This is a genomic window from Leptolyngbya iicbica LK (assembly GCF_004212215.1).
Taxonomy (GTDB): Bacteria; Cyanobacteriota; Cyanobacteriia; order Phormidesmidales; family Phormidesmidaceae; genus Halomicronema; species Halomicronema iicbica.
This window is the reverse complement of the sequence record NZ_QVFV01000004.1, coordinates 114,450-229,792: the sequence shown is the minus strand read 5'-3', so window position 1 is coordinate 229,792 and position 115,343 is coordinate 114,450. Positions and strand designations below refer to the sequence as shown.

General features: G+C 53.7%; 105 protein-coding genes and 1 pseudogene (2 of these 106 cut by a window edge). 55 read left to right on the top strand and 51 right to left on the bottom strand.

Going from position 1 to position 115,343, the window contains the following annotated elements; translation table 11 throughout:
* Positions 1-178: the final stretch of a DNA adenine methylase gene (locus DYY88_RS16800; protein ID WP_039726451.1), read on the top strand. It extends 674 nt beyond the left edge of the window; the window shows 178 of its 852 coding nt (coding positions 675-852); its start codon lies beyond the left edge, outside the window; it ends in the stop codon at positions 176-178.
* Between the two features lie 96 nt (positions 179-274).
* Here the strand turns inward: DYY88_RS16800 and DYY88_RS16795 are convergent, their stop codons facing one another.
* Together DYY88_RS16795 and DYY88_RS16790 are read right to left on the bottom strand one after the other, a co-directional pair.
* Positions 275-865 carry a late competence development ComFB family protein gene (locus DYY88_RS16795; protein ID WP_052288359.1) on the bottom strand — a complete coding sequence of 197 codons (591 nt, stop codon included), beginning with the start codon at positions 863-865 and terminating at the stop codon, positions 275-277.
* A 204-nt stretch (positions 866-1,069) separates the two neighbouring features.
* Complete coding sequence (locus DYY88_RS16790) at positions 1,070-1,555, bottom strand: carboxypeptidase-like regulatory domain-containing protein (protein ID WP_052288358.1); 486 nt, start codon at positions 1,553-1,555, stop codon at positions 1,070-1,072.
* Positions 1,556-1,745: 190 nt separating this feature from the next.
* Here DYY88_RS16790 and DYY88_RS16785 point away from each other — a divergent pair, with 190 nt between their 5' ends.
* The 5 genes from DYY88_RS16785 (at position 1,746) to DYY88_RS16765 (ending at position 5,860) form a co-directional block, all read left to right on the top strand.
* On the top strand, positions 1,746-2,915 hold the full coding sequence (locus DYY88_RS16785) for a cysteine desulfurase family protein (protein ID WP_367889304.1): 1,170 nt from the start codon (positions 1,746-1,748) through the stop codon (positions 2,913-2,915).
* Between the two features lie 12 nt (positions 2,916-2,927).
* Positions 2,928-3,656: a DUF1995 family protein gene (locus DYY88_RS16780; protein ID WP_039726449.1), complete on the top strand. Its 729-nt coding sequence runs from the start codon at positions 2,928-2,930 to the stop codon at positions 3,654-3,656.
* 137 nt (positions 3,657-3,793) lie between these two features.
* Positions 3,794-4,270 (top strand): fluoride efflux transporter CrcB, encoded by a 477-nt coding sequence (gene crcB / locus DYY88_RS16775; RefSeq protein ID WP_052288357.1) that lies wholly within the window; start codon positions 3,794-3,796, stop codon positions 4,268-4,270.
* 156 nt (positions 4,271-4,426) lie between these two features.
* Positions 4,427-5,215 carry a hypothetical protein gene (locus DYY88_RS16770; RefSeq protein ID WP_039726447.1) on the top strand — a complete coding sequence of 263 codons (789 nt, stop codon included), beginning with the start codon at positions 4,427-4,429 and terminating at the stop codon, positions 5,213-5,215.
* A gap of 153 nt (positions 5,216-5,368) precedes the next feature.
* Positions 5,369-5,860 (top strand): hypothetical protein, encoded by a 492-nt coding sequence (locus DYY88_RS16765; protein ID WP_039726446.1) that lies wholly within the window; start codon positions 5,369-5,371, stop codon positions 5,858-5,860.
* 139 nt (positions 5,861-5,999) lie between these two features.
* Here DYY88_RS16765 and DYY88_RS16760 read toward each other — a convergent pair whose 3' ends face one another.
* From DYY88_RS16760 to DYY88_RS16750, 3 genes are all read right to left on the bottom strand, one after another.
* Complete coding sequence (locus DYY88_RS16760) at positions 6,000-6,461, bottom strand: GNAT family N-acetyltransferase (RefSeq protein ID WP_044151162.1); 462 nt, start codon at positions 6,459-6,461, stop codon at positions 6,000-6,002.
* Positions 6,462-7,304: 843 nt separating this feature from the next.
* The gene (locus DYY88_RS16755; RefSeq protein ID WP_039726445.1) at positions 7,305-8,588 is read right to left on the bottom strand and encodes a Sll1247 family protein; all 1,284 of its coding nucleotides are present in this window, start codon (positions 8,586-8,588) and stop codon (positions 7,305-7,307) included.
* Positions 8,589-9,380: 792 nt separating this feature from the next.
* On the bottom strand, positions 9,381-10,919 hold the full coding sequence (locus DYY88_RS16750) for a pentapeptide repeat-containing protein (protein WP_044151161.1): 1,539 nt from the start codon (positions 10,917-10,919) through the stop codon (positions 9,381-9,383).
* A 423-nt stretch (positions 10,920-11,342) separates the two neighbouring features.
* On the opposite strand from DYY88_RS16750, the gene DYY88_RS16745 reads away from it, so the two are divergent.
* Positions 11,343-12,212, top strand: a complete 870-nt coding sequence (locus tag DYY88_RS16745) for a prephenate/arogenate dehydrogenase (RefSeq protein WP_039726444.1) — start codon at positions 11,343-11,345, stop codon at positions 12,210-12,212.
* Here the strand turns inward: DYY88_RS16745 and DYY88_RS16740 are convergent.
* Positions 12,172-13,911 (bottom strand): sensor histidine kinase, encoded by a 1,740-nt coding sequence (locus DYY88_RS16740; RefSeq protein WP_052288356.1) that lies wholly within the window; start codon positions 13,909-13,911, stop codon positions 12,172-12,174. The genes DYY88_RS16745 and DYY88_RS16740 overlap by 41 nt on opposite strands.
* 479 nt (positions 13,912-14,390) lie before the next feature.
* Here DYY88_RS16740 and lepA point away from each other — a divergent pair, with 479 nt between their 5' ends.
* Together lepA and DYY88_RS16730 are read left to right on the top strand one after the other, a co-directional pair.
* On the top strand, positions 14,391-16,196 hold the full coding sequence (lepA, locus tag DYY88_RS16735; protein WP_039726443.1) for a translation elongation factor 4: 1,806 nt from the start codon (positions 14,391-14,393) through the stop codon (positions 16,194-16,196).
* 48 nt (positions 16,197-16,244) lie between these two features.
* Positions 16,245-17,567 carry an ABC transporter substrate-binding protein gene (locus DYY88_RS16730; RefSeq protein ID WP_084607035.1) on the top strand — a complete coding sequence of 441 codons (1,323 nt, stop codon included), beginning with the start codon at positions 16,245-16,247 and terminating at the stop codon, positions 17,565-17,567.
* A gap of 29 nt (positions 17,568-17,596) precedes the next feature.
* On the opposite strand, the gene DYY88_RS16725 is transcribed toward DYY88_RS16730, so the two are convergent.
* The 4 genes from DYY88_RS16725 to DYY88_RS16710 form a co-directional block, all read right to left on the bottom strand.
* Entirely contained in the window at positions 17,597-17,848 is a 252-nt protein-coding gene (locus DYY88_RS16725) for a hypothetical protein (protein WP_130199490.1), read from the bottom strand.
* 318 nt (positions 17,849-18,166) lie between these two features.
* The gene (locus DYY88_RS16720; protein WP_039726441.1) at positions 18,167-19,234 is read right to left on the bottom strand and encodes a PDDEXK nuclease domain-containing protein; all 1,068 of its coding nucleotides are present in this window, start codon (positions 19,232-19,234) and stop codon (positions 18,167-18,169) included.
* A 500-nt stretch (positions 19,235-19,734) separates the two neighbouring features.
* The gene (locus DYY88_RS16715) at positions 19,735-20,220 is read right to left on the bottom strand and encodes an SAM-dependent methyltransferase (RefSeq protein ID WP_039726440.1); all 486 of its coding nucleotides are present in this window, start codon (positions 20,218-20,220) and stop codon (positions 19,735-19,737) included.
* Positions 20,221-20,230: 10 nt separating this feature from the next.
* Positions 20,231-20,734 carry a hypothetical protein gene (locus DYY88_RS16710; protein ID WP_044151160.1) on the bottom strand — a complete coding sequence of 168 codons (504 nt, stop codon included), beginning with the start codon at positions 20,732-20,734 and terminating at the stop codon, positions 20,231-20,233.
* Positions 20,735-20,872: 138 nt separating this feature from the next.
* On the opposite strand from DYY88_RS16710, the gene DYY88_RS24925 reads away from it, so the two are divergent.
* A complete protein-coding gene (locus DYY88_RS24925) occupies positions 20,873-21,007 on the top strand; it encodes a hypothetical protein (protein WP_302849253.1) in 135 nt (44 codons plus the stop codon).
* A 67-nt stretch (positions 21,008-21,074) separates the two neighbouring features.
* Here the strand turns inward: DYY88_RS24925 and DYY88_RS16705 are convergent, their stop codons facing one another.
* From DYY88_RS16705 to DYY88_RS16695, 3 genes are all read right to left on the bottom strand, one after another.
* Complete coding sequence (locus DYY88_RS16705) at positions 21,075-21,356, bottom strand: hypothetical protein (protein ID WP_039726439.1); 282 nt, start codon at positions 21,354-21,356, stop codon at positions 21,075-21,077.
* A gap of 114 nt (positions 21,357-21,470) precedes the next feature.
* Positions 21,471-22,184 carry a ribonuclease HI gene (gene rnhA / locus DYY88_RS16700; protein WP_242517630.1) on the bottom strand — a complete coding sequence of 238 codons (714 nt, stop codon included), beginning with the start codon at positions 22,182-22,184 and terminating at the stop codon, positions 21,471-21,473.
* A 153-nt stretch (positions 22,185-22,337) separates the two neighbouring features.
* Positions 22,338-23,510 carry a cysteine desulfurase family protein gene (locus DYY88_RS16695; RefSeq protein ID WP_039726438.1) on the bottom strand — a complete coding sequence of 391 codons (1,173 nt, stop codon included), beginning with the start codon at positions 23,508-23,510 and terminating at the stop codon, positions 22,338-22,340.
* Positions 23,511-23,522: 12 nt separating this feature from the next.
* Here DYY88_RS16695 and DYY88_RS16690 point away from each other — a divergent pair, with 12 nt between their 5' ends.
* The 8 genes from DYY88_RS16690 (at position 23,523) to DYY88_RS24270 (ending at position 30,656) form a co-directional block, all read left to right on the top strand.
* Positions 23,523-24,083, top strand: a complete 561-nt coding sequence (locus tag DYY88_RS16690) for a hypothetical protein (RefSeq protein WP_039726437.1) — start codon at positions 23,523-23,525, stop codon at positions 24,081-24,083.
* 165 nt (positions 24,084-24,248) lie between these two features.
* Positions 24,249-24,500, top strand: a complete 252-nt coding sequence (locus DYY88_RS16685; RefSeq protein WP_039726436.1) for a UPF0175 family protein — start codon at positions 24,249-24,251, stop codon at positions 24,498-24,500.
* Positions 24,497-24,988, top strand: a complete 492-nt coding sequence (locus DYY88_RS16680) for a PIN domain-containing protein (protein ID WP_039726435.1) — start codon at positions 24,497-24,499, stop codon at positions 24,986-24,988. Before DYY88_RS16685 ends, DYY88_RS16680 begins: the two co-directional genes overlap by 4 nt.
* A gap of 368 nt (positions 24,989-25,356) precedes the next feature.
* The gene (locus tag DYY88_RS16675) at positions 25,357-26,856 is read left to right on the top strand and encodes a SulP family inorganic anion transporter (RefSeq protein ID WP_242517629.1); all 1,500 of its coding nucleotides are present in this window, start codon (positions 25,357-25,359) and stop codon (positions 26,854-26,856) included.
* 11 nt (positions 26,857-26,867) lie between these two features.
* The gene (locus tag DYY88_RS16670) at positions 26,868-27,731 is read left to right on the top strand and encodes a universal stress protein (RefSeq protein WP_039726434.1); all 864 of its coding nucleotides are present in this window, start codon (positions 26,868-26,870) and stop codon (positions 27,729-27,731) included.
* 32 nt (positions 27,732-27,763) lie between these two features.
* Entirely contained in the window at positions 27,764-29,491 is a 1,728-nt protein-coding gene (bicA, locus tag DYY88_RS16665) for a bicarbonate transporter BicA (RefSeq protein WP_437438588.1), read from the top strand.
* 182 nt (positions 29,492-29,673) lie between these two features.
* Complete coding sequence (gene msrA, locus DYY88_RS16660) at positions 29,674-30,327, top strand: peptide-methionine (S)-S-oxide reductase MsrA (protein WP_039726433.1); 654 nt, start codon at positions 29,674-29,676, stop codon at positions 30,325-30,327.
* A gap of 161 nt (positions 30,328-30,488) precedes the next feature.
* Entirely contained in the window at positions 30,489-30,656 is a 168-nt protein-coding gene (locus DYY88_RS24270) for a hypothetical protein (RefSeq protein ID WP_160299535.1), read from the top strand.
* Between the two features lie 299 nt (positions 30,657-30,955).
* Here the strand turns inward: DYY88_RS24270 and gap are convergent, their stop codons facing one another.
* From gap to DYY88_RS16645, 3 genes are all read right to left on the bottom strand, one after another.
* Positions 30,956-32,011: a type I glyceraldehyde-3-phosphate dehydrogenase gene (gene gap, locus DYY88_RS16655; protein WP_039726432.1), complete on the bottom strand. Its 1,056-nt coding sequence runs from the start codon at positions 32,009-32,011 to the stop codon at positions 30,956-30,958.
* 319 nt (positions 32,012-32,330) lie between these two features.
* Positions 32,331-33,644, bottom strand: a complete 1,314-nt coding sequence (locus DYY88_RS16650; RefSeq protein WP_044151158.1) for an ATP-dependent DNA helicase — start codon at positions 33,642-33,644, stop codon at positions 32,331-32,333.
* 212 nt (positions 33,645-33,856) lie between these two features.
* Complete coding sequence (locus tag DYY88_RS16645) at positions 33,857-34,996, bottom strand: NAD(P)/FAD-dependent oxidoreductase (protein WP_039726431.1); 1,140 nt, start codon at positions 34,994-34,996, stop codon at positions 33,857-33,859.
* Between the two features lie 232 nt (positions 34,997-35,228).
* Here DYY88_RS16645 and DYY88_RS16640 point away from each other — a divergent pair, with 232 nt between their 5' ends.
* The 4 genes from DYY88_RS16640 to DYY88_RS16625 are packed head-to-tail and all read left to right on the top strand — an operon-like array spanning position 35,229 to position 38,002.
* Positions 35,229-36,080: a YaaW family protein gene (locus tag DYY88_RS16640; protein ID WP_039726430.1), complete on the top strand. Its 852-nt coding sequence runs from the start codon at positions 35,229-35,231 to the stop codon at positions 36,078-36,080.
* 4 nt (positions 36,081-36,084) lie between these two features.
* Positions 36,085-36,681, top strand: a complete 597-nt coding sequence (locus DYY88_RS16635; RefSeq protein ID WP_063776173.1) for a J domain-containing protein — start codon at positions 36,085-36,087, stop codon at positions 36,679-36,681.
* Positions 36,682-36,710: 29 nt separating this feature from the next.
* Entirely contained in the window at positions 36,711-36,983 is a 273-nt protein-coding gene (locus DYY88_RS16630) for a DUF3143 domain-containing protein (protein WP_039726429.1), read from the top strand.
* A 47-nt stretch (positions 36,984-37,030) separates the two neighbouring features.
* On the top strand, positions 37,031-38,002 hold the full coding sequence (locus DYY88_RS16625) for an aldo/keto reductase (RefSeq protein WP_044151157.1): 972 nt from the start codon (positions 37,031-37,033) through the stop codon (positions 38,000-38,002).
* Between the two features lie 11 nt (positions 38,003-38,013).
* On the opposite strand, the gene DYY88_RS16620 is transcribed toward DYY88_RS16625, so the two are convergent.
* Entirely contained in the window at positions 38,014-38,724 is a 711-nt protein-coding gene (locus tag DYY88_RS16620; protein ID WP_039726428.1) for a response regulator transcription factor, read from the bottom strand.
* Between the two features lie 423 nt (positions 38,725-39,147).
* Here DYY88_RS16620 and DYY88_RS16615 point away from each other — a divergent pair, with 423 nt between their 5' ends.
* Together DYY88_RS16615 and DYY88_RS16610 are read left to right on the top strand one after the other, a co-directional pair.
* A complete protein-coding gene (locus DYY88_RS16615; protein WP_039729744.1) occupies positions 39,148-39,768 on the top strand; it encodes a CPP1-like family protein in 621 nt (206 codons plus the stop codon).
* Between the two features lie 567 nt (positions 39,769-40,335).
* Positions 40,336-40,833: an Npun_F5560 family protein gene (locus DYY88_RS16610; RefSeq protein ID WP_236146341.1), complete on the top strand. Its 498-nt coding sequence runs from the start codon at positions 40,336-40,338 to the stop codon at positions 40,831-40,833.
* A 168-nt stretch (positions 40,834-41,001) separates the two neighbouring features.
* On the opposite strand, the gene DYY88_RS16605 is transcribed toward DYY88_RS16610, so the two are convergent.
* A complete protein-coding gene (locus tag DYY88_RS16605) occupies positions 41,002-41,871 on the bottom strand; it encodes an S-layer homology domain-containing protein (RefSeq protein WP_160299534.1) in 870 nt (289 codons plus the stop codon).
* A gap of 192 nt (positions 41,872-42,063) precedes the next feature.
* Here DYY88_RS16605 and DYY88_RS16600 point away from each other — a divergent pair, with 192 nt between their 5' ends.
* The 11 genes and pseudogenes from DYY88_RS16600 to DYY88_RS16550 all read left to right on the top strand — a co-directional run bounded on the left by DYY88_RS16600 (position 42,064) and on the right by DYY88_RS16550 (position 52,753).
* Positions 42,064-42,789 (top strand): hypothetical protein, encoded by a 726-nt coding sequence (locus DYY88_RS16600; protein ID WP_052288354.1) that lies wholly within the window; start codon positions 42,064-42,066, stop codon positions 42,787-42,789.
* A 36-nt stretch (positions 42,790-42,825) separates the two neighbouring features.
* The gene (locus DYY88_RS16595; protein WP_039726426.1) at positions 42,826-44,901 is read left to right on the top strand and encodes a thioredoxin domain-containing protein; all 2,076 of its coding nucleotides are present in this window, start codon (positions 42,826-42,828) and stop codon (positions 44,899-44,901) included.
* Between the two features lie 134 nt (positions 44,902-45,035).
* Positions 45,036-46,454, top strand: a complete 1,419-nt coding sequence (locus tag DYY88_RS16590; protein WP_052288353.1) for a DUF1593 domain-containing protein — start codon at positions 45,036-45,038, stop codon at positions 46,452-46,454.
* A 448-nt stretch (positions 46,455-46,902) separates the two neighbouring features.
* Positions 46,903-47,697, top strand: coding sequence for a helix-turn-helix domain-containing protein (locus tag DYY88_RS16585; protein WP_052288352.1), 795 nt, complete (start codon positions 46,903-46,905; stop codon positions 47,695-47,697).
* Positions 47,698-47,840: 143 nt separating this feature from the next.
* The gene (locus DYY88_RS16580) at positions 47,841-48,458 is read left to right on the top strand and encodes a DUF2589 domain-containing protein (RefSeq protein ID WP_039726425.1); all 618 of its coding nucleotides are present in this window, start codon (positions 47,841-47,843) and stop codon (positions 48,456-48,458) included.
* A gap of 129 nt (positions 48,459-48,587) precedes the next feature.
* Entirely contained in the window at positions 48,588-49,172 is a 585-nt protein-coding gene (locus DYY88_RS16575; RefSeq protein ID WP_039726424.1) for a beta/gamma crystallin family protein, read from the top strand.
* A 40-nt stretch (positions 49,173-49,212) separates the two neighbouring features.
* Positions 49,213-49,794: a DUF2589 domain-containing protein gene (locus DYY88_RS16570; protein ID WP_039726423.1), complete on the top strand. Its 582-nt coding sequence runs from the start codon at positions 49,213-49,215 to the stop codon at positions 49,792-49,794.
* 54 nt (positions 49,795-49,848) lie between these two features.
* On the top strand, positions 49,849-50,073 hold the full coding sequence (locus DYY88_RS16565) for a hypothetical protein (protein ID WP_130199489.1): 225 nt from the start codon (positions 49,849-49,851) through the stop codon (positions 50,071-50,073).
* Positions 50,074-50,143: 70 nt separating this feature from the next.
* The gene (locus tag DYY88_RS16560; protein WP_130199488.1) at positions 50,144-50,740 is read left to right on the top strand and encodes a hypothetical protein; all 597 of its coding nucleotides are present in this window, start codon (positions 50,144-50,146) and stop codon (positions 50,738-50,740) included.
* 27 nt (positions 50,741-50,767) lie between these two features.
* Positions 50,768-51,559, top strand: a complete 792-nt coding sequence (locus tag DYY88_RS16555) for a hypothetical protein (protein ID WP_130199487.1) — start codon at positions 50,768-50,770, stop codon at positions 51,557-51,559.
* 487 nt (positions 51,560-52,046) lie between these two features.
* Positions 52,047-52,753: pseudogene (locus DYY88_RS16550) on the top strand (IS1 family transposase).
* Between the two features lie 295 nt (positions 52,754-53,048).
* On the opposite strand, the gene DYY88_RS16545 reads toward DYY88_RS16550, so the two are convergent.
* From DYY88_RS16545 to DYY88_RS24920, 5 genes are all read right to left on the bottom strand, one after another.
* Complete coding sequence (locus tag DYY88_RS16545) at positions 53,049-54,380, bottom strand: TldD/PmbA family protein (RefSeq protein ID WP_039726422.1); 1,332 nt, start codon at positions 54,378-54,380, stop codon at positions 53,049-53,051.
* Positions 54,380-55,852: a TldD/PmbA family protein gene (locus DYY88_RS16540; protein ID WP_242517628.1), complete on the bottom strand. Its 1,473-nt coding sequence runs from the start codon at positions 55,850-55,852 to the stop codon at positions 54,380-54,382. Before DYY88_RS16540 ends, DYY88_RS16545 begins: the two co-directional genes overlap by 1 nt.
* Before the next feature lie 215 nt (positions 55,853-56,067).
* Complete coding sequence (locus DYY88_RS16535; RefSeq protein WP_039726420.1) at positions 56,068-57,405, bottom strand: NYN domain-containing protein; 1,338 nt, start codon at positions 57,403-57,405, stop codon at positions 56,068-56,070.
* A gap of 238 nt (positions 57,406-57,643) precedes the next feature.
* Positions 57,644-58,261, bottom strand: a complete 618-nt coding sequence (locus DYY88_RS16530) for a CAP domain-containing protein (protein ID WP_052288351.1) — start codon at positions 58,259-58,261, stop codon at positions 57,644-57,646.
* 67 nt (positions 58,262-58,328) lie between these two features.
* Entirely contained in the window at positions 58,329-58,463 is a 135-nt protein-coding gene (locus tag DYY88_RS24920; RefSeq protein ID WP_302849252.1) for a hypothetical protein, read from the bottom strand.
* An 11-nt stretch (positions 58,464-58,474) separates the two neighbouring features.
* On the opposite strand from DYY88_RS24920, the gene DYY88_RS16525 reads away from it, so the two are divergent.
* The 3 genes from DYY88_RS16525 (at position 58,475) to DYY88_RS16515 (ending at position 61,971) form a co-directional block, all read left to right on the top strand.
* On the top strand, positions 58,475-59,968 hold the full coding sequence (locus DYY88_RS16525; RefSeq protein WP_039726419.1) for a cryptochrome/photolyase family protein: 1,494 nt from the start codon (positions 58,475-58,477) through the stop codon (positions 59,966-59,968).
* Positions 59,969-60,093: 125 nt separating this feature from the next.
* Positions 60,094-60,345: a hypothetical protein gene (locus DYY88_RS16520; RefSeq protein WP_039726418.1), complete on the top strand. Its 252-nt coding sequence runs from the start codon at positions 60,094-60,096 to the stop codon at positions 60,343-60,345.
* A 216-nt stretch (positions 60,346-60,561) separates the two neighbouring features.
* Positions 60,562-61,971, top strand: coding sequence for a toll/interleukin-1 receptor domain-containing protein (locus tag DYY88_RS16515; protein WP_084607218.1), 1,410 nt, complete (start codon positions 60,562-60,564; stop codon positions 61,969-61,971).
* Positions 61,972-62,143: 172 nt separating this feature from the next.
* On the opposite strand, the gene DYY88_RS16510 is transcribed toward DYY88_RS16515, so the two are convergent.
* From DYY88_RS16510 to cruF, 7 genes are all read right to left on the bottom strand, one after another.
* The gene (locus DYY88_RS16510) at positions 62,144-62,692 is read right to left on the bottom strand and encodes an antibiotic biosynthesis monooxygenase (protein ID WP_039729733.1); all 549 of its coding nucleotides are present in this window, start codon (positions 62,690-62,692) and stop codon (positions 62,144-62,146) included.
* A 94-nt stretch (positions 62,693-62,786) separates the two neighbouring features.
* Positions 62,787-63,416 (bottom strand): isochorismate family cysteine hydrolase YcaC, encoded by a 630-nt coding sequence (gene ycaC / locus DYY88_RS16505; RefSeq protein WP_039726417.1) that lies wholly within the window; start codon positions 63,414-63,416, stop codon positions 62,787-62,789.
* Between the two features lie 267 nt (positions 63,417-63,683).
* Positions 63,684-63,872 carry a hypothetical protein gene (locus tag DYY88_RS16500; protein ID WP_039726416.1) on the bottom strand — a complete coding sequence of 63 codons (189 nt, stop codon included), beginning with the start codon at positions 63,870-63,872 and terminating at the stop codon, positions 63,684-63,686.
* A 35-nt stretch (positions 63,873-63,907) separates the two neighbouring features.
* A complete protein-coding gene (locus DYY88_RS16495) occupies positions 63,908-65,317 on the bottom strand; it encodes an FAD-dependent oxidoreductase (RefSeq protein ID WP_039726415.1) in 1,410 nt (469 codons plus the stop codon).
* A gap of 64 nt (positions 65,318-65,381) precedes the next feature.
* Positions 65,382-66,275, bottom strand: a complete 894-nt coding sequence (locus DYY88_RS16490) for a glycosyltransferase family 2 protein (RefSeq protein ID WP_072041317.1) — start codon at positions 66,273-66,275, stop codon at positions 65,382-65,384.
* 454 nt (positions 66,276-66,729) lie between these two features.
* Entirely contained in the window at positions 66,730-67,953 is a 1,224-nt protein-coding gene (cruG, locus tag DYY88_RS16485; protein ID WP_039726413.1) for a 2'-O-glycosyltransferase CruG, read from the bottom strand.
* 30 nt (positions 67,954-67,983) lie between these two features.
* Complete coding sequence (gene cruF, locus DYY88_RS16480; protein WP_039726412.1) at positions 67,984-68,907, bottom strand: gamma-carotene 1'-hydroxylase CruF; 924 nt, start codon at positions 68,905-68,907, stop codon at positions 67,984-67,986.
* An 804-nt stretch (positions 68,908-69,711) separates the two neighbouring features.
* Here cruF and DYY88_RS16475 point away from each other — a divergent pair.
* From DYY88_RS16475 to DYY88_RS16460, 4 genes are all read left to right on the top strand, one after another.
* The gene (locus DYY88_RS16475; RefSeq protein ID WP_039726411.1) at positions 69,712-70,875 is read left to right on the top strand and encodes a F420-0--gamma-glutamyl ligase; all 1,164 of its coding nucleotides are present in this window, start codon (positions 69,712-69,714) and stop codon (positions 70,873-70,875) included.
* Between the two features lie 225 nt (positions 70,876-71,100).
* The gene (locus DYY88_RS16470; RefSeq protein WP_052288347.1) at positions 71,101-72,357 is read left to right on the top strand and encodes a GNAT family N-acetyltransferase; all 1,257 of its coding nucleotides are present in this window, start codon (positions 71,101-71,103) and stop codon (positions 72,355-72,357) included.
* Positions 72,358-72,455: 98 nt separating this feature from the next.
* Positions 72,456-72,944, top strand: a complete 489-nt coding sequence (gene ruvX / locus DYY88_RS16465) for a Holliday junction resolvase RuvX (RefSeq protein WP_044151152.1) — start codon at positions 72,456-72,458, stop codon at positions 72,942-72,944.
* Positions 72,941-73,516, top strand: a complete 576-nt coding sequence (locus tag DYY88_RS16460; RefSeq protein WP_039726410.1) for a DUF3727 domain-containing protein — start codon at positions 72,941-72,943, stop codon at positions 73,514-73,516. The genes ruvX and DYY88_RS16460 overlap by 4 nt, the downstream gene beginning before the upstream one ends.
* An 853-nt stretch (positions 73,517-74,369) precedes the next feature.
* On the opposite strand, the gene DYY88_RS16455 is transcribed toward DYY88_RS16460, so the two are convergent.
* Positions 74,370-75,173 (bottom strand): M23 family metallopeptidase, encoded by an 804-nt coding sequence (locus DYY88_RS16455; protein WP_367889303.1) that lies wholly within the window; start codon positions 75,171-75,173, stop codon positions 74,370-74,372.
* Between the two features lie 339 nt (positions 75,174-75,512).
* On the bottom strand, positions 75,513-76,952 hold the full coding sequence (locus DYY88_RS16450) for an FAD-binding domain-containing protein (protein WP_039726408.1): 1,440 nt from the start codon (positions 76,950-76,952) through the stop codon (positions 75,513-75,515).
* 339 nt (positions 76,953-77,291) lie between these two features.
* Here DYY88_RS16450 and DYY88_RS16445 point away from each other — a divergent pair, with 339 nt between their 5' ends.
* Positions 77,292-77,477, top strand: coding sequence for a DUF4278 domain-containing protein (locus DYY88_RS16445; protein ID WP_039726407.1), 186 nt, complete (start codon positions 77,292-77,294; stop codon positions 77,475-77,477).
* Positions 77,478-77,641: 164 nt separating this feature from the next.
* On the opposite strand, the gene DYY88_RS16440 is transcribed toward DYY88_RS16445, so the two are convergent.
* Positions 77,642-78,577, bottom strand: coding sequence for an NAD-dependent epimerase/dehydratase family protein (locus DYY88_RS16440; protein WP_039726406.1), 936 nt, complete (start codon positions 78,575-78,577; stop codon positions 77,642-77,644).
* A gap of 292 nt (positions 78,578-78,869) precedes the next feature.
* Between DYY88_RS16440 and DYY88_RS16435 the strand changes: the two genes are divergently transcribed.
* Together DYY88_RS16435 and DYY88_RS16430 are read left to right on the top strand one after the other, a co-directional pair.
* A complete protein-coding gene (locus tag DYY88_RS16435) occupies positions 78,870-80,081 on the top strand; it encodes a pentapeptide repeat-containing protein (RefSeq protein WP_039726405.1) in 1,212 nt (403 codons plus the stop codon).
* Positions 80,082-80,364: 283 nt separating this feature from the next.
* Positions 80,365-81,147, top strand: coding sequence for a hypothetical protein (locus DYY88_RS16430; RefSeq protein WP_130199485.1), 783 nt, complete (start codon positions 80,365-80,367; stop codon positions 81,145-81,147).
* A gap of 179 nt (positions 81,148-81,326) precedes the next feature.
* Here DYY88_RS16430 and DYY88_RS16425 read toward each other — a convergent pair whose 3' ends face one another.
* The 3 genes from DYY88_RS16425 to DYY88_RS16415 all read right to left on the bottom strand — a co-directional run bounded on the left by DYY88_RS16425 (position 81,327) and on the right by DYY88_RS16415 (position 83,363).
* The gene (locus DYY88_RS16425; RefSeq protein WP_039726403.1) at positions 81,327-81,917 is read right to left on the bottom strand and encodes a hypothetical protein; all 591 of its coding nucleotides are present in this window, start codon (positions 81,915-81,917) and stop codon (positions 81,327-81,329) included.
* Positions 81,918-81,965: 48 nt separating this feature from the next.
* Positions 81,966-82,268: a YkvA family protein gene (locus DYY88_RS16420; protein WP_039726402.1), complete on the bottom strand. Its 303-nt coding sequence runs from the start codon at positions 82,266-82,268 to the stop codon at positions 81,966-81,968.
* A gap of 180 nt (positions 82,269-82,448) precedes the next feature.
* Complete coding sequence (locus DYY88_RS16415; protein ID WP_039726401.1) at positions 82,449-83,363, bottom strand: DUF5996 family protein; 915 nt, start codon at positions 83,361-83,363, stop codon at positions 82,449-82,451.
* Between the two features lie 308 nt (positions 83,364-83,671).
* Between DYY88_RS16415 and DYY88_RS16410 the strand changes: the two genes are divergently transcribed.
* Positions 83,672-85,807 (top strand): S9 family peptidase, encoded by a 2,136-nt coding sequence (locus DYY88_RS16410; RefSeq protein ID WP_201278981.1) that lies wholly within the window; start codon positions 83,672-83,674, stop codon positions 85,805-85,807.
* 67 nt (positions 85,808-85,874) lie between these two features.
* On the opposite strand, the gene mltA is transcribed toward DYY88_RS16410, so the two are convergent.
* The 3 genes from mltA to lysS all read right to left on the bottom strand — a co-directional run bounded on the left by mltA (position 85,875) and on the right by lysS (position 89,066).
* Positions 85,875-87,050: a murein transglycosylase A gene (gene mltA / locus DYY88_RS16405; RefSeq protein ID WP_236146340.1), complete on the bottom strand. Its 1,176-nt coding sequence runs from the start codon at positions 87,048-87,050 to the stop codon at positions 85,875-85,877.
* A 59-nt stretch (positions 87,051-87,109) separates the two neighbouring features.
* On the bottom strand, positions 87,110-87,364 hold the full coding sequence (locus DYY88_RS16400) for a hypothetical protein (RefSeq protein ID WP_039726400.1): 255 nt from the start codon (positions 87,362-87,364) through the stop codon (positions 87,110-87,112).
* 130 nt (positions 87,365-87,494) lie between these two features.
* The gene (gene lysS, locus DYY88_RS16395; protein ID WP_044151150.1) at positions 87,495-89,066 is read right to left on the bottom strand and encodes a lysine--tRNA ligase; all 1,572 of its coding nucleotides are present in this window, start codon (positions 89,064-89,066) and stop codon (positions 87,495-87,497) included.
* A gap of 325 nt (positions 89,067-89,391) precedes the next feature.
* Here lysS and DYY88_RS16390 point away from each other — a divergent pair, with 325 nt between their 5' ends.
* The 3 genes from DYY88_RS16390 to hetR all read left to right on the top strand — a co-directional run bounded on the left by DYY88_RS16390 (position 89,392) and on the right by hetR (position 92,921).
* Positions 89,392-91,203, top strand: a complete 1,812-nt coding sequence (locus DYY88_RS16390; RefSeq protein WP_039726399.1) for an FAD-dependent oxidoreductase — start codon at positions 89,392-89,394, stop codon at positions 91,201-91,203.
* A 91-nt stretch (positions 91,204-91,294) separates the two neighbouring features.
* Positions 91,295-91,642 carry a hypothetical protein gene (locus DYY88_RS16385; protein ID WP_039726398.1) on the top strand — a complete coding sequence of 116 codons (348 nt, stop codon included), beginning with the start codon at positions 91,295-91,297 and terminating at the stop codon, positions 91,640-91,642.
* A gap of 334 nt (positions 91,643-91,976) precedes the next feature.
* Positions 91,977-92,921: a heterocyst differentiation master regulator HetR gene (hetR, locus tag DYY88_RS16380; protein ID WP_039726397.1), complete on the top strand. Its 945-nt coding sequence runs from the start codon at positions 91,977-91,979 to the stop codon at positions 92,919-92,921.
* Between the two features lie 454 nt (positions 92,922-93,375).
* Here hetR and DYY88_RS16375 read toward each other — a convergent pair whose 3' ends face one another.
* Together DYY88_RS16375 and DYY88_RS16370 are read right to left on the bottom strand one after the other, a co-directional pair.
* Entirely contained in the window at positions 93,376-94,221 is an 846-nt protein-coding gene (locus DYY88_RS16375) for a bacteriorhodopsin-like (RefSeq protein ID WP_044151149.1), read from the bottom strand.
* A 223-nt stretch (positions 94,222-94,444) separates the two neighbouring features.
* Positions 94,445-94,738, bottom strand: coding sequence for a hypothetical protein (locus DYY88_RS16370; protein ID WP_039726396.1), 294 nt, complete (start codon positions 94,736-94,738; stop codon positions 94,445-94,447).
* A gap of 324 nt (positions 94,739-95,062) precedes the next feature.
* On the opposite strand from DYY88_RS16370, the gene DYY88_RS16365 reads away from it, so the two are divergent.
* Positions 95,063-96,727, top strand: a complete 1,665-nt coding sequence (locus DYY88_RS16365; protein ID WP_039726395.1) for an NAD(P)H-quinone oxidoreductase subunit 4 — start codon at positions 95,063-95,065, stop codon at positions 96,725-96,727.
* A 154-nt stretch (positions 96,728-96,881) separates the two neighbouring features.
* Here DYY88_RS16365 and DYY88_RS16360 read toward each other — a convergent pair whose 3' ends face one another.
* On the bottom strand, positions 96,882-99,665 hold the full coding sequence (locus tag DYY88_RS16360) for a GAF domain-containing protein (RefSeq protein ID WP_072041316.1): 2,784 nt from the start codon (positions 99,663-99,665) through the stop codon (positions 96,882-96,884).
* Between the two features lie 863 nt (positions 99,666-100,528).
* On the opposite strand from DYY88_RS16360, the gene DYY88_RS16355 reads away from it, so the two are divergent.
* The gene (locus DYY88_RS16355; protein WP_039726393.1) at positions 100,529-101,686 is read left to right on the top strand and encodes a quinone-dependent dihydroorotate dehydrogenase; all 1,158 of its coding nucleotides are present in this window, start codon (positions 100,529-100,531) and stop codon (positions 101,684-101,686) included.
* A gap of 72 nt (positions 101,687-101,758) precedes the next feature.
* On the opposite strand, the gene argB is transcribed toward DYY88_RS16355, so the two are convergent.
* The 5 genes from argB to DYY88_RS16330 all read right to left on the bottom strand — a co-directional run bounded on the left by argB (position 101,759) and on the right by DYY88_RS16330 (position 106,308).
* Positions 101,759-102,661, bottom strand: coding sequence for an acetylglutamate kinase (argB, locus tag DYY88_RS16350; protein WP_039726392.1), 903 nt, complete (start codon positions 102,659-102,661; stop codon positions 101,759-101,761).
* 31 nt (positions 102,662-102,692) lie between these two features.
* Positions 102,693-103,268 carry a shikimate kinase gene (locus DYY88_RS16345; RefSeq protein ID WP_039726391.1) on the bottom strand — a complete coding sequence of 192 codons (576 nt, stop codon included), beginning with the start codon at positions 103,266-103,268 and terminating at the stop codon, positions 102,693-102,695.
* 48 nt (positions 103,269-103,316) lie between these two features.
* On the bottom strand, positions 103,317-104,243 hold the full coding sequence (locus DYY88_RS16340; protein ID WP_039726390.1) for a LapA family protein: 927 nt from the start codon (positions 104,241-104,243) through the stop codon (positions 103,317-103,319).
* Between the two features lie 80 nt (positions 104,244-104,323).
* Positions 104,324-104,947, bottom strand: coding sequence for a cytochrome c oxidase subunit II (locus DYY88_RS16335; RefSeq protein WP_039726388.1), 624 nt, complete (start codon positions 104,945-104,947; stop codon positions 104,324-104,326).
* A complete protein-coding gene (locus tag DYY88_RS16330) occupies positions 104,944-106,308 on the bottom strand; it encodes a hypothetical protein (protein ID WP_130199484.1) in 1,365 nt (454 codons plus the stop codon). The genes DYY88_RS16335 and DYY88_RS16330 overlap by 4 nt, the downstream gene beginning before the upstream one ends.
* Positions 106,309-106,490: 182 nt before the next feature.
* Here DYY88_RS16330 and miaB point away from each other — a divergent pair, with 182 nt between their 5' ends.
* From miaB to DYY88_RS16315, 3 genes are all read left to right on the top strand, one after another.
* A complete protein-coding gene (gene miaB, locus DYY88_RS16325; RefSeq protein ID WP_039726386.1) occupies positions 106,491-107,846 on the top strand; it encodes a tRNA (N6-isopentenyl adenosine(37)-C2)-methylthiotransferase MiaB in 1,356 nt (451 codons plus the stop codon).
* Between the two features lie 223 nt (positions 107,847-108,069).
* On the top strand, positions 108,070-108,309 hold the full coding sequence (locus tag DYY88_RS16320) for a hypothetical protein (protein ID WP_039726385.1): 240 nt from the start codon (positions 108,070-108,072) through the stop codon (positions 108,307-108,309).
* Positions 108,310-108,393: 84 nt separating this feature from the next.
* Complete coding sequence (locus DYY88_RS16315; protein ID WP_039726384.1) at positions 108,394-109,086, top strand: uracil-DNA glycosylase; 693 nt, start codon at positions 108,394-108,396, stop codon at positions 109,084-109,086.
* A 208-nt stretch (positions 109,087-109,294) separates the two neighbouring features.
* On the opposite strand, the gene gyrA is transcribed toward DYY88_RS16315, so the two are convergent.
* A complete protein-coding gene (gene gyrA / locus DYY88_RS16310; protein ID WP_039726383.1) occupies positions 109,295-111,928 on the bottom strand; it encodes a DNA topoisomerase (ATP-hydrolyzing) subunit A in 2,634 nt (877 codons plus the stop codon).
* 195 nt (positions 111,929-112,123) lie between these two features.
* Here gyrA and DYY88_RS16305 point away from each other — a divergent pair, with 195 nt between their 5' ends.
* The gene (locus DYY88_RS16305; RefSeq protein WP_039726382.1) at positions 112,124-113,074 is read left to right on the top strand and encodes a histone deacetylase family protein; all 951 of its coding nucleotides are present in this window, start codon (positions 112,124-112,126) and stop codon (positions 113,072-113,074) included.
* Between the two features lie 51 nt (positions 113,075-113,125).
* On the opposite strand, the gene DYY88_RS16300 is transcribed toward DYY88_RS16305, so the two are convergent.
* The 3 genes from DYY88_RS16300 to gltX all read right to left on the bottom strand — a co-directional run.
* The gene (locus DYY88_RS16300; RefSeq protein ID WP_039726381.1) at positions 113,126-114,238 is read right to left on the bottom strand and encodes a LuxR C-terminal-related transcriptional regulator; all 1,113 of its coding nucleotides are present in this window, start codon (positions 114,236-114,238) and stop codon (positions 113,126-113,128) included.
* A gap of 117 nt (positions 114,239-114,355) precedes the next feature.
* Positions 114,356-114,838 carry a hypothetical protein gene (locus tag DYY88_RS16295; RefSeq protein WP_039726380.1) on the bottom strand — a complete coding sequence of 161 codons (483 nt, stop codon included), beginning with the start codon at positions 114,836-114,838 and terminating at the stop codon, positions 114,356-114,358.
* A gap of 46 nt (positions 114,839-114,884) precedes the next feature.
* On the bottom strand, positions 114,885-115,343 hold the 3' end of the coding sequence (gene gltX, locus DYY88_RS16290; protein WP_039726379.1) for a glutamate--tRNA ligase. It continues 993 nt past the right edge of the window; the window shows 459 of its 1,452 coding nt (coding positions 994-1,452); the start codon falls outside the window, past its right edge; its stop codon occupies positions 114,885-114,887.

The window sequence follows — 115,343 nt, the reverse complement described above, 5'->3', positions numbered from 1 at the left end:
AGCCCAACGCGGTGTTCAGGTGATGTTATCCAACTCCGACTGCGAGTTTATCCGCGATCTCTATGCCGGATTCCACATTCAAGAAATTCAAGCCTCCCGCGCCATCAATTCCAATGCCAAGCGCCGGGGCAAAATCTCGGAACTGGTGATCACCTCGTATCCTGTGCCGTCGATTTGATGGCACCTGAGGTTTCTCAAAAGTTGTCCCCTACGATGGACAACTCAAAGATGCGGCTTGCCAGAATTCGAAATTTTATTAAATTCCCACTCTTTTTTAGTGGCGATACATTTGGTTTTCCCACCCTGAGCTATTCAGAGGGGCAGTGGGCGATCGCTCAGCATCCTCCACCTCTGGATGACGACGCGACCATTGGGTCGACAGGTATGGGTTAGCTGCCGTCCACGTTGGCGCGGATGCCGCACACAGTTCGGTAAAAGTAGCCGTGTCTTGCTTCAGGGTTTGGAGTTTTGTCAATGCGGTTTCCCAATCTAAATTGGGTTCCCCAAAGACTTGACCCAAGGCTTGTAAAACGACTTCCGAGTCTTTGAGATGCTCGACCTTGAGCTGGCCACGATGCTCCAGCGGATCAGGTCGAGTCACCAATAAGGCATCTTTCACAACCTGACTGATGGTGGCTTGGAGCTGTTGCTGCGCATATCGGACTTGATGCTGAAATCCTTGTTGGCTCGAAGCGTATAGAGTCGGTAGTCGGTTCAGGGCGTAGGGCATCACCTCTGACCAGCGTCGAGATTTCCGAAACCAACTGGGCATGTTTTTGATTTGTCGCCACACCTCCTGAGAGACCAAGCCTTCCATCACGTTGAAGTAGCCTGAACTCGCATAAGAGTCGCCTGCCTGAGCCATTTTATTCACCTGTGGTAGAACACCCCATCAGCCGCTTGGTAGCCGTTGACTACATCGACCTCTCTTTAACGTGCTCTTGGCGAGACAAACAAAAACTCCAGCAGTGAATGATTCACAGAATCCTCACTGCTAAAGTGGCTAAATTAAAGTTTTATCAATGGTACGGGTCGGTTAGCGGCACCATACCTGAAACCTGGTCTGTGGTTATTGCTGGCTGCTCCGCCGTTGCAGCACAATCGCGCCGATCGCCAAGCTAGTGACGGAAAGAGCGGCTAACCCCATGCGCAGGTGAGCGATTTCGTGAAATTCAGTGTCGCCTGCGTCGCTGATATTTTGATAGTCGATGCCCCTATCGTCGATGGGCACGATGCGGATATCCTGGTGGCCGTCTCGTTCAAATTCAATGCGCCAGTCGCCGACCAACGTCTCGTCAGGCTTAAAGGTAAATTGTCCGGCTTCGTCAGTCATGGCTTCTTGCCAAGGGGTCTCGCGATCGCCGGGCGCATACACAATCACTTCAGCATCGGCCATGGGCTCACCCGTACTAAAGCTCGCGGTGAACTCCAGTTCCAGATCTTCTGCAAAGAGATCAACAAAGTAATCCGTTTGGGCCGCGTGAGCGAAGGCCGCAGGGGCACTACTCGCCAGCAGCGAGCCGCTGAGTAACAGTCCCGATATCAAGGTTTTCATGAGCGAATTCCTAAATGATGACGAGGCGACGCCCACAATTCTAATGCACAACTGCCCAACTGAAATTTGTCGCAGCCACCGCCTAGCGTTCCATGATGTATCCCACCGCCGCTAAGTTCCCGTAAGCACGGCCCCCCCTGCTAGGATCAAAACTGTCCCGCCGGGATCGCCACCGGACTTTCGCAGCAGAATGATGCAAATTTATCTGGATTACAGCGCCACCACCCCCACGCGACCGGAAGCGATCGCCGCCATGCAGGCTGTGATGGCCGAACAGTGGGGCAATCCATCCAGTTTGCATGAGTGGGGCAATCGGTCAGCCACCGCATTGGAAATGGCGCGGGTGCAAGTGGCGAGTCTGATTAATGCCAGACCAGAGAATATTGTTTTCACGGCTGGGGGCACCGAGGCGGACAACCTGGCCATAATGGGTATTGCTCGCCAATACGCCACACCGCAACACTTGATCGTATCGAGCGTAGAGCATTCCGCGATCGCTGAACCTGCTCGCTTTCTAACGGCGAAGGGATGGCAAGTGACCTGGCTCTCCGTTGATCACACTGGCCGGGTGAATCCCACCGATTTAGCGCAAGCGATTCGTCCAAACACGGTACTGATCTCCATCATTTACGGTCAAAGTGAAGTCGGGACGCTACAGCCGATTGAGGAAATGGGGGCGATCGCACGAGCCCGAGGCGTGTTATTCCACACTGACGCGGTGCAAGTGGCCGGGCGACTCCCCCTCGATGTGCAAACCCTGCCGGTTGACCTGATGTCATTGTCCAGCCACAAACTCTATGGCCCGCAAGGGGCTGGGGCTTTATACATCCGTGATGGCATCGAGTTATCGCCTCTCCTGAGCGGCGGTGGACAAGAAGGGGGGCTGCGTTCGGGCACTCAGGCGGTGCCTAACATTGCCGGGTTTGGAGTCGCGGCGGCACTCGCGGCAGCTGAAATGCCCTCTGAAACGGTGCGATTAATTCAACTGCGCGATCGCCTTTTTCACCAGCTTGCCGATGTCCCAGGTTTAGAGATTACGGGCGATCCCCGCGATCGCTTGCCACACCATGCCAGTTTTTGCCTGACGACGGCAGACGGCGACACCGTCAGTGGCAAAACCCTCGTCCGCCAAATGGATTTAGCGGGCATTGGTATTAGTGCCGGGTCGGCCTGCCACAGTGGTAAGCTGAGTCCCAGCCCAATTTTGAAGGCCATGGGATACAGCGATCGGGCGGCCCTCTGTGGCATTCGCCTCACCTTGGGTCGGCAAACAACCACGGCCGACATTGACTGGACGGCGATCGCCCTGCGCCAAGTGTTAGCGCGCACCCTGCCTTGTTTAACCCCTGCCAACGTGTGACCAACCACCGCCATGACTGGAGTCCCCCGCAGTATCGAAGCCGCCGTTGACCAAGCCAAAGAGGCTACCCGCGCCGCGATTCAGGCCGGATTGCCCCGCATTGTGGTCAATCTCAACATTCCAGAACTCAAGGTCATGCCCATTGCCGAGCAGTTCTATCCATTGCTGAATGAGTTGGAATTACCGTTCAAAATGTATTTCCCCGATGCGGGGGCAGCGGCCTTGGCGCGCCGCGATTGGGATAATCCTGACTTCAGCATTCGCGGCATTAACGAAATCAAAGGTCGGCTAGAACCCGATGACGAAGCTTGCCTCATCATCGAACCTTCCGCCGTTGAGGTGAATGAGGTCGAAGCCCTCTGCAATGAGGCGACGGGTAAGTACGTCGTCATGCTGAATCCGAAGCTAGAAGATATTGCCGTAGTGGGGATCGGCTATGCTGCTCGTCAACTGCGCGATCGCTTTCTCAGCACCTTAGAAACTGCCTACTATTTACAACCGTTAACGGGGGCAACGCTGCTGCGCATTTACCCTGGCCCTTGGCAAGTGTGGGGCGAAACTGCGGACGATGACTATGAGCTGTTAGGCGAGTTTCCCACCAAGCCCTCCGAGGAAGCGATCGCGAATCTCTTTGCCGATGACAGCGACTCAGACGACAATTCCTCCTCCTCTCCACCGCGTCCCAAAAAAGGTGGCCTCTTTACTGAACTCGGCCAGTTCATCCGGGCACTGACGCAATAGAGAGGCTACTGCCTCGCCACCCTCTCAGGCCCGACCATAGCTAGCTTCTCATCGAAAAATGGGTAATGCGGCGTTTTGTAACGCCAAAATATTGGCCTGTGTGTCAAGGTTGGTCTTGGCGCTCGCCCTCCTTTACTGTGAACTTTGAGTCACTGGTTAGCTTTGAAGGCATTGCCATCATGTTCGAAAAAGCCCACATACGAGCGGCGATCGCCGTCAGTTTAGGCGCGATCTCCGGGGCGCTGTGCCGCCATTACCTGAGTGCCGCCCTCAGCCAGCGCTTTGGGATAGCCTTCCCTTGGGGAACTTTGGGCGTGAATCTCAGTGGTTGTCTGGTCATGGGTTGGTTAATCGTCGTTTTCGTACAGCGAGGCCCCTATAAACCTGAGATTGGGCTCATGCTCACCACCGGTTTTTTGGGCGCGTACACCACCTTTTCTACCTATGAATTAGACATGGCAAATTTAGCCGATCGCTCTTATCTGTCTTCTAGCGTCATCTATGGTCTGGGCAGTCCCCTACTGGGGTTGATGTGTTTAGCATTGGGCAGGTTCATGGCGACTTATCTTTGGCCGCGCGCGGCGCGCGATCGCCCCTCCCCTGATGAGTCTTAGCCCAGGTTTAGGTGCCCCAATTCAACAATACGAACAGTCCGCGACAGGAGCTCAGAGAAGCGATCGCGACACTGTCACATGCATGTCTCACTTTTTCCAAGATTCGTTATCCTTAAACGCAATCGTGGGGAGCTTGCTTTGGTGGCAAGAAAGACTATGAACATAACGACTATCCGTCAACGACCGCAATGGCTACTCATCGGGATTATTGTGAGCGCCGCCCTCATCGGTGGGGTATTACGGGTTTTGTGGCCCCAGGATGCCCCAAACTCCAGCACCACGGCATCAACGCCCATCACAACCGAAGCCGAAGAAACCCCCCAAGTCTTTGAGTCACCGATGATTTCGCTATCGGCTGAACTCCGCAAAGCTGCGACGCCCAGCGAACTCGTGCGTTCCACCGCAAGTGACGAACGCTTATCGGGGGTCATGACCGGACGCGCCGACCCCTTTGCGCCTATCACCCAGTCAATCGGGGCCCACACCTCCTCTCGTCAAGAAGAGACAGCAAACAACACAGCCGCTCCACAAATTGCCGTCAGTGCTGATCGGGCACCCGTCTCTCCCAATTTGCCCACAACGTCTATTTCACAGGTGCCAGACTTGCCGCCAGTGCCGACCGCAAATGTGACCCCACCGTCCTTGCCAGCCATCCCCATGGCCGCGAACCCGTTACCGATTCCGAATTTGCCGAGCAGCCTTCCTGGCGCCAATGCTCAACCGCAAAGTCCAATTGAGACCGTTGAATTAACCGGCATCGTGCAAGTGGGCGATCGCGTGGGCGTCATTGTCCGCGAAGGCAACGGTCAGACGAGTCGTCATGTCTTTGCGGGCGACTTGCTCGCCGGTGGCCAGGTTCGTCTCAAATCAGTAGATCTCTCTTCTCAGCAGCCATTAGTCATTTTGGAATACCAAGGCAAAGAGTATACCCGCATTGTCGGATAACGCTCTCGATGCGGATCTGAGCAAGGTCCAGAAACCGCCAATCACGATGGCGGTATGGCCAGACAGAGTTACTCAGCAATGCTGAGGGAACTGTGGCAGCATAAACACACGCCACTTCCTTTGACTGGCTCAAAACAGTTTCATTCTCAGGTCATGGATCCATCCACCCAACGGCCCTTAAGCCTTGATAGTGCCTTTCCTTGTCCAATTTGTCGGCAAGGTACTATTGAGGCGATCATCCTTACCGATGCGTTTGCCTGTGAGTTTTGCCGTCACATATTGGCTGCTAATCTGGCCCAGCAGCAAGTCCAAGTCGTTGACAGTAGCCAACCCCTAACCTGGGGATGGAATGGCCAACGATGGCAGGTCATGCGCGGCGACAAGGCACAAGAATTGTCAATGCTCATATGCATTCTGGCAGTCGTGCTAATAGTGATCCCAGCCAGCTTAGTCTGGCTGTCAGGAGTCTTGTTTCCGCCGTTGACGCCGACCACAGGGTTACCGTTTTCAACCCTATGGGCAATCATCACTTTGACGGCCCATCTCACCTTTGTGCTGTGGCTGGTCGGCGAGTACTATCAGATTCCTCTCTACATTGCCGCCAAAATACGGATTGCGCGATCGCGTTACTCATCTCGTCCCTAAACGACCAGCGTTTGCAGCCTTGCTGGAACTATGAACGGAGCCGCAAATAGTTCCAGAATTTAGACCATGCCAACATGACATTGAACTCGCAACGTAGACATCATCTTCCATAGCCGAAGAAGCTGATCTCGCAGCATACTCAGCACAAAAACATTTGCTTGCGCATAGTGACATGCCAAATGCCGACTTCTAAAAACTCCTCCCCCTCACACTCAAAGCCGAGCTTTTCATAAAATGCGATCGCATGATGCTGAGCCGACAACACAACTTCGCGATAATGATTTCGTTGGGCTAGCTCCAGTAGCAGCGCCATAATCTGTTGCCCTACCCCTTGACGCCGGAGTGGACGAGAAACTGCAACACGGCCAATTCTGCCATGCGGAGTCAGCCTTCCAGCACCGACGGCATGTCCCCCATAGGTAGCCAACACATGCTGTGAAACGTTATCTAGATCATCAATTTCTAGATGCGCGGGAATCTTTTGCTCATGTACAAAGACTTCTGTTCTGACCTTATGAATTAGCGTTTTTTCAGAATTATAATCAATCACCCTCGTGATAATTTTAGGCTGGGTTAAGGGAACAGATAGCGTAGTCACCATGTCAAATTATTTTTGGGTAGATGCAAAAACGAACGATTGATAAATCATCAAGCTGCGATCAATGCCATACAGCCTGCAATATTTAGCTGATGAGACGAGACACGCAAAATCTGATTTCAATCAGACTCTTCTGAATGCTCTTGGTGATATTACATTAAGGTGCTCCTCGAAGGAAACCTGAAATTCTCTAGGCCAGCTAAATAGCCATTAGTTTAAAACAAGAGCATCAGCATCAATGAACCCAATACACAATCATAAAGATTAGCCACTTCACAGCCATATCAGCAACTCCGTGCACATCACTCAACCGTAGTTCAAAACCAAGACAACAAGTAATCGATCAAACAAAGGCAACACATGAGCGAGCTCTCAAGCTCCAAAGCACATAATTAATCGACGTTCTTTGAAAACCTAAAATCAGTCAATTTAAATTGATTCTAGTTGTCTACAAGCCTGTGACTTCATCTATCATTTACAAATAACATACTATCCAAAAGCGAGATTTCAACATTAAGCTAGAGTATTTCCCCAAGCTGACAAAATGCCTTGCCTTACTGATTTCAGACACTCTAAAACTTTGTTGAGTCAAGCTTATCATAGCGAAAACCGCATCACCTAAACTGCTGAATCCCGCCAATAGCATCACAGATTTATGCAAAAAGTTTATGCAAAAAGAGAGGGTGCCCATCTTGAGCAAGAAGTCGAAAAATCAGCACCACCTTCAAAATTATCATCTTCAATCTCTAGAGAAGACTCTCAAGAGTTTTTCAGGAACTTTCCAGCAGCCTCTGCTGTTCAGTCCAATTTATTGGCGTGCGCACAAATTATTGGCATCCACAACGATCAGCTCATCAAAAAATGTGAGATATCTGTAGAGCCAAAGTTAACGCTCATAGCTACATTGAGATTTTCAAACATTTGCACTAGCCATTTAACATTATTTTGGGTGCTAGTTTCGTAATGATTGAACAATGTTGAAAATCGCTTTTCCAAATAAGGCCTGACTTTCCGACACAACAGAATCACCTTGATCAGCAGACCAGTCGTAAGAATTGGACCGAGGTTATTAATCAAGTCAATAAAGACGAAATGCTGAGGCTTTGCTGAAGACTCCAAAACCAAAAAGTTTAACAACTGGCTACAGGTACGAATCAGCAGAAAGTCATTAGTAGGCTGATCTTCATTTTGAGGCAGTGTACGCTCTAGCTGCTCAGCCAGCATGCGATTAAACTTACGTTTTCCGTAGCCGGGTTCGACGGCTGCCGAAAGATAGTCATACAGCTCTCGCTTAAAATCTCGAAATGCGATGTGCTGATTTCGTTCGAGGAAATTATGAGCAGTATCTCGATAGCTGCGACCGTGTTCAACTTTGCCAGAAAACTGATTGAGGGAGGTGACCAACTCGCGATCGCTGAGCAACGTCGGATTACTCACTGGTTTCAACCGCGAGATCGTTTCAGGCGCCGCCTGAGATTTTTTCATTCGTGCCTGACGAACCCGGTAAGTCACGTAGTGTGACAGATTTACCTCAAATTTTTGTTGGGCTTGCGCCTGCATGCGACGAATATTTTGATGATGCGCTTCTGGGCTATCCTCACTAACCAGACAATATTCGTAAAGGTAGGGATATCGCTGGATCAAATTACCCAAGGGGCGATCAGCATCATTGCTTTGGCTAGAGTCACTGTCGACCAGCAATGCCAAGCGCTTGAGCGTCAAGTATTGCTCAGTCTCAGTAAAATTTTGAACAACTTGACGAAGATGCCGCACATGACGGCTGCGAGAGTATTCCCGCACATTTTCACAAGGCGTCAGTTCAAATAGATCAATCAGTAAAGGAACCGCATACTGAAGTTGCGGGTTACTTTGCCAGCGGTTAATTAGAATGTGGCAGCAACGATTGAGAATGAAGTGAAAGTACTCCTCAATCCCTCGATCAGCCAAAATCTGATCGAGAGCAGCGACAACCGCTGGGTCGGGATATCCGACGCCGTCTATAAACAGTGACTGGAACCGACCGAGCATTTGCTCTGGTGGAGCACACTCAGCGTACGCCAACAGGTGACCATAGAGCGTTTGCTCTTGTGGGCTGATAGAACGGCTTGGATAGGCTACCCTTTGGTTCACGGCAACACAGGCCTCTCCTAGAGGCGTTAATGATGATATTCATGATTGGTGGATGCCCCTGACAACCAGGAAGCTAATCGTCTCCCGATTAGTTTCCTGGCATTGAATAGTAAGATGCTTACCTATTAATTTAGCCGACTTACGTAAGCGAGACGTCAGTTTTTACACCTGGAATACAGATTTTTAAAAAACGTGAGCTCCGTGTAAACACGAATTAATTGCAATTTTTTATCACTTTAGCTAGGCCCTGAGCTGCTGAGCCAGGTCCTCAATTGGGAAGGTGGTCGAAAATCAGGACAAAAGACTCAGTATTTTTGAGGAAGTTGAACTTTTTCACAAAAAATAAAGAATCACCTTGAAAGTTTATTCGACATGATTTTGGCGTTTTTGTAAAGCTGTCTTTATGCGTGACAGCAGTGTTTTGTCTGGTACTTCTGGTGTCGTCAGCGAGGCCATGTGTAGCTGACAGGGACATCGGCACGAATTGAGCACAAGTTGACAGACTGTTCATGAAGGTTTGGCGATGGGGAAGGCTGTGGCAGCCTTGGCTCCTCGGTTACAGGCTTTCCGTAACAGCAGACCTCGTAAAATTCAAAAGCCTAAGTGCAAAACTAAAGTGCTTACAGCATCAAGCTTCTAGCGTTTGCCGGGGACGGCAGTGGGCACTTAGCTAAGGATCGTCATCCCTCCTCCATATACAGCTTCGCAATGTTTGCACGATCGCGACCTAGAAACGGTGGCCGCAGTCACTGTCCTCCAACCAGTGACCGGATGCAGTGGGCACCAATATCCTTATTGGCCAGAGCGAAAAAAGGTCAGGTAATTGTCAAGAGTCGGTTGATAGAGTTTCCCCATGTCAGTGGGCGTGATGCCATAGCTACCCGAAGTTCGGCGCACGCCAAATTGAGGATTGGCGTATAGCTCTAGAGAACTGCCCCGAGCATTGACGAGTTTGATTTGCACAGGCCAGGTGAAAAAGGTGTGATCTGCAACTAATGTTTTGAGCGTAGATAAATCTTGTTGTTGCAGCATTGTTTTGACACGGTTTAATTCGCGATCGGCCTCGTCAAGCGCAAAGGGGCGAGATGATTGTGACAACCCCTCTTGATGCAGAGTATCGAGAATCGCTTGGATAGCGGGTCCATCCACAAAGGGCAAAGTCACCAGGTAAGCGATCGCGGATAAGCCAGTTTCGTCATCGGTCATGCAGGCAAGCTGGGTGTGACGGTTAGTCAACTCAATATTGGGGGGACGCGATAAGACCGGACTTACTTCTGCTAACTGAACAAACGCGGCAGCTAGCGCGGCATGGGCTGCGAGTGTCATCACTCCGTCGATAGTTACCATAACCTGGGCCGGGCGCTGGTTGAGAAACGCATGTACGTCTTGCCCGGTGTTGAAGTAGCGACGCTGCGATTGGTCACCATAGAGGCTGAGGTCGATCCATTCACAAACGATCTCAGTAGTTTGGATGTCGTACACGATCGCCCCTTGCATTTGGATGCCGGTAATCGTGGCTCCCGACAGGTCAGCCCCAACACAGCGGGCATGTCGCAAATTGGCACGGCTCAGGTCAGCATGGACCAAGATCGTATTTTCGAGGGTGGCACCTTCTAATTGTGCCCCGGTCAAATCGGCTCCGCTAAGCTTGGCATCGGTCAGGTCGGCGTCTTTGAGGTTAGCCCCGGTCAGATTAGCCCACCGCAAATTAGCCCCGCGCAAATTGGCTCCACTCAGATTTGCGGTGCGCAGATTGCCGTGTCGACCTTCCAGGCCAATCATGATGGCATTATTCAAATCAGCCCCTTCTAAATTGACCGAGTGGGCTTGAACGTGGCTCAAGTTAGCCCCGATCAAGCTACTTTTTCTTAAGTTGCTACGGCTCAAATTAGCCCGCGTCAGGTTACTCCAACGCAGGCGCACTTCGCGCAAATCAGCTTCCTGCAGATTGGCCTGGGTCAGATTGGTATTGCTCAAATCAGCCCGCAACAATTCTGAGCGAATTAAGGACGCCCCAGTCAAGTTCGCGCCAACTAAAATCGCTTGAATCAAGTTCGCCACATTCATTTGAGCGGCTTGCAAATTAGCCTGACTCAGATTGGTACCGCTCAATCGACTGACATTGAGAACAGCGGCCTGCAAATCGCTTTGGCTCAGGTTGGCGTTACTGAGATTAACCACATTGAGGTCGGCCTCTCGCAGAATGATGTTGGGTAACCGAGTGCCTGACAAGACGCATTCGTTGAGCTGGGCGCGAGAAAAGTCACGCTCTCCCTGAGCGTATTTGTCCAATAAACGAGCCGCAGCATCGGGCGCAGGTAAAGGCTTCATGGGGCAGGCAGCAGGAGGGAGAACGCGATTGACTAAAACAACATCACGGCGGGCAATTTTACCCGGTTAATAAGGGGGCGATCGCAGGTTCGTGCGTTATGTCGATCATTGCCATCAGTATTGGGTAATCGACGCGGATAATTACGGTTGTATTTCAAGGTTGCCCGCAAACTTACGGATCTTTACCAAGACTTTGCAAAGCGACTAATGCGCCTTGCCGATGATGAGGCTGGGGAGCCTTTCGCAGGCATTGCCGTTCACGCAGCCAGACCACCCAATGTTGGGGCAGCGATCGCACCTGGCAGAGCAGCCTAGCGCTGAGAGTCTCTGGCCGCACTCAGAACGTCGCGTCAACTCGGTGACAGGCTTGAGATAGGGTGTCTTTGAAGGGGCGCTTTTGCGGTGTAAGCGCTAAAAGGTGGCATGAACATTGGCATTGTCGGTTTAGGGTTAATTGGCGGTTCTCTGGGGCTGGATTTTCGGCAACTAGGACATGAGGTATATGGGGTGACCCGGCGCCCGACGACTTGTGAGGCGGCGATCGCCTGTGGGGCAGTTGATTACGCCTCTACAGACCTGCAAAGTCTGAAATCAACCGATATTGTGTTTCTTTGCACGCCGATACATTTATTAGAGGCGATCGCCCTAGAGCTGATTCCCCATCTATCTCCTACCACCGTGTTGACGGATGTGGGGTCGGTCAAAGGGGCGATCGTCCATCGCCTCAGTGCACAGTGGCCTAATTTTGTCGGCGGTCATCCCATGGCTGGCAAGTCAGAGGTAGGGATTGCGGTGGCCGAGGCGGGACTCTTTGCGCAGCGGGCCTATGTGATTACGCCGACCGAACAAACGCCGCCCACAGCTTTAGCCCTGTTGACCGAACTGGCTCACAGCTTGCAAGCTCAGGTGTTTACCTGCTCGCCAGCAGTGCATGATCGAGCCGTGGCGTGGATTTCCCATTTGCCGGTCATGGTGAGCGGCAGTCTGATTCAAGCCTGTCTTAGCGAATCTGATGAGACGGTGCGCCAGTTAGCCCAACAGTTTGCCAGTTCGGGCTTTCGAGATACGAGTCGAGTGGGCGGCGGTCACCCGGAGTTAGGGCTGATGATGGCCCGCTATAACCGGGATGAGGTGCTGCGATCGCTGCAAGCCTATCAGCAGGCCTTGCAGGATTTAACCGAAAAGATTCAGCAATCTGATTGGGAGGCAGTGGCCGATGTTTTGGCGACTAACTACGCAGCCCGTCCTGACTTTATTCAATCAGCACCGGCTCCTGATAAAGCAGTGTCGTAAAGGTCACGGTGGAGCCCAGCCCTTCACCCATACTGATAAACTGCACCACACCGCCCATGGCCTCAATCAACCGTTGAGAAATGGCGAGCCCTAGCCCCGTGCCACCATACTGGCGGGTGCGCTCACCATCCACTTGACTGAAAGTTTGGAACAGACGATCTTGCTTCTCTAGCGAGACGCCAATGCCGCTGTCGGCCACGCTGACCTTGACCGTGCCTGGCCATTCTTGATCTTTGAATTGCACCTTTTGCGATTTGATTTCGGCACTGATGGTGATGTGGCCTTCGTGAGTGAATTTGATGGCGTTGCCAATCAGGTTCAGCATGACCTGGAGCAGTCGCTGATAGTTGCCGTTGATAATGATTTCGTCATGGGTCAGGGGCTGCTGGATTTCAAACCGCAGCCCTTTGCGCTCTGCTTGAGGTCGGGTGAAGTTTTCGACATTGGCAAACAGCTCACTCAATTTCACCTGTGACATGTCGATTTGCATCTTGCCCGCCTCAATTTTGGCGATGTCGAGCACGTCGTTAATCAAGTTCAGCAGGTGAATGGCGGATTTATGGGCCTCTTGCAAGAACTCGTCTTGTTCCTGGGGATCATCCGCCATGCCATCCAAAATCAGCCGCAGGAAGCCGATCATGCCATTCAGCGGTGTGCGGAGTTCATGGGACGTGTTGGCTAGGAATTCACTTTTCAACCGGGAGGCTTCTTCGGCCAGACGACGCGCTTCTTCGAGCTCGTGATGCTTTTGGCGCAGGCGTTGGTTAGCCGCTTGCAGTTCGTCGGCCAATCCCTGCGCATCGCGAAATAAATGGGCATGGGCGATCGCTGTCCCAACCTGTTCCATCACGGCTTGCAAGAGTGACATGTCGAGCCCTTGCCAGCCGGTCGCATTGGGTGACTTGAGAATAATGACGCCATTGATTTCACCCAGATGGCGCGTGGCTGCCACGAGGTAAGTGCCGTCAGCGATCGCGGCATTTTCCACAGCTTGGTCAATCGCGGCTAAGACCAGCGGCTGGGGATTACGCAGAACAGCAGACAGACTGGGATAGTCGGAAAAGCTAAGCGTCTCGCCTAACGGGCACTCAACAGCAGCAGTTTGCACCTTAGCCATCACAGGCAACGGTTGGTTCGGAGCTTCATAGGCACAAAAGATCCCCCATTCGACGACCAAAATCGCCGCCAACTCTTCCACAGTCTGTTGCCAGATCGTTTCTAAGTCGAGGGTCCGGCGAATTGACCAGGTGAGTCGCGTGAGCTGTCGCTCAGCAATTTGATAGGGCGCTTGGGCCACCCCGACTGCCGGGCTCCAATCAATGACCTTAAATGCCCCCATCCAGCTCCGTCCCGAATCCAGCGAAAGGGGACACAGTTGCACAACGCCCGTGAGCTGACCACTCGGAAACTGCATTTGCCAGGGGTCTGCGGTGCTCACTGGCACATCAGCCTGAAAATCGATATCAAGGGCATTAAAGTTACTGAGCAACTGTTCGAGCGATCGCCCCACCCAACTCGTAGGTTGCACCCCAAATTCTTCCGCGACCGACCATTCTAGGCTCTGCAGGTACCCCGACTCATCCACTACAAATAGCAGCGGTGGCAACGTTTCTGGCAAGAGGTACGCGCTTGCCGGGAAAGCCGCATCTTCGGTCTGCGAGTCAGTCTGGGACAAGGTTTGAGGGGACGGGATCCGCATAGCAGTTGAAGAAAGGGGCTTAACGGCAAGAAGCGAGCAGGGTTAACAGACTGTGATTTGATCGGCCAAACACGCACATCTAGGCATCGAGTGCAGCGAATGGGTTACAACAAAGGCCGGAAATCAAACAAGATTTTTGACTCCCCCAGTTAGGACAAACCACACCAATATTGTGGCAACTCGCAAACATTTATCCTGTTATAGCCGCTCTTACTAGCGATTGCCTGCTACTCATTGCGTTATCAGCGTGCCCGCGATCGCCTTGAGGTCGACAGCAAATGACTGTAACAATCGCAACATGCCACCGCTGCTCATGGCAGCGTCTCGCCTCAAAGGCCCGCCAGACCAGTAACGCACCCGCATCGGTACCGACTGCCGATCTGATCAGTCAGGAATTTCATCGCAGGATTCCGTCTGCTGATAAATCCGATTAAACTTAGTAACAGACTATTTGCTTTCTTTGAGGACGCCATCCTTGTATGACTGACGCACCTGTCTCTCGAATTCGTAACTTTTGCATCATCGCGCATATCGATCACGGCAAATCGACCTTGGCCGATCGCTTGTTGCATAAGACTGGCGCTGTAAGCGATCGCGACATGAAAGACCAGTTTCTCGACACGATGGATCTGGAACGAGAGCGGGGCATCACCATCAAGCTGCAAGCGGCGCGGATGAACTACACCGCCAAAGATGGTGAAACCTACGTGCTGAACCTGATTGACACCCCGGGACACGTTGATTTTTCGTATGAAGTCTCACGATCCCTAGCCGCTTGCGAGGGCGCGCTGCTGGTGGTGGATGCGTCTCAGGGTGTCGAAGCGCAAACCCTGGCGAACGTCTATTTAGCGCTCGAGCATGATTTAGAAATCATTCCCGTGCTGAACAAGATTGACCTGCCGGGAGCCGAGCCAGATCGCATCAAACAAGAGATCGAGGATGTCATTGGTCTGGACTGTAGCGAAGCCATTTTGGCCTCCGCGAAAGCCGGGATCGGGATCGATGAGATCTTGGAAGCGATCGTGGACAAAGTACCGCCGCCCCAAGACACGGTAGACGAACCGCTGCGCGCCCTAATCTTTGACAGCTACTACGATCCCTACCGGGGTGTCATCGTTTACTTCCGGGTGATGGATGGCACCTTGCAAAAGGGTGACACCGTCCGGCTCATGGCCTCCAAAAAAGAATATGAAGTGGACGAACTAGGGGTGCTCTCGCCCGTACAAGTGCCCGTAGAGGCCCTGCACGCTGGGGAAGTGGGATACTTCTCAGCGGCGATTAAAGCAGTGGAAGACGCGCGGGTTGGCGACACCATGACGCTCGTAAAACAACCCGCCGAAAAACCGCTGCCGGGGTACGTAGAAGCCAAGCCGATGGTCTTTTGTGGCTTGTTTCCCACCGACTCAGATCAGTATGAAGACTTACGTGACGCCCTAGAAAAGCTGCGGCTGAATGATGCCGCGCTGCAATATGAGCCGGAAACGTCCAGCGCGATGGGATTTGGCTTCCGTTGTGGCTTTCTTGGGCTGCTGCACATGGAAATTGTGCAAGAGCGGTTAGAGCGGGAGTACGACCTCGATCTGATCACAACAGCTCCCTCGGTGGTATATCAGGTAACCCTGCTAGACGGCACGGTCGTGGAAATCGACAACCCCAGCACGCTACCGTCGCCCCAAGAGCGCGAGTCCATTGCCGAACCTTACGTGCGGGTCGAAATGTTGACTCCTGAAGAATATGTCGGCCCGCTGATGGAACTGTGTCAAAGTCGGCGGGGCGAGTTCAAAGACATGAAATACCTCGCGCAGTCACGGACGGCGCTGGTGTATGAGCTGCCTTTGGCAGAGGTCGTGACCGACTTTTTTGATCAGCTCAAGTCGCGTTCGAAGGGGTACGCCAGCATGGAGTATCACCTAATTGACTACCGAGTGAACAATTTGGTACGGCTCGACATTTTAATCAATGGCGAACCGGCTGATCCTCTGGCGAACATTGTCCACCGTGACAAAGCTTATTACGTGGGTAAGGCCCTGGTAGAAAAGCTCAAAGAGTTGATTCCGCGCCACCAGTTTAAGATTCCGCTACAGGCTTCGATCGGCAGTCGGGTGGTAGCGAGTGAAAGTATTCCTGCTTTGCGCAAGGACGTACTCTCGAAATGCTACGGCGGCGACATTTCTCGGAAGAAAAAGCTGTTGCAAAAGCAAGCCAAGGGTAAGAAGCGGCTGAAGGCGATCGGCACCGTGGATGTACCGCAGGATGCCTTTATGGCGGTGCTGAAGTTGACCTAAATGCCCACCCGCCGGAAGATAAGGCGAGGTCAACGAGATGGGAAAATCATGGGCGAAGGTTGCGGCAAGCCGCTGGCGTTGGAGGCAGATCGTTGGTGTCGCCGAGCGGTGCGTTGGCTGGCGATACTGGCTAGCTGCGGTGTCCTGGTAGGTTGCAATTCCGGTGCTCCAGAGGGCACCAGCGAGGGCGATACTTTAGTCGGTGAAACCGTAACCATTCTCGGGACGCTGACGGGAAATGGCGAAGATAAGCTGATGGCCGCGATCGCTCCCTTCACTGAAGCGACGGGCATTGAAGTCGTCTACGAAGGAACCGACGCCTTTACCACCCTCATCGCCGTCCGCGTTGATGCGGGCAATGCGCCTGATATCGCATTGTTTCCCCAACCTGGCTTGATGCTGGAGTTTGCTCAACGGGGAGATTTGATTCCCCAAGCGCGGGAGCCTCTGACCTCGGCCTATGCCCCCTACTGGCTCGATCTCGCCAGCGTCGACGGTGACGTGTATGGCGTCTGGATGCGGGCCGATGTGAAAAGCTTGGTCTGGTACAATCCCCAGGCCTTTGCCGCCGCTGGTTATGACATTCCAACGACGTGGGACGAATTGACTGCCCTGAGCCAGCAAATAATTGCCGATGGCAACACGCCCTGGTGTCTGGGCATGGAAAGCGGCGCGGCAACAGGCTGGGTCGGGACAGATTGGGTCGAGGAAATTTTGCTGCGGCAAGCTGGCCCCTCAGTCTACGACGAGTGGGTCAGCCACGACATTCCCTTCAATGCTCCGGCGGTGGAGGCAGCACTGGAGACGTTTGGAGAGATTGTGCGTGACGAGACGCAGGTACGTGGCGGCCCCACGGGAGCGATTAGCATCCCCTTTGGCGATGCGCCTGCCCCCTTATTCAGCGAGCCGCCCGGCTGCTATTTGCACCGTCAGGCCAGCTTTATCAGTGACTTTTTGCCCAGCGGCTTGATCCCCGAAGAAACGGTGGACGTCTTTGCCTTGCCGGGTATGACCAGTGAGCCGCCGCCCGTGTTAGTCGGCGGCATTGTGTATGCCCAATTCAACGACTCCCCAGCGGCCACGGCCCTGATGGCACACTTGGCATCGGTCGAGGCCCATACCCACTGGGCGAATGAGGGATACATTTCTCCCCACAACGAAGTCAGCCTAGACGCTTATCCCGATGCGCTGACCCGGAATCAAGCCGCGATTCTTCAAGACGCTTCGGTGATCCGGTTTGACGGGTCAGATCTCATGCCGGGAGCGATAGGCACCGGCACCTTTTGGACGGGGATGGTGGATTATGTCGGGGGTGCAGACGCCGCAGCCGTACTCGCTGACATTGAGGCCAGTTGGCCAGAGCCAGAATAGCGATCGCCCCTCTATCGTTGCCGTCAGCGTTAACAGCGCACGCTGCTGTGCTGCTGATACACCATTTGCTGGTTAAAAAAGTTGCAAATGGCCTTCAATTCGTGAATGGCATCGAGCTCTGCCAGTTCAGCTTGGTTGAGAGGTGCTTGAGATCGCTTATCGGTCAATGCCTGTTGGCGCAGTTGCAAGTCTTTCGTGAATTTGAGTCGCGTCCAACCGCGACCGCAGTCAACTCTAATCTGGTCGAGTAATTGTGAAGGTTTTTGGCAGGTCGTAAACATGACCGCATCTCCTGATTGGATCATCCGGTTGCCCCATCGAGATGAAGCGCCGGGCCACCGAAAATTTTCATGAGCTATTAACAGCTATGCTCAGAAAAATAGTTATTTCAGTCTCTCTAAGCGAGTCCTTGATGGGCGATCGCTAGTATCCATTTGCTCATCTATCAAGATGCAACTGATGCTCTCTTATGTATGCCCAAATTGTTAGAAAATCAACCTTTTTTGTGAGATCAAGGCGGTTAATCTGGTAGACCTATCGACTCATCGTTCGCATCAGTCGGAATTGTAGATCTGGGATTAACAAAAGGAACTGGATAATTACACATTGTTACGATCGCCCGCTTGATTAGTCCGCAAATCAACGTTACTGAGTTCTTGCTCTAATCGCTCTACCGACGGTAGCTCGGGCTTAAGTGGGTCAGGCAGTTCTTTATCAGTGCGATGGGTCGAAATGCCGATGGGTTTTTGCAAATCGCGGAGAGCATATTCAGCGATCGCTTTATTTTTAGACCGACACAAAATCATGCCAATCGTGGGGCGATCGTCACCATGACGGAGTAAATCATCAACTGCTGAAACATAGAAATTCATCTTGCCAGAAAACTCGGGCTGAAAGTCGCCCATCTTCAAATCAATCACTACAAAACAGCGCAGTTTGAGATGATAAAACAGCAGGTCGATATAGAAATCTTCGCCCCCCACTTCCAGATGGTATTGACTGCCGACAAAGGCAAATCCCACGCCCAACTCTAGTAAAAAATCACGAATGTGATCGACCAGCGCTTTTTGCACATCGCGCTCTTGAGCATCCGCAGCGATCGCCAGAAAGTCAAAAGTATAGGAATTTTTGACCAAGTCACGGGCGAGATCAGACTGCACATCGGGCAGCGTGCGCTCAAAATTAGTAATCGCGCTGCTTTGCTTTTGCCCGTAGAGCTGCTGGTCAATCTGCGTCATTAAAATATTGCGGCTCCAGCCATGGGCGATCGCCTGTTGCGCATACCAGAGGCGGGCTTCTGGGTCTTTCACGGCTTCCATCAGCCGCACATTATGGCCCCACGGCAAATTTGCAACCACCTGTTGCAGAATTGATTCGTCGGTGTAGGTTTCGGCAAAGGCCCGCATGTAGTGCAGGTTGCGCGGCGAAAACCCCTTCATTTCTGGAAACGCCTGGCGCAGATCTTGGGCGATGCGATCGATCACTTTACTACCCCAACCTTGCTCCGTTTGGCGTTGCAAAATTTCGCGCCCAATGTACCAGTAGAGTAAGACCAACTCCCGATTGACGGCCAAGGCCGATCGCACCCGGGCCTGCCGAATCCGGTCTTTGAGATGCGTGATGAGGTCTTCGTATTCCGGGCTTTGCGAGGGAAGTAAAGCAGCCATAGCGGTGAGGCTCAATACTGCAACAGCTTGCTGCAGTATTTAAGTCAGAGGGGCAAATATAAAACTGCAACAGCTTGTTGCAATCGTCACGATCAGAGAGCGCCATAAAACTGCAACGCTTGTTGCAACATTGAGCGGGTGACGATTCGCCTCAGGTTATCACAAGTCAGTTCAAATGAACTGCTTTATTGGCCGCGATCGCGCAATCTCATTTGCTCTACCAATCAAATCATCAGCGGACGGGTTTCTAAAATCATCAGGGGACGGGTCCCTGTCGGCTCTACCAAAACAGTGAGGGCCAGTTCGAGGGCCCCGTCCCCTAACCTACTGACCGATGAACCACGACAGCGACCAGATCAACTGATGCCATCCGCATTCCTCGTATAGCGAACCGCAATCAGATGAAGTCACGTTCAGTGGCCGAATTGCTGACGGTAAAAGCATTCCGTATACCGTACACCTTGAACCTTTCGAGCCTCTGCTATAACTGCAAATCAGCCCTAACGAATTTTCCAAAGATAAATTACGGACTCCTCTTCGGAAGCAGGGAGCGTCAAAATTTCATCGGGTTCCCAGTCGCCCATGTCGAACTGATGAGACACGATGCGGGCACCGGGACGCAACTGTTGCAGTAAGCGCGGACAGAGCCGGGCATTGAGATGGGGCAGCAAATAGAGAGCCACCACGGTGGCCGCTGCAACATCGCTGTCGTATAAGTTGCCTTGTTGCAGAGTCAGCAGATGGTCAACTCCAGCCGTTTGAGCATTTTGGCGCGTTTGCTGAATGCAGGCAGGATCGATATCAATACCGACGCCGCGCGTGCCCCACCGGGTCGCCGCTCGAATCAAGAGTCGACCATCGCCACAGCCCAAGTCATACAGCACGTCATCAGCGCCCACTTGAGCCAATTCCAACATGGCGTCAACGGCATCGTCGGGGGTCGGAATATAGGCAATATCTGGACGGTTTTTAGACGGCTCAGACATAGGACGGCAATTACGAGGAATGCTGTTGCACGGCAGCCATCAAGGCTTGGAGCTGCGATCGCACGGACGCGATCGTGTACTCATCATCAGGATGGGGAGGATGGCCGGGACGCTCGAAATGAGGTCGCTCATCATACATGTGACCCCAGCGCATATCGACCTGCCGCACAAACTCCCGCAGGTGGACATCATGGGAGAGTAAGGGCTGCAACATTTCCGCCAAAGCCTGCAACGGCGTTTCAAAATGCCGACTACAAATCACGTCGTCCGCTTGTATCACCGTTAATAAGGTGGCCTGCAACGCCCCTGACGAGTCTTGCAAATGTAGGCCCACGAACTGCTTGATCGCATTTTTTACCTGCACCAGCTTGGGAATGGGGGATTCCCCCTTCAAAAAATCACTGCCTTCCTGACTGATGGCATCTGCCAGCGTAAATTTGCGCCCCTGGCGAATTTCCTGCTCGATGGCCCGATCTATCTCGGCATCTGAATCTGGCGGTTGTGGAGTAGGCATAGGTCTATCCTGGATGCTGACAGGGTGGCGGTGCGGGCGGTTAAAGACGATAAGCTCAGGAGAGAGCTCAACACCCAGTGAGCTGAGCAGCAAGCCAAACAGTTTGCTGTTGCAAGGTTGTCAGCCCTAACAGTCACGATGATTTTTTCTTCCGTTATCGCGCTTTATTTACCGTTACCGGGTAGTTCAGCAGATATGTCTGCCGCTATCTTCTTTTTGGGCTTAGTGGGATTGATCGCGTTTCAGGTATATCAAACCCGGCCCAACAAGTAAACGATCGCAGCCAGCATCAAAGCCGCGCGTCGTTGGACGCTGCATCACCCGTCCGGTACGGAGGCGGTTAGTCCAGCCGCTCTAATTGCCAGAGAATTTGGTTACCCTCACGGCGGACCCGAGACACTGACCAATTACGCCAAGCCCAATATTCGCCACGACTGGTAACAGCGCTGGCGTTCACATCCATCAAATCGGCTAACTCAGAACTGGTGATTAAGTAGCCTTCTTTGGCGATCGCATCTGCAATATGCAGCGTATCGATCATGTTGCGCAACTGCGTGACTCGCGCCTCTCGGGGTAAATTTTCGGTGGTTTCGATGGCGTCGTTAACCCCTGAATCAGCCATTATGTTCCTTTAGAAAACTCGCCTCTATTCTATGCCTTCTGTTGAAAAAGGCCCGCTTAATTACATCAATCCTTTCTTGCTTTACAAAAGATGATTATCTATTCTGCATTTCCTTTAAGCGTTAAGATGCCGCGCTTGGGGATGTTGCTTGAGTGAAATTGTTTGATTTTGAGAAAAAGCCCGCGCAATTTCGTCGCAGCGCTCATTCCCCACATTGCCGGTATGGCCACGGACATAAGTCCACTGAATGGGGGCGCCGGTTTGTTGTTTGGCGGCCTGATTGACGGTGTCTAATTCTTGCCACAAGTCTTTGTTAAGCACAGGCTTTTTGGCAGAGGTTTGCCAATCTCGCCGCTTCCAACCACTAATCCATTGCGTGATGCCTTTTTTGACGTATTCACTATCGGTAAATAATTCCACCGGGGTGGTTTGTCCTGTCGCGATGAGGGCTTGCAAACCGGCGATCGCGGCCTGCATTTCCATGCGGTTATTGGTGGTCTGGTCAGCGCGGCCCCCTAACTCATGCACCGAGCCGTCGTCGAAATACAGCACCGTGCCCCAGCCCCCCGGCCCAGGATTGCCCGAACAAGCGCCATCGGTGTAAATCGCTTTGACGGTCGGCAAGGCATCTGAAGACGATGCGGACGATGCGTCGGTAGGCGTCGTCGCCTCAGTTGCCTGTCCCGAGCTCTCTGGTGGCGTCGGCATGGAGGGCGTGGCGGCGGGAGCCTGCTTTGCCTTGAGAAATTGGAGAAAGTCGAGCACTTGGCCCAGCACGGGATCGGCGACCCCTTCAAGTTCTTGAATGAGCTGGTCTTTTAAGGTCATGAAATCAGGGCCAACAACGATGGGGTGGGCAGTGGACAGCTAGCGGGCGGGGCGATCGCAGAGCCGGAGTCATCATCAACAGCCATCCCGAAGAATAGCTTAGGGGATCTATGCCAGGTTGCGAGCAGCAGCATCGTGATTCACGCATGACCACTAACTGGCCGCTACTCCAGAACGCAGCGCCGCGATCGTTTCGCGGCAGGCCTGAGCGACTTGGTCCATCTCTGCGGGGGTGTTGAAGCGACCCAGGCCAAACCGCAGAGAAGCGTAGGCGAGATCGTCGGTATGGCCCAATGCCTTCAACACGTGAGAAGGGGCGGTGCTGGTGGAACTGCAAGCCGCGCCCGACGAGAGGGCCACCACATTTTTGAGGCCCAAGAGCAGGGCTTGGCCATCCACACCAGCAACGCTGAGATTGAGATTATGGGCGAGGCGCTGAGTGGGGTGACCGTTGAGCTGCACTCCGGGTAAATCTTGCAGAGCTTGCCAGAGGCGATCGCGCATCTCTCCCAACCGGGCTTGCTCGCTCGCTTGACTGGCCCACGCCAACTCCAGCGCTTTGCCCAGACCCACAATTTGCGGCGTGTAAAGGGTACCCGATCGCCGTCCCCGTTCGTGCCCCCCGCCGTGCAGTTGCGCCGCCAGCGTGACCCGAGGCTGTCGCTGACGCACATACAGCGCCCCGATACCCTTGGGACCGTAGACTTTGTGAGCGGTCAGGGAGAGCAAATCAATATGTTGCGCTTGCACATCAAGGTCAATTTTGCCGATCGCTTGGGCGGCATCTGTGTGGAAGAGCACTCCCCGCTCATGGCAGCACTGCCCAATGTCGGCGAGGGGTTGCAATACACCAATTTCATTATTCGCCGCCATGACCGACACGAGAATCGTGTCATCCCGCAGCGATCGCGCCAATTCCTCCACAGCAACGAGGCCATCCGATCCAACGGGCAGATACGTCACTTCAAAGCCCAAGGTCTCTAAATAACGACAGGGATCAAGCACCGCACTGTGCTCCGTCGCCACCGTGACAATGTGCCGACCCTGGCTGAAATAGGCTTCAGCGACCCCTTTAATCGCTAAATTATTGGCCTCGGTGGCCCCGCTGGTAAACACAATTTCTTCGGGGGCGGCGTTGAGACCTGTTGCAATGATGTTGCGGGCCTGTTGCACAGCGGCTTCCGCTTCCCACCCGTAGAAGTGACCCACGCTAGCCGGATTGCCAAAATGCTCAGTAAAGAATGGCAGCATGGCTTCCACCACCTGCGGATCGACGGGCGTCGTCGCGTGGCAATCTAAGTAAATGGGTCGAGAGGGCTGCGCCATGGCAAAACCGAAATGAACACCCCGAGTCACAGTATTCTCAATTTAGCGATTTTAGACCGGGGCTACCTCCAGGGGTGCACTTGGCCGATTTTGTTCGGCAGTTGGTTGCCCGATGCCGCCATTTTCGTTTTCTACGGCTGGGCCAAAGTCATGGGCCTGCCCGAGCAAGTGATTTGGAATGAGGCTTATTACACGCCCGTTTGGCAAAGCATTTTTGCGATCGGCAATTCCATTCCCCTGGCGCTCTGCGGGGTGGGGCTGTTTCTCTGGGCCAAATCTCCCAGCGGGATCGCCTTGTCGGCCAGTGCCCTACTGCACCATTTGGAAGATTTGCCCCTACACCACGAAGATGCCCATCAACATTTTTGGCCGTTGAGCAATTACCGCTTTGTCAGCCCGGTGTCGTATTGGGATCCTGACCATCATGGTGCCTATGGGGCGCTGGCTGAACTCAGCCTCGTGATGGTGGCAAGCTTTGTGCTGTGGCGGCGGGTGCGATCGCGCTGGGGGCGAGGCATTCTACTCCTCGTCAACACGGTCTACGTTGGCGGTTATTGGCAGTTTTATACTTAGTCGTCTCGTGGTGAGTCGTGCGCGGGCTGAATGCCCTTTTATGACGGCTGGCGCGCACTAGACCCGCAATGGCAATGCGTCATCATTTTGAAGCTCTAAGCACCGTAAGCCAGGGAGCCATGGGATCGCTATGATCAGAGAACAGTGAGCGGCAGTCCTCCAGCAATGAAAATCACTCTCGACATTCCTGATCCCTTGACTCAAGACCAGCCTCTGTCCCAAGCAGACTGGTTGCGCGAAATCGCTGTCGCTCTCTTTCAGCAAGAACTCATTACCCTCGGCACGGCGAGCCAGATTGCGAGGATGCATCAAATCCAGTTTCAGGCGCTGCTTTACGATCGCGGCATCAATTTACATTACGACCTCGCTGATTACCAGGCCGATATTGCCAGCCTCCGCCAAAACGACTGGCAATGATAATTATCAGTGATACCTCGCCAGTCAGCAATCTGTTGAGGATTCACCAACTTTCCCTGCTCCAACGGCTCTATGGCAGAATCGTCATTCCGCCCATCGTTGATGCTGAAATTCGCGCGCTCGAAACTTTTGGCATTGATATTGCTGCACTCTCAGAGGCCGACTGGATTGTTGTGCAGCCAGCGCATGATCAAGCCCTCGTCGCCAGCTTACAAGCAGCACTTGACCTCGGAGAAGCGGCAGCCATTGCTCTAGCCATCGAACTCCAAGCTGATCGCTTACTCATTGATGAACGTTTGGGGAGACAAGTTGCGCAACGGCTGGGACTCAAAGTCACCGGGCTCTTGGGCGTATTGGTCGCGGCCAAGCAAAACAATCTGATCACCCAGTTGAAACCGATTTTGGACGCACTCGTCGTTCAAGCAAAATTTCGAGTCCACCCAGACTTATATCGCCAAATTTTGCAAGACGTTAACGAAAGTAGTTGACGATTAGCGTTTTATATTCAATCAATCGGTGTCATCGCCCTCTCATCCGCATCCGAGCCTAGATCTAGCGCTAGGGAGACCGTGACCGTTGCAATTTGCGATCGCCCCTCCTCAACCCATGCCCCCGCCAATCTCATTAAAACTTGAGGAATGTCACGGGCGTCCGGCATAGTAGAGCTACCTGGGGTGCTGATCAATTGTCTCGATTTGATTAACTCAATCTTGATTGAATCGGGATGGCCGTTGCCGGACCCGCGACTATTGGCTGTTGATCACTTCGAACCAAGGTAGATCCGCGATCGCGCCACTTAAATCAGCCGCGATCGCCGCTGCACTCAATGTCTGACGATTTTGCCAAGGAGAGGTCTGTGACCACCAGCACCTGGTTCAATGCCACCCAACTGCGACGCGATTGGTTTTCCAATGTGCCGCGCGATTTGCTGGCCGGAACCGTGGTGGCATTGGCGCTGATCCCCGAAGCGATCGCCTTCTCCATCATTGCGGGAGTCGATCCCAAAGTGGGGCTGTATGCCTCCTTCATCATTGCCGTCGTGACCGCATTTGTGGGAGGGCGACCGGGACTCATTTCTGCAGCAACAGGCGCTATGGCCCTGCTGATGGTGTATCTGGTGAAAGATTACGGGCTGCAATATTTGTTTGCGGCCACCATTCTCACGGGCATTTTTCAGATTCTGTTTGGGGTGCTCAAGCTGGGCAAACAGATGAAGTTTGTGCCCCGCGCCGTCATGGTGGGATTTGTGAATGCCCTGGCTATTCTGATCTTTCAGGCGCAGTTGCCTCAACTTCAGGGCGTGTCGTGGGTCGTGTACGCGATGGTGGCGATCGGGTTGGCCATCATTTACGTACTGCCACGCATCACGCAATTGGTGCCGTCACCGCTAGTGGCGATTATCGTGCTCACCCTTGCGGCGATCACTTTGAATCTAAATGTGCCAACCGTGGGGGATATGGGCGAATTGCCAACCACGCCGCCTGTCTTCCTGCTGCCGCAGGTGCCCCTCAATCTCGAAACGCTGCAAATCATTGTGCCGGTATCGGCCACGATGGCGATCGTCGGCCTGCTGGAGTCGCTGCTCACGGCTTCGCTAGTGGATGAGTTGACGGATACCCCCAGCGACAAAAACCAGGAAGCCAAAGGCCAGGGCATCGCAAATATCATCACGGGCTTTTTTGGCGGTATGGCCGGGTGCGCCATGATTGGCCAGTCGGTCATCAATATCCAGTCAGGCGGACGCAAACGGCTTTCGACGCTATCGGCAGGGGTGTTCTTGCTGTTTTTCATCCTGGCACTGGGGCGCTGGGTAAGCCAGATTCCCATGGCGGCACTGGTGGCGGTAATGATCATGGTTTCCATCGGCACGTTTAACTGGGCCTCGATCAAAAATGTCCGTCGCATTCCCAAAAGCGAAACGGCGGTGATGGTGACCACGGTGATCATCACGATTTACACCCACAATTTGGCGATCGGCGTCATTGTGGGCATTGCCCTGAGTACGGTTTTTTTCTCCAATAAGATTGCGCAAGTCGTCTTTGTGGACTCGGTGCTCAGTGAAGACGGCATGGAGCGCACCTATAAAGTGGCGGGTCAACTCTTTTTTGTATCGGTCGAAGAATTTCTCAATGCCTTTGACTTTGAGGAAGATTTGGAACGGGTGATTGTCGATTTCAGCCATGCCCATCTGTGGGATCAGTCGGCGGTGAATGCGATTGATCGGGTGGTGCTCAAATTTCGCCGCCATGGGGCCGATGTCGAGCTACTGGGCATTAATGATGCGAGTCAGTCGCTGCTCAATCGACTGGCGACCCATAACGATCCCAATGCCCTCAATAACCTGGCAGATCATTAGAACGAGAGTCGATGAAACATATTTTGCTTTGTACCGATGGGTCGACCTTTGCCCAGAGCAGCTACCAATATGCTGGGTGGTTAGCCCCCCGGTTGCAGGCCCAGGTGGACGTACTCTATGTGTCTGACATTCGCAGCCAAAAAGTGGCTTCCACGGGCAACTACAGCGGAGCGATCGGGCTCGGGGCCTCTCGTGAGCTCCTTGACCAGTTGGTCGAATTGGAACATGAACGAGCCAAACTCAACCATCAAAAAGCCCAGCTAATTTTGCAAGATGCCGAGCAGCAACTGCACGCGGCGGGCGCTACCCAACTGCGGCTCATCCATGAAACGGGCTACCTGGTGGATATCCTGCAGGATTTTGAAGCTGAAGCCGACTTGATCATGCTGGGCAAGCGGGGTGAAGCGGCAGAGTTTGCCCAAGACCATCTGGGCACCAAAGTTGAGCGAATTGTCCGGGCCAGTCATAAACCTTGTTTGATTACGACCCGAGATTATCAACCGATTGAAAGACTGCTGTTGGCCTATGACGGGAGTCCCAGTGCGCAAAAGATGCTGACCTTTCTCTTAGCTTCGCCAGCGTTTAAAGGATTGGCGTTACATATTGTAACGGTTGGCAAAAAAGCGGATGATGTAGTCGCTCAGGCTCACCTCAAGGAAGCTGACCAGCAAGCGCAGGCGGCGGGATGGCAACCGATCTGTCAGTTCATTCCTGGGGTGCCCGAAACGGCGATCGCCGACTATATCGAAACTCATCAAATGCACTTGTTGCTGATGGGGGCCTACGGTCATAGCCGCATTCGTCGCCTGATTATCGGCAGTACCACGCTGCAGCTGTTACAGATTAGCCCCGTCCCCGTATTGCTATTTCGCTAACGGGAGCGATCGCTCCCATTCTTTTGCTGACTATGGTTATGACTACTGATGACAACATGGCTATTACTAACCGCATAAACTTCCGCAACCTGCGGGGCGACATTCTCGGCGGTCTTACCGCTGCCGTCGTCGCCTTGCCCATGGCCCTCGCCTTCGGGATTGCCTCGGGCGCGGGGGCCGCCGCTGGCCTCTGGGGGGCAATTCTCGTCGGCTTTTTTGCAGCCTTATTCGGCGGCACTCCCAGCCTGATTTCTGAACCGACTGGTCCGATGACGGTCATCATTACAGCCGTTATCGCAGCGACCACCGCCAGCGACCCTGAAAACGGCTTAGCCATGGCGTTTACCGTGGTGATGCTGGCGGGCCTCTTTCAAATCGCTTTTGGCTTGCTGAAGCTGGGGCGCTACATCACCATGCTGCCCTACAACGTCATCTCAGGCTTTATGACGGGCATCGGTGTGATTCTGATTTTCATGCAGATTGCCCCTTTCCTCGGTCAAGAGACGCCGACGGGAGGCGTCCTGGGCGTCATCACCAACTTGCCCACGCTGATTGCCAACCTCAGTCCGTGGGAAACGGGACTCGGCATTTTGACCCTGGCGATTTTATTCCTCTATCCCAATACACTCAAGCGGTATGTGCCGCCTCAGTTAGTGGCGCTGGTCATTGGCACCCTCGTCTCCTTAATTTTTCTGCGCAACATCGACATCCGCACCATTTCCACCATTGGCGAAATCACCCCTGGGTTACCGGACTTTCAGTTCCCGACCTTTACCCCCGGCAACCTGCGCCTGATGTTTGTCAACGCGATGGTGCTGGGTATGGTCGGCTCCATCGACTGTCTACTGACCTGTTTGGTGTCTGACAGCCTCACCCGCCACGAGCACAAGTCCAATAAGGAACTGATTGGTCAGGGCATTGCCAATATCGTGACGGGCCTCTGTGGGGGCATTGCGGGTTCCGGTGCCACCACGGCGACCGTTGTGAATATTCAGGCTGGCGGACGCACCGCCCTCTCGGGGATCAGCCGCGCCTTGATTTTGTTGGTAGTCGTGCTGTGGGCAGCGCCGTTAACTTCGGGCATTCCCCTCGCGGTGCTCGCGGGCATCGTTCTCAAGGTGGGTATCGACATTATCGATTGGGGCTTCCTCAAGCGGGTTCACAAAATTTCTTGGAAAGCTGCCGGGATCGTTTATAGCGTGGTCGCTTTGACTGTCTTTGTCGACTTAATGGTCGCCGTGGCAGTGGGTGTCTTTATCGCCAACATTCTCACCATTGCTCGGTTGGAAGAGTTGCAGACCGAATCGGTGAAAACCATCACGGATGCCGATGATCAAATCGTTCTCTCCGCTGAGGAAAAGGCCATCCTTGATCAGGCCAATGGCCGCCTCCTGCTGTTCCATCTCAGCGGGCCGATGATTTTTGGCGTCGCTAAGGCGATTTCTCGCGAGCACGATGCGATCGGCACCTATGATGTGCTGATTATTGACCTGAGCGAAGTCCCCGTCTTAGGCGTCACTTCTTCCCTAGCGTTAGAAAATGCCGTACAAGAAGCGGTGGAAGATAATCGCGACGTGATGATTGTAGGCGCAACGGGCAAAGTGCAACGCCGTTTGGAAAAGCTCGGTATTGGTGCCCTGGTGCCGGATGACCACTGGTTGAGCGATCGCCTGCAAGCTCTAGAGACCGGGTTAGCGATCGTCCAGCGTCAGCAAGCGACCCCACCGTCCCCGACTCCGCTCAAGGAAACGGTGGGATAACACGTATCTCTCGGTCCCGAGAGTTCTCACCATCAGGAGAGTGACTAAAGGAGTGGAATTATCCACGCGATTTAGCCGCTTTACGGTTTTCCCCACGGTTTCTCAGCCATTTCTTAGGGTGACGACAAAAAGCGTGTTTTATAGTGAAACAGGACGCTTACATCAATCTTTGAGACAAACCTATGGTGTTATTTGGCTTTGGCAAAAAGCTTGAACTTCCCAGCCCTGACGAAGCGCTGCCGGGCCGCAGCGAACCGATGCCGGTGCCCGATAAGCACTATGTCAACGGCAATGCCCTCAAGCCCCCCTTTCCCGCTGGCATGGAAACTGCCTTATTTGGCATGGGCTGCTTTTGGGGAGCTGAGCGTAAGTTTTGGCAAACCGATGGTGTGTACAGCACGGCAGTGGGCTATGCCGCAGGCTATACGCCGAATCCGACATATCGCGAAGTGTGTTCTGGCATGACAGGCCACAACGAAGTCGTACTCGTGGTTTACGATCCCAGCGTCATTAGCTACGAGGGCATTCTCAAAGTCTTTTGGGAAAATCACAATCCGACCCAGGGTATGCGCCAGGGCAATGACACGGGCACTCAATATCGTTCGGGAATCTATACCTACTCAGACGAGCAACGCAAGTTGGCCGAAGCGTCTCGCGATGCCTACCAGCAGCGTCTGAAGCAGGAAGGGTACAGCAAAATTACGACCGAAATCTTGGATGCGCCCGAGTTCTACTACGCGGAAGACTATCACCAGCAGTATCTGGCGAAAAATCCTGGTGGTTACTGTGGGTTGGGCGGTACCGGCGTCGCTTGCCCAACTGGCCTGAGCGTGTAAGCCAGGCCACTCTGAAAAGCAAATATTGAATTTACGGCTTGGGGTGCGATCGCATCCCGAGCCATTCTTGTTTAGATTAGGACGACTTGCCCTGGCATGATTTAGGCTGCCTGAGGTCACTAGCTATGATGGGACAAGCGTCCACTCAAGCCTAGAAGCGAATGGTGACTCAACATTCATCAACCGAACTGGCCTACGCGCCTATCGATAGCCTACAAAATAGCAGCAATGCAGATTTTCCCGAAAATCTGGGGATGTTGCTGCTCGTACTCGTTTCCTTAGGCTTGCTCAGCGCGCTACTCGTATGCCTAGGGCGGGTCATCGAATAAGTGGCTTATCAGCTTAACCTCTTCCCTGAAGCCAATTGAGCCCTGACAGCAGTGCTAGGATGCCATGCTGCGTGCCTTTCACGACGCCCCCTTGGAACCGACTTAAAGCCGAGGCACCCGGTCCCTTGGTCACGACCTAAGATTATTGGAACATCCGGCAGGGACCGGGTACCTGGAGCGATCGCAACTCATGAACCACCCAAAAACCGCTTCAGCTTGATTAATGACGACTACGGCAAAAAAAAGACTGGACATCGAACCATCGACATCCAGTCTGTAATGGTGTCAATCGCGATCGCTTAGAACGCCATCACCGGAATTTGAATACCACTGAGGATTTCATCCTTCTGGGCCATGTGCAGCATGAGATCGAGCACCCGGCAAGAATAGCCCCACTCGTTGTCATACCAGGAGACCACCTTAAAGAACTGATCATTCAGCTCCATACCAGCTCCAGCGTCAAACGTGCTGGAGTGGGGATCGGTGGTGAAATCAGAGGATACAACCGGCTCTTCGGTATAGCCCAGAATGCCCTTCATCGGCCCTTCAGCAGCAGCTTTCATCGCGGCGCAAATGGCATCGTAGCTGGTGGCTTGAGCCGTCTTAAAGGTTAAGTCCACTACGGAGACGTCAGGAGTTGGCACGCGCAACGCCATTCCAGTGAGTTTCCCTTTTAGCTCAGGCAGTACCAACGCCACCGCTTTGGCCGCGCCAGTCGAAGCGGGAATGATATTTTGCCCCGCGCCGCGACCTCCGCGCATATCTTTCTTGCTGGGGCCATCTACCGTGGGTTGGGTCGCGGTAGAAGCGTGAACGGTCGTCATCAAGCCTTCGGTCAGGCCAAAGTTGTCGTTAATGACTTTTGCGATCGGGGCGAGGCAGTTGGTGGTGCAGCTCGCGTTCGACACAATCAAATCTTTTGCGGGATCAAAGGTTTCGTGATTAACCCCAATCAATAGGGTAGGAATCGAGTCAGGATCTTTGGTCGGCGCAGAGAGAACCACTCGTTTAGCACCCGCATCCAGATGCAGCTTCGCCCCCTCATACGTGGTGAATAGACCAGTGGATTCCACCACATAATCGGCCCCGAGCTCGCCCCAGGGGAGCTCCGCCGGATTCCGCACTGACATTGTGGGAATGAACTTGCCATCGACCTCAATGCCGTCCTCTTTGGCTTCCACCGTGCCGTTATAGCGACCATGAGTGGAATCGTACTTGAGCAGATACGCCAGATTTTCGGGTGGCACCAAGTCATTGATACCAACGAACTCGATATTAGGGTTTTTGATCGCCGCCCGAAAAACCAGTCGGCCAATTCGACCAAAACCGTTAATGCCTACTTTGAGAGTGCTCATAAGGATGTCCTTTGGGTGAGTGAGCCTGGGTCAAATCCGTCAGAACCTCTAACTAGCTGAGCGATAGGCGACAGATTTGCCGTTTATATCGCCTGTCTGGACAGTCAGTTGTCAACGAATTCAACACATTGAAGGCACTGGTCGAGAGTCATGAGGCTCAATCCAGTACCGTTGCCCCTATACAATCACGCCTATTTAGAACAGCCTGATCCCTTATGGTTTCCCTCAAGGTTGCGGCTTTTTTTATTGACAAATGTAAACTTCGCCCCACTGCGTCAACGCTGGCAACACCCCCGATAAATCGCGCATCAGCACTCCATTATTGATAAACAAATAACCGTTTGGCCGCGCGGGTGAGGGCGACGTAGCAGAGCTGGTTGCGCTCGATGATGTTGCGGTTGGCGAGCATGGAGGGCACATCGACAAATACATCTTGAAAGGTCGAGCCCTGGCTTTTGTGGATGGTGAGGCTGTAGGCATAGTCAACATCGTGAAAGTACTGTTTGAGATCCCAAAAGGCCATCCAGTTTTTATTGCGGGCCAGGTCGTCGAGTTTTAGCTTCAGCTCACTCTCGCCGGATTCGTGCAGTACCCGTAGGTTCCGAAAGTGGCCTTCATCCGTTTCGACTGACAGCAGCCAGATGGGCCATTCGCCATCGCGAGTGCGGCGGGCTTCGATGACTTCACATTCAGCAGAGGTGGGCAAAATGATCGATTCCTCATCGATGCAGGGATTGCTGGCAATCAGGCGCTCCCCCGGCACAAAGCGGAGGGCTGTCGGGCCGTAAATGGCGCGGCGAATTTTGTGATTGAGGTGGGCGACGCGGCGGTTGGTATAGGCCAACGCTCGCACCTGATCGGGGTTGAACTGATACGCATCACTGGTGAACGCTTTGAGCATCAGGCGCTCCCAAATCGATCGCGGCAGCACAAAGCAGCCCTCGGTGCGATCGCGGTTCACATCCGTTTGAAATCGGGGCAGGCGATCGCGCTCCAAATTGCGGCGAATGTCTTCAGCAATCACGCCGATCGCGCCGCCGTAGCGCACCACTTCGGTCAATTCCGCCTTGTTGAGGATTTCGCGAAAGCAGGCGGATTCCGGCTCATTTACCGGGGGCAGTTGGGCCGGATCGCCCACAAACAAAATCTGCGTACTGCTGTAGAGATTGGAAACCGCGTTCACCAGTAAGCGCCACAGTTCTTCATTCACCATCGAGCATTCATCCACAATGATCAGACGGTAGCGATCGACCTGACTACCCTGCTTACGATCGGGCTGAAATTCTTGATTGCCCGTCTCCTCATTGATGACAGGCCGCAGACCCAACAAGGTGCAACAAGTCATGGCATCGACGTCGAGTTGCCAGTCATCGGCCATGGTGGCGAGTACCTTAGTCGCCTTGTTACTAAAAGCCGACAGCACAATCTTGCGATCGTCCCCTGCCTCGCGTAAACCCGCGATGAAGATTTGCAGCAGGGTCGTTTTGCCCGTGCCCGCGTAGCCCGTCAGCAAATACAGCTTTTCGGTGCTGGTAACAAAGGCTTGCAAGGCATCCAGCGCCTCGGCCTGTTCGGCAGTCAGGGCGATCGCGCTATCGTCCACATCGTTGGGGCTAGTTTGTAGTCGCACCATTCAGATCCAGACCACCGTAGATTGATGCTGTCGCCACCACTCGCAGCTTTTGTTAGCCGTCGGCATTATGCACAGTACTTTCATTTAAGCTCAAACATCGGCCGGGCTTCCAGTCACCAGACAGCGCCGCGTTCACTCCAATATTCTCACCAGCGGCCCCGCGGCAGGCTTTGGAGATCTCGACAGATCGGGCAAGTACCCGCAAGGCGACCTCAATCACTCGCGGTATTCACTAAGCCTGTCGGAAACGAGGGCAGCGCCTCACCCCCTAGAGCGGTGTGAATGGCCTCAGCAGCAGCCCAGCCAGATTCCAAGGCGGTATCTAAATTGGCTGACCCGCACCAATCACCACAGGCCGCTAGGGGCAGTGGTTGAGCGGTGGTCAGCAGAGCCTCGGCGCAGGGCGTTTCAACAAGCCCATAGCGCCAGCGATGCACCTGCCACGATTGCGGTTCATGCAGCCAAGTCGCAATGAATTCGCTGGCTTGGGCCAGCAGGGCACGACCAATGGGCTGCAAATCGGGCAAGTCAAACCAGTTGTGCGCAAACGCCGCACTGCTATGCATCACGACATTGATCTCAGCATTGAGCGGAGTCTCCTCTGACTGCTCATGGGTAGAACGCTTACTACTGTCCTGACCGACCCAAAACAGCGGTGTATCTGGATGCCCTTCGACCAACCACGGATCAGTCGGGGGGCACAGCAACGGCTCGGTCCCTTGCGGTTGGGGGTTAGCGTACTGCGCCATCACCGTAATAATGGGCGCATAAGTGACAGTTGCCAGAGCTTGCCGCAGGGGTTGAATGGTGGCGATCGCCTCCAGCGGTGCCAAAATCGGCAAAATCTGTGGAGCTGGTAACGCTAACACAACCGCACGAGCGTGATGTTCCACCAGGGATTGATCCGTCGCCATTTCAGCGGTGAGTTGCCAGGTTTTCTGCTCAGTCAGCGCTAAGCCCACCAATCGCTGCTGACGATAAATCGTCAACCCCTGGGCCAACTGTTTGCCAATCGCATTCATCCCAGCCGGAGCCACAAAATAAGATTGGCGAGTGGGTTGAGCTTGTAAGACGCCCTCGGCATTTAGCGCAAAGCTGTGGGGCTGCCATGGCGCCAAAATGCCTTGACTCTGCCACTTCGCCATGAGCTGTTGCAGGCGATCGCCATGATTGCTCAGATAGCGAGCGCCATGGTCAAGGGGCACGCCATTAATGCGGCGGGTGGCTAGTCGCCCGCCCAAGCCCCGGGATTTTTCCAGCAGGCAAACTTGGTATCCGGCATGCTGCAAACGCTGGGCACAGACCAACCCCGCCAATCCTGCCCCGACTATGATCACATCCTGTACCGTCATGTTGCTGCGCCTAATTCTGCCTGTCGTTCCGACATCTGGCCGAGGCCATCCAGTCCCTCTCTGCCCACCAGCCTCCGCGCCAATAGCCCTTGGGCCAGCCACCATCGTTTTTTCTCCGCCCGAGGGTGAGGGCTGCCAACCGCTAGCCTCGGCTTTGAGAATCCCTTTTGCGCGGCTTTCTTGCAGATGCTTAAAATAGGATAAATGATTGGCCTAGATTGAGTATCTTGCCGTGGATGAACTGCGTACGGCCTTAGAGCTAGCGACCGAGGATGAGCTACAAGCGTTGACGGAACTGTTGTTTCGTCCCAAGCTGAACCCTTTAGACTACTTGTGCAATCCGGATCCCGTTGATCTGCAGCGGGGCAGTCGTCGCCACTGGCTCGATCAGCTAGAGGCACGGTTCCGCTATCTGGCCGCCGATGGGGTAACAGTGATGCGCGGCGGCAGCCGAGGCGTCTCATATCGGCAAGCGCTGATCCAGATTTGCCAACATTTGCGCCTGCCCTACGCCGACACCCTGCCGACTACCGATTTGGAGGCAGAAGTGTTTTTGCATGTGATGGAAAAAGCCTGGCAGCGGCTACCACAGCGAGATCGCCGGGCATTGCAACAACGGGTGCAGACAGCCATCGTTGATCATGAAAACTTCCATCGGTTGCCGATTCCGCTCCAGCGCAATCCCCTCGGGTTGTTGATGAAAGGGGGCAGCGCGATCGCGATGAGTGCGGTGATTCGGCCCTGGCTCTTACAACAGATTGCCCGCCAGTTTGCCTGGCAAGTCGCCCGTCAACAATTAGCGCAGCAAACCCTCGCTCGCGGCGGGTTGACGATAGCAGGACAGTTGCAGGGACGGGTGGCCGTGGCGATGGCCTCACGGGGCATGGCAGTCAATGCCGCTCGCTACACCGCGACCCGGAGCTTTTTTGCGGTGCTGGGGCCAGCCATGTGGGCCTGGTTCTTTGCCGATTTGGGTTGGCGAGCGATCGCCACCAACCACAGCCGCATCATTCCTGCCGTCTTTACGCTGGCGCAAATTCGCCTAACCCGAGGCGAGTCGTTATGCGAATTGGCGGAGTGCTAAGCGGATGACCCCACCCAACCCCACGCCCAATCACTACACCCTGCTAAACGTGAAGCCGACTGCCTCACCGCAGGAAATTCGCCGCGCCTATCGGGATATGAGCAAGCTGTATCACCCCGACACCACGACGCTGCCGCCCGCGATCGCCACAGAAAAATTCAAATACCTCAACGACGCCTACGCCACCCTCAGTAATCCAGAAAAACGCACCGCCTACGATTACAGCATTGGCATTTCCCGCGTGGCAGTCGTGCAAGTGCCGACCTATCTCAATCGTCCAGCCTCAGAGCGCGGCAAATATCCCAAAGACAACGCCTACTTAGACCCCAACGATCGCCCCCTCTCTCCTGGCGAATTATTCGCTCTGTTTATTTTGGGGCTGACCTTTGTCGGTTGCCTGCTGTTAGTCGTCACCGTGGGCTGGAGCAAAGGCGAACTCGTGTTGTATTCCCCGGACGATTCCACCGCCGAATCTATCACGCTGCCAGCTCCGGAAACGACCTCCCCTCCCGTCTCCATCGAGCAGTCCCCAGCGGTCGATCCATCCTCGACGAGCCCGCGTCCCTTGCCCCCAATGGAATTATCTCCGAAGATAATATAAAAATTGCCTTACAGGTTTTTGTGTGCTTTATGGTGATGCCCAGCGCTGATACGCCTCTCTACAATCATCCTTTGCCAGATATCGAACAGTGGCTGCGCGAGCAGGGATGCCATCAAAACTCTGAAGCCCTCCATGAGTGGCACGTCGAGAAAACCGATTGGCAAGCCAATATCGCCCTGGATGTGGACTCAATTGTGGTGCGGTATCTCAACGCCCCGCCCGTTGGTGAAGACGTGCAGCGCGTTTTTAAATATTCCCTCAGTCGCCAAGATCTCGAAGAAGCAATTTTTTCAGGTCCTTGACGTCCTAGACTCGGCTAGTCCTGATCGTTGCTCTACCCTTTGTCGCTATGACTTTACCCTTTCAAACTGACACGCAAGCGATCGCGCTTGCGCCTGACGGCCCAACCATTCCAGCGCTGGGCGTCGGCACCTGGGCCTGGGGCGACTCCTTCTTTTGGAGCTATGGCAAAGACTATACCGAAGCCGATTTACTAGCCGCGTTTCAGGCTTCCGTCGCGGCTGGTGTGAACTTTTTTGATACCGCCGAAGTTTATGGCTTGGGTGAATCAGAGCGCTTGATTGGTCGCTTTCTCCAACAGGTCGATCAGCCCGTCTCGATTGCGACCAAATATTTTCCCTTGCCCTGGCGGTGGTCTCCTCAAGCTGTCGCCGACACCCTCACCGCCAGCCTTGGTCGCCTACAACTCGACTGTGTGGATCTATATCAGGTGCATTGGCCCCTCGACTTTTTTCTCGGACAAAAAGACTTGATGAATGCCCTGGCCAACGAAGTCAAACAGGGGCGTGTCAAAGCCATTGGCGTTAGCAACTATTCCGCTAAACAAATGCAAGTGGCCCACAGCTACTTGGGTGAACGCGGCATTCCCCTCGCGGTAAATCAAGTGCAATATTCCCTCCTGCACCGCAAGCCCGAAACCAACGGCGTGTTGGAGATGGCACGCCAACTCGACGTCACCATCTTGGCCTACAGTCCGCTGGCCCAGGGCTTGCTGACGGGCAAATACGCCGCCAATGAAGCGTCTAAACCAGAAGGCGCTAGGCAGTTGAATCCTCGCTTTAGTGCCGCTGGCTTGACCAAAATCGAATTAGTCTTGCAAACGCTGCGAGCGATCGCCGAAACCCACGACAAAACGCCCGCCCAAGTCGCCTTGAACTGGTTAATCTGTATCGGCAATATCATCCCCATTCCTGGTGCCAAGAACGCCAGCCAAGCGATCCAAAATGCAGGAGTGCTGGGCTGGTCTATGTCTGCCGCCGAGCACGAGCAGCTGGCCCGCGTCAGCCAAGCCTGGCGCTGAGAAGGGCCAAATCAGGAAGAAGCGACAGCATTGGCCGGTGGCTCAAACTTGTAGCCAACACCGCGCACCGTTTGAATCATGGCGGGCTGGGTGGTATCTAACTCAATTTTTTTGCGGATTTGCCCGATATGGACATCGACCACCCGTTGGTCGCCCACATATTCGTAATCCCACACTTTTTGAATGAGTTCTGCCCGGCGCCAGACGCGGCCCGGATGGCTCGCCAAAAAATGGAGTAGGTCAAATTCCAACGCCGTCAGCGGGACGATCTCTTGCGCTAGGGTCACCTCTCGCCGCACAGGATCAATCTCTAAACTGTCAAAGCTGAGGCACTGCTGTTCGGCAGTTGTGACGGGTCGCTGGCGCTTGAGAATGGCCCCCACGCGGACCTCTAACTCACCCAAGCTAAACGGCTTTGTGAGGTAATCATCGGCCCCCTCCGTAAAGCCCCGAATTTTATCCGCTTCATCACTGCGGCTAGTCAGCATCAGCACAAACACGCCAGTGCGGGCCTGCATTTCTTTGCACAGGTCGTACCCGTTCGCGTCCGGCAGATTGACATCAAGGACGACTAAGTCCGGATTGAGTTGTTCAAAATTTGCTAAGGCACTTTTGCCATCCTCGGCAGATTCAACTTCATAGTTCTGCTTCGACAAAAAGCGATAGACCAGATTACGAACAGCGGGGTCATCATCAACAACAAGAATCTTGGCAGTGGCCATGGTGCAAATGTCTTACCAAAACAACACAAGGGGAGAATTGCCTAACCTTAGATCGAGCTGACTCATAAGTCGGTGATCAAGAGTCTTCAGTAACGTTTCTTCAGAAACACTTTAGTCAGGGAACACCAGCAAGATAAACCGTGAAGATTCCGTCTTGTCCCAGCGTCTCAGCACTTCTTGTAAAGTATTGATAAAGCTGAGTCAGGTTGGATACTCCTTCGGTTGACTCCTTATGAAGAGTACCCATCTCCTTACTAAACTTCTTCATCCGGTCTCACAAGATTCCGTAGAGTGGGCTTAGTATATAGAGAAAGCTGACAACATTGACGGTGATAGAGTTTATTTACTTCAGCTTTGCTGAAGGGCGGCGATGTCGCGTTATTGAACGATATAGATGCACTGGGCTACCCAATAGAGATGTCGATGAGTGACCAAAACTACTACGATACGCTCGGGCTTGATGAAAACTCTTCCTTTGAGGAGATTCAAGAGGCTAAGGAGCGTCTGATTGCCGACTGTGAAGACGATCGCAAGCAAAAAGAAGCCATCGAAGCGGCCTATGACGCCATCTTGATGGAACGGCTACGACTCCGCCAAGAGGGTAAAATCAAAGTGCCCGATCGCATTCGATTTGCCGAGGCGACGCCCGAAAAGCCGGTGGCCCAATCTGCTACCCCCAGTGTTGAACGTCCCGCCTGGTTAGACAACTTTCTGGATACGCCCGATCGCAACGACATCCTAGTCCCTGCAGGGATTTTCGGGATTCTCGCTGTCGTGAGTCTGGCTGGCCCTTCTCTCGCGCTGGCCCTCGGCGTCGGAGTCTCTATCTATTTCATCAACCGTAAAGAATATCGCTTCTGGCGAGCGCTGCTCTTGACTGTGGTGGGGTTAGTCGTTGGCCTGACAATTGGTATTTTGATTGGTCAGGCGTTAGGTCCACAGGCAGCGGCCATGTCTGGAGCCAGCGCTGACCTCGTGACTCAGCAAGTTGCGGCAATCGTTAGCATGATTGTCTTATGGATGGTAACCAGCTTCTTGCGATAAGCCACCTTCAGCGATTTTCCACTCTGTGTTGTCTTCAGTAATGCCGCTAGACAATCGCCTAGCGGCATTTTGCGTTTGTAGTTGTTGCAATTAATTTGAATATCCACAGCGATTGGCTAAACAAATCACCCAAACGGCTTCAAATAGGCCCATAGCTCTACGGTGCAAACCCCTGTGTTACACATCAACAAATTCCACAGCGCAAACATTAAGGACACACAAATCACAGCTCGCCCTCCTCAATGTGACCACAGCCTCTGGATGCTCATTCAGCCGCTTCTATACCCGCTTTTTCAGCAATGATTTGTATAAAGTGGTTGCATTTATAGGATGTGGTGTTAAAGTATCGGCAAATTGGTCTGTTATGGGCTAGTTCTATGGGGATTCGATAACTACGGCTTTTTGGCAATGGCCAAGTGAGTGTCGAACCGCCCAGTGCTACAGGCATAGGATAATCAGGTGCGCAACTCGCAAGTAAAGTGCTTCTAAACGTTGTTGGGAATAAGGGTTAGTGGTGTGACGCAAGTGATGAACTCAAATTCTGCATATGCTGCACAGCAGGCGGAGATGACCCGTCTGCGCGAAGAGTTGCAAATGCGTGACGAGCTGGTACAGCAGCTTTCGCGTGAATTATTTCGCCTGGTGAAAGGCAATGCCGGTGTAGTACCTGCGACGACCGAAGCTTCAGAGCAGCAACAAGCTGAGGTCAAAGCCCTGCGCGAGCAATTGCAAAGTGTCGAAAAGCAGGTTACCTACTATCAGGGTCAGCTCGAAGAACGCAGCACGGAAACCGTTCAACTGCGCCAGACCGTGCAAGAACTGACCGATCGCACCCGGATGCTAGAGCAGGTCGTGCAAGAACTGCCCAAGGTTTACAAACAAAAATTTGACGAGCGCATGGTGACCGTGCGCGACAAGATCAAGCAATTGCAGGGTGAAAATCGTCGCTTACAGGCGGAATTGCAGAGCGTGAGCTATCGCTTGGCAGTGCGGACTCGGCGATCGCAACAACTCGATTTGCCCAGCTTTACCGAGGGGGTCAGTCTCCCCGGTTTCACCAGCTAATCCTGCCACAACGTTAAATTACGCCATCAACGCCATTCAGTTTGCACCAGCGCTGAATGGCGTTTTTGTTGGCGACCGGTCGCTGGATAAAGCAAGATGTTCACTTGTGAATTTGACCTTGGATAGCTGCCCTGTGCCACATTCAGGGAGTTTTTTTTAGCCTTAGAATCACTCAGGCTTAGCGGGCACCTCGCCCAGATAGGCGAGCGCAGCATATACCAATGTGGCGACTTCGGCCCGTGTGGCAATCTCTTGGGGGCGCAGCCGATTTTCTGTGCCGGGTTGAGGACGAATGATGCCTGCATGGATGGCCGCCTCAACTTGGGGACGCGCCCAGTCGGGCACCGTTTCCCAGTCTTGATATTGTTGCAATTGCTGCTGTGACTCCTCCGTCACGGGTAGCGACAGCCCCGTGGCGAGGGTCACCAATACCTGGAGGCGCGACACTAAATCATCGGGCCGGAACTCGTCCCCCGGATAGCCCTTCATGAAACCCATTTGCACAGCCTCGGCAATCGGCTCAGCCGCCCAGTAATCGGGGGCGAGATCGCCAAAGGCTTTAGCTGGGGTGTTAGCGGGAATGTCGAACGCATTCGCGACTTGCGTCGCCAACTCCGCTCGGCTCAGCTGTCGATTGGGAGCAAAGGTGCCATCCGGCAGACCGTTGAGCACTTCGCGAGCGGTAAGGGCATCGATATAGGGCTTTGCCCAGTAGCCTTCGGGGACATCAGCAAAGGCGAGGGGCGATCGCGTGGGCGCTAGCCGTTTCTCATTGCTGCTATTGGGCACCGTAGGCGCGGGCACAACTAACGGCTGCGGGGTCGCGTCGCCCAAAAATGCTGGGTCAGCCGCCGATGGCGCCAGGTCAGCCTCACCGACCAGACCCAGGTTATGGCTAACGGGCCACCCGGTGGTGACCAACCACCCCGCTGCCCCCACAAACGGACCTAAAACCACCAAAAAGGGTAACCAACTCGGGCGGCGCTGACGGCGGCGAGCCATGAGAGAGGATGAAGATAACCGAGAAGAGGGACGCACGTCTAAATCCTGGACCTAAAGCAGCAAGTGAATGGGGAATTGGGCGAGAGAATTGAGGAATTAATCGACCGATTTTTAGGTATTTATGCGGAAAAATGTTGGCATTTGACTGACAAAAGGGGAGGTAATCGGTTAAAAGAGTCTAATGTTCCCTGTTTCAAGATGTAAACTGCTAGTTGTGTCGGAAGCCCTATGAGCAAAGTTTCCTTAGTTGGTGCAGCGGCACTGTTAAGCTTGGTCGGCATTGGTGCCATTATGACGCACCATTCCAGCGCCACTGCTCCTGCCGTCCCGGCCTCAAGCAGACCGACCTTGACCCCTGTCGATCAGGCGGATCAATCAACCGTGTCCAACGCTTTGCAGCCGCTCGGCTCAGCCGCCAAGTCATTGCTGTACTTGCCTTTAATGAAACGAGCGATCGCCGCCAGCAATCCTGAAATTTTAGTCGAAGAATCGGTTTTCCAAGACGCGGAAGTTCGCTTGACTGGCATTGGCCCTATCCAAATTGGCATGACCTTGGAAGAAGCCACCGATGCGCTGGGTCTGCCGCTCGTGCCGATTGGCAGCAATGTGGGCGGCGACTGCGCCTACTACCAGCCTGATTCGGTCTCCCAAGCGCTGGGATTTATGGTGGTGGATAACCGCGTGATTCGCATTGATGTATGGCCAGGCAGTTCCCTAGCCACCGTGAGTGGAGCCAAGATCGGCTCGACTTTAAAAGACATTGACGAACTGTATCCGGGCCAAATCGAGGCCACACCCAACCCTTATACCCAAGGCGAGTTTCTGACCCTGACACCCCAAGATCCCGAACTGGCCCTCTTCCGGCTAGTCTTCGAAACCGATGCTGACGGCAAGGTCGTGCAATATCGGGCGGGGCAATTTCCTGCCGTCACCTGGCCCGATGGGTGTGTTTAGACGCTAGATTGTGGGGGATGCGTCCCCAAGTTTGTGATGTCTAACCGTCTTGCCCATGCCCAGAGTCTATATCTGCGCAAACATGCCGATAATCCGGTAGATTGGTGGCCTTGGTGCGAGGAAGCGTTAGCCACCGCTCGCCGTGAAGGGAAGCCCATCTTTCTATCGATCGGCTATTCCAGCTGTCACTGGTGCACGGTGATGGAAGGCGAAGCCTTTTCGAATGCCACGATCGCCGCTTACCTCAACGAGCACTTTTTACCCATCAAAGTCGATCGCGAAGAACGCCCCGACATCGACAGCATCTACATGCAAGCGCTGCAAATGATGGTGGGTCAGGGGGGCTGGCCGCTGAACATTTTTCTGTCACCAGACGACCTGGTGCCGTTCTACGGGGGCACCTATTTTCCGCCCGAACAAAAATATGGGCGACCAGGCTTTCTGCAAGTGCTGCACGCCCTTCGACAATATTTCGATACCGAGACCGAAAAGCTGACCGCGGTCAAAGCCGAGATTCTCAAAAATCTGCAGCAGTCGGCGACCCTGCCCGCGAGTGAAGATTTAAGTCAAGAGCTATTTGAGCGGGGAGTCGGTTTGTGTGCCCAGGTCTTAGCCCCGACGGATAACGGCACGCGCTTTCCGATGATGCCCTACGCGCTGGCGGCGCTGCGAGGGGGACGCTTTAATATTTTGGGCGAGACCCAGCCTGACTCGTTGGAAGTGTGCCAGCAACGAGGCTTAGATTTGACGTTGGGCGGCATTTTTGACCATGTGGGTGGGGGGTTTCATCGCTACACCGTGGACCCGACATGGACCGTGCCCCATTTTGAAAAAATGCTGTACGACAACGGCCAGATTGTGGAATATCTGGCGGAACTGTGGAGTCTAGGACTGCACGAACCCGCCTTTGAGCGGGCGATCGCCCTTACCAAAACCTGGCTGCAGCGAGAAATGACCAGTCCGGCAGGATATTTTTACGCCGCCCAAGATGCCGACAGCTTTGTCACCCCCGACGATGCCGAGCCGGAAGAAGGCGCGTTTTACGTGTGGTCTTACGCCGAGCTGCAGCAAACCCTGTCAGAGGACGAACTCAACGCCCTGGGCGAAGATTTTACGATGAGCGTGGCCGGCAACTTTGAAGGGAAGAATGTACTGCAACGGCGACAACCGGGACCGCTGTTGGATACTACTGAGACGGCGTTAGCGACCCTTTTCCACAGCCGCTATGGGGCCGCTAGCAACAGCCTCAACACCTTTCCTCCGGCGCGCGATAATCAGGCCGCCAAAACCCAGCCTTGGGCGGGGCGCATTCCGGCGGTTACTGACACCAAAATGATTGTCGCCTGGAATAGTCTCATGATTTCGGGGTTGGCGCGAGTAGCGGCGGTGTGGGGCGATCTCCCTGCTTATGACATGGCCACCCAGGCAGCGAGCTTCATTTTGCAACAGCAGTGGGTTGCCGGTCGCCTGCACCGCCTCAATTATGAGGGGCAACCCTCCGTGCTGGCGCAATCTGAAGATTATGCCCTGTTGATCAAAGCGCTGCTGGATCTCCATCAAGCGGCGTATCACTGGCCCGATGCCGCCCCTCAGGTGGACTGGTTGCAAAAAGCGATCGCCGTTCAAACTGAATTTGACAATTGGCTGTGGAGTGATGAGCTGGCGGGCTATTACAACACCGCGTCGGATGCCAGCGACTCACTGCTCGTGCGCGAACGCACCTATCAAGACAGCGCTGTGCCCGCTGCCAACGGCATTGCGATCGCCAATTTGGTGAAACTGTCGCTGTTAACGGGCGACCTCACTTATCTGGATCGGACTGAAAAGGGTCTGCAAGCCTTTGGCGCGGTGATGGCGCAAATTCCCCGCGCTTGCCCCTCTCTCTTCACGGCCTTGGACTGGTTCCGACACGCCACCTTAGTCAGAACTTCGGCAGATAAGATTGCCGCTCTCGTGGCTCAATACACGCCGACTGCGGTCTTTCTCGCGGATGCTGACTTGCCGACCAGTGCCGTTGGCATGGTGTGCGAAGGGCTGTATTGCAAAGCCCCCGCCACTGATTGGGAAATGCTGCGATCGCAACTCGAAACCAGCCAACAACGCCCCAGTTGAGCGGGAGCCAACGTCAGTCAGTCTCGTTGGTTTGACTGGATGGGTCAGGTCAGGTCGAGACAGATTGTGCTCGTCTAACGGTGCGGGTGAGTCTACCACGCATTCGGTTACAGCAAGCAAGTAGGAGTTCAGACATGCTGGATCAATCAAGCCTTCGTCGATTGCTGTCACGTTGCCTGCGGCCACCTCGCCCGATCATCGACACCCGCCGTTGGCGTTGGGGCCGCTTGTTGGCCGTACCAGCGATGGGGTTGATCAGCCTCGGTGGGAGTTGTCGCGCAACCGCACAAAACGACCTCCCGCCGCGATCGCTCAATCCCACCATGCAACCCAGAACCATTGTCACCACAGACGGTGAAGTGGATGACCGCAGCTCGTTTGTCCGCTTTCTGCTTTACACCACGGACTTTGACGTCGAGGGCATCATCGCTACGAACTCCGTGTGGCAGCAGGACGGCCACGGCACAGGCTGGATCACCGACTTGATTGAAAAATACGCCCAAATTCGCCCCAATCTGTTGCAGCACGATCCGCGTTATCCAGCGGCGGCTGATCTGCAAGCCCTCGTTATGCTGGGTAACGAAGATCGGCAGAGACTGCACGAGGTCGGGCCTGAAAATGACACACCAGGCTCGCAGCACATCATTGATGTGCTTTTGGATGACGATCCTCGCCCGGTTTGGCTCCAAGCCTGGGGCGGCACCAACACCATTGCCCAAGCACTCTGGCGACTGCGGGAATCTTACAGTGTGGATGAAGTTGAGCGGGCGATCGCCAAAGCCCGCATCTACGCCATTTCCGACCAGGACGAGACTATCTGGTGGATTCGCGATGAATTTCCTGAGGTGCCCCTGGTGCTGAACTATCAGTTCACCGCCATTAACTACGACCATCAGGGGCATCCCTACTCTGACGATCCGATGTTTAGCCCTGAGTGGATGCGAACCAACGTGAAGGAAGGGCACGGCCCCTTGGGAGCGGCGTATCCCCAAGCGTACTTTAGCGAGGGCGATTCCCCCGCCTTTTTCCATCTCATCGATACGGGGCTGCGCAGCTCAGAAAACCTGGCCTATGGCGGCTGGGGCGGACGGTTTGTGCCATCAGACCCGGAGCATCCCAACTTTTGGCGCGACGCCCAGGATGATGGCGACGCCTTAAAACCGCTCTGGCGCTGGCTACCGCAAATCCAAAATGATTTTGCGGCACGGATGGACTGGGCCATAGGTGACTATGCCGCGGTGAACCACCCGCCAGCGCCCGTGATTGCCGGAGAGCTCGATCGCACCGTGCGCAGTGGCGACGCGATCAATTTGGATGCCGCTGAAACCAGCGACCCCGATGGTGACAATCTGACCTATCAGTGGTGGATCTATGCAGAAGCGGGCAGTTATCCCGACCCCATCGCCCTGCAAAATGCCGATCGCCCACAAGCCAGCTTTACCGCCCCTGAGGTGCAAGAACCCGAAACGGTACACGTCATTCTGGAAGTGACCGATCAGGGAGAGCCCGCATTGACTCGATATCAGCGAGCGATCGTGACCATTCAGCCTTGAGGCAAATTGATCATGGATTAAAGCCTTCGCAGGGGATGTTATCCAGCACTTGTGACCGCTAACACTCCCAAGCCCCTGAATTAGCCATCAAATTTGCTGTATAACTGCGGGGGCAAATAGCAGATATGACTTTGAATGCATAGTTAGCTGGCTCTGCATAAAGATCTTGCATTTGTCCTTGAAGGCAATCGACCATTTTGAATTCCTCAACACAGATTGTCTGTGGCAATAATTGATAAATAATTGATTCTCAGGAATCAAATGCTCCACGGCCAATGACTGGTGGAGAAAAGAAGGTGCATGAATGTCGCGATCGCTCTCGAACTCGCCATCAGACTCTGAGCAAAGCCAGCCTCATGACGAGCTTGATTCTCCGCCACGATATTCTGACCAACTTCCACTACCCGCTACATTGGCGAGTGATGAAACAGAGTGGAGCAGTGTCAGCTTGGAGTGTTATGACCTCCCTCAGCCGGGAGAAACCCCAAAGCTTTGTTTTGATCACTATGCGATCGCGGTTACCCTGGGACAGGGTTTCCAGTTCGATTGGCAAATCGACGGCATTGCCAATGGTCAGACACAACGGCAGATGCTCTTTCATGGCGGCATGTCTCTTGTGCCGATGCAACACAATCATTGGGGCGCATGGGATCGGCCGCACGAAGGATTTGCTATCAGTTTGAAGCCAGAGTTACTGACTCGCGATGCCGCAGAATTGCTAGCCATTGATCAGGTTGAGTTACTGCCCCAAGAACCCCTCTACGATCCCCTCATTCTGCAGATTGGGCTAGCGCTCAAAGCCGATCTAGAGTCTCATCGCCCTGGCGGAAAGCTGTATGCGGAGACCATGGCAACTGCTCTAGCGGTTCACCTACTGAGAAACTATTCTGCGCATAGCCATAAACCTATTCACCATTCGGGTGGCTTGTCTCCCAAGCAACTGAAATGGGTAACTGACTATATCAATGACCATCTAGACCAGGAATTGAGTTTAGACAAACTAGCAGCGATCGCTCAACTCAGCGTCTATCACTTTTGCCGATCCTTCAAGCGATCGACGGGCTTGACTCCTCATCAATACGTGATTCAACAGCGGGTAGAGCGGGCAAAGCGGTTGCTAAAAGACGGCAAGATGGGAATTTCAGAGGTAGCTGTTGCCTGCGGCTTCACCCATCAGAGCCATCTCAATCGACACTTCAAGCGATTGACGGGCGTGACTCCAAAAAAATTTTCTAAGTCATAGCAATTTTGTGCAAAAGCAGCAATCCGGTGCAAGATTTCGCCAATGTCCTTAATTTACTCTAACGGTCAGCTTAAGTTCTGTAAGCAAAAAATACGCTGTACAAGGCTTGATTTACTCGATGGTAAGTAAAAAGGACTAAAACGATGGCTATCATTCAAGATGAGGCAACTCAGCAGCTAGGCGCACTCCCATTTGGGAACCTTATCGGTGGTCCTTTAGTTGCCGCGATCGAAGCTCAAGCAAAAGCAGCAAGGTCATCTGTCGAATTCATTAAGTCTGTTGCGTTTAAGCTTGATGAAGATGGCAACCCAACTGCCGATGTGCAGATGATCAACTTCAGCTACATGCAGAAGAGTGTAGATGCGACCTCAAAAGAGGTCACTTTCAAGAAAGCTACTTTAGAAGTTCCACTGCTAACGATCGTCCCTATCCCCTATATCCGCATTGATGATATGACGATTCAGTTCAAAGCAAACATCAGTGCTGAAAGTTCTTCTAAAGATACGTCGCAGAATCAATCAGAAACTGACGTAAAAGGGAACGTCACGGGTAAATATGGTTGGGGACCAGCAAGCGTCGAAGCTAGCTTCTCGGCTGGTTACTCAGCCAAGAAAGATAGTACCTCAGCCCGAGACTCAAGATATTCGGTCGAATATACGATGGATATTTATATTCATGCTGTGAACGATAGTTTACCTAAAGGCATGGAGTCTGTCCTTCAGCTTTTGAGTCAGAGTATCAATAGTCAGGCTGATAAATAAACGAGATGTTGATTGGTCAATATAATCGTATTTTCCACAACATACAGAAGCTGAGCAGCAACAATGGTTCTGTCTGCATTCGCTTTGGTTTTCGAATAAAACTAGGTTCATCCAGGGTTAGAAACTAGAATGAAGTTAAAAAAGGTTGTTGCTTCCATTCTGACTGATTTGACCCGGGCACAAGCTGCATCAGATGCTTATTCACGTGAAATCAAGGCTGCTTACAAAGAGGATTCATTGTTACGGTTGCTTCCTGTTCCTAAGGCAGAAATCAAAGAGATAAAGCTCGATCTCAAATTTGCTTTTCTTAAAGCTGACAGAGTTGTTTTGTATGAACAACCAAACTACCAGGGAAGGAGTCAAGAGCTTTTGGAAGGTAACTACACTCCTGAGATTTTAAAAGTTCGTACTAATGAGAATGAGATGTCCCTCAAAGTATCTGATGGGATGAAAGTTACTATTTCTGGTGAATCCTTTGTAGATTCTGCAGACGATGGCATTAAGACATCTGCGATAATTTTCACAGAGGATACACCTAAAATCGTATTCTCTGTAGACATCTTCAAGTCAATTAAAGTTGAGCACATTTCAACTAATGAGCTAACAGATGATCTTGAAACTCTTGACGTAGAAATTCTGACAGATGAACTGAAGCAGTTACCTGAATCTGTGCTCTCATCAATTTCGATTACATTGAATCTAGACAGTATTTAAGAATAGAAATTTGCCTTGAATACCCCTGAGGAGATTGAGTATGGCAGACGTTACCGATATTACATCAATCCCACTTTATCAAATTCTTGGAGCACCTTTGTCAGCGATGGTTGACGCGGAAATTCAGGCTGCCCAAACAACAGTTGAATTTATTGAGCGAATTGGATTTGTTCAAGATTCATCAGGATCAACTGACGGTGATCGCCACTATGGTGATCTAAAGACGGTGACATTCAACTACAGCAAAATAAGTGTAGGTGGTGAGATCCTAAATTTCAAGGTTGAAATTCCTGTCATATCCCTCGTCCCTATTCCTACGATGCAGATCAGTGATGCAAAAATTGATTTCGCCGTAGAAATTAATGATGCAGTTAAACTAGACTCAAAAGTCACGCTTAGTGTTGCCAAAGAAAAAGGGCAGAACAATGCTATTGAGTCAGAGTTGGTGATGTTTAAAGCAGGGCTGGCAAGCCGCGATTCAAAGACCGCAATGCATGTCACGATTAATCTTAAGCAGTCAGATACTCCTGTTGGGATGCAGGCTCTATTCCGAATCATGGATCAGGGTATTAGCAGTATTTCTCCAGCAAAGGAAGATGACAAAAATAAATCTTCTGAATAACCGTATCAAAATACTCCTTAGTCAATATACTGTAAGCCAATCTGAGAGGTTATTATGACCAATCAAGCCACTAACCAGCAAGGTGTTCCCTGTCCAGAATGTGATTTTTCAATTCCGACGACGCTACCGATACTCTTGTCTGGTGAACCAATTGTTTGCCCAATGTGCGGATTAGCTTTGCACGTTGATACAGAAAAATCGGCTGATAGTCTCAAATTAATTCGCAACCTGCATGAGGCTACTCAGCAGGTTGAAGAGACCAAAAAGCAGTGGTTATGAGTATGAATTTCGGGAATAAATTCCTTTGGCTTTAGTCGATAAATGCATACTAGGAGTCTAAAGATAGATAATGGTTTCAAGAAAGCCTAAAAGAGACTATAAACACGGAGTTGTTGCAAGAGGAGAACCTTTCATTTCTTCAGGTGGGGTTGTAACGGGTAGTCAATCTGTCATATTTAATCAAGCTAAAGCTAGAGCGAATGAACTCTATGGAAAATCTTCTCAGATTCAAAGTGAAAGACTGAGAGGATTGCCTACACATGTTGAACAGTTGCAAAATTCTATAGGAACTAGATGTGATGGCAATCTCACTACTGCTCATGAAACAGAAGTTCAATATATGTTAATAAATTCTACCAAGAAAGCTGCTTTTTCTTTTCCAATGAAAATACCACCTATTGTTATTGTTTTTCCAAGAAAAAATCAGATTTTGATCATGGCAAATTCGGATCGATTACGCTTGGACTTCCATGAATTCGATCCAAGTCTACTAAATGATCAAGTTCTTTCCTGGCGACTTACTGGCAGGTTGATAGGAAATGGTTATTTAGAATTCGATGAGTATCGTGAAATGAGAAATATGCCTCTTGCAGATCCATCATTGGCAGATTCAAGGTTTGGTCCAGTCTCAATATTCTTTGAAAGATACTTACATCTTGGCGATTAAATGCTTAAGGGTACTATCTTAAATGTTATGCCTAAAATCTATCTTATTTCAGAACAATTCGCTGTTCCTATCAAAAGTAGCGAAAGATATGCGCACTGTTGGCAGCTGATGGAAAAAGAGCTGTACCTCCTTAAAGTAGCTACTGAACAAATTATGCGAAGAGATATCCCTGCCCACGCGCCTCCTGAGTGTACTGAGGCTTACACTATTAAGGGAGGTCCAAGAAACACTGACTTATTTCATGAGTTTCTTAAGGATTGGATGAGTAACGAGTTAGTTCTATATCGTGGGTTTCCTGGATTTCATCGCTGCTGGCCTCATTTACTTAAAGGGATCTTGCGTTCACAGGGAGAAACGGATTATCCAACGTGGACTATGGATGTGGTAGATACTTGTTGGTTACCCACAGCGGACATTGATACGGCTCAGGGAGCCTCTTTACAGCTTAAAGATCGATACATCCCTGCTCTATCACTATATGAACCAATTCCTATTGGCTTTACTGTAAAAATAGCAGCAGGCTCAAAAAAGAACTTGCCTCTGTGTTGGACTAACCCTGGGGAAATACTGGTTAAAGGGCCATTATGGACTGGACAGTATCATTTTCAATCAATTACCTGGTATGTAAATAACTTTCCCCACTTTCATACGTGGCCAATCGGCATTACAAATCTTACCCTTCCGCAACAACGTCCTTTTGAACCTGCAACTCACGCTATAACTCGCCAATGGTGGGCAAATTGTTATGAATGGATGAGACTTGTTTGTTCAGCGTCCCCCTATAACATTGCTCCTCTTATGCCACAAACGTGGCGCTGATTGTAGCGTGAACATCTCTTAACTACGTTGGCGTATAGTACTCAACAAATCAATGAAATAGACAAACTCAATGATTGAACAAAAGCTTATTGTTGGGAGTTTCATAGATTTCCCATGTCCAGCAGTTGCACGACCAGCAGCCCCCCTGGAAACTTTGTAACTCTCCCGTCTCTGAGAATGACAATTCGGCAGTCAACTGGTTTTCTTAGGAGGACAAGCAGCATCGTTGGGGGAACAGTTCCAAAATACCACCGGAATTTTCGGTGGCTTCATTACTTCCCTGATCTGATAACCCAGATTCCCTTTTGCAGGGTAGATGTGTTAACTGGAGAAATGAGCGGATGTGGGATTGTCCTTTATAAAAGGGACGGCATTGAGTATGTGGGGCATATTGGTGCGGATAACGGCTCACCAGATAATACAAATACAGCTAGAAATGCTTGGGGCGTTGCATAATTGGGGGATGCAAAAACATCTGAGGGTGCCGATGCAATGTCCTGAGTGCGGTTCTGAGCACGTCCGCAAGAATGGCCATCGACGTGGCAAATAGAATCACCTTTGCGTTGAGTGTCGACGGCAGTTTGTCGCCAATCCCCAAACAGAAACTGGCTACCGTGATGAAGTCCGCCGTCAATGCTTGAAACTGTATACGAATGGCCTTGGCTTCCGGGCGATTGAACGGGTCAGTGGTGTTCATCACACGAGGGTAATTAACTGGGTCAAACAGAGCGGTGCATGGCTACCCGATGCTTATGACCCAGAACAGGTGCCAGCAGTGGCAGAACTGGATGAACTTCAGACCTTCGTTGGGGCAAAAAAAACAAAGTCTGGATTTGGACGGTCGTCGACCACTTCCGCCCCGGTCTCCTCGGATGGGTAGTCGGTGACCGGCGTGGACAGACCTTTGAAGCATTGTGGTCGATGGTCCGCTTATGGCACTGCTTCTTTTACGTCACCGATGGCTGGCCGGTCTATCCTCGCTACATTCCCGATGGAGAGCAAATTATCAGTAAGACCTATATGACGCGAGTGGAGGACGAAAACACTCGATTGCGGCATTATCTAGCCCGTTTGCATCGCAAGACTCTGTGCTACTCAAAATCGCTAACGATGTTGAAGCATTCGCTGCGGCTTTTGATTCACTCCCTCAAGTTTTGGGAACTCCCTGTCCCCCCTCGAAAAGCTCGCCTCTGAAAAAGCCATCCCTTAAATCAGCAATGCCGTATTTAGATGTTTTTAGAAAATGCAAAAGCTATCTGACTGGTCTGATGATGAGATTTTGGCAGCGCTAGGCAGATCTCCACAGGATGATCTACTGGCTTCCTGGTGTCGCACCTATCGCCCTGATCTTTGGCACCAATTTTTGAGCGGTGGGGCTGGCAAAGGTAACCAGCAGTCTCAGCCAGAAACGGGACCGTAAGCTGAGCGCTCAGCGCCGAACCAGGCTGAGGGCAAACCGCCCCTACCCAGTTTTCTGTCGAGTAACCCATCAGAGAGTGTAGGCAAAGTTGTCGACGAGCATTCCTGGGACGAGGGTGCCGCCCAGATCACGGAAGCCGTAGCTGCCCACTTCGGGGATGAACTGAGTCGCTTGGGTCAAGTCGATCAAGTTGGCTCCCCAGAAGTTGTAGAGGCTTTCGTCAAACCGCAGGTTTTCAATCGGCGCAACGATCTGGCCGTTTTCCACCCAAAAGCAGGCGTAGCGGGTCATGCCGGTGATGCGCCCGTTGGGGCGATCGCTCCAGTTCAGGTAGTGCAGGTTCGATACGTACAGGCCCGTGTCTAGCGCGGCAAGGATGTCGGCTTCCGCCAGGGTACCGGAGGCGAGGGTGGGCGATCGCAGATATTCCCCCCCTTCCGCAAAGGTGGAAGGAATGCCGTATTCCTTAGCGGTGCGGGCGCTGACCAGGGTGTTTTTCAACTGTCCCCCGTCGATCAGGGGCATGGTCAGGGGCGCGAGTTCTCCGTACTGGTTAAAGCGGGGCACCTGTCCCTGGGAGAAGTCTTCTGATAAGTGAATCTTGTCCGACAGGGTTTTGTCGCCCCGCTGCAACGGCCCGAGGGCACTGCCGCCCCGGCGAATGGATGCTTCCCCGATGCCGCCCCAGGAGAGCATACTCATCAGATCGGCGACAGCGGCAGGAGCAAAGTAGGTGCGGTACTGGCCGCGCTCTAACTTTTTAGGCGTCTGGGACATCTGCTCCAGCAGGGTTTTGGCAACGGCGAGGTTGTCGGTATAAGCGGCATCGTCCCAGGTGCGGCCCGCGTAGGTGCCTTTCACCGCCTGCCCCGATTCGGTGAATAGAGAATAGTCGAGGGTGAAGGTTTCAGTAGCGAACCAGTGGCGCTGACCAGCAGAGTCGGCATAGGCGCGCACACAGCGCCCCCCAGCATAGAGACCGACGGCATCGAGTCCGGACATATTGGGAAGGATCGTGGGGGCGATCGCGCTCATCCCCAACAATTCGCCGTCATAAACTTCCCGGCTGTGATCGTCGCCGTCGGGCAGCACGATGTAGGGATCTTCGGGCAGTTGGGGCAGCTCGTCCCGCAGGGTGTGCAGGGCGGTCATTAGCAAGGGCCAGTCCGATGCTTTGTCGCCCGTGAAGGTGATGGACTCGGTGGCCGATCGCCCGTCTGCCATCAGCGTCACCGACATGGAACCGTTCTCAATGCTGCCGGTCTGGCGCACCTTGGCGTGGTTAAAGCGGGTGAATTCGCTCTCCTCCGCCACGAGCCCCACCGTCACCGCTTCGCCCTCGGCCAGTTGCGGCATCAGGGCATCCATCAGTTGATTAAACGTGTTTTCCCAAATCTGCATCAGCCCGCCCCTCCAAAAACTTCAATCTGGTCGAAGGCGCACACGGGCGCACCGTGCCCCACCCGAATAATCTGGTTGGGCTCGCCTTTGCCGCAATAGGGCGTGCCGAATACCTGCCAGGTGCTGCGATCGCCCACCTGGGACAGACTCCGCCAGAACTGCGGCGTGGTGGCGCGATAGTTGGGGTTGCGCACGGTTTCCGCCAGTTCCCCATTGCGGATGCGCTTGGCATACTCACAGCCAAACTGGAACTTAAACCGCTGGTCGTCGATGGACCAGGAGCGGTTGGCTTCCATGTATACCCCGTCTTCGAGGGAACCGATAATTTGGGCGAAGGGGCGATCGCCGGGTTCCACGTTGATATTCGCCATGCGGTCAATCGGCGGACGATCCCAGTTGGTGGCGCGGGCACAGGCTACACCGGGTACCCCCAGCCGCGCCTGACTTTCGTGGCTACCCAGACCCCGCTGCAACACGCCATCGCGAATCAGATATTGCCGCTCGGCTACGGCTCCGGTGTCGTCAAAGGCGTAGCTGGCAAACTCCTGCTCCACCGTGGGGTCAAAGGTGACGTTGAGCTGCTCGGAACCGTACTGCAACTGGCCGAAATCTTCCGGCTTCACGAAGCTGCCCCCCGCGTAATTACGCTCGTCGCCCAGAATGCGATCGAGCTCCAGGGGATGGCCGATGCTCTCGTGGATTTGCAGCATCATCTGGTCGGGAGCCAGCACCAGAGTCGTGGTCATATCGGGACATTCTGGTGCCGTCAGCAGTTCCACCGCCTGCTCGCCAATGCGCTGCACCGACGCCCACAGCTCATCCCCCATATCTAAAAATTCCCACCCTGCCTGGTAGGCATGGCCGCGACCGTTGTTGGTGCGGGTCTGCACAACGGGGCCATCCTGCGCCGTGGCGCTAAAGCTGGGGGTAAAGAAGGAGAACTTTTGGTGGACTTGAGTACCGCTGCTGCTCACCAGCCAGGTATCGATTTCTTTAGCGCTGAGGCTGGCGCTGGCCTGCACAATCTGGTCGGAAACTTTCAACCCCTGGCAAATGCGCGACAGCAGTTCGTGGGCATGGCTCGTGGTCAGCGTCTTCAAGGGCTTTTCGGCAAAGGTCTGGTAGACGCCCAGCACCTTGGGACGAATTTCCGGCGAAAAGGCATGGATGCGCCAGGGCGCGGCGGCTTGGGCCTGTTGATAGGCGAGTTCGGCGGCATGTCGCAGACCGGCCACGGTGAGGCGATTGGTGGCGGCGTAGCCCATCTGCCCATTCACCAGCACTTCCACCATGGCACCCTGTTGCAGCGATCGCCGGTTGCCCTCCGGTTTCCCATCCCGCTGCGATCGCGACACGCTCTCTTCCCGCGTGGCGCGAATGCCTACCCAGTCGGCAGGCAGGTCCAGGGAGGTGATTGCCTCCGTCAGCAAATCTATCGGGTCGGCAGTGGTGGGTAATGGCGTAACCGTCACAGTGGCATCCAGAATTTCGGGTCGCCCTCTATTTTAATGAGTTCAAGGGCTGGGAAGACAGGACACTGTCCAGCGATATCTTAATAATGGCGTCCGCAAGAGCGCATGGAATAAGACCCTGTTCTGGAAAATCACCAACGGCTACCCATCAATCACATTCTTTGCCTATCCGCAGATAGATGCCATTTACAGTCATTAGGAGGCTAGGCAATTGGTTAGAGCAAAGTAATCATCCATTCAAGCTTCTCCTGTCTCAACTCAAGACCATTACAGGTCTGCAAAAATTCGGGCAAACTCTGTCCTAACTTAAGCTGTTTTAATACCGTTTTGATGGGTTGACCATGTTGTTGTCGAAAGGTAATCGCCAGCAACCCGATCGATACTGCACTACCTGATTGCTTCTGAATGAGCGCTTTGGCGATACCAACACAGACTCGCCTAAGCGTTGAAATGGTAAATTTTTGAGATTGAGAATTGTCAGTGTCTGTGTTTTCAGATGAGAATTGAGCGCAGTTGCTGACGTACCATTGAGAGGCATTGTGCCCTGCCGTTACTTTGAATCGGGTGGATTTTTGAAAAAAGGCTTTCGGGGTTTTACCTAATTGGTGATGTTTAACAAATGTACTAATGGGAAAACCGAGATCTCTGGAAAAGTCTGAAGATAGTTGCGATATGAGAATTTTAGGTGCCTCGGCATTGGCTAAATAGGTTTGGCAATACTGGATGCCTTGTTCAACTGAGGGCATTGGAGTCGCAGCAAGCAACGTGAGGGTTGTGCTTTCTTTTGTTTTACAGTTGATTAGTTTGAGAGTTTGTTGATGCCTTTGCAAAAGACTGACATCTAATCCTTGAAAGCGAAGAGTATGGCGAAGATTTTCTAGATCATTATCGTTGGAACCAACGATCGCTGCTTTGATGTTGGGGAAATGTACTAGAATCGACGACCCAATAATGGTCATTTTGTCATCGGCGTGATTCTTACCTTTCGGCACATGCAGTAATTGATATCCTCGACGATGAAGTTGAGCGTCACGGTCACCCAAAGTTTTCCAGTTGCCAAATGCAAACTTTAAAGTCATGGGATAGTTGCAATGAGTTTCTAACCAGGCTTCTGCCTCTTGATTAAGATCGATATTTTCAGCATCTAATAGCAAAATGGCGATCGCATTTTCATTTTTAGCAGCTGACTGTGTAGCCAGTTCCAGTTCTGGTTGCCAAATCAAAGATTGTTCACGCAGCGGCACAATCGAGGATGACAACTCAGTCGCAACTAGATGACGAACCTGTTGATAAAATTGCGTTTCATTGACGACAGGTTCCAGCAGTTTGGCTAACAGTTCCAGCACCTGATCGCTCGCCACGTTGGCATTAGCCGCGCCTTGCAGCAACTCCACAAATTTTTGCACCAGTTTGGCTCGATTTGCTGCTAGTGATCGCAGGCGATATCGAGCTTGAACCCAGTCAGGATGCGCAGCCTGAATTTGGATTAAAGCATCGCTGAGTTTTGCAGCGATCGCCTCATAGCGGTCGTGATTAGCAGCAGGGTCATTCACGGTATCAATATCAAAGAGTGGATGCCTTTTAGACACAGCGGCTGCCCACAGAGTTACGGGAAGCTATTAGTAGGGTTTGCCGCATCTTGAGGCTAGAATGCCCAGCTAACGTGATGCTTTATATTGTTATCCCACCAATCAATGTCCTCCGAGCCTGGCAGACAACCGCTGTGATGTCCGCAATGTTGAGTGCAGACTAGGTCGCAAAAGGTCACCGAACCGCTGCTATTGCAAGCACTTAATACGGCACCTGACGCAGATTGTTGCCGGGTGGATTGTAGCGGCAGACCAGCTTACTCATGCCATCGGCCCCGGTTGCCAAACCACAGCCCAGCGCAGTCGTATCGCGCCAAACGATTTGGGTGTAATGACCGATCACGCCTGTCGCGCGAGACATGGCCTCCGCCAGGGGCACGCCCGGGACGTAATTAAGGTTGCGTTCATCAATCCAACTGGTGACGCCAATTTCAATCGGGTTGGCATACCCAAAACTGGCGGCCAGATTTTCGCCCTGCTGCCCGCGAATGGTGGCATCGTGCTCAAAGCGATCGCTGCTAGCCAGATAATCTGCCCACACTTGTGCATCCCGCGCCAAATCCGCCGACCACGCCAGCGGTTCCACACCGACGGCTGCCCGAGCCGCATTATGCAGCGTGAGAATCTCTGCCCGCTGGTCGGCGGTTAAGTCGCTGCCGATCGCCGCCTCCACCACGGGAGCCGCAACGGGGGGAGCCGCAACGCTGGGCAGATCTGTCAGGCGAGGGCTCGCGGCGATCGCAGCGGGAGACATCCCCAAAATGGCGATCGCGATCGCCATTCCCGGTTGCCACAATCGAAATTTACTATTGATCGTCATCCGCAACTCCTGATGAGGATTGATGAAGGGCCGACAACCGCTGCCAACAACGACACAGTTTCGACGGCTACCGGCTCTGTGGGCTCACATGATTGAGTTGACGAATGACGCCGCCAAAAGTGTCAGGATCTAACGCGATCGCCCAGCCCTGGCAACGGCAGCGATCGCCAAAAGTCGTCACAATACTTAAAGAATTCATCATGAGGCGACACGATGACCACGGGCATTTGGGTATTGGGGGATCAGCTCTATGCGGGGCAGGCAGCCCTCGCCCAGCGAGACGAGCACAAAACCGAGACCCCGGTGCTCATGATCGAGTCGCGCCAGCATGGGCAACAGCGCCGCTACCACGCGCAAAAGCTCGTGCTCGTCTGGTCGGCCATGCGCCACTTTGCCGCCGAACTCAAAGATGCGGGATGGCCTGTTAGCTACAAAATCGCCGAAGATTTTGCCACACCCCTGCGCCAGTGGATTCAAGAGCACGACATCACGACCTTACAGGTGATGGAGCCCAGCGATCGCCCCTTCCTCACCTTCTTGCAAGCCCTCGATCTGCCTTGCGACCTCGAAATCATCCCCAACAATCATTTTCTCTGGAGTGTTGATGGCTTTAAGGCGTGGGCCAGCGATCGCAAAAGCCTGCTGATGGAGAGTTTCTACCGCGCCGGGCGCAAAGAACTCAACGTGCTGATGGCGGGTGACGAGCCCGTGGGTGGGCAATGGAACTTTGACAAAGAAAACCGCAAACCGCCCAAGGGCAAGCTCGACACGCCCGAGCCGCTAACCTTTGCACCCGACGAGATCACCCAAGCGGTGATTGAAACGGTACAAACTGCCGACTTTCCCACCTTTGGCGCAGTGGAACCGTTTCAATGGGCAGTCACCCGCGACCAAGCCCTGCAAGTGCTAGACCACTTCATCGCCACGCGGCTCAACACCTTTGGCCCCTATCAAGACGCCATGGTCACCGGCGAAGACACGATGTGGCACGCCCTGCTGTCGCCTTATCTCAACCTGGGTTTACTGCAACCGCTAGAGGTCATCGAAGTCGTGGAGCAGGCATACCACGAGCAAGATTTGCCCATCAACAGCGTGGAAGGCTTCATTCGCCAAGTGATGGGCTGGCGCGAATACATGCGCGGCCTTTACTGGCATGTGGATGAAGAGTATTTCGATCGCAATTTCTTCGACCACGATCGCCCCCTCCCCGACTTTTTTTGGACGGGCGACACCGACATGAACTGTCTGCACCAAGTCATCGATCAGGTGCAGCGCACGGGCTACGGACACCACATTCAGCGCCTCATGATTCTCGCCAACTTTGCCCTGATCGCAGGCTTGCAACCCCAGGAAGTGGAAGACTGGTTTCACGCCGCGTTCATCGACGCCTACGACTGGGTGATGCAGACCAACGTGCTCGGCATGGGCCTCTTTGCCGACGGTGGGGTGCTCGCGTCAAAACCCTACTCCGCCTCCGCCAACTATGTGAATCGCATGAGCGACTACTGCAAGGGCTGCCGCTACAACCACAAAGCAAAAACCGGCGACGACGCCTGCCCCTTCAACTTCTTCTACTGGGACTTTCTCGATCGCCACCGCGATAAACTCAAGTCCCAGGGCCGCATGAATTTCATCCTGGCTAATCTCGACAAAATGAACCCTGAAGATCTGGACGAGATCCGCGATCGGGCCGCTAACTTCTTCTAAGACCACCCGTTCTTTGATTCATCCCAGAGCCCGGTGACCTTGCCACACTCATCGCATCAGCCCAAACAAGCAACGACATAAAATGAGGTCAGTCCTGCTGCCTGAAACCAAACAAGGGAAACACGATGGAATTGTCCCAGGTAATTGACGAAATTAAGCGCATTCCCCCCAGTCGGCTCTCAGAAGTCTACAATTTCATCCATTTCTTCCGCCTGGGGCTGGAGTTAGAAACGGCTCAAGCAGACGACAACCAGAAAGAGCCCCCCTCAGGAGAGCCACAACCTGCCAATCAATATAATTTTTCCGACCTGGCCGGACGCCTAACCTGGCAAGGCGATGCCCTGACCGCCCAACGGACGCTCCGCGATGAATGGTAACCGTAATCGCCAAATTTATCGACTTCAATTGCTCGATACCATCACTGGCTCGATATCGATTCACAACGTCGCCAGCCTCATCACGACTAATTACGAGCTTTAGGTGAAACTTTACCACCGGTCATCAGCAGTATCCATTAAGCAATATAGAGAAAGTGCTCTTGGCGTCTTAATTTGCCGCTGCTAGATTTGTGGCGATGGTGGCGGTAAATGGTAATGGCAAATGAAGAACAATTGGCTTTGCTTAAGCAAGGAGTTCAAAGCTGGAACGCTTGGAGAAAGAAGATTCCAGGCAAAAAAATAGACCTTAGCGGAGCCGTCCTCCAAGGAGCCAATCTCAAAGGAGCCAACCTCAAAGGAGCCGTCCTCCAAGGAGTAAACCTCAAAGGAGCTAAACTCCGCTATGCCCATCTGAGCCATGCTGACCTCGACTCTGCCAACCTAAGCGATGCCTATCTCCGCTACGCCTACCTCCATAGGGTCTTCCTCCGATATGCCGACCTCAGCGAGGCTAACCTTTGCGATACTCACCTCAACGAGGCTAACCTCAGCGGAGCTAACCTTAGCAGGGCCGTCCTCCGCTATGCCGACCTCAGCGGAGCCGACCTCAGCGATGCCGACCTCAGCGGAGCTGTTCTCCATGATGCAGTCCTCAACAATGCCGTCCTCCGTGATGCTAACCTCAGCGAGGCTAACCTCAGCGGGGCCGTCCTCCATGATGCTGACCTCGGTGATGCAGTCCTCACCAGCGCCAACCTCAGTGGGACGAACCTCAGCGATGCTATCCTCAGCGGGACTATCCTCCGTGATGCCATCCTTCGTGGTGCTATCCTCCATATGGCCAACCTCAGCGGAGCTGACCTCAGCGATGCCGACCTCCGTGATGCTGACCTTTGTGATGGAGTCCTCACCGATGCCAACCTCTACATGGCGGACTTCAGCGGAGCCAACCTCCGCCATGCCGACATCTGTAATGCAGTCCTCATCGAAACAGTATTCGCCGACGTTGATCTCGGTAAAGTTAAAGGTCTAGCAGAGTGCCTACACCACGGACCTAGCACCATTGACTATAGAACCCTAGCCCGTTCTGGTCAGTTGCCCGAGTCATTCTTGCGAGGCATCGGCTTATCCAACACCTTCATCGACTACATTCCATCCCTTTTAACCAATCAGCCCATCCAGTTCTACTCCTGCTTCATCAGCTACTCCCATCAAGATGAGGAATTTGCCAAACGACTCCATGCCGACTTGCAAGACAAAGGTGTCCGCTGCTGGTATGCTCCCGAAGACTTGCCCATCGGAGCCAAAATGCGGGTTGATATTGACCAGGCTATCCGTAAACATGACAAGCTGCTGCTGATTCTTTCCGAACACTCAGTCAACAGTCAGTGGGTGGAAAGTGAAGTGGAATCAGCCCTAGAAAAAGAACGTCAGAGCAATAAGCTAGTGCTCTTCCCAGTACGGCTAGATGACACGGTCATGACCTCTAGCGACGGGTGGGCAGGGTTGATCAAGCGATCGCGCAACATCGGCAACTTCTGCAATTGGAAAGACTACGACGCCTATCAGCAGGTTTTTGAGCGGTTGCTGCGGGATTTGAAGCCCGCACTGACAGAACAAGCGTGAATCAAGTCACTTCGAATAAACGCGCTGATTTTTTCTTCTAAAGGATGAGACAATTCTGCGATTTTTAAGCGTTGCGTCGCCAGTTGCACCAGTTTTCGGTCCAGTCGCGTTGCCATTGTCCTGGTTGCCAGCCATGTGGCCGCAACGTCAAATCTTGTCCACCAGGCGGCAACTAGGTAAACAGCCACACCTTAAACCACCGCGTCAACTGCGGCATGATGAGGTAAGACAGCAACACTACCGTAATGGCAACACTCACGGCGACCCGCAGCAGCCAGGGTAAATATTGCATCAACGGAGCAATCAGGGGATGCACCAACAGGGACACAATCATCACTCCCACCCAGACCAAAATCGCTTGCTTATATCGCTTGGGGGCTTTGGGCGTGGCCTGAGCCGGAAGCTGAAACCAGCCTTCTAACCCCGTCAATACCTGTACCGATTCCTGTTCTTGAATTAGGGGTTGGACCCGATCAATCCAACCTTTACGGACATCCGAATTGAGCCACGCATTCAAGTGAGGGCATGAGTCGAATTGAAGCACAATTACATAGTCAGACGTAGCTCCGGGCTGCGGACGCAGGATATTAACGCCTAAGTGTCCGGCAAACTGGCGAGCATCGGCGGCAATGCCTTTGATCCATTCTTCGTATCCGGTCTCGCGACCCGATCGCACGCGATGGGTAATGACAGCAGTAACATGCTGGCTGGCAGTGGTCATAGGTAGAGGGGGATAGGGACCATCAGGGGCAAACGATAAAACCAGATTAAACGCAGGCGACGTCTTGCCCCCAAAACGCCGCCCGACAAAACTACTATTGACCAGCGCGAGCAAAGTAGCTGGTCATCAAGCCGCGATAGAGCGGAATGTGGTTAGACAACAGGTTGCCCAGCCCTTCAATATCATTGCGCCAGTCGCGGTGGAGTTCACAAGCTACGGCGAACCAGTTGAGCAGTTGTACACCCGCCGCGCTCATGCGTTCCCAAGCAGCGGCTCGAACCGTTTCGTCAAAGGTGCCAGACGCATCCGTAACTACGAAGACATCAAAGCCAGCCTCGATCGCGGACAGCGCTACAAATGCCACACAGACATCCGTCACAATCCCCGCAATAATGAGCTGCTTTTTGCCAGTGGCTTTCACCGCTGCGACAAAATCATCGTTGTCCCAAGCATTGATCTGCCCCGGACGCGCAATGTAAGGCGCATCAGGAAACATCTCTTTCAGTTCCGGCACGATGGGACCATTAGGACCTTGCTCAAAGCTGGTCGTCAGGATGGTCGGCAGGTTAAAGAACTTGGCAATATCAGCCAACGCCAACACGTTGTTCTTAAATTCATTCGGGGGATAGTCCTGCACCAGGGAAATCAAACCAGCTTGGTGATCCACCATCAGCACCGCGGCGTCATCTTTGTTCAAGCGGTTGTACTCGAAAGAAGTCGTCATGTCTTTTCCTCATTGAGATACCAACGCAAAATCGTTTCAGGTCAAATAAGACCTGGGGCGTCCTCTGATGCATTTGGCAGTAAGCCAGCATCAGAAGCATAAAGATATTTTGAATTGAATAAAATAAAATGACAATACTAAATTTATTCGCCAGACTGATTCTATTTTGGCGACAATCATCCCTCGGGTTGACGACGCTGTGTCAAAGCTTCAACCGCAATGCTTTTCCCCTATGGTTGAGCACCCAACTGGGTTAACCGGACTTAGCTAGCGCTTGGTACTGACATGATTGTGTTTGTCAGCGTAGCCTTGCTGATGAAAACGGATGGATTTGCCGCGCCAGGCGGGCGGCGGGAAGGACATTTTTGCGGCTACGGGAGTAAAGGGGCGGCGATCGCGATTGAACACGAGTATGCAGGCTTTGAGGAGTTCGAAGCGTGGACTGGGGGCCGCCATCAGCCGCAGCTAAAGGCAGCCTATTCAGCGAGCCTTCAAGTGTTACGTCGCCAGTTACACCAGTTCTCGGCCCAGTCGCGTCGCCATTGGCCTGGTTGCCAGCGATCGCTTTCCCATTGCTGGGCCGCCTGTCGCACAATTTCCATCAGGCTGTCGGGCAACGTTGGCGAGTTGGCGAGGTGCCACCAAGGCGTTTTTGCCGCCATCAATAACGCCACTGCCTGCACCCAGACTGAGGCTTCTGGCCCCACACTATGACACCCCAGCAAGCGCCCGTCCCGGTGGGCGATGAGCTTACAAAAGCCACTGGTGGCTTCGCGCCATTGGGCTGTGGGATTTTCATACAGCGACTGCCGCGCCACCAGCACCGCTGACGCACCAAATCGCTGCACAGCTTGCAATTCAGTGAAGCCCACCCGCGCCGTCGGCGGTTGCGTGGGCAACTCATAGGGCAGCGTTTGATAATTGACGCGACGACGCGGCCACAGAAGTGCATTGTGGACGGCACATTCGGCTTCTTGGCGGGCGATCGCCGGCAGCTCATCCCCCCCGATCGCAGCCCCACAGGCATAAATGCGCGGATGCTCGGTTTGCAGGTGAGCATTCACTGTCAGTGGGCGATCGCGCGGCAAACAGTGTTGGAGACCCAAATCGTGCAGGTAAGGTCCAGGGCGGGTCGCTACTACCAGCGAGTCGGCTGTGATCCTTGCAGATTCGAGTTGGACGGCGATCGCTGTGCCAGATGGCGGGTCAGGCGGTTGCGATACCGATATGATGCGGGCTCCCAGGCACATATCGACGCCATCAGCCCGCAGTTGCGCGGTCAGCCAGCCCGCCACATCCGGGTCTTCGGTAGTGAAAAACTGGGTACTCGCAGTCAGCAAAGTGACCTTGACCGACCAACGGGCCAACCACTGGGCGAGTCCGATCCCCATCGGACTGCCACCCAAAATCACCACACTCGACGGCAGATGTTCTCGTTGGCAAAGCGTTGCGGGCGTGTCGTAAGGCACCGTCGCCAATCCGGGTAGGGGGGGAGCGATCGCGTGACTGCCTGTGGCGATTAACAATTTGCGGGTCGTCAGTCGGCGAGTTGCGGTGACTAATGTGAGCGGGCGATCGCCCACTATCTGCCCAGTCTCCGCGATGACATCAACCCCTTGCACCATCAACCGTACAGCAGTGTCACGAGTCAAGGTATCCGCAATTAAGGTGGCCCGTTGTTTGGCCCATTGCCACGGCGACACCCCACTCTCCCCAGGCGGCATGGCAAGGGGATGCGTCGCCGTGAGGGACCACAGTCCCTGCTGTATGAGGTGCGATCGGCCACTGTCTAACCCCTGTAAGATCAGCGCTACCCTGGCCCCATAGCGGCTGGCCGCTGTCGCAGCGGTGATGCCCTCTGAGGTGCCGCCGACAATCACCAAATCGTACTCGACTGCCATGCCCTAACCGTCTCACTGGATGCCGCCCTTGAGTGTAACGTTCAACGGCGGCCGAGACTCGGCATTAACGCACGACCGTCTGATCAGCCGTCTGTTTAATCGGCTTTGGGACCGTTGGCTTTGGGGGCGTCGGGGTCGCAGAGGTCTGTTGGCGCTTGAGTTCTTTGACCTTCAGCACAATGAGATATTCATAAAAACCCTGGAGCGTACACCAGGCAAACCCGGCTTCTCCATCGCGCCAGCCGCCCAGGATGAAATACATGTAAAACCAGCGCACCAACGGACGCAGGGGGAGCCGCAGGGATAGGTCTTTCAGGGCGTGACGGCGTTCGACTTCCGTTTTGCCCCAAAATAAATTGCGCCAGTTGACCTGGCCGGATTGCAGTTGTCTGAGCGTCTCTTTAGCTTCGTCCGTCGAATAACGATTGTGCTTTTCAATCCAGCGGCTCATGCCCTTGCCGCAGGTGTAGTGGGGATAAGTTTCCTGCAAAAAGCCCGTAGAACCCTCACACACTTCCCGCTCGGTATGGCCATAGTCGGTAAACCAGACCTTGCCCAGTTGCAGCAGCCGCAACTGATAGCGCGGAAATTGAGTGCTGTGTTTGATCCACCGATCCATAAACATGACGCGCTCAGCGGCGTAGTAGCCGACATGCTCCGACTGCTGAATCACCTGGCAGCATTCTTGAAACAGCTCAGGCGTCATGCGCTCATCCGCTTCCAAAATATAGGCCCACTCATATTTGGCCGGAATATTTTCTAGCATCCAAGTTCGCTGCTGGCCGTGACTCTCAAAGGGATGCTCAATGACCCGCACCGGATACTGCGATGCAATTTCGACGGTGCGATCGCGGCTACAAGAGTCCACCACAATAATGTCGTCAGACACCATGGCTGACTCAATGCAAGCGGCAATATCCAGCTCTTCGTTATAGGTCAGAATGTAAATCGAAAACATAGGCGGCGTATAAAAGAGTTAGCAAACCTGAGACGCGGCGTGGGCCAGCAACTGAGCTGAGCAAACGCAGGTAAAGTGCTATACCAAACCACGCTTATCCTATCTTTCCCATCTCAACCGATGTCCTGCAATCAGGGCAAAATTTCCTAGAAAAGTTTTAGAAAACCTTATGCAAATCAGCCAATCATGAACTGGCGGTGAGCAGACTGCACTCATGGAGGAGACAGCAAAACACCGCGATCGCGATTTTGAGCCAGCTTCTACAGCGTTGCAAGATAGCTTGGTTCGTCTCTTTAGCAGAAAAACGAGAGGCTAAGCAGCAGAATTTTATAAACTCCAAGTTTTGTCAGGCAGGTATCTTGCCTGCTCCAGGCCAGCCGAGACGGCTGTCCACACTGAAAATTAAATTCCCATTCTTTAAATTTGTGGGCTCGCGACACCTGACTGTTAAATGCTACGGCTGAGACGGTAACGTGGCAGCCAAATCGTATTGCCGACCGCGCCAAGTCTTGGGCGTGCGTAGCGAAGAGAGCCAAATGCGGAGTACCGCGAGGGGATCGGCCAGCGGCGACAGCCAAAATATCCAGCGGTTGGGTGATTGGCTCAAATCGTACGAAGGCAAAATCGCCAACTGTAGAGCGACACGGGCGGCGATCAGACTCGCATTGAGACCCAAACTCAGCTGAAGGGGCAGAGTGGGCGGCCCACTGCTCAAGTTCCACAACAGTAGCGGCAAACTCAGCCAGGGCAAGGCTTGTACGCAGGTCAGAAACCACAAATCGCCCCAGATTTGGCCTCGCGAAGATGCATCTTTGAGATCGAGCGATCGCCCCCATTCCTTCCAGGTTTCCGCCAACCCTTCATACATGCGCACTTTGAGCAGCTTCGCACCATCCCAAAACCCTACCTTGGCTCCTGCCTTAGCCGCTTCACGGGCCAGAGTCACATCATCACAAAACGACAGGCGAGCACGGGTATAGCCATCCAATTTCTGCAACAGGTCGCGACGACAAAGAAAGCACTGGCCATTGGCCATCACCCGTTCCGCACCACTTTCTGACGCACCCGTGGGGCCAAATCGATACACCAGCGTCATCAATAAAGCTGGCTGCAGCCAAATCTCGCCCAATCCTTTCAAAATAAAGCGCGGCGAGAGTGAGACGAGGTCATACTGCTCGGCTGTGGCCGCAGCAATGAGCGCGGCCACGAGTCCTGGCTGCGGCTGAGTATCGGCGTCGAGCCCCAAAATCCAGTGACTATCTGCCGAACTCTGCAAGTAACCGTAATGGAGTGCCCAAGGTCGGCCCACCCAGTCGGACGGCAGCGGATCATCCGTCAGTAGGCGAATGCGGGCATCGGTTTCCTGGGCTTTTTGCACAATTTCGCGAGTGCCATCGGTTGACCGACTATCCACCACCAGCACCTCTCGCACTTCTGCTGTTTGCTGGGAGAGTCCGGTCAAACAAGGAGCTACGCGCAGGGCTTCGTTGAGGGTCGGCACAACGACACTGACTTGGCCCACTTGATCCGGCGTCATGGCGCGAGGTTGTAGTGGCGGGCGACGAGTAGGTCCCTTGAGCAAGCGGGCCAGCAACACCATCACGGCCGGTAACTGCACCACGAACAGGCACAGCGCGATCGCACTGCCGAGCCACCCCAGAGAAACAGAAGAAAACATGCGGGTTAATTTAACTGGCGATGGGAGACATTACTTGGAAACGCCAGCAGGGGTGGAAACCATTTCCATCACTGGCATGGGAGGCAGTTGCGCTGCTGGGTCAGCATCCGCAGTAGAGGACTTAGGCGCAAACCACCAGCAGGCGATCGCGGGCGCTGCACCAACGACAATCCCTAAGAAAATGGGAACATAAATACCGCCACCAACGCTCATAAACATCGCAAAACTGAAGTTGGCCAAATACATGATCAACGGCACCATCAACTGCTCGCGATCCAAGTTTTGCAAACGCTCATTCCGCTGCCAAAAGAGCGCCGCTACAGACATAAACATGGCGCCAGTGACAAACCAACCGGCAAAGTTTTCGTAGGGCATGCCAAAGAACGCCCCCGGCTGATGCCAATACCAAAACGGCATAGCCGTCTGACTCATAGCCGGATCCAACACAAAATCCCAGGACATCAGCAACAGAGCCCCGGTGGCGATCGCGGCGAGTTGGCGCACCCAAGTCATGCGCTCTCCCAATAAACCACCCCGCGCTAGCAAATAAGCCGACACCCCGACATAAAACCAAGATAGAGGAATCGTGAACGGCACCAGCCCCGCAATTTTGTAGCCCAGCCCATTCAAATAGCTGTAGTCGCCAAAGGGAAAGCCCGTGCTCGTGCCAGACAGCTCACTTGAGAGTGAAATGGCCAATGCCGGAATCATGAACGACAGCCAAGCTTGCCACCCAAAGGTACGACGCAAGTACAAAGCCACAGCCACCGTTCCCAGCAAGATGTAAACCACACCGCCTCCGGCCATGCTCCAGCGATAGAGGGTAGAACCGGCAGGCAAATAATCCAAAATTTCGGGATGGGGCATGACCCACAGCAACCCTGCCAGGCCAAATGCCATGGACAGCACGTGTCCCCACAAGCACCACTTTTCAATGCGCATCAACCGAGTCATGTTTCGAATCAACCTCTAACTGCGTGGTCAGTCGCTTTCATCCGCCGAAGCCAGAAACCTGCAACATTTCTTATCGAGATCGTGCCCCACTTATTTGGTTTTGTAAAGTTTTCTGAAACCTCAGGGCGTCGATATTGCGACTATGTCTTTCTCACCCTAAGAGGTGAACGGACCTTGTGGAGTGACGAACTTAGCTGTTTGCCTCGCATTTTGAGGTCGGTACCGCTTCTAAAGAGACTCCCCAACCATAGGGCAAAGGTATGATTCGCAGAAGCCGATACACACCACTCATCATTCGCAAACCTTAGCGAGACGGCTTCTAAATTGGCAAATCTCCCCGGCTAGTTAGGCCCGGCCTCGTCCGCCCCTCTGACCTTAACAGGCTCATAGCGCTACGAGATCTTCGGAACGACCATAAACACACAACCCAAATCACCTTGCCCACCAGACAGGGATATTGGACCGCTGGAATATAGCATCCAGAACCCCAGAAATCCGGCGGGCTCCGAGACTTTGAGCGATTAATTTAGCTGGATGATCAAAATCATCGCCTTGAACACCTGCACGACACGGCGCACGAGGGCCAACCCAGTGGAGAGGAGCCAAGGCCCTGGCACTGATCTCGAAGCAGCGGTTGAGCCGAGCAGAAATCGTTTGCTTGGCGAAGTCATCACTGCGATGTGTCGTGGATCTTGGCAAATTTCATTAAGAATGGCCCCAAATTTCTATAGACTGACCCTTTAGAAAGGGCCATGACCGACTCGGTAGCAGGCGACAGACTTTTACAGGAGACAGTGAGCAACGATGATTTTCGTGTGGTTGGTGGGGGCGATCGCGCTACTGGTGCTCGTCGGTTGGCTCGGTTTGGAATGGCAATATCGACGCCGCGCGGGCAATCGGCTCGCCTTTGCCGCCGGTCAGTGGAATATCGAAGCATATGCGGCTGATCACTACCAAATCGTCGGCGTTCCCGAACTGATTAATCGCACTCCGGCCTCAGAAATCATGGTGCCGGAGCTGACCGCCGAGACGACGCTACTGGGCAAGGAAACGGTAGATAATCTCGACGTTAAGGTCACCATTACTCCCCAACATCCTGATGCCGAGGCTCGCGCTGATGGTTACTGGTTCGCTTACATCGTCAAATTGCAAAAGCGCACTCAGTTCAAGGTGCAGATCGACATTACCGGGCCAGAGGTGCGATCGCTCAAGGCTCTCTGGGTGCGGGTTCACTATCTGACCTATGGACCCGGCGGTCGCTTTCCCAAAACGGGGCATGTCATTGTGCCCCTTCAGTTTCCTGACCCGGCGATGGCACCGCCTTGGCGCGACACGCCCCAAGCCCAAGTCATGCCCGTGCCCACCCACTTGCTGACGCATCTCGACACCCCCACCGAAGTGGTCAAACGCTACGCCAGTCCCCATGCTCAACCGGGCGACATCATCACCCTGGGCGAAACTCCAGTCGCGATTATGCAAGGGCGGTGGCGCCATCCTTCGACGGTGCAACCGGGCTGGCTAGCCCGACGGTTGTGCTACTACTTTTTACCGACTTCCAGCCTCGCCACCGCCTGCGGTTTACAAACGCTGGTGGATTTGGTGGGTCCCTGGCGGGTCTTTTGGGCCTTTATCGGCGGTACCGCGAAGAAAGTGCTGCTGAGACAGGGCGGTGGGTTCTACCAACTGGCGGGCGACCAAGCACGACTGATTGACGACGTGACAGGCACTCTCCCCCCTTACGACCAGTTCATTGTGCTCGGCCCGGAGTCACCCCAACTCATCGTTGATGAAATTGAAAAAGCGACGGGATTAGGGGCAGCGATCGTCGACGTGAACGATTTGAAAGCAGTCAAAATTGTTGCCGCCAGTCCCCGCGTCAATCGCGCAGTGGTGACTCAAGCCCTGATTGACAACCCTGCTGGCAATGCCGACGAACAAACCCCTTTAGTCTTAGTGCGGCCCAAATAGCGCCTCGCTTGAGTCCTGTCAGAAATCCAGCCGCAGCCTTAGTCCATGCCCATGGATTGAAGTGAACCATTGTGGTGATCGGCACAGTCGAGGCTTCTGCAATTTTGGCGATCGCTCATTGCGAGTTGCAGCACTGGCTCGACTAGCCAGCTTCAGAGACGAGCACGTTATGATGAGGTCAAATAAGGCCGACTTGGCTCTTGGTGCTGTTTTTCGTGGCTGGCAATGTCTACTCCCGATCTGCAAACTTCGGAACTGCAACTGCGTCCTCTATACCCGCGTGACATCGACGTTCTAGATCATTGGAGCGGTGCAGCGACGGTGATTCCTGAACCAGACTCAGGGCTTTGGGGTGCGGCCAACACCCAGAGTATTGTTCAGCATCCTCTAGCAGCCTGGTGGCAGCGGGTGACGACCCTGGCACTGCCCAACCAGCCTCGGTGGTCAGGCTTTGTGGCTTCACTAGACGACACGCTCTGCGGCATGATCGAGGTGTCGCCGTTTAACCGCACTCGCAGCACTTGGCAGGTCAATCGGCTGGCGATTCATCCCGATGTGGTACCGCCCAGTACCGAAAGTGCTTTGGATAGCGTCGGTTCACAGCTGTTGCGCCACTGTTTTGAGACCGTCTGGGAAGCCCGTATGTGGCTGGCAGAAGTCGATATCGAACAAAAAGCCGCCCTGGCTCTGTACCGACAAAATGGCTTTCAACCGTTGGCCCAGGTCACCTATTGGGAAATTAGTCCCGACGTGTTGGTAGAGCAGGCTAAGCAAGAACCCGATTTGCCCAACCTGATGGCGGTTAGCAATGCCGATGCGCAATTGTTATACCAACTCGACACTGCCGCCATGCCACCACTGGTGCGTCAGGTGTTTGATCAGCAAATTCAAGATTTCAAGGTTGAGCCTGCCAAGTCGATGGCGAACACCGCGCGACAATGGATGCAGCGAGAAAATCGGATTCAAGCCTATGTGTTTGAGCCCCAGCGGAAGGCCGCGATCGGTCGCTTTGACTTGATGGCTTGCCGTGGCAAACATCGCTATCACTCGGCAGAGCTGACAGTGCATCCAGCTTATACGTGGCTATATCCCGAATTGCTCAGCCATATGGCCGGACTGTTGCAAAGCTATCCAGCCATGCCGTTGCGAGTGACATCTCGTGATTTTCAGCCCGAACGAGAAGAGTTTTTGCTGAAAATACAAGCCAACCCGGTCGATCGCACGTTGATGCTATCGCGCTCCGTATGGCACAAGGTGCGAGAGGCCAAGCCAGCGGCATTAGAAGGACTGCAATTGCCAGAAGTACTGGCAGGGCTACAGCCAGCGGGCAAGCCGATTCCGGGGCGGATGTCTTGGCACTATGAGTCCGACGAGGCGCAGCGATCGCCCAAGCCATCTGCGCCTCAACGGCCCGAAGGCAGTGACTTAGGCCGCGCTCATCCCCGCTCCAATCCAGATAATCTATCGGGGCAATCAGGTTAGTTCGTCCCTCAGAGCCAAGGCTCAACCAGCTGGGCTAAGGTCCGAGGCTCTGGCAGCGTGACCTACAATTTTGATTGATCGGTCCTCACGAGCCCGCCATGCCTCAACCACACATTTCAGCTCTGGCTTTGGATATTGGTCGCCGCCGAATTGGTGTGGCTGGGTGCGATCGCCTGGGGCTGTTAGTCACCGAATTACCAACCGTACAAAACCGTTCCTTTCGCACAGTGGTAGATGAGATCAAGGCGATCGCGACTGAGCGGCGCGTCAATGTGTTGGTGGTGGGACTGCCTTACAGCATGAACGGTGAATTGGGCAAGCAAGCCGTATGGGTGCAAACTTTTGCCGAAAAGCTATCGTCAATTTTACAAATACCCGTAGAGTATGTAGATGAGCGGTTGACTTCTTTTCAGGCGGAGCAAATGTTGCAAGCCGAAGGCGTCACACTGTCTCGCCATAACAAAGGACTGATTGACCAAAAAGCGGCCGCCATTATCTTGCAGCAATGGCTTGATCAACGCGATCGCCCATCGACAGTCCCGTCCTCGCCCTCACCTACTTCATCCGTCACAGGAGACCCGGAATGACCTTTTCGGATTCAGATTTCGTCCAAGACCGCCCCACCATTGCCGTTAAAGACGAGGCGGGGAGGGTGCTCATGTGCCAAATCGAGCAGACCTTTGAGATTGGTCAACGCCAGTATGCACTGTTGTTGCCGCTAGATACCCCCGTCGAGATTTTTGCCTGGGAACCGGATGAAGAAGAGGAAGACACCGACACCCTCGTCGATGTCGAGGAAAGTGATATTGAGATGCTGTTGCCCACGGCCCGCGCCGTCTTAGCCGAGCACGATCTGGTTTTACAGCGCAGCGCTGTGACCCTGAGCGTTTCAGGAGAACTCCCCACCCCTCAAGAAGAAGATTGTTTCACGTTAGATATTGGCGACATTGACGAAGACGGTGAGCCAGACAGCGAGGAGTTTCAAACCCTGGCAACGTTTTTCCATAACGATGTGGAATACACGATCTGCACGCCGCTAGATCCCCTCCTTATCTTTGCTGAGATGGGGGCAGCAGGCGATGCCCGCATGATTCCGCCTGAGGAGTTTGAACGGTTACGGCCTGAAATCGAGTCCAGCATTTTTGATGTGTTGGAATAACCGCATGTGCAACTGATTTGCTAGCCGCCTCAAAAAAAAGCAATCCGCAGTCAGGTGCTGAGAGCCTAAAAGTTTAAAGCATGGGCGTTGAATTGCAGTGTGAACAGCCGTCTCGGCGGTCCCGGAGCAGGCAAGATACCTGCGCGACAAGCCTCCAACTTGTGGACACCTCTACTAATACTCACCCGGCCATCTTTGCTTAATCGATGAGCGATCAAAGTCAACGACTGCTGTCATCACTGTTGTGCGATGCCTGCAGTCGTACTCACTTTCCTGCTCATGCCTGAATGACGGCTTGGAAATCTTGACTCTTGGTTCTCAAGACGACATCGCAAGCTTAGCGCCGATGGACATTGAGCGATCGCAGCGTATGCGCTGTTTTCAGATTGCTGCGGGGGCAAAGAGCATCGCCCACAGCATGAGTGTTAAGAGTAGGGCAATTACCCCTATGAGGCCATCTCGCCAGTCATCATGTAACGGGGCAATGGGTTTCATGGTTGTCCTCCTTCCAGATCGGGATAACACACCACTCCTCTATCTCTATCCTGCGTGCTCAGAGTCGAATTGAGCGGAAGTTGCAACGATGTGTCACCTGTTTTTAGGCAGCCAGCCGCGATCGCTCGCTTTTTAGAATGGCTGCATCGTTTGCCGATGCGTGGGCTTGAATGAGCTGGAACATCGAAGCCGGAGAACCAATCACACCAGACCTTTTCAACGGAGTCCCGCAAGACCGCGACGAGTCTGGATGGATGGTTGGGGTCAAGGTTGGCGAAGCCGTTATGGAGCGATACGTTAGGAAGCTCCGAATGAGATTGCAACTTTGGAAGGGCGATCGCACTTCTCAGATCTCGCCTTACTTTTCCATCATGGCTTTGAGCACGACGGTGGGGTCTACCCAACTGCCCTGATACTTCATCCCCCAATGCAGGTGCGGGCCGGTGGTGCTGCCAGTCATCCCAACTCGCCCAATACGTTGACCGCTTTTCACCAGGTCGCCTTGGCGAATTTGAATGCCACCATCATGATCGACCAACCAGCGATCGCCGTCCGTCTCGACCACGACGTGTCCTTGCATATGGCAATAAATATGCACCCATCCGTGAGACTCAATCACAATTCCGGTACCGCAGGCTGTGTTGTCTGAAACCCGTGATACCGTGCCTTCCCACCAAGAGCGGATGTAACTACCCATGGGCGCTGCAATGTCTAGGCCATAGTGGAACCGTCGCCCCCCAAAGGGATGATTGCGATAGCCAAACGGTGACGTGTAGGCCACAAAGTTCTCGACGGGAAAGGATGCCGACTCCCAGGGCGTTGAGGGCGGTGCGGCATTCACGTCAGCCGCCGGAGCATCAGCTTCCTGAGCATCGGCTGTAAAGGTGGATTGCCAGAGTTCCGCAGAGACCCAGATCAGGCCCACCAGCGACATGAGCCCGACGACGCCTGCCCAGGGCGATCGCCGCCAGGTTTTCGATTGCACGGTAGGAGCGGTGGGAGCGACTTCAGCCTCCAGCGGGGTAGTGCTTACCGTTATCGCACCCTCGACATGTTGGGTCAATTTAGGCAGAGACGTTGGCTGTTCTAAGTAATGTCGCGAATATTGCTCATGCAATGAAGATACGCGAGCCGGCAGGCCAACTGGTTCACCATTTGACATGTGACTGAACTCAAACGCTAACGAACTCCCGGATTCTAGCAAAAACAGTACAAATGATCTACCGTGCATGATGCGAGATTGCTCTATCCCACCAATTAATGAAATAGAGATGCTTCGTGAGTCTGCACAGCCATCTCTGACCAGTAAATCCCCCGGCCCCCGATCAAAGACAGTAGGGCTAGCGGTTCTCGATCAGCCACGCTTGCCGATGCAAAGGGCGCGTCCTCAAGCCATTCTAGAAACCCTGCGAGCTCAGCATTACCGCGCCCGCTCTTTTATCCCCAACTAGGGTCTGTCGTCCTTTGAGCGAAAGGCTTGGCCGATTAGATGACGATAACCCTAACGTTTCTGGGCTTTGTACTTATCTTTGAACAAGGCTTGTTGCTGTTTGTGATCCACGATGGGGCGAGGATATTGGGCGCGATCGCGCACGCCGTCAGCAATTTTTCCCGTCACCAACTCCTCAGTATCCAGATGGCGCAGTTCGGGCAGCCATTGGCGAATGTACTCCCCATCGCGATCGAACTTTTGGGCTTGGCTAGCTGGGTTAAAAATCCGCAACGGTTTGGGATCCATGCCGCTGGAGGCGCTCCATTGCCAGCCGCCGTTGTTGGCGGAGAGGTCGCCATCCACCAGCTTTTGCATGAAGTACTTTTCGCCCCAGCGCCAGTCGATAATCAAGTCTTTGGTGAGAAAGCTAGCCACGATCATGCGACAGCGATTGTGCATCCACCCGGTTTCGTTGAGCTGGCGCATGGCCGCATCCACAATGGGATAGCCCGTCTTTCCGTCACACCAAGCCTGAAACTGAACCTCATCATTCACCCAGGGAAAATCTTTGAGCGGCTCCCGATACGGCCCGTCAGCCAACTCGGGAAAGAAATACATCACGTGCTGGTAAAACTCGCGCCATGCCAATTCTTGTTGCCAGGTCTGGACATTTTGCCGGGTTTCGTCGCTGCGGCAGCGGTTGTACGCCTCCGTGGCGGCAGCCCAGACACTACGAATGCCGATCGCGCCAAATTTCAACGCGGCGCTGAGTCGCGAGGTGCCGTCGACGTAAGGCAAGTTGCGCTGTTCGTCATATTCAGCGATGTAGCGATCGTCGTCGCAAAAGGCGTTGAGCTGCTGGTGTGCAGCCCATTCTCCCGGCTCTAGCAACAACGGGGCTTCCCAGACAAATCCTAAATCTTGGGCCGTCGGCAGGGCGATCGCTCCGGCGGCCTCGGCCTGGGCAATCGCCTCTGGGGATAATCCCTCCGCTGCTGCTAAGGCGGGGACGGGGGCAGCCTTATCTTGCTTGATCCAGTTTTTCCAAAAGGGACTGTAGACGGTGTAAGGGGTGTTGTCTGACTTGGTTACCACGCTGCCTGGAGCTTGCAAAAGCTGATCCCAAAAGGTGGTCTTGAGTTCAATGCCCACTTCCTTGAGAGCAGCGGCAACTTGAGTGTCGCGATCGCGAGAATAGGGTTCCACATCCCGATTCCAATAAACGGCGGTGGCGCCAATCGCCTGTGCCAGTTGGGGAATGCCTTTGACCGGGTCAGCTTTTAGAATGAGCAACTCACTTCCGGCTTCGGCGTAGCGGCGCTGCAGCTCTTGTAAGCAGCCCATCATATAGGTGACACGCGCGGGTGCCACATCGTCTCGGTTGAGAATGTTGGGGTCTAGGCAAAACACTCCACTTACTTGAGGCGATCGATCGCGAGCGGCGGCCAGCCCCAGGTTGTCGCTAATGCGCAAGTCGCGCCGATGCCAAAACAAAATGCGCTCGGGCACAGTTCCCCCTCTTTTTCTTGGCGTAAAACCGTTTTTCAGTATAAACAGGTCTTTTGGCGGGCTGCCGCAATGATCAACGGCGACTGCGGGGTTATCAGGGTTTCCCCCAAACCATGACGCTTTGTGCGCCTAATTTTGCACTATCGACAGTTAACAGGCCCAAACCGAGTGGGCCTGAGGGCTGATGGCGATCGCAGAATGTAAATGTTTAGACGTAAATAATTGCATCAGTCCGGCGAAACCCACTTCGACCCCATATAATAAAAACAAGAACTGTATCAATGAATACAGTTTCTACACTAAACTTTCTTTCAAATCACCTCATTCGGAGCTAGTCCTATGAAATTGTCTTATCGCGGCCATAACTACGAAGCTCATCTGTCTCCTTTGCATGAGCAAGCCGTCGAAGAAATCGGCACTTATCGCGGTGCGCGTTTGACTCGCAAGCGCTTTGCTGTTCCTCACGAAGAGCATGGCAAGGTTGAGCTCACCTATCGTGGTGCCAAGTACTCTCACGAACTGTAGAGTCAGTCTGGTTATGATTTTGGTCAACCGCTAAGAGTGGCACTGAGTGCTACGACTCAATGATTTTTCTGCCAAGCGGCGCTTAACAAGATTAAGCGCCGCTTGGTGATTTTTGGATGTAACTAGGAGGGGCGATCGCTGCCCCACCTTGCGCCGACGCATGGTTAACTAGCCGCGAGAATCTGCTCATCTAGGGAAAAATCAGCAGCGGCTTGAGCCCGGCCCGATGCCACGAAGTCGTTAGTAAACGAGTCTTTGAGGCCACCAATAAGGTCAAACTGGGGTGACCAGCCGAGTTCAGTTTTGGCTTTGTGAATGTCGGTAAAAAAGTGCTGCACTCGCATCGGGAAGGCTTTTTTCTTGCCGAAGTCAAAGGCTTTCGGGTCGTAATGGACGAGTTGAAGGCTGGCAGGATCTTTGCCTACCGCGATCGCACAGGCCCGCGCCAGTCCATCAAAACTCACAGCTTTTTCGCCAGAGATGTTGTAAATCTGGCCGATTGCTTTCTGATTACCCAACACAGCCGCCATCGCCGCTGCCAAATCTGCAACGTGCCCCATTTGCGTGAGCGCCATGCCACTGCCAGGGATCGGGAGCGGGCGATCGCGCACGAGGCGATCGAAAAACCAGGCTTCCACATCGTTATAGTTTTGCGGGCCATAGATATAGACCGGACGCACTGAGGTGAACGGGACTTTCTGCGCGACCAAATAATCTTCGGTGGCAAATTTGCCTTTGTGGCGACTGTTGGGATCGACGGCATCCCCTTCCACATGGGGCATTTCATCAGATTTCTGGTACACCCCAGCAGAGCTGACATACACAAAATGCTGCACCGTATCGCCAAACAGTTCCACTAGGGGTTGGGTATCACTGAGTTCGCGACCATTGTTGTCAAAAATGGCGTCAAATTTTTCGCCCGCTAGCGCCGCTTTGAGTTGGGCAATATCTTTGCGATCGCCCTGAATCGTCTGCACCGATTCCACAGGAGCGGGCTTATTGCCCCGATTAAACAAAACCACGTCGTGGCCTTGCTGCACAAGTAACTGGGTCAGGTACACCCCAATAAACCGGGTGCCCCCCATAACTAAAATGCGCATCTTCCCCTCCCGCTGTGAATCTGTTCTCTTGGTATCTTAGGATGCAGTTGCCCCCCAGTTGGGAAGAATTGTGGCGGGCTCAGGGCGCGATCGCCCCCGGCCATTAATAAGTTGTTTGACAAATGCTTAAGCGAATCCGCAAAACCCCCCAGATTTAGGGTTCTACGCTTAGTCTGAAGCCAGTCCCACTATCCGGTCATTCACCTTCCCATTAAAATAGAGAAACTGACTTTTCAAAGCGGCGAGTTCACCCTTGTGTTAGCCGTACTATGCACATCATTGGCGCAGCTTAATGCAAGAGCTAGACACCGCCTATCGGATCTTAGATTTAGAGCCTGGGGCTTCGATGGAAGAAGTCAATCAGGCTTACAAAGATCTCGTGTTTATCTGGCATCCTGATCGCCTGCCCAAAGAAAATTTGCGGCTGATTGAGAAAGCCCAGGAAAAGATTAAACAGCTGAATCAGGCCCGCGATTATCTGCGGACCCATGCGCGGGTCGGCACCACTGCCGCCAGCAGCAGCCATACCGCCAACACGACTGCCAGCAATGGCTATCGCTCGCGCACTCGCCCCTATGGGCGCACGGCCAACACCTATGGCTATCGCCAACGCCCCAGCTATGGGCGCACGGCAGAGTCATCATCGTCGCAGCAGACCTATCAAAATCCCTATCGGACGTATCAAGCGCGCTATGCCCAAACGGGTTATGGCAGCTACGGAGCCTATCGGCGTCCAGACCAGCGCAGTGCTGAGCCTCACAACGGCCCAACGAACACAACGGGCGAAGAAGGGGCATCTACTGCTGCCCCCAACCATGGGACGAGCTCGAACGGTAGCAGCCAGAGTAATAGCGGTGCGTCGAGCTACAACCGCCGTTATCCCAATGGCAATAGTGCGGCCTATTCGAATGCGAATGATGGTTGGAATAACTACACCACACCGCGCCCCAGTGGCTCTGGCAATGCGGCATCAAGCCAGCGCGAAAGCGGGCCGAGCTATACGGTGAATAGCGATCGCCCCCCAGCTTCGAGTTATCGCCCGCCGTCTACGGCCAGCACGAATTACAGTTATCGACCACCAGCCTCCGAGTCACGCTCTAGTAATAGCAGCAGTAGCGCTAGTCAGCGATCTCGGCAACAACCCGACCTCAGCGGCTCTAACCTGCGGGGGGCCAATCTGAAGGAAAAAGACTTTTCGGGTCGCAACCTGAGCAGCGCTGACCTCAGTGGGGCAGATCTGCAAGATGCTTTTCTGCACGGCGTCAATTTCAACCGCGCTGACCTGAGTAATGCCAACCTGTTTCGCGCCAATTTGCTGCAGGCCAACCTGAGTCATGCCAACCTGCGGGGAGCCAATCTGATCGGCGCTGACCTCAGTGGCGCTGACCTCAGTGGCGCTGACCTGAGCGGGGCCAAGGTGGCGGTGGGCGATCGCGTGATGGTCAAACTAACAGGCACCATTTTGCGCGGCACCATCATGCCTGACGGCACCATCAACGCTTAATCTCATAGTGAGTTTTTTGAACGTTTGCTTAAATAAAGCTTAGGTAGGATTACTCTCAGTCCAGAAGGTATGTCAAGCTGCCTTGAAAAAATGTCCACAGAGAATATATCTTTACATCCCTACCATATAAGTCTACTAATTTCTGCAAAACCGTAGGAATTCTAACTCCTCAATCGGATTCTTACTCAATTTATTAACAGTGTCTAAAAACATGGATAAAGAGAACGTTAATCAAGATTCTCTCAATCAATCTAACCAGTCAAGACGAAAGTTTTCCAACTGGATGACTAACACTTCACTAATTACATTAGCCTTCGTTGTGAATATTGCTGTCCAAATACAACTTAGAAGCTCCATCGATAATTCAAGCACAAATCTCAAGGTTTTCTTTTACCTAATAGGTTCAACAATTCTAGCAGGAATCTTCATTAAAGCTCTAGAGTTTGTAGAAGAACGCTTAATATTAAGACTCAAGAAAACCATTGCATATTACGAATCAATGGAATCTTCATTCAAAGAACTTAAAGAAAGATATTATCGAAAAATTCAGCAGCTTAAAGAGAGAGTAGCTAGTGCAATACCGCAAAAATATGACATCAAGTCTTTGAGTGAGTTAAGTGAGGCTATGGATATTGCCAGTCAATACGTCAATCAGGTTGATCTGAGCGTCAAAGAAATTGAGAGTTCATTAATAAGTCAGAAAAACGACATTGTTCAGGCTGAAGACTTAGACATGAAGATTCTTTTGCTACTTGCCAAGGAAGAAAATCTTGATTTTGTCTGGATGATTTTCTTGACAACACAAATGTTACTCTTCTTACTATCTATATTAGAGGCTATAAGATATTTCTGGGCTTTCTTGCTGGGAGTTGATTCATTAAAAGCAATCTTCGACGTGTATACAGGCTTGTTGTGGATCAGCTTTTTATTTACAGCAACCATCATAATTGTTGCTTTTAACCCGACATCACCAATCACCTGGAATATAGGAAAAAGTATTGTTGCTTTCACAAAAGTGATCATCGCAAAAATTTTAGAGGCTTGTAGAACCAATATGGGAATCTAATGGCGCTTTAGGCAAAATAGAGGAGTATCGGCAAGTTCTCATCACTAAACTAACAGGAACTATTATGTCTGGCAGTACTATAGATTTTGAGAACTTACAGAATTATGTTTTCCCAGTATATAAAAAGCCCATGCCAGGAGAGTGGTCATGGACTTTTGGATTACGAGTGAGCAGTTCTATTACTGGCCTGGCTGAGTCTCGGTGGCAGTCGTGTCGTCGTCCACCACTTCAATGGTCACCGGGCGACTCTCTGATTCGGCTGCGGTAGTAGCTGCTGAGCTTTGAGCATTTTTTAACCAAGTAGCGAGCCGCTGGAAAACGTTTTTGACTTTGAGATAGCGATCGCCATAATCCTCAGTCATGTCACCATCAAACTGCGCCGCGTTTTTGTTCAAATACGCTTTGAACTGCTGGAACCAATCCCCTTTGCGATCGCGCACGAGTTGGAGAGCGATCGTGATGAGATCTTTCCAAGTCGGTGCTGATTTTGGTGCAGCCGGGTCAGCCACCTCAGCGCTGAGCTGAGTTTCACTGTCGTTGATCGGTACCTCATTCACACTTTCAGCGGGCACCTCGTTCAGCTCTTCCAGCAGTTCTGCCACAGAGCGGCGAGTGAGCGTGTTCAACTCAACTGAGCCCCCTTTGATTTCGTCAAAAGTCATCGTTGCTGCTGATTTGAGAATATCGCTGATGCGCGCAGCTCGCAGCCGACTTTCTTGCTTCGCTTTCGTGAATTCCGGCTGCAGTCGTTCTTTAACCGTGTTAGACATGTTCTTTTTCCTCATTTAGGATGGATGACTTAACAGAAACGGGTTGATTTAAGCGACCGTTACGGCGTCAACGTCAACGACAGTTTCGACAGAAGTTGCTTCAGTTCTTAAACTATTTTTGCGTTGCAAACTACGCCTCCGTTCCAAAGCAATTTGTGAGAGCTCGGTCACGACAATAGTGGCTAGCAAACCATCATCAACCCAGCCAATAATGGGAAAAACATCGGGTGAGATATCGAGGGGACTCACCAGATAAATCACGGAACCAAGAATCACGAGCCAACGATATTTTGAATTCCGAAGGAGTTTTGTAAACCAGTTAATTAGGGGGCTGCGTAGTAAGCGCTTCATGAGTTTCCTCTCTAGTTCAAGTTGATTATGTCAGCTTGAAAGCGGTCGCGCAGGTGTGGATCGCCTAGAAAAAAGCGGGGTTTTTACACCGAATAAACCGTACCGTAGTCTCCCCAAGTCAATTCTCTGAGAGGGCTTTTTGCCTGATGGCAAAAGGGTTAGCCCCACCCCCTCAAGCCTTTATTTGAACCAGGTTTGTCGCAGTGCGGCTTTGTTCCACTGGGCTAAATCGGCAGCAGCATCGTAAGTGCTTTGTAAAAAGCTCAGCAACGCTTGGTCGGGGTCTCCAGCGGTGCGAACGGCGTCGTAAGGCAGAATGAATTCTCCCAATCCCTCATGAAAAAAGGCGGCATCCGGTTGCACAGGGGCATCTTTGAACCCGTCAGGAGTCGGGTAAGCATAGGAATAAAAGGCGGGATAGCCGAGTCCGGTGCCGGGCCAAAAGCCAGCACTGCTGACCTCTTGGTTGTACGCTTCTTTGGCAACATCGTCGGGCAGGTTGGGCACCCCTCCCGGATGCTCGGGCGCTGTCCGCCCCGAAAAGCGCGTGACCGCCAAATCGAAGCTACCCCAAAAGAAATGGACGGGGCTGACCTTGCCGCAAAAGTGCGAGCGAAATGCTTTGAACACACGATCGCTCTGCAACAACACGCGCCAAAACCGCTGCACCGCATCGGGATCGTAGCTAGCGTGGGTGGTGTCCTGCTCAAACGGTATCGGGGCAGGAATTTCATTAGGTAAGGTATTGATCTGAATCGCCATGTCCAGTGCTTGCAATGCCTGCATCACGGCCAGATAAAAATCGGCCACCGATCGCGGCCGCAACTCAATGATCTGACTTTGCCCAGTATCAGTGCCAATCCACAGGTGATGCTGCTGGAAATCAAAATCCATCTGAAACACACGATTTCCATAGGGAATGTTGCTCGTCGTCAGACCTCGCGTGGTGAGATACAGCGGCACGTGCCAGGAATGATTAATCCACGGAGTTTGCACCAGGCGGATTTTGCCGACAATCTGCGTCCACATGTGCAGCGTGGCGCAGGTGTCTTGCCAATCGTCTAAGTTGAGTTCGGGCCACGGATTTGGTGTCATCTTTCCCAGGTTCCAAGCAGGCTATTTCCATTAGAACCCCTAAAAGGGCAACCATCGCCCAACCGTTTCAATCGTTAAGCTAGGGCGTTAGTCTGAGCCGACGGGGGCAGTCCCTCGTCAGACGCAGCCCCTCAGATGTTAGTCACCGCCTACAACACAAACTCTCTTGCAAAAAGATATATGTGGAATCCGACTATTGCCGCTGAAATCCGCTAAAACGAGACAAGCTAGCGCGGCCTCTGATTGCTAGAGTAGGCGTTGGTTGGTGGCATAGCAGCGATCGCACCATGATATTTTTCGGTTTGAATTTGACCCATCCCATTCATCAAGCACTACGACTGACAGTGGGGAGTCTGGCCACGGTAGGACTGTTAGGCCCAGCGGCGATCGCGGAAATCATTCCCGTCGGGTTTGATGAAGTGGACTTGCCGACCCTCTCGGAATCGGAACAAGCGACCCTCGACACCCTGCAATCGGTGCGGTTGCCGTTGATTCTTAGCGAAGTGAGTCCAGATCGGTCGACACTGGTGGTAGCAACCCTCGATCGCCTCAGCCAGACCGACTGGCGAGTCAAGTTTCTCGACCTCAACACGGGTGAACTGATCGATTCCATCGTGCTGGAATACGAGGTATTCAGCCCGTTTCTGCCAATTCAGTGGGTCGATAATCGCACCATTCGCTTTGTGCAAGAGGGCGTGTTTGGCCCGTGGGATCTGGTGTCGCTGAACCGCGATACGGGCATTGTGTCTCACACCACGGTGTATCCCACTGAAGAAGAATCTGGCGAAATTTTAGGGGCGGCTCCCGATTTCTCGCACTTTGCCCTGCGGGTGTATGAGGAGGAAGAAGACGTGATTTATCTAGTGTCACTGCGATCGCTCAACCGCATTGAAGTGGCACGCATTCCGCCCGATTTAGATATTCAGCCCCCCTCCTGGTCAGCGGATGGTGATCGCGTCGTGTTTGTCACCTCGTCGGTGGAAGAGTGGGATCTCTACGAACGCACCCCCTACAGTCCCAATCTGCTGGATCCGGTCAACCAAGACGCTCTGGGTCGTACCCCGCCCGCAGACAACCTATTTTTGCAAGAAAATCAGATCAAGGTTTACGACCTGTCGGCAGCAGAACCCTTATTGCTGCATCTGCAAGCGACCGATGATCCGGCTCATATGCTGGCCGAGGCACGGCTCAATCCGGCGGGCGATCGCCTCCTCGTCAAATATTTAGAGCCCAGCCAGCTGACCGGACGCGAGTTTCCGTCCTATCTGTATCCGCAGCGATCGTATTATCAAGTACTCGATCTCGCGGGCAATGCCCTCGCCACCATTGCCGACCCCGCATTGGCGGGTCCTTTGGAAAATACCGGCGACTTCATCGACAGCGATACAGTTCTTTTCAGCAGCGTTGCTGGCACCAATCGGCATTTTTTCACTTACGACCTTGGTACATCGTCGCTGGCGACGTTGCCGCTGCCGCCGGGCAGTGTGGACCCGGAATCTTGGGCCGTCTCATCAGATGGTCGCACCCTGTTTTTTGCCTTTTCTTCCGTCACCCAACCGCCAGAAGTTTTCACCATGCCGTTGGATGGCAGTGCGCCGCCGAGACAAATTACTCAGCTCAATGCCGAGGTAGCAGCGGCCAACAAAGTTCAGGTTAATCCGGTAAGCTTTGCCACCCGCAACGGCCCTCGCGAAGGTTTTTTAGTGCAGCCAGCGGGGGCACCGTTCCCACCCATAGAGGAGCCGACGGTATTTTGGCAGCAGGGGGGACCCGGCTTTTCCATGGCCAATGAGTTTGCGGTAGAAGTGGAAATGCCTTTCAATCTGCTACCGAACTTTGGGATTTCGGTGTTGTCAGTGCCATTGGCGGGGCGCGAAGGGTTCGGGGCTGACCTGTATCGACTGCAAGCTGAAGACAATAATTTTGGACAAGTCGACATTGGTGAGGGGGTTGATATTGCCGCGCAACTGGTGGGCGATCGCTGGGTACGACGCGATCAGTTAGGGGTCTCTGGCTGTTCCTACGGGGGCTATTTTGCCGCCCAAGCGATCGCGCAATATCCCAACGTATTTGCTGCCGCCAATCCCCAATGCTCACTGCTCGATGCCTTTACCGAATGGCAGTTGGGCTACTCTTCGCTACTGTCATACCTCACGGGTCTGACCCCAATGGAAGCACCGGAGCGCTATCGTCGCATTTCACCGCTGTACAACGCGGAAAACGTGACCGCCGCCACCATGCTCTTTCACGGCTCTGCCGACTTTTTGCAAATTGACATGGCGCGGAACTTCCACGACATCATTGAGAGCAACGGCAGTTCCGCCACGCTCTATGAGTTTGAAGGCGTCGGACACAGCATCTTTGATACAGGCCTGCAACGCATCGCGGCGCAACTCCAGGTTGACTTTTTCCGCCGCCACTTGAGCCCCACAACGGATGACTAGCCATCGCCAGCAGGCATCTCACTGATGGCAACTGTGGACATTTAGGGCTACAAGCCAAGTGTTGAGATTATTGCTTTAACAGCAGAAAGAAGAGTTGACCGTCGGTGTTGACTTGTCCCGCTTGGGCACCCGCCGCGTCGCCACTGCCCACATAAATATCGACACGCCCCGGCCCCTGAATGGCACCCCCAGTATCCTGATTAAGCACATAGCGGCTGATGGGCATGGCTTGCCAAGTGTCGTCAGCATCGGGAATGGGCCAGTCGAGGGTAATGAGAGCCAAGGCCCCTGGCGGCATGATGGCTTTATCCGTCGCGATGGAACGGCCAGCGGTGACGGGTACGGAGAAGGTACCCGTGGGGGGACCACCTGCGGTTTCGCGAAAGAAGACGAAGCGATCGTTGCGGGGAATATAGTCATCCAACGCAGCGGGATTAGCGGCAAAAAAGTCGAGCAGCCGCTCTAACGTCATGCCCTCAGCGGGGACCTGACCGTCATTGATCAGTTCGCGACCGAGGCTGACGTAGTCATACTCCGTGCGTCCGGCATAGCCCACAGACATAAAACTGCCGTCGGTCAACCGTAGCCGTGCCGATCCCTGAACCTGGACTAGGAAGGCTTCGAGGCGATCGCGCATCCACACCAGTTCCAAGCCTTTGAGGGGACCGCTGGCACTTTGCAGACCATCTTTGCCCTCTAATTCCATGCGGGTGGGATGGGGCAGCACCCACTCATCCAAATTCGCCGGACGTCGATACAAGGGATAGCGGTATTCCGCTGTAGGAACGCGACTGGCCGCATAGGTCGGTTCAAAATAGCCCGTGAAATGAACTTTCCCTTCGCCGTCGTTACCAATTGACTGATATAGCTGAAACTCTTGCTGCACAGCGGTTTGCAGTTCAGCGGACGACGCACTGGTCAACACCAGCGTACGAAAGCGTTGCAGACTGCGGCGGACGCGATCGCGCGTCACGCCCTCAATGGGATAGTTGGCGTAAGCTTCCGCCGCGGCGGGCGTATCGAGATAGCTGAGGCTATGGGCGATCGCCGTTAACAGTCGCAACTGGGCCGCTGATGCATCTCCTTGCCAGAGCAAATCATCGGTCAGCGGTGAGTCGGGCCAGTGCTCTCGTGGGGTGAGTGGGGGCAGGGGAGCGATCGTTGCGGCAGCGATCGCCTGAGCACTCTCCCCACCCATTGGCTTAGCGGTGACGGGACGAGGTGCTGGCAGCAGCCAGGCCAAACTTGCCAAACCTGAAAGCGCAATCGCGCTAACTAGCCCTGTTCTCAACACTTGCCGCATTAGAATCGTTCGACACTGGAGCTAAAGACCGGTTCCACCCGAATCGCCAAGAGCTTCGAGGGGCGGATCACCATATATTCGCCGGGGTTGATTTTGGGAATCGGCACGTTAATAAAGGCGTCGTCCGACTGTTTGGGCATCAACTCGGAGCTATACCATTTCTGGAATTCTTGAATCGTCGAAAACTTGACCTCTTGATGATGCCCGCCATCAAACAGCAAGTGGACAATATATTCGCTGGGTGTTCTTGGCATGGGATTCCCCGTGTTCTCCTACAGCGCTCCCGTGGGGCAGCGATAACAGACAAATTGTACCCACGGTCGGGACTTCTTGACGCATCTGCCCTGCAGCTCAGTCCCCTTTCACCGTTTAATGCCCACAATGTTAAGCCTCAGCGGTCGATTCGCTTTCACTGTCGGCGGCGCGATCGGGCTTCAATAGCGGAAAGGCAATCACATCGCGGATGCTAGGGCTATCAGTCAGCAGCATGACGAGGCGATCGATACCGATGCCCAGGCCACAGGTGGGCGGCATCCCGTGCTCCAGCGCATTCAGGAAGTCCTCATCGACCCCCGTCGCTTCCAAATCACCAGCGGCTTTGCGGGCCGCTTGGGCCTCAAATCGGATCCGCTGATCAATGGGGTCGGTCAACTCCGAGAAGCCATTAGCGGTTTCGCGACCCACAATAAACAGTTCAAACCGCTCCACCACACCGGGTTTGCTGCGGTGAGGTTTGGAGAGGGGCGAAATCTCAAGCGGGTGATCAATCACATAGGTCGGTTGGATTAGATCCGCCTCAACCGTTTCTTCAAACACGGTGTTGAGTAGCCGCCCGAGGGAATCGCAGCCGTCTAAATCTGTCATGCCAAGCGCCTTGACTTTGTCTTTGGCGGTAGCAAGGTCGTCCACCTGCTCAAAGTCCAGCCCCGTTTTCTCTTTCACCAACTCGTGCATGGTGGCTCGCCGCCAGGGCGGAGTCAGGTCGACTGCCTGGCCTTGGTAAGTAATTTGGGTAGTGCCCAACACCGACTCGGCCACCTGCGCAATGAGCTGCTCCGTCATCGTCATGAAGTCATGGTAATCAGCATACGCTTCGTAGACCTCGATGCTGGTGAATTCAGGGTTGTGGCGGGTGGAGACACCTTCGTTGCGAAAGATACGGCCAATCTCAAACACCTTTTCAAAACCGCCCACGACTAACCGCTTCAGGTGAAGTTCGGTGGCGATGCGCAGATACAGCGGCATGTCCAGCGCGTTGTGATGAGTGGTGAACGGCCGCGCCTCCGCGCCCCCCGCTTCGCTTTGCAGCACCGGGGTTTCGATTTCGAGAAAACCGCGATCTTCAAAGAAGCGACGAATGCCCGAGGTGATCAGCGCCCGCTTGCGAAAGGTGTCGCGCACCGCAGGATTCACGATCAAATCCACATAGCGCTGACGGTAGCGCTTCGACACGTCCGTCAAGCCGTGCCATTTGTCTGGCAGAGGCAGCAGGGACTTGGTGAGCAGGGCGTATTCCTGCACTTTGACGGAGAGTTCGCCTTTGTCGGTGCGCTTAAGGGTGCCGCGCACGCCGATGAAGTCGCCCACGTCGGTGAGCTGCTTCACCTGGTTAAAGGCGTCGGGATTATCGGCCATGCTGTCGCGAATCACCTTCTTGTCCAGATAGAGCTGGATGGTGCCGCTCTCGTCCTGAATGTTGAAAAAGGCGAGTTTGCCAAACACGCGGCGAGCCAGGATGCGGCCCGCGATCGCCACTTCATCGTCAACTTCTGCGCCTGCTGCTAAATCCTGATATTTGTCTTGCAATTCGGCGGCACTGTGGGTCTTCTCCCACCGATACGCAAAGGGGTTGAGTCCCGCTTCGGTGAGCTGCTGCACCTTTTGCAGTCGGGTCGCCCGGATTTCATCAAGGGTAGACGTACTCTGATCGGGTTTGGGTGACTCGTTTTGGGCCATGAGGTTGGGAAGTGGGCGACACAAACAAACCTTCATTATAGGCAGTTGATGAACGGCCCTTGCCTAAATTATCGAAAAGTCGTGAGACTCCATGCGATTTCCTCAATCCATCATTACAGGCTCAATGCAAAGCCCGACGATGGTTGCAGGCGCGAGGAATTGGCCGCGCTGCCACCCACCTCATCAGCTGTACAACCCCTTCTGCATCGGGACAACCCGATATATTCACAGAGCGAATGCTGACAACCCACCTGCTTGCCGATACAGGAATGTTGACAGATCGCTGTAATCTCATGGTGTCCAGCGCGATCGCCCCTTCTCCGTCATGGTTTCAGAAATGCTCACAACTGATGTTTTAGTGGTTGGCGGTGGAGCTGGGGGCACCGCAGCGGCCATTCAAGCGGCGCGACGGGGGGCAAAGACGGTCCTGGTCAGTGAGTTGCCCTGGTTGGGGGGCATGTTGACGGCGGCAGGGGTCACCGCACCAGACGGCAATGAATTATGCGCCTGGCAAACCGGGCTTTGGGGCGCATTTCTCCGGGCCTTGCGGCAGCGCCAACCCGGTGGACTAGACAATGCCTGGGTCAGCTTTTTTACCTATGAACCCCAGGTCGGGGCCACGATTTTTGCCGATTGGGTGCAAGCGCTGCCCAACTTGCGATGGATCGCCAACCAGACGCCCAAAGCGGTGATTCGAGAGGGAGATCGCATCGTGGGCGTCCGGTTTGATGACTACACGATTCGCGCCACAATCACCCTCGACGGCACCGAGTTAGGCGACCTGCTGGCCCTGGGCGAAGTGCCCTATCGCTGGGGCTGGGAAACACAATCGCAATTTAACGAACCCAGCGCCCCCGGCTCTTTGACCGATCCGGCGGAGCCGCTGCGGCCCATTCTGCAAACCTATCCCGTGCAGTCGCCCACCTGGGTGGTGCTACTCAAGGATTTTGGGGAAGACCAAACCGCGCCCCCCATCACCCCTGCCGCTGACTATGATTCCAGTTTGTTTGACCAAGCATGGGCCGGATGTGGCGCCGAAGCCTTTATGAACTACGGGCGATTGCCCAACCACCAATTCATGCTCAATTGGCCGACCCAGGGCAACGACTATGGGCAGGATCTGAATCGGCTCATCGGGGGCGATGCGGCTTGGCAAACTTGGGCAGAGGAAGCGATCGCGCACTCCCGCAACTTTGCCCATTACATTCAATCGACCCTCGGCGATCGTTACGGCCTCGCCACCGAAGCGTTTCCGCAATGGCCAGGACGGCTCGGGGGGGGAGCCTTTGCCCTGATGCCCTACTACCGCGAAAGTCGTCGCCTGGTCGGGCTGACCACCGTGACTGAACCCCATATATTGCCGCAGCCAGGGGAACTCGCCGCCGCTTTACCCATCAATGACCAGGGCGAAATGAGCGCGATCGCGATTGGCAATTATCCCAACGATCATCACTATCCCGGCTTTGAGATGCCGCTGGCCCCCAAGGCCATGCACTGGGGCGGGCGGTGGACGGGTACGCCGTTTGCGATTCCCTATGAGGCATTGATTCCCGCTGCGATCGACGGCTTGTTAGCCTGCGAAAAAAATATCGCCGTTTCGCACATTGCCAATGGTGCCACCCGGCTACAGCCAGTCGTGCTGGGGCTGGGACAAGCCGCAGGCATGGCCGCCGCTCTGTGTATCGAGCAGGCCTGTGACCCCCGTGACCTGCCGGTCGCCCAGATGCAAATGGCCTTACTGGACGAACCCACCGCCCCTGCCGCGATCGTGCCCCTCATTGATACCGTGCCGGAACATCCAGAATGGCGATCGCGTCAGCTAATTTTTAAAACTAATCCCGAGTCGTTTTCTTGTTATCAACAACCTCATTTGTTAAGTCAGCAGCCCATCGCGAACTGGTCTGCGGAACCATCAACCGAAACTTATTATTACGGCACATTAATCCCAACCTTAACGGCAGAAAAGTGGTCGGCAAAATTTCATTTCTCGGATGGCCGAACGCTCGTTATAGTCACCCTGAAACCGTCTGTCAATAAGGCTTTCCAAGCATTCACCACGCCTTGTCAAGTGTCCCTACAGGGCACTCCAAACTGGTATGCCGGCTGGATATTAGTGAGTCAAATCACAGCTATCTAACCAGATTCAGAAAATTTACGCAGGCTTTTTTTCCTGAAGACTCAGCCTCCCTCTGAAACATGGAATATCACCACAGAGGGTTATCTAAACGATGCTTGCTTCTATTAAATTGCCGCAACTTTGCTTAGCCGGTCTGACGCTAGGTTGTTTGGGCGCTGTGAGTTTTTCGCCGACTTTCAGTGCGCCTCGTGCCGAAAGTGATCCGCGATCGCCCGAAAGTCATCGCGGCAGCGGTCGGGTCGTCAGTCAGGTGCCCACCCAGTGGCCCCCCGATGCAACCTACGACTATCGCGGCACCGGACGGATTCACCAAACGCCGGAAGAGCTGTTAGCTCATCGTGGCAGTGGGCGATCGCCCGCCGTGACAGAACCCGACACGGCTTACCGGGGCAGTGGCCGAGTCATGCCGTATCCGGCTAATGGAGCAGAGTGGGCTTAGCCTTAGCAACTTGCCAAGGCTCGCCGCTCGTGCCGCCATGTGAGCGGGCAACAGTCCTCTCATCGCCGATCCCGGCAACGAGTGACATGAACTCCGGAGAGGATATTAGCCCATTGCCCGAGTCTCCCAATGGACGACTAGAGTGACCGCCGCCAAAATCAGAGTCATCAATTCAGTTTGGAGTAGTAGCATGATGAGCAATTCTGCAACGTGGTTGCTCAATACGGCTCATTCAAAGTGCACACGACTCTAACCGCGCAGCGCGGGACCAGAGTCAGGGGCTATCTACCGATTTTTATGCTTTGAATCGCTTGCCAGTGTTGGGTTTCGAGTTATGTTTAATGCGTTAGAGTCGGTTAGCAACGATATGGATTTAGTCCGACAGCTTGGCCCCAGTGCGATCGATCAAATTTTGCTGTATTTGGCGTTTAGCGCCATGCGCACTGGGGGTCATCGCCACGGAGCGTTTTTGGATGCAGCCGCCACGGCAGCAAAGTGTGCGATTTACATGACCTATGTCGAGCAGGGCGAAAACCTGCGGATGACGGGTCATTTACACCACATTGAGCCAAAGCGCGTCAAAGCCATCGTCGGTGAGCTCCAAGAAGCCCTAACCGAAGGTCGTTTGCTCAAACTGCTGGGTTCGCAAGAACCTCGCTACTTGATTCAGTTTCCTTACGTGTGGCTCGAAAAGTATCCGTGGGAGCCAGGCACCTTTCGGCTTCCCACTACCAGCCTCACCTCAGATGAAAAGCGCCTGTTGGAACGTAAACTCCCTACCGACATTCCCGATGCGCAAATCATCAACTCGTTCCAATTGATGGAATTGATCGAGTTTTTGCACGAGCGATCGCAAGAAGACTTTCCGGTTGATCGTCGGAGCCCCCTCAGCGAAGCCCTGGCAGAACATATTCGACGGCGGCTGATGTATTCCGGCACCGTTCAGCGGCTAGATTCGCCTTGGGGCATGTCTTTCTACGCTTTAATGCGACCGTCTTATTCCCCCGCTGATCAAGAAGAGCGGACTCTGATCATGCTGGAAGACACGGCTCGCTATTTCCGCATGATGCGCGAATGGTCGGAGAGCAAAGCCGACACCGTCCGCATTTTGGAGGAACTGGATATCCCCCCCGAGAAATTACCCGCAGCGATCGCCGAACTCGACGAAATCTTGCGAGCCTGGGCCGATAAATATCATGAAACGGGAGGTCGGCCAATGGTGCTGCAAATGGCCATGGGTCATCAAGAAGAGGTCGTAGAGTCATCAAGTGACGCCTAGAGTTCTAAGCCGCACAATTATCAGAATCTCACCCTGACTGAATCAGTCCAGAACCTGATTGTGAACAGCTGCAATGGTCATTCCCCCTAATTTAATTTCCATGCTTGACGAAGACTGAAACTGACGTGAATTTGATGAGCAGTCTCAGCCCGTTTTTGCCCCTGAATATGAGCACTATGACTCACAAAAGCCAGGATTTGAAGCCTTTCTCCGCTTGGCAAAAAGATTTGTAGAGAGGGCAAAAAGCAGCCTGTCGAACTGATATGGAAACTGCTTATCGCACCAGAGATCAATCAGTCAAACGCTCAAAAACCGCTCACTAACTAATTTAGTGAGCGGTTCTTACTGGAGAGCGGCAACCGCTAAATTGCAGCATACCAACAATTAGTTGATAGCAAATCATGTGTGCCATCCAACCCATCTTTCAGATGAGCGAATATCAGACATTGACTGCCTAGCGAGTGCTGCCCACCAAGTCTTCGGCACGATTGCCATTCGTATCGGTGACCGGGCGTTGATCGGCCACCTGAGCTTCATCGATTTGCGTTTTGACGCGCGCAATCGAGAATACCAATAAGCCAAATACAGGTTTAGCCAACAAGTCCGCGATTGTGTAGCCGACCTGAACACCAACCGTGGCAGTCGCTCCGGCGATTCCCAGTTCTGGCAGCAAGTAGGCGATCGGATAAACGCCCCAAGAGAATAACAGCAGAAACCGCATGCCATTGAGCAGTGTCTTCACCCGTCGATCTTGGCGCTCGACCGCTTGGCTCAACTCGGTCCAGAGAATGAACAGGATATACAGGAAAGGTAGCGTGCTAACTGCGCCCCAAATCGCTCGCGTCGTAATCGAATCGGCCACTTCGCCGACATATCCGGTGCCAATCATCAACACGGCAGCGGTCGCCAATTTGATCAGCAGTGGACGCGCGACTTCTTTACTCAGGGCTAGCACGGCTACTGCTTCGATTAGCAGCAAGGGCACTGTCAATAACCAATCGACGTATCGATAAGCATCGTTAAACAGTTCTTCAGTTGCTAGATAGGTACTCCCTTGTAGAGCATATGCGGCTTCCCAACTATTAAAGATTCGGAAATAGTGGTAGCCGGCGATGCTGACAACTACACCGGAAATGATGACAGCGACTTGATATTTGCGTCCAACTTGAGACTTAGCATTGAAGAAAAATAACGCGGCTGCAAACATAGCCGCAATGCACAAAGAAAATGCATTATAGACAAGACTAAATTGATTAGCGGTCAATTCAGTTGGCACTGATGCAATAGTGATGTATTCCATACTCCTTTTGAAACTATCTACAGAAATGAGTGGCACTTGACATTAACAAAGCCATTCATTGGATTGACTATCAAATGCCTCATAAATTGCCGAAACAGTCCGATATATATAAGCCGACTTCGCTGCTTATGCAGTGAATGGAAACTCCAAAAAAGTCTTAAATCAGCAAAGTTACGAGGCAAAATTCAGGTGACGGTTACAGCCTAAAAAAGATAACTAAAATTTATTTGCATCTTGTGATGGAAATCAGGTTATAACCTTGGGCTGAGATCTGCGATCGCTCCATCGATAACGCAACACCTGATTGAGTGATCAACACCCAGGCGAGTCTCTGCCAAGCAGTCGGCCCACCCGACGAAAAGGGAAAACCGCTCCCCAATCCCAAACGGTTCTCTGTGGCATCGCTCCATTCACCGATCCCTTCATGCAGAGATAGGCTGGCAAATTCCGGCCAGCGTCTCGCCTCGCGGCGCACGATAATGACGAGAGTCAGGATTTGTCTGGTGTGTGACACCATCGGCTGTGCTCTTGTTCAGTTACAGGTGGTAGATCGGACCGATGCGACGGTTACTGATTGCCCAAAAGCCTTGGCAAGAGCGGGCACGGCGACCTGTCTGCGACAACAGGACTTTGACCAATAATCTTTCCTGTTAACGCCCATCAAAAATGCTGAGCGGATCGGCAACTGTAGCCAAGCAATTGAATCATAGAATCCAATCAATCTCTGCATTTCTTTGCATCGAGTTCAATCGATGTAGGGCTTTTGGTCTGCAACCAGTCTCAGATTACGGTCCGGGATGGATTGCTGCCAGTCGTTTATCTGTTGATAAGTACTTTTATTATGGCGATCGCTCAAGTTCCCTGGCTCACCCTACTGCTGCTGTTACCGCTAGTAGCAGCGTTGTTTACCCCTCTGATCCCCAAGGCTGATAATTACTACTGGGCTCGTTGGTACGCTGTCGGAGTGGGCGGTTTGGAACTCGTGCTCATGAGCCTGCTCTTCTGGACTCACTACGACGCCACCAATGCCGAATTTCAAATTGTCGAAAGCTTTACTTGGCTGCCTACTCTCGGACTGAACTGGACGGTGTCAGTGGATGGTTTGTCTGCTCCTCTGGTGTTGTTGGCCTGCTTTGTGACGACCCTCGCCATGGCTGCAGCCTGGCGGGTTAATCGTCGTCCTCGACTGTTTTTTGCCCTCATGCTGGTGCTCTACGCCGCACAAATTGGCGTCTTTGTCGCGCAAGACCTGCTGCTGTTTTTCATTATGTGGGAGGTGGAACTCGTCCCCGTCTATTTATTAGTCAGCATTTGGGGTGGGCAAAACCGTCGCTATGCGGCCACTAAGTTTTTGATTTATACGGCGGCGGCTTCCATCTTCATTTTGGTGGCGGCTCTGGCGATGGCCTTCTATGGCGATTGGGTGACGTTTGATATTGCCCAGCTGCATCTCAAGTCTTTTCCGCTATCGCTCGAACTGCTGCTCTATGCAGGATTGCTATTTGCTTTTGGGGTGAAGCTGGCGATTTTCCCCTTTCACACCTGGCTACCCGATGCCCACGGGGAAGCGTCGTCGCCAGTTTCAATGATCTTGGCAGGTGTGCTGTTAAAGATGGGTGGCTATGGCTTAATTCGCATCAACCTTGAGCTGTTACCCCATGCCCATGTCTACTTTGCGCCGATCCTGGCGATATTGGGCGTCGTTAACATCATCTATGGCGGGCTGAATTCCTTTGCCCAGACCAATATGAAACGCCGTTTGGCCTTCTCCTCAGTCTCTCATATGGGCTTTGTGCTGCTGGGCATTGCCTCGTTTACCGATTTAGGGATTAGCGGCGCGCTCCTGCAAATGCTCTCGCACGGACTGATTGCATCGGTGCTGTTCTTCCTGGCTGGGGTGACCTACGATCGCACCCACACCATGATGATGAACGAGATGAGCGACATTGGTCAGGCATTGCCCAAGGTCTTTACGCTCTTTACGGCGGCAGCGATGGCTTCGTTAGCGTTGCCCGGCATGAGTGGCTTTGCCAGTGAGGTGGCAGTCTTCGTCGGATTTACGACCAGTAGCGCTTATAGTGATCCTTTTCGCATCGCGATCGTCGCGCTCTCGGCGGTGGGCTTGATTTTGACGCCAGTATATTTGCTCACGATGCTAAAGCAGGTGTTTTACGGAGCTAAAACCTTGCCGATGTGCGATGTCGTCCCCTTCTGCGATGTCAATGATTTGGATCTCAAAATCCAGGGCAATGAAGAGCCCTCTTGTTTTGGGAACAATTGCGATTTGCCGATTCAGGCGAAATTTGATGACGCTGGCCCCCGCGAGATTCTGATCGCCATGTGCTTTCTCGCGTTGATTGTGGGCATTGGCTTTTATCCCAAGCTGGTAATGCAGATGTATGACGCCAAAACGGTGGCGGTCAACACCTCGGTCCAGCAGGTGTATCAGGAAGTCGCGCAGACCAAACCACAACTGTATGCCGAAATTCTGCGATCATTGGTTTGAGACAGCAAAACCCGCGATGATGTGAGCTGCCTCCGAATGTTTAAGGCAGCTCAGGGTCGTTCTCACAAGCGGGTTGTGTCAGTTACCGCTCGATCTGACGGCAAGCCAAGACAGCGAGTTAGCGCGCAGATCCGGTGCTCGTGCTGCGCCCACCCTATTTACCTTTGTGGGCAACGGTTAACACCACTCGGCTCATAATGCGACCATCTTCGAGTTTTTGCAGACTAAACTCGCCGCCGACCTGTTTGATCAGCGTATTGCAAATGCTGAAGTGCAGCCCAGGTGGGATATCCAGCAAAGACGGCACCAATATATCGTCGGGGCGGCCATGCTTCAAATCTTTGAGCAGTTGACGGGGAATGTCGCCGTCGTCGGTGATGGCAAGTTCCATATGGGTGCGCTCTAGAGGACGGCACCAAATATCTAACCGACCGTGTTCGGGCGATCGCTGGCAAGCAGCGACCATCAGCTCATAGAGGACAAATTCAATCTTTTCGAGATCCCCAGCAATAATGACATTGCTTTCGTTATGGACCTTGGCCCAAAGGTGTTGGGATTGAATCAGCGGATTCACCCGATCCATCAATCGATTCAGCAAGCTAATGAGAGGGGTAGTTTGCTGATGTTTGCGCAGTTCCCACGTTTCCTGGGTGACGACATTTTCGATGCCATTGGTCAGGGTGTTGAGTTGGCGCACCAGTTGCAGCTGGCGCTGCGCCGTCAATCCTTTGCCCTGGGTAATGGGATCACTCAAGCGGCTGAGGTTAACTTTGAGTTGACGATGGGCTTCGTTGAGGCGCTGATGCTTGTACCAATTCAAAGCTTCTAGTGATTCTTGGCGTTCGAGCAGCAAGTCCACAATGTCGAGGTGACGGCGCGACCAGGCCAATTGTCGAGCTAACACAGACACTAACGTCAGTTGATGGTTGCTCCAGCGGCGATCGCCGCGATCGGCCACAATCCAAACCCCATTCGGCACATGTTTATCCGCAGTCTTTAAGGCCACTAATAAAAATTTGCTGTTGGGCGGTCCAGTAATCCACGCACGAGTGTCTGGGGGAAAATCTTCCCAGGTGACGGGGAGCGGTCCATCGGTTTGTTGCGCCCAGTTGATAATGGCATCGGAGCTGAGGGGAATCACGCTGTCTTGATCGGCCCCAAAATCGACATGACGTGAGATGACGCGCCCTACCTTGGCGTGGTGGTCACCCACTTGCCAATTCACCAGAGCCACGAGTGGCGCATCCAGCACGTCGCTGAGATATTGACAGGCCGACTCTTCCAGCTGCTCTAGATGAAAGGTTTGCTGGAGCGTGCGCAGCCCCCACTGAATGGAGCTGTAGAGGTCTTCTTGCTGATTGGTTTGTTGCTGTAGTTGCCACTGTCGCAGAATGAGGCTAATTTGCTGGGCCACTTGCTGCAATAGGTGCCCGGCAGCGGTTGACCATTGTCGGGGATGGGGACTCGCGACCAGAATGATGCCTTCGGGCACATTGCCCGGGGTCACATTGCAAGCTAAGACGCTCTGTAAATCGAGAGCCTCAAAATTTTCTCGCCAGGCTAGCAGCTTGAGATCGTTAGCCAGGTCGTTGATGGCGATCGCCGTTGGGCTGTCTTCCAACATTTGCCAATCGACCTCATCGAGGGCGGGCCAAGCCGATGACACCCGCTTGCGGGGCAGCGTACGCTTTTGAAACATGACCTGATAGCCATCATGCTCAGCGTCGTGCATCAGCACCAAAAATTGCTGCGCATCCAGGGTTTGGCAAAGATTCTCGCCACACATTTCGAGGGTTTGGTGCCAGTCAGACTCGCTTTGAATGCTCCGCACCACGCCCGTGAGCAACTGCATTTCCTGCTCTGACTGCCGCTGCACCTCAGCCGCTGAAACCGTCGGCATCATCAACCCGGCCAGGTTAGCCACGGTTTTGCAATAACTGCGGCTGTCGTCTGACCACACTTGGGCAAGGTCGCTTTCCACGCTAATAAAGCCGAGCAGACTCCCTTGTTCAAGAATCGGGACCACAATCAGAGCTTCTGCCTTCAGCAATTGCAAAAAGCGATCGGGCAGCGCCGCCGTATTGGCACTCTGGGCTTCGCCCACGACTAAGGGCTGCTGCTTGCTCAACAACTGATACACCCCGCGAATCTCGCTCACGGGCATGACCAAACCCGGCGCATCGATCGTGTAGCATTTGGGCGCACGGGCCTGTTTGGTGCGGAGGATCAGTCTTTCCCAAAACTCAAATTTGTCGGGCTCTAGCCAAAAGACTCGTACGCGATCGGGTCGCACAAACCCGGCAATGGATTGAGCGATTTTGATCAGTTGGGTGTCGCGATCGTCACTGGTTTGTAATTGGTCGATTAAGCTCGCTAGAGCCACCCCCGGATCTTTGCGTTGCTCAGTCTGCAGCGTTTGCTCACGCTTGTGCAAGACATCGGCTAGGGCACTACAAATGGTGGAGATAAAGGTGCGATCGCTATTGGTAATGCCCTGGCCCCAGTGCTCAGAGCCCATAATGAGCAAACCGTAACAAATGTCTCGATGGCGGACGGGGAAAATAAGCGCCCCTTGAATCGCCAGCTGCTGCGCCATTTCGTTCCACGCGGCGATCCGCGGCTCAATGCGCAAATCGTTAATGATGAGCGGCCGCTGTTGAATGACCACCTGCTCCATTAAGTCGCCAGGGGCCAGCGCAAATGTGCTCTTGAGCGATCGATGCGGCTTGGGGGCCAAAAATCCTTGGCTGACGACTTGATGCTGCACCCGCTCGTACAGGCCAAACCACAGCAGCGAATAGTGCAGTTCTTCTTTGAGGTTATCTAGCAGTGAGGAAACCAGACGATCTAAGTCTTCGGTTTCTCGCAGCAGCTTCAAAATTCTTGCTAAAGCCGCTAGACGCCTTTCAGGATTGGGGCTAGGTAGAGTCGAAACCATGACTTGATGTGGTTAGCGAATGGAGGGGCCGACTTAACCAAGCAAGTTGAGGTCGGTCAAATCAACGTCACATGATCTAAAACTTGCGGAGTGGCCCAGGGGTTGGATGATCAGCAGTTAGCTCCACTTGGACGGCCTTTGCAGTGAAAGGCCCGCCTTAAGAGTATCCGAAAATTCAGCGAGTCAATGCTAGTCATTACAAATTCCTAGCAAATCGGCACAAAGATGCAGCCATTAAGGGATTATTCACTTTCTTGCATCACTCATCAGGCAAACTTTTGACCAGGGCAAAATCACTAAACCCTGGCTCAGTATAGAGACAAGCCGCCGAACGGTTTGCCATGAATGTTACTCAGCCAGAGCAATCGGCAGCAAGCCGCACTGAATCATCGGCACCCTGAGATGACCACGACTTTTCCGGGCCTTTTGCGTTGCTATCCCCTTTTTTCCACACAAGCGGTGAACTTGGCCGAGTCAGGGCTTATTGGCCAGCGCTTACCGCTACACTAGCAGCGGTAAGTCGGTGAAGCGGATCGGGTGCCGCAGGCTGACTAGCGATGAGCGGCGAGCGAGGCAGCAACAGCGGTCCTAAACCTGCGGGGGCGATCGGCTGAACCGGATCACAGCGCGAGTCTCTGGAAAGCACAACCGGCGATCGCCTTCGGATCGTCGATCAATCCGCCTGTTGTCGTTGGGGGTACCCAGGGCGCAATGTTGAGTCCGGGTCTCAGCATCCATCGCTCAACCTCCGAGCTAGAATCCCCTTCGCAATCTCGTCACCCTCCCCTGAAATGGGCGGTTATGGGCTTGCCGCTTTCTGAGCGCCTGATGAGGCAACTCGTTCAATCCACAAGAGAGGCATCATGGTCGATTGGTATCAGCAGTTAGCGCGGCCATTACTGTTTTATGGCGTGCAGATCGATCCGGAGTGGCTACACCAGCGCACTTTAGAATTGCTGAAAGGCGCGGCTCAGCCCGCAGCGACCCAGCAACCTCGCTTATATCGGCAGCTCCAAGGTTGGCTCTCGCAGCGATGTCGATACGAAGATGCGCGCTTGGCACAATCGCTTTGGGGGCTAACGTTTGCCAATCCCCTGGGCTTAGCGGCGGGATTTGATAAAGATGGTCTGGCCGCGCCAGCCTGGTCCATGCTGGGCTTTGGTTATGCCGAACTCGGCACGGTGACGTATCACACTCAACCGGGGAATCCCAAACCGCGACTCTTTCGGTTGCCCCGCGATCGCGCGGCCATTAATCGCATGGGCTTTAACAATGAGGGAGCGGCGCAATTAGCGACTCGTTTGCAGCACTATTGGCAACAACAAGCGTCGCCGATTCCCATCGGCATCAATTTAGGCAAATCCAAAGTCACGCCTCTAGAGCACGCGGTAGAGGACTATGTGGAGAGTTTTCGACTGCTCAAGACGTTGGGAGACTATTTTGTGGTGAATGTGTCTTCCCCCAATACGCCGGGACTGCGATCGCTGCAGGCCAGCGAGAGTTTGGGGCCGATTCTCGCGGCTTTGCAGGCCGAAAATACTGGGGCCAAACCACTGTTGGTGAAAATTGCCCCTGACCTGGAATGGGAGGCGATCGCCGAGGTGCTGGCCCTGGCCCAAGAACATCATTTAGCAGGCATGATCGCCACGAATACCACCATTCAGCGATCGGGGCTCAAGACTGACCGCATCTTACAAACTGGGAATCGGGTGACCGAAGAACCGGGCGGTTTGAGCGGTGCGCCCTTGCGCCAGAGAGCGACCGAGGTAATTCGCTTTCTGCACCAAAAGAGTCAGGGCCAAATGCCGATCATCGGTGTGGGGGGCATTTTTACCGCTGAGGATGCTTGGGAAAAGCTGAACGCGGGCGCGAGTCTGCTACAGGTTTATACCGGGTGGATTTATGGCGGCCCCGAAATGGTGCGGCGAGTCCTCATGGGCCTTACCCAACAGCTCGATCACCATCAACTCAGCACGCTATCAGAGGCGATCGGGCAAAACCTGCCTTTCATTGCCGACTGAGCGTTCTTCGGTATCACCCCTCGGCCAATCCTTTGCTGAAACGGATCTTCGACTCAAGGATGCAGTCGGATTTTATTGCGAAAATTCTGACGCCACCAGCATGGAGCCGATGCCCGTGTCGCTGAAGATTTCCAGCAGGAGGGCGTGGTTAATGCGACCGTCGAGAATGTGGGTGGCTTTGACGCCTTGGGCCAGCGATCGCACGCAGCACTGCACCTTGGGAATCATGCCCCCGGCTACCACACCCTCATCAATCAGCTGACGCGCTTCGCGGATGTCGAGTTTCGGCAAGAGGGTGCTGGGGTCTTTGTAGTCGCGCAAAATGCCCCGCGTATCGGTCAGCAGGATCAACTTTTCGGCGTTTAGGGCGGCGGCGAGTTCTCCGGCGACGGTGTCCGCATTGATGTTGTAAGCTTGGCCGCTGTCGTCCGACGCCACGCTGGAGATCACGGGAATGTAGCCGTCTTCTACCAGGGCTTTGACCAGACCCGGTTCAATGTTGGTGACATCGCCCACGAACCCGACATCGGCATTGCCCTGCGATCGCGCGGTGATCAAGTTGCCGTCTTTGCCACAGAGGCCCACGGCTTGCCCGCCGGCCTGGTTAATCAGCGAGACGAGTTCTTTGTTGACGCGCCCCACCAGCACCATTTCCACCACATCCATCGTCGGCGCATCGGTGACCCGCAGACCGTCTTTAAATTGGGGCTCGATGTTGAGTTTGGTCAGCCAGGTGTTAATTTCCGGGCCGCCGCCGTGCACCACGACGGGCCGCATTCCCACGCAAGCCATGAAGACAATGTCCCGCACCACACTTTCTTTCAGGGTGCCGTCTTTCATCGCCGCGCCGCCGTATTTAACGACAACAGTGCGCCCCCGAAACTTCTGGATGTAGGGCAGCGCCTCGCTCAAGATACGAACGCGATCAACATCGGTTTCTAAAATGCCGCTGGGGGGGTCGGAAAGGTTGGTCATGGTTTTGGCAGGAATTCGTTTCCGTAGTGTATCAACCGTCGGTGGGAACGGCGGATGGCGGCGGCAGAATGAGATCGCGCAAGCGCTCCACCAGGCGATCGCAAATCGCCTCGGTCGGTTCCCCAGCGGCGACCGTGAGGTGAATGTCGGCCTGGGCGTAAAGGGACTGGCGATCGCTCAACAGTTGGGCCAGATGCGCTTGCCAATCCGGACGTTGCAGCAGCGGACGGCTGGCATCCCCTTGTAGACGGCGCACCAGTTCCTCCACAGGCACGTCAATCCAGGCGACAACGCCCTGACGCAGATGCCACCAATTTTCTTGATTCAAGACAATGCCGCCCCCCGTCGCAATCACCATCCGCGTGTAGGGCGATAGCTGACTGAGCACTTGACTTTCCAGAGCCCGAAATTCTGCCTCCCCGGATGAGGCAAAAATTTCCGGAATCGGCTGCTGGGCCGCTTGCTCGATCACCGTATCGGTGTCACAAAAGCGATAGCCCAGCTTAGCCGCCATCACCTGCCCAAGGGTCGATTTGCCTGCCCCCATCATGCCGACGAGGTAGAGGTTGGCTCCTCTCAGGAGATCTAGCGCGGAGGAATCTGACATCCAAATCTAAGGGGTAAAACGAGTGCAATGGCCTTACCGTATCAGAGATTAGGAAGCGCGATCGCCCCCATTGCCCCCATCTTCTGAAGGCTGATAGGGGGGAATAATCACGCGATAGTCGGCATCGTAGACCTGGTCATCATCCTGATTCGCATCATCCGGCGGCGCGTAAATGGAGTCGCGCCGATTTGCCCGATCTACGCCCTCATACTTGGCCGCATAGGCCGTGTCTGAGAGGGGGTTGTCGGGGGAGTCCCAATCTTCCCAACCGTCCTCGATTTCGTCCAACGTATCTTGCACCTCGCTGCCACCGGGGGGGACGTATACCGTCTCACGGGCCGACTCATCCCACCCTTTATCGAGGTCGTGAATAGTGGCTTCGGCTTTGTCGCGATCGCGCTTTTGTCCTCGCTCCAGATACTCATCTTCGGGCCGATTGCCGCTCGCGTCGGCCCAATCGTTCCAAGCGCTGGGTTTGTTGCGCTGACCCCAAGCCTGCCAATCTTCCGCCGCCACGGCATTGCTCGGTGGCGGGCCACTGGGACGCGATCGCGACTCTTGACGAGGCTCCTGAGGCGGTTCATTACGGGGATTTTGACGGGGGCGCTGGGCCTCGTCACGTCGAAAGAAATCCTGGGGCGATCGCACATTCCACCGTCGGTTACGCTGCTGTGACGTGCCATCATACGAACGTCCAGCATCGGGATGGGGCGGCATATCGGGCTGCACAGTCCACTGCCGACGGCGCGATCGCGGTGGGGCGGCAGTGCCCAGGTTGGTCAGGTAAAGGATCGCGATCGCGGTGAGAGCGCCCAGGGCGATCGCGGCCACCAGCCACACGCCCAACGGCAACGTCACTGAGCGGAATCCTAAGAAGCTGAGAGCCAGCAATGGCGTCGAATTCTGCCAAGCCAGAATCACGAGAATCGCGACGATGAGCGCGACGAGCACGAGTTTGGGGGCTTGTTTTCCCATGGTGGGAACCTCTCCACGGCGATCCCCCCTATCCTAAAACCTGGTTGGCTTCGGTAACTGTCTTTCTCCACAACTCAGTGCTACCAGTCATGGCTAGCGCGAAACAAATACCAGTCTTTGGCCACAGGGGCAAAGAAATGACCCGTATGACCAAAGGGACTGCCCTGATCGTTGGGCTGATAGGCAAAACCATGGGGGGCCGCCCAAAAACCGTGAAATCCCGTCTGAAAATAGACGCTACCGCCACTATCCGCCGCATAGTAAGTCACGTAGTACACCCCCAGACGCTCATTGAGCGGAAACTCACTGAAATTTTGATCCGTCACGGGGGCATCAGCTAGACGGGCAGTGAACGCCGGTTTTGACAACCCAAAAGCGACTCGCATGGGCCAGTGGTGAGAGAGGGCGACGTAGGTAAAGACAACGAAAATTGCCGTGGCGATCGCCACCCGTTTCAGCGGATAGGCACGAGGTTTGGGAACTATCGTCCGCGCTCGACGGCGCGATCGAGTGACAGCGCGCCACCCCCAAACAATCACGCCCACTACGCTGAAGAACACCGCCACCGCTAATGCCAACATCCCCAGAATGATGGTCCAGAACATAGCCTCGCCCAAGCGTCCCGGCCACACACCGCACCACAGCAACACCAAGCAGTACAGGTCAAGTCCCAATAACGCAATCAAGCCACTCAGCCGCATCATGAGGGCTCGGGTGTGGTCGCTAACCAGTCAGCAAAAACGTTGCGGTCATGCTCCATCAGCCAGGCCATAGCGTCATCACGGTTGAGCGATCGCCGCACTTGCGCAAACTGGTATCGCCCCTGGGGCACATCGCACTGATAGATAAACCGACCGTTGATCGGTTGAATGCTGATTTTATAGGCGTCATCAGTGAGGTTGCAGCCTCCCCGACTTTCAATTTCAGTGAGCAGTTGTTCCGCCATTGCCTGATCAATGCGATCGCCGTCCGCCGGATTCAATACGGGAAAAAAGCTCTCCGCACTTGCTTCAATAATCCCCTCTAGCCCTTCGCGGCTCATCTCCCTCTGACTTTGCCCCGCTTCTTGACCTCGCATTCTGGCTTCACGGGGGTCTTCACTCGGCGCGGTGTAGACGATTTTGCCTTGGCGACCATCGTAGGCTCTCGCCCCCATCCCATGAGTGCTGGGTTTATAGGTACCGCCCTCCACCACCAAATCAACAATGAGCTTGGCAATGCGCTTTTTCTGCTTCTTTTGGCCGAGGTTGACAATTTTTGACGGATTCCATTGGCTGACTTTTTGATCGCGTTGCGCGGCGGCGGCCTGTTGCCAATCGCTCGTGCTGGGCGCGGGGGGCTGAGCCGCTGGCGGTGCAGAGTCCGGACGACTCGACGGCGGCCCCTCAGTTGGCGGGTCAACCGTCGGCACAACCTGTTCAAAAATCCCTAATCCGGCGTCGATGAACGCTTGCAACTTATCGGAGCGAGTCACTTGAGCAAAGGTGTTGATGCCGCCACCATAGAGTAGATATGAGTCGCTGCCCCACAGCCGCAGGCGTTGGGACTGGCCCAGCAGATAGCCCAACAAAGTCGGAGTAAACCAGGCCCGAACAGCCTCGTCATTCTGGTTATGCCCTTGCAGCCAAAAGCGATTCGCAAAAGCTGGATAACTGTCGAACTGGATCGGGGATGCGCCGACATGCATATCGGTCGGTTCGAGGGCAAAGGCGGGACTCTGGAGAGCGGGCGATCGCATCAACACATACACCCCACTGTTCGACCGGGTATGGCCAGTACCGGGATTGCTCTGGAGTTCAAACACGGTGATGGCGACTCCATGACGCTCCCCTTCCAGGGCATAGAGAATAGTGTGCGATCGCCCTAAACTGAACAGGGGAATCTCCCGCAACATCCGTGACAGCGATGATTTGGAGATGCGATCGGATAAGCCCAACGCCTGCCCCACGGTTTTGACGCGGGCCGACTGATCCGCCCGATGATTTTGCGCCCAGCGACGACAGAAGATCCCCACCGCCACGGGCACCACCACCGCCAATACCATCAGCACAACAAATCCTGTCACGATGCCTTCTCCCGCATCCTTGGCGTTAATCACTACATGCGTTTGCCTGTGTCCAAGATGCCCAGCTGGGCCAAATCGGTTGCACATCACAGCGCCAAAACTTTTGCCCCGCTTCCCAGGTGAGAGTCACACGCGGTAACATTTAAGATTGCTGCTGCGCTTGCTCAACTCATCGGTTTGCCATGACTACTGCTCCTCGTCGCTATCACGTCACCACCTTCGGCTGTCAGATGAACAAAGCCGACTCCGAACGGATGGCCGGAATTTTGGACGATATGGGCTTGCAGTGGGAAGCCGATCCTTATCAAGCCGACGTCGTTCTGTATAACACCTGCACCATTCGCGACAACGCGGAGCAAAAGGTCTACTCCTACTTAGGACGGCAGGCTAAGCGCAAGCAAGAGAAACCCGACCTGACGCTGATTGTGGCGGGCTGTGTCGCCCAGCAAGAAGGCGAAGCTCTGCTGCGTCGCGTGCCCGAACTCGATTTAGTCATGGGGCCACAACACGCCAACCGTCTGCAAGATTTGTTGGAACAGGTGATGGACGGCAACCAGGTCGTGGCGACCGAACCCATCCACATTATGGAAGACATTACCAAACCCCGCCGCGATAGTCAGGTCACCGCTTGGGTAAATGTCATTTATGGCTGCAACGAGCGCTGCACCTATTGCGTCGTGCCTGGGGTGCGCGGCGTCGAGCAATCTCGCACCCCGGAAGCCATTCGCGCTGAAATGGAAGCGTTGGGGCAACAGGGCTATAAAGAAATCACCCTACTCGGGCAAAACATCGATGCCTATGGTCGCGATTTGCCTGGCGTGACCGCTGAGGGACGACGGCAAAATACCCTCACCGATTTGCTCTACTACGTTCATGATGTCCCCGGCATCGAGCGCATTCGCTTTGCGACCAGCCATCCCCGCTACTTTACTGAGCGGCTGATCAAGGCTTGCGCTGAACTCCCCAAGGTGTGCGAGCATTTCCACATTCCCTTTCAGTCCGGCGATAACGATGTGCTGAAGGCGATGGCCCGAGGCTATACCCACGAAAAATATCGCCGCATTATCGACACCATTCGCGAATACATGCCCGATGCGTCAATCAGCGCCGACGCGATCGTGGGCTTCCCCGGCGAGACCGAGGAACAGTTTCAAAAAACGATGCAGTTGACTGAGGATATCGGCTTTGACATGCTCAACACGGCGGCATATTCTCCTCGCCCCAATACCCCAGCAGCAGTGTGGGAAAATCAGCTCAGTGAAGAGGTGAAGAGCGATCGCCTCCAACGACTCAACCATCTGGTGAATGTGAAAGCCGCCGAGCGATCTCAGCGGTATCGCGATCGCATTGAAGAAGTTCTGGTCGAAGACGTGAATCCCAAAGATCCCACTCAGGTTATGGGCCGCACTCGTGGGAACCGCCTCACCTTCTTTGCTGGCGATATCAACCAGCTCAAAGGCCAACTCGTTAAAGTTCAAATCACCGAAATCCGTGCCTTTAGCCTCACTGGCGAACAGCTCATTCCAGTCGTTGCTTAGAGCATCCGGCATCATCTACTCATCAGTTCCGGAATTGCCCGCCGCCCTGACGTGAAGCGACGTAGTTGATAACCCACCGCATGGTGATTCTGCTGAGGTCAGAGTCTTCAATCCATCAGTTCGTCAGAACATTCCGCAAATCAGCGGACGCGAGACGAAGAGAAAACCCCGTAATGTCAGACCGAGGGCTGATTAACCTCTTTTCTCCTCACCCCTCTGAACTATGACCTCTCAGAAAATCACAAAGCTCGCAGAAACCATGCGGCTTGCGGCTCGCACCTACGACCACGGTAAGAAAGAAACTGCTCTCAATTTGATGGGCTTAGTCGCTTCCAAGATTCAAACACCTGCGGAACGCCACGAACTCAATCAGTTAGTAGAATCCAGCCTCCGACAGTCAGGGGCATGGTTTTATTACAAATCAATTGTTTTTGGGGCCAGTAGTGCCATTCCTAAAAAATAGAGACCCATTTACACTAAACAAAGTAGCCGTAGTTATGAAAAAGCTACGGCTACTTTGTTTACAAGCCTGCGTCTAACCGTCCCTATGACTGACCAAATTGATCTGTTTACCGAGCCGAATGCTGATGCTGTACCAGATAGTTTTGATCTGGAAGCTATCCCGACCAGCGCCTCTGTAGCAATTCCGGCAGGCATTTACGATGACTTAGATACTTTGGCCCGGCATTGTAAGAATTGTCAGCGCTGTGGGTTGGCGGCGGGGCGCACCAATGTGGTCGTTAGCCGAGGGAATCCTAAGGCACACATCATGATTGTGGGCGAAGGCCCCGGTCAGCAAGAGGACGAGCAGGGTTTGCCCTTCGTCGGTAAATCAGGGCAACTACTGGAAAAGATTCTGGCCGCCGTTCGCCTAGACACTGAAAAAGACGTTTATATCTGCAATGTCGTCAAATGCCGCCCTCCGGGCAACCGCACCCCGACAGCAGATGAATCGAGTGCCTGTAAGGGTTATCTGCTCGAGCAAATTCGCTTAGTTGACCCCAAAATCATTTTGATGACAGGCGCCACTGCGATGAAGGGACTCACGGGAGAAAAGCGCGGCATCACGAAGGTGCGAGGCCAATGGATCGAGTGGGAAGGCCGTTTGTGTATGCCCATCTTTCATCCAGCGTATCTTTTACGGAACCAGTCGCGGGAAAAAGGCTCCCCCAAATGGCTTATGTGGCAAGACATTCAAGCAGTGCGGACTAAACTGGATGAACTGACTGCCGAAGACTAAGGCAGGAGAGCTACACATCCTCAGCATGGGAAGCTTGCAGGCAATCCCATAGCGATTGCTGGATATCTCCAAATAGCCTATAACGCTGACGCGCGACTCCAAACCGTCAAAGGGCATGGAGTTGCACGTATCGAGGAAACGAGCCCTTATGGACTCAAACGAGATGATCATGGGCAAGGCTCAGGACATTGCCCCCGAAAGCCTATCCTTAAGCGTCGCTTTCGGGTTCATCCGTTGAATCAGCTTGCACCTCAACGGATGTGACATCGCCGTCAGGAGCGACTACCTGATCGACTTCGATCGCTTCCGATTCGCCGTCGTCAGCTTCCTCGGTCAGTTCGGAGGGCACCACCGCCACCGCTGCGATCGCATCATCCTCATCTAACCGCTGCAACCGCACGCCCTGGGCCGAGCGAGATTGAATAGAAATATCGTTCACCCGCTGGCGAATAATAATGCCGCGATTGGTCACGAGCATGAGTTCTTCGTCTTCATTGACCACCAGCACTGCGACGAGAGAGTCTTCGTCAAGGCGGAATTTGAGCGCCCTGAGGCCCATGCCTGCCCGATTTTGCAAACGGAAGAGCGATACGGGCACCCGCTTACCCATGCCTCCCGCCGTGATTAACAAGACCCAAGGCCCTTGGCTGTTGACCGCCGCCTCATCAGAATCTTCCGTCGCGCCAGCGGCTTCGGCTTCTTCCACAGCATGAGTCACTTGCGCGGGCAAAATATCCATGCTGATCAGTTCGTCACCGTCGCGCAGATTCATGGCTTTGACGCCACGGGTCGGTCGGCCTAAGGGGCGCAGCTGATCATCATTGGCCTTAAAGTGAATCGTCATGCCCTGATGAGACCCGATCAAAATACTGTCGCTGGTACGAGCCAGACGCACCCAGCGCAGCTGATCACCTTCTTCTAACGAAATCGCGATCAAACCATTAGCGCGAATGTTGCTGAAGGCCGAGAGGGCAGTTTTCTTGACATACCCGTTTTGGGTCAACATGACCAAGTACTCATCGTCGGTGAACTCTTCGACCGAGATGACGGAAGTAATTTTCTCTTCTTTGGGAATCGGCAACATCTGCACAATGGGCACACCCTGAGAGGTGCGCGAGCCCTCGGGCACTTGATAGGCCCGCAGGGAATAGGCGACGCCGCGATCGCTAAAGAACACAATGTGGTCATGACAACCGCAGGTAATGAAGTGCTGGATGCCATCATCTTCTTTGATGCGGGCTCCGGCTTTACCGCGTGTGGCCCGACTTTGCGCCTCAAAGGTATCGACAGGCATGCGCTTGATGTAGCCATACTCGGTCACCAAGATGACCACTTGCTCATTCGCAATGAGGGAAATGTCGGAGAGATCGCTGGTGTCGGGTTCGATGACGGTGCGGCGATCGTCGCCAAAGCGATCGCGCAGTTCTTCCACTTCCGTGATGATGATGTCGAGAATGCGCTCACGCCGCGCCAAAATATCCTGAAAATCGGTAATTTTGGTTTGCAGGTCTTCATGCTCCTGCTGAATTTTGTCAGTTTCCAGGGCCGTTAAGCGCCGCAACTGCATTTGCAAAATGGCATCCGCCTGAACTTCCGTCAGACCATACCCTTCTATCAAGCCTTGCTTGGCCGTCGGCGTATCGGCTGCATGGCGAATCAGGGTAATGATCGCATCCATGTTGTCCATGGCGATCAGGTAGCCCTGCAGCACATGGTCGCGCTCTTCTGCCTTGCGCAGCAAATACTGAGTGCGGCGGGTAATAGTCTCTACTCGGAAGTCGACAAAGACTTCCAGCATTTGCTTCAGACCCAAGAGCTGCGGTTCACCATTGACCAGGGCCAGCATGTTGACGCCAAAGTTGTTTTGTAGCGGCGTCTGTTTGTAGAGATTGTTCAGCACAACCCGGGCATAGGCGTCGCGCTTCAGTTCAATCACAATGCGCATGCCGTCGCGATCGCTCTCATCTCGAATATCCGAAATGCCGTCCAATCGCCGCTCATTCACCATTTCGGCAATGCGCTCGATCATCGCGGCCTTGTTGGTTTGATAAGGCAGCTCGGTGATGATGATGGCGTCGCGGTCCGGTCGACCCCGCTGTTCAATCGTTTCAATCGTGGCGACCCCGCGCATGGTGATGGAGCCCCGCCCAGTGGTGTAAGCGTCGCGAATGCCACGGGCTCCCAGGATTTGGGCACCCGTGGGAAAATCTGGTCCCGGAATCAACTCCATCAGTTCGTCGAGCGTGATCTCAGGATTGCGGATGAGCGCAACGACCCCATCGAGCAGCTCGCTCAGATTGTGGGGCGGAATGTTGGTCGCCATGCCCACGGCAATCCCCGAAGAGCCATTCAACAACAGTTGTGGCACCCGTGAGGGCAAGACGATTGGCTCCTGTTGGGAGCCGTCAAAGTTATCAGCAAAATCGACCGTATCGGCTTCGATATCCTGCAACAACGACGCCCCCGTGAGGGCTTGCAAGCGACATTCGGTGTATCGCATAGCCGCCGGTGGATCATTGTCAATCGACCCAAAGTTGCCGTGGCCGTTGATCAGCGGTGCCCGCATGGAAAAGTCTTGGGCCATGCGCACCAAGGCGTCATAGACTGCTGTATCGCCGTGGGGATGATATTTACCCAAGACTTCCCCGACAACACGGGCACATTTACGGAAAGGGCGGTCGAAGGTTAAACCGAGTTCGTGCATCGCGTAGAGAATGCGCCGATGCACTGGCTTTAGTCCATCTCTCGCGTCCGGTAGTGCTCTCCCCACGATTACGCTCATGGCGTATTCCAAATAAGACCGGGACATTTCGTTCCGTAGGTCGGTGGGGATGATCGTCATGGGATAAAAAGCTCCAAAATCGCCAAAATTTGACCGAGTAAAACGAATTGAGTCGCTAACTTATCACGGGGGTCAAATCGGTCGAAAAGTACGCGAAAGTACTCATTATTTTACCATGCTTTCCAAGGTTCCTGGAGAGAACGGTATGCTGGGAGAACAGACGTTCAAAACCGCTACAGCGAAGTTTTTCAGCCTATGGCTTCTCAGCTCACTGTCTTGTACTCCGATGCATTTTTAGAGCATGATACGGGTCGCTTGCATCCCGAAAATTCCGGGCGGCTCGAGGCAGTGACTCAGGCGCTCAAAACCACTTCGTGGGCACATCAACTGCACTGGCAGTTACCCACGGCGGTGAGCGATCGCGATCCCCTCCCCATGATTCGGCGCTTGCACAATTTGCACTATCTCAACGATTTAGAGCATTTGGCCGAAGTGGGCGGGGGACGCCTCGATCCCGATACGGCGCTGTCACCAAAGAGTTATGACATTGCGCTGCTGGCGGTGAATGCCTGGTTAGACGGCGTGGATTGTGTCCTGCAACAGCAGCAGTCGGCCTTTGTGCTGTCGCGCCCGCCGGGCCATCATGCGGTGAGCGATCGCGGGATGGGGTTTTGTCTGTTGGGGAATGCCGCGATCGCGGCCACCTACGCCTTGCAGCAGCCGGGAGTCAATCGGGTCGCCATTCTCGACTGGGATGTGCATCACGGCAACGGCACCCAAGCACTGGTGGAAAACAATCCGCAGATTGCCTACTGTTCGCTGCATCAGTGGCCCGCTTATCCGGGGACAGGGCGGGCCACTGAAACCGGCTTTCACCATAATGTGCTGAATATTCCCATGGCTCCTGGTAACACGTTGACCGATTACCAATCCCAGTTTGAGAGTGCTGTGGTCCCGTTTCTCAAAGACTTTCAGCCGGACTTATTGATTATTAGCGCCGGATACGATGCCAATCAGGCCGACCCCCTGGCAGGCATGGCGTTGCAACCCTCAGACTATGCGGTGTTGACCCGTTACTGTTTGGAAATTCAACCCCATCTGCTGTTCGGGTTAGAGGGGGGATACGACTACGACGCCCTGGCGGCATCCATCCTTGCGACGATCGAAGCTTGCCTTGATCCGCAATTGTCTGGCGTGAGCCCCTAATTGTGCCGCCAACCATCCCCTTTGCAGACAAACGAGCGCGTTCAGCACGGCTCAAATGCAGCCTTGAATGGCGGCTTGATAAACCCCTTGATAGCGGTTTTTGGCTTGCAGCTTAGTCAAGCTGTTGTTGATGTGAAATTTGACGGTGCTCTCGCTGATGTAAAGCTTTTGGGCGATGTCGCGATCGCGCAAGCCCTGCGCCAGCAGGGTCATCACTTCGATTTCGCGGTCGGATAGTAGAGATGCGGGTCTCGCAATCTCACCCTGGGGTGGCAAGGCGGGCAATTCTAATCGCCATTGAACCGTGCGACGATCGCTCATTAGCTGCAAATCCAGGGTGCCTCGTAGCCAGGTGGTAATGGTGCGCAGGGAGGCGAACTGCGATCGCAACAAGGCTTCTCCGGCGTCCCCAGCGGCTGGCGGTAAGGCCAAAACGGCATCCAGGCCAATCACCGTAGGCTCATAACTGAGGCGACAGTAATTACAGTCATGTTGATTTAACTGCTCTGCCGCTTGCAAAAACGCATGGACCACGGTGATGGCGGTGGGCTGCTCGGTACCCACCAGCATTAATCTAGTGGACTGCAAAACCGTTGCTAATTGGTCGGACAGTGGCAGTGACGGCGCGGAATTGTTAGGGGTGGCCACTGGCAACTGAGCCATCTGTAAGGCGGCATCCAGCGCGATGGTGGCGGTCATGCAGAGCACCTGCAATACTTCGAGAAACTCAGGAGCCATGGGTTGCGTGCTAAACGCCGCCAAGACCCCAATCACCCGATCATTCGCCACGAGGGGATAACCGGCAAAGCCTTGAATGTGATTAGCGATCGCCCAGTCTCGGTCTTTGACCCAAGTCTCCGCCGCTAACTGATTGCTGAGAAACGGAATGCGATTTTGAGCAATTTTGCCAACTTTGTAAGCCCCCATGGGCACCCGGGCAAAGGAGCCATCTGTGTGAGTGTGTAATCCGGAAGAAGCGATCAGGCGTAACGTTCGCTGATCCGGTTCGACAATCCACAAGCGAGCAAAGACGCAGTCAAACTGTGTGACCAACGCATCGGTTAAATGGTGAGCAATTTTGCGAGGTTCTAGACAGCCAGAAATTGATTGCACAATCTGGTTGACATGCTGTAAGTCGAATAATAAACGGGCAGAATCTAGCACAGCGGAGAGCCTAGGGCGCGATCGCTATTCTCAGGTGACAACTACTGTCCATCCTTCAACCAGCGCACCATCAACGTTGTATCTTGCGGTACAGCTCTGGTCAGGATCCCCCATTTTTTAAGAGCGATCTTGAATCAACAGCCGGTAATCTGGCACTTGCTCAGCCCGATAAGCGCCGACCCAAATCCGATAGGTACCGGGGAGCCAGGCCCCTGCGATCGCCGGATTTTTGCTACCGCTGTCGTCGTTGCACCACACGCCCCCTGGCCCTGAAATCACCAGCGTAGTGTCGAGGTCCGATTCCACCCGCATTTCCAGATTCGAGAAATTGGTCTCTAACACCACCTCTTCGTGGGGCGTGGTTGAAATGTAGCCTAAGCACGGCCCGGTAGGACTATTGGCGGTCTCGACCACATCGGCGGCGGGGCGATCGCCACCGCCAGTCCCTGCCACCGTGGTGGGATTCGGCCGAAAATTGGCTCCCAACGTGAGTGACTGAGCGATCGCGGCTTGACTCTGCCAGCCTTCCCCCAGTCCCACTAGCGCTCCGGTTAGCATCGCTATGGATGCCAAGCGCCACGACATTTGCATCGCCTTCATCGCGTTACCCCGTAACTCTTGGTGGAATCTGCGTCCTTAGACGGGATTAACTTTGCGCCAGTTCCAGCGCGGCTTTGAGGCGCGGCAGATCAAAGCCGCGCTGATGCAAAATCAGCCATGATTCCATCAAGTCTGGCCCTTGCATATCGCCCATCAGCGCCGCCCGCAGCGATTTCATCATCAAGCCTTTTTTAATGCCTTGGGCTTTGACGATGTCATTCACCAACGCCTTGCCGCTGTCCAAACTGTCGAGCGCGGCCCCAGACTGAAGTTGGTCTACAGTGGCCGCCAGCAGTGCCGCGACTCCATCCTGATGCAGTTGCTTAATGGCCGCTTCCGAATAATCCATCAGCTCGGAGAAAAAGAAGCGCCCCTGATCAACCGCCTCGGGCAAGCGCGTCAGCCCGGGACCAAGCAATCCGGCCAAGGTCGTTAACCAGTCTTTATCGGTGGTGGGCTCTATGGGATATCCGGCGGCTTGCCAGTAGGGGATAAGCTTGTCCAC

Coding starts and splice junctions, on each gene's coding strand:
- DYY88_RS16795 (WP_052288359.1), bottom strand. CDS start 865: ATGGCTCAGGCAGGCGACTCTTATGCGAGTTCAGGCTACTTCAACGTG.
- DYY88_RS16790 (WP_052288358.1), bottom strand. CDS start 1,555: ATGAAAACCTTGATATCGGGACTGTTACTCAGCGGCTCGCTGCTGGCG.
- DYY88_RS16785 (WP_367889304.1), top strand. CDS start 1,746: ATGATGCAAATTTATCTGGATTACAGCGCCACCACCCCCACGCGACCG.
- DYY88_RS16780 (WP_039726449.1), top strand. CDS start 2,928: ATGACTGGAGTCCCCCGCAGTATCGAAGCCGCCGTTGACCAAGCCAAA.
- DYY88_RS16770 (WP_039726447.1), top strand. CDS start 4,427: ATGAACATAACGACTATCCGTCAACGACCGCAATGGCTACTCATCGGG.
- DYY88_RS16765 (WP_039726446.1), top strand. CDS start 5,369: ATGGATCCATCCACCCAACGGCCCTTAAGCCTTGATAGTGCCTTTCCT.
- DYY88_RS16760 (WP_044151162.1), bottom strand. CDS start 6,461: ATGGTGACTACGCTATCTGTTCCCTTAACCCAGCCTAAAATTATCACG.
- DYY88_RS16750 (WP_044151161.1), bottom strand. CDS start 10,919: ATGAAGCCTTTACCTGCGCCCGATGCTGCGGCTCGTTTATTGGACAAA.
- DYY88_RS16745 (WP_039726444.1), top strand. CDS start 11,343: ATGAACATTGGCATTGTCGGTTTAGGGTTAATTGGCGGTTCTCTGGGG.
- DYY88_RS16740 (WP_052288356.1), bottom strand. CDS start 13,911: ATGCGGATCCCGTCCCCTCAAACCTTGTCCCAGACTGACTCGCAGACC.
- lepA (WP_039726443.1), top strand. CDS start 14,391: ATGACTGACGCACCTGTCTCTCGAATTCGTAACTTTTGCATCATCGCG.
- DYY88_RS16730 (WP_084607035.1), top strand. CDS start 16,245: ATGGGCGAAGGTTGCGGCAAGCCGCTGGCGTTGGAGGCAGATCGTTGG.
- DYY88_RS16725 (WP_130199490.1), bottom strand. CDS start 17,848: ATGTTTACGACCTGCCAAAAACCTTCACAATTACTCGACCAGATTAGA.
- DYY88_RS16720 (WP_039726441.1), bottom strand. CDS start 19,234: ATGGCTGCTTTACTTCCCTCGCAAAGCCCGGAATACGAAGACCTCATC.
- DYY88_RS16715 (WP_039726440.1), bottom strand. CDS start 20,220: ATGTCTGAGCCGTCTAAAAACCGTCCAGATATTGCCTATATTCCGACC.
- DYY88_RS16710 (WP_044151160.1), bottom strand. CDS start 20,734: ATGCCTACTCCACAACCGCCAGATTCAGATGCCGAGATAGATCGGGCC.
- DYY88_RS24925 (WP_302849253.1), top strand. CDS start 20,873: ATGATTTTTTCTTCCGTTATCGCGCTTTATTTACCGTTACCGGGTAGT.
- DYY88_RS16705 (WP_039726439.1), bottom strand. CDS start 21,356: ATGGCTGATTCAGGGGTTAACGACGCCATCGAAACCACCGAAAATTTA.
- rnhA (WP_242517630.1), bottom strand. CDS start 22,184: ATGACCTTAAAAGACCAGCTCATTCAAGAACTTGAAGGGGTCGCCGAT.
- DYY88_RS16695 (WP_039726438.1), bottom strand. CDS start 23,510: ATGGCGCAGCCCTCTCGACCCATTTACTTAGATTGCCACGCGACGACG.
- DYY88_RS16690 (WP_039726437.1), top strand. CDS start 23,523: ATGAACACCCCGAGTCACAGTATTCTCAATTTAGCGATTTTAGACCGG.
- DYY88_RS16685 (WP_039726436.1), top strand. CDS start 24,249: ATGAAAATCACTCTCGACATTCCTGATCCCTTGACTCAAGACCAGCCT.
- DYY88_RS16680 (WP_039726435.1), top strand. CDS start 24,497: ATGATAATTATCAGTGATACCTCGCCAGTCAGCAATCTGTTGAGGATT.
- DYY88_RS16670 (WP_039726434.1), top strand. CDS start 26,868: ATGAAACATATTTTGCTTTGTACCGATGGGTCGACCTTTGCCCAGAGC.
- bicA (WP_437438588.1), top strand. CDS start 27,764: ATGGTTATGACTACTGATGACAACATGGCTATTACTAACCGCATAAAC.
- msrA (WP_039726433.1), top strand. CDS start 29,674: ATGGTGTTATTTGGCTTTGGCAAAAAGCTTGAACTTCCCAGCCCTGAC.
- DYY88_RS24270 (WP_160299535.1), top strand. CDS start 30,489: ATGGTGACTCAACATTCATCAACCGAACTGGCCTACGCGCCTATCGAT.
- gap (WP_039726432.1), bottom strand. CDS start 32,011: ATGAGCACTCTCAAAGTAGGCATTAACGGTTTTGGTCGAATTGGCCGA.
- DYY88_RS16650 (WP_044151158.1), bottom strand. CDS start 33,644: ATGGTGCGACTACAAACTAGCCCCAACGATGTGGACGATAGCGCGATC.
- DYY88_RS16645 (WP_039726431.1), bottom strand. CDS start 34,996: ATGACGGTACAGGATGTGATCATAGTCGGGGCAGGATTGGCGGGGTTG.
- DYY88_RS16635 (WP_063776173.1), top strand. CDS start 36,085: ATGACCCCACCCAACCCCACGCCCAATCACTACACCCTGCTAAACGTG.
- DYY88_RS16630 (WP_039726429.1), top strand. CDS start 36,711: ATGGTGATGCCCAGCGCTGATACGCCTCTCTACAATCATCCTTTGCCA.
- DYY88_RS16625 (WP_044151157.1), top strand. CDS start 37,031: ATGACTTTACCCTTTCAAACTGACACGCAAGCGATCGCGCTTGCGCCT.
- DYY88_RS16620 (WP_039726428.1), bottom strand. CDS start 38,724: ATGGCCACTGCCAAGATTCTTGTTGTTGATGATGACCCCGCTGTTCGT.
- DYY88_RS16615 (WP_039729744.1), top strand. CDS start 39,148: ATGAGTGACCAAAACTACTACGATACGCTCGGGCTTGATGAAAACTCT.
- DYY88_RS16610 (WP_236146341.1), top strand. CDS start 40,336: ATGACCCGTCTGCGCGAAGAGTTGCAAATGCGTGACGAGCTGGTACAG.
- DYY88_RS16600 (WP_052288354.1), top strand. CDS start 42,064: ATGAGCAAAGTTTCCTTAGTTGGTGCAGCGGCACTGTTAAGCTTGGTC.
- DYY88_RS16595 (WP_039726426.1), top strand. CDS start 42,826: ATGTCTAACCGTCTTGCCCATGCCCAGAGTCTATATCTGCGCAAACAT.
- DYY88_RS16590 (WP_052288353.1), top strand. CDS start 45,036: ATGCTGGATCAATCAAGCCTTCGTCGATTGCTGTCACGTTGCCTGCGG.
- DYY88_RS16580 (WP_039726425.1), top strand. CDS start 47,841: ATGGCTATCATTCAAGATGAGGCAACTCAGCAGCTAGGCGCACTCCCA.
- DYY88_RS16575 (WP_039726424.1), top strand. CDS start 48,588: ATGAAGTTAAAAAAGGTTGTTGCTTCCATTCTGACTGATTTGACCCGG.
- DYY88_RS16570 (WP_039726423.1), top strand. CDS start 49,213: ATGGCAGACGTTACCGATATTACATCAATCCCACTTTATCAAATTCTT.
- DYY88_RS16565 (WP_130199489.1), top strand. CDS start 49,849: ATGACCAATCAAGCCACTAACCAGCAAGGTGTTCCCTGTCCAGAATGT.
- DYY88_RS16560 (WP_130199488.1), top strand. CDS start 50,144: ATGGTTTCAAGAAAGCCTAAAAGAGACTATAAACACGGAGTTGTTGCA.
- DYY88_RS16555 (WP_130199487.1), top strand. CDS start 50,768: ATGCCTAAAATCTATCTTATTTCAGAACAATTCGCTGTTCCTATCAAA.
- DYY88_RS16545 (WP_039726422.1), bottom strand. CDS start 54,380: ATGCAGATTTGGGAAAACACGTTTAATCAACTGATGGATGCCCTGATG.
- DYY88_RS16530 (WP_052288351.1), bottom strand. CDS start 58,261: ATGACGATCAATAGTAAATTTCGATTGTGGCAACCGGGAATGGCGATC.
- DYY88_RS24920 (WP_302849252.1), bottom strand. CDS start 58,463: ATGATGAATTCTTTAAGTATTGTGACGACTTTTGGCGATCGCTGCCGT.
- DYY88_RS16525 (WP_039726419.1), top strand. CDS start 58,475: ATGACCACGGGCATTTGGGTATTGGGGGATCAGCTCTATGCGGGGCAG.
- DYY88_RS16520 (WP_039726418.1), top strand. CDS start 60,094: ATGGAATTGTCCCAGGTAATTGACGAAATTAAGCGCATTCCCCCCAGT.
- DYY88_RS16515 (WP_084607218.1), top strand. CDS start 60,562: ATGGCAAATGAAGAACAATTGGCTTTGCTTAAGCAAGGAGTTCAAAGC.
- DYY88_RS16510 (WP_039729733.1), bottom strand. CDS start 62,692: ATGACCACTGCCAGCCAGCATGTTACTGCTGTCATTACCCATCGCGTG.
- ycaC (WP_039726417.1), bottom strand. CDS start 63,416: ATGACGACTTCTTTCGAGTACAACCGCTTGAACAAAGATGACGCCGCG.
- DYY88_RS16500 (WP_039726416.1), bottom strand. CDS start 63,872: ATGGCGGCCCCCAGTCCACGCTTCGAACTCCTCAAAGCCTGCATACTC.
- DYY88_RS16495 (WP_039726415.1), bottom strand. CDS start 65,317: ATGGCAGTCGAGTACGATTTGGTGATTGTCGGCGGCACCTCAGAGGGC.
- DYY88_RS16490 (WP_072041317.1), bottom strand. CDS start 66,275: ATGTTTTCGATTTACATTCTGACCTATAACGAAGAGCTGGATATTGCC.
- cruG (WP_039726413.1), bottom strand. CDS start 67,953: ATGTTTTCTTCTGTTTCTCTGGGGTGGCTCGGCAGTGCGATCGCGCTG.
- cruF (WP_039726412.1), bottom strand. CDS start 68,907: ATGACTCGGTTGATGCGCATTGAAAAGTGGTGCTTGTGGGGACACGTG.
- DYY88_RS16475 (WP_039726411.1), top strand. CDS start 69,712: ATGATTTTCGTGTGGTTGGTGGGGGCGATCGCGCTACTGGTGCTCGTC.
- DYY88_RS16470 (WP_052288347.1), top strand. CDS start 71,101: ATGTCTACTCCCGATCTGCAAACTTCGGAACTGCAACTGCGTCCTCTA.
- ruvX (WP_044151152.1), top strand. CDS start 72,456: ATGCCTCAACCACACATTTCAGCTCTGGCTTTGGATATTGGTCGCCGC.
- DYY88_RS16460 (WP_039726410.1), top strand. CDS start 72,941: ATGACCTTTTCGGATTCAGATTTCGTCCAAGACCGCCCCACCATTGCC.
- DYY88_RS16455 (WP_367889303.1), bottom strand. CDS start 75,173: ATGTCAAATGGTGAACCAGTTGGCCTGCCGGCTCGCGTATCTTCATTG.
- DYY88_RS16445 (WP_039726407.1), top strand. CDS start 77,292: ATGAAATTGTCTTATCGCGGCCATAACTACGAAGCTCATCTGTCTCCT.
- DYY88_RS16440 (WP_039726406.1), bottom strand. CDS start 78,577: ATGCGCATTTTAGTTATGGGGGGCACCCGGTTTATTGGGGTGTACCTG.
- DYY88_RS16435 (WP_039726405.1), top strand. CDS start 78,870: ATGCAAGAGCTAGACACCGCCTATCGGATCTTAGATTTAGAGCCTGGG.
- DYY88_RS16430 (WP_130199485.1), top strand. CDS start 80,365: ATGACTAACACTTCACTAATTACATTAGCCTTCGTTGTGAATATTGCT.
- DYY88_RS16425 (WP_039726403.1), bottom strand. CDS start 81,917: ATGTCTAACACGGTTAAAGAACGACTGCAGCCGGAATTCACGAAAGCG.
- DYY88_RS16420 (WP_039726402.1), bottom strand. CDS start 82,268: ATGAAGCGCTTACTACGCAGCCCCCTAATTAACTGGTTTACAAAACTC.
- DYY88_RS16415 (WP_039726401.1), bottom strand. CDS start 83,363: ATGACACCAAATCCGTGGCCCGAACTCAACTTAGACGATTGGCAAGAC.
- DYY88_RS16400 (WP_039726400.1), bottom strand. CDS start 87,364: ATGCCAAGAACACCCAGCGAATATATTGTCCACTTGCTGTTTGATGGC.
- lysS (WP_044151150.1), bottom strand. CDS start 89,066: ATGGCCCAAAACGAGTCACCCAAACCCGATCAGAGTACGTCTACCCTT.
- DYY88_RS16390 (WP_039726399.1), top strand. CDS start 89,392: ATGGTTTCAGAAATGCTCACAACTGATGTTTTAGTGGTTGGCGGTGGA.
- DYY88_RS16385 (WP_039726398.1), top strand. CDS start 91,295: ATGCTTGCTTCTATTAAATTGCCGCAACTTTGCTTAGCCGGTCTGACG.
- hetR (WP_039726397.1), top strand. CDS start 91,977: ATGTTTAATGCGTTAGAGTCGGTTAGCAACGATATGGATTTAGTCCGA.
- DYY88_RS16375 (WP_044151149.1), bottom strand. CDS start 94,221: ATGGAATACATCACTATTGCATCAGTGCCAACTGAATTGACCGCTAAT.
- DYY88_RS16370 (WP_039726396.1), bottom strand. CDS start 94,738: ATGGTGTCACACACCAGACAAATCCTGACTCTCGTCATTATCGTGCGC.
- DYY88_RS16365 (WP_039726395.1), top strand. CDS start 95,063: ATGGCGATCGCTCAAGTTCCCTGGCTCACCCTACTGCTGCTGTTACCG.
- DYY88_RS16360 (WP_072041316.1), bottom strand. CDS start 99,665: ATGGTTTCGACTCTACCTAGCCCCAATCCTGAAAGGCGTCTAGCGGCT.
- DYY88_RS16355 (WP_039726393.1), top strand. CDS start 100,529: ATGGTCGATTGGTATCAGCAGTTAGCGCGGCCATTACTGTTTTATGGC.
- argB (WP_039726392.1), bottom strand. CDS start 102,661: ATGACCAACCTTTCCGACCCCCCCAGCGGCATTTTAGAAACCGATGTT.
- DYY88_RS16345 (WP_039726391.1), bottom strand. CDS start 103,268: ATGTCAGATTCCTCCGCGCTAGATCTCCTGAGAGGAGCCAACCTCTAC.
- DYY88_RS16340 (WP_039726390.1), bottom strand. CDS start 104,243: ATGGGAAAACAAGCCCCCAAACTCGTGCTCGTCGCGCTCATCGTCGCG.
- DYY88_RS16335 (WP_039726388.1), bottom strand. CDS start 104,947: ATGATGCGGCTGAGTGGCTTGATTGCGTTATTGGGACTTGACCTGTAC.
- miaB (WP_039726386.1), top strand. CDS start 106,491: ATGACTACTGCTCCTCGTCGCTATCACGTCACCACCTTCGGCTGTCAG.
- DYY88_RS16320 (WP_039726385.1), top strand. CDS start 108,070: ATGACCTCTCAGAAAATCACAAAGCTCGCAGAAACCATGCGGCTTGCG.
- DYY88_RS16315 (WP_039726384.1), top strand. CDS start 108,394: ATGACTGACCAAATTGATCTGTTTACCGAGCCGAATGCTGATGCTGTA.
- gyrA (WP_039726383.1), bottom strand. CDS start 111,928: ATGACGATCATCCCCACCGACCTACGGAACGAAATGTCCCGGTCTTAT.
- DYY88_RS16305 (WP_039726382.1), top strand. CDS start 112,124: ATGGCTTCTCAGCTCACTGTCTTGTACTCCGATGCATTTTTAGAGCAT.
- DYY88_RS16295 (WP_039726380.1), bottom strand. CDS start 114,838: ATGAAGGCGATGCAAATGTCGTGGCGCTTGGCATCCATAGCGATGCTA.